General features: G+C 51.1%; 112 protein-coding genes, 4 tRNA genes, 1 other RNA gene and 1 riboswitch (2 of these 118 running past the window's edge). Of the genes, 55 read left to right on the plus strand and 62 right to left on the minus strand.

Translation table 11 applies throughout. From position 1 onward, the window contains the following. On the plus strand, window positions 1-405 hold the 3' portion of the coding sequence (locus Ga0123461_RS11180; protein WP_232710184.1) for a Crp/Fnr family transcriptional regulator. Its footprint begins 285 nt before the window's first position; the window shows 405 of its 690 coding nt (coding positions 286-690); its start codon lies off the left edge, out of view; its stop codon occupies window positions 403-405. 8 nt (window positions 406-413) lie between these two features. Here Ga0123461_RS11180 and Ga0123461_RS11185 read toward each other — a convergent pair whose 3' ends face one another. The 11 genes from Ga0123461_RS11185 to Ga0123461_RS11235 form a co-directional block, all read right to left on the minus strand. Continuing rightward, a complete protein-coding gene (locus Ga0123461_RS11185; RefSeq protein ID WP_232710185.1) occupies window positions 414-1250 on the minus strand; it encodes a radical SAM protein in 837 nt (278 codons plus the stop codon). A 14-nt stretch (window positions 1251-1264) separates the two neighbouring features. After that, complete coding sequence (gene bioA / locus Ga0123461_RS11190) at window positions 1265-2548, minus strand: adenosylmethionine--8-amino-7-oxononanoate transaminase (RefSeq protein ID WP_100278416.1); 1284 nt, start codon at window positions 2546-2548, stop codon at window positions 1265-1267. After that, window positions 2545-3534 (minus strand): DNA polymerase III subunit delta, encoded by a 990-nt coding sequence (holA, locus tag Ga0123461_RS11195; protein ID WP_100278417.1) that lies wholly within the window; start codon window positions 3532-3534, stop codon window positions 2545-2547. The genes bioA and holA overlap by 4 nt, the downstream gene beginning before the upstream one ends. 37 nt (window positions 3535-3571) lie before the next feature. Further along, window positions 3572-4081 carry an LPS-assembly lipoprotein LptE gene (locus Ga0123461_RS11200; RefSeq protein WP_100278418.1) on the minus strand — a complete coding sequence of 170 codons (510 nt, stop codon included), beginning with the start codon at window positions 4079-4081 and terminating at the stop codon, window positions 3572-3574. After that, entirely contained in the window at window positions 4078-6540 is a 2463-nt protein-coding gene (gene leuS, locus Ga0123461_RS11205; RefSeq protein ID WP_100278419.1) for a leucine--tRNA ligase, read from the minus strand. Before leuS ends, Ga0123461_RS11200 begins: the two co-directional genes overlap by 4 nt. Window positions 6541-6676: 136 nt before the next feature. After that, entirely contained in the window at window positions 6677-7498 is an 822-nt protein-coding gene (locus Ga0123461_RS11210; protein WP_100278420.1) for an RNA polymerase factor sigma-32, read from the minus strand. Between the two features lie 99 nt (window positions 7499-7597). After that, the gene (ligA, locus tag Ga0123461_RS11215) at window positions 7598-9628 is read right to left on the minus strand and encodes an NAD-dependent DNA ligase LigA (protein ID WP_232710189.1); all 2031 of its coding nucleotides are present in this window, start codon (window positions 9626-9628) and stop codon (window positions 7598-7600) included. Beyond that, the gene (locus tag Ga0123461_RS11220) at window positions 9603-10163 is read right to left on the minus strand and encodes a peroxiredoxin family protein (protein WP_100278808.1); all 561 of its coding nucleotides are present in this window, start codon (window positions 10161-10163) and stop codon (window positions 9603-9605) included. Before Ga0123461_RS11220 ends, ligA begins: the two co-directional genes overlap by 26 nt. A 26-nt stretch (window positions 10164-10189) precedes the next feature. Then, window positions 10190-10447, minus strand: a complete 258-nt coding sequence (locus Ga0123461_RS11225) for a glutaredoxin family protein (protein WP_100278421.1) — start codon at window positions 10445-10447, stop codon at window positions 10190-10192. Window positions 10448-10456: 9 nt separating this feature from the next. Then, a complete protein-coding gene (locus Ga0123461_RS11230) occupies window positions 10457-11863 on the minus strand; it encodes a DegQ family serine endoprotease (RefSeq protein ID WP_100278422.1) in 1407 nt (468 codons plus the stop codon). 76 nt (window positions 11864-11939) lie between these two features. Beyond that, window positions 11940-12416, minus strand: coding sequence for a SoxR reducing system RseC family protein (locus tag Ga0123461_RS11235; protein WP_100278423.1), 477 nt, complete (start codon window positions 12414-12416; stop codon window positions 11940-11942). 141 nt (window positions 12417-12557) lie between these two features. Between Ga0123461_RS11235 and nadB the strand changes: the two genes are divergently transcribed. From nadB to Ga0123461_RS12700, 5 genes are all read left to right on the plus strand, one after another. Beyond that, window positions 12558-14147, plus strand: a complete 1590-nt coding sequence (nadB, locus tag Ga0123461_RS11240) for an L-aspartate oxidase (RefSeq protein WP_100278809.1) — start codon at window positions 12558-12560, stop codon at window positions 14145-14147. Continuing rightward, the gene (locus Ga0123461_RS11245; protein WP_100278424.1) at window positions 14129-14422 is read left to right on the plus strand and encodes an acylphosphatase; all 294 of its coding nucleotides are present in this window, start codon (window positions 14129-14131) and stop codon (window positions 14420-14422) included. Before nadB ends, Ga0123461_RS11245 begins: the two co-directional genes overlap by 19 nt. Window positions 14423-14441: 19 nt before the next feature. After that, entirely contained in the window at window positions 14442-15452 is a 1011-nt protein-coding gene (gene hemH, locus Ga0123461_RS11250; protein ID WP_100278425.1) for a ferrochelatase, read from the plus strand. Window positions 15453-15689: 237 nt separating this feature from the next. Then, window positions 15690-15765 (plus strand) — tRNA-Thr (locus Ga0123461_RS11255). Between the two features lie 161 nt (window positions 15766-15926). Further along, complete coding sequence (locus Ga0123461_RS12700; RefSeq protein ID WP_257790594.1) at window positions 15927-16049, plus strand: hypothetical protein; 123 nt, start codon at window positions 15927-15929, stop codon at window positions 16047-16049. An 80-nt stretch (window positions 16050-16129) separates the two neighbouring features. Here the strand turns inward: Ga0123461_RS12700 and Ga0123461_RS11260 are convergent, their stop codons facing one another. Together Ga0123461_RS11260 and Ga0123461_RS11265 are read right to left on the minus strand one after the other, a co-directional pair. Then, window positions 16130-16414, minus strand: coding sequence for a hypothetical protein (locus Ga0123461_RS11260; RefSeq protein WP_100278426.1), 285 nt, complete (start codon window positions 16412-16414; stop codon window positions 16130-16132). A gap of 129 nt (window positions 16415-16543) precedes the next feature. Then, a complete protein-coding gene (locus Ga0123461_RS11265) occupies window positions 16544-17236 on the minus strand; it encodes a hypothetical protein (RefSeq protein ID WP_157819324.1) in 693 nt (230 codons plus the stop codon). A 245-nt stretch (window positions 17237-17481) separates the two neighbouring features. Here Ga0123461_RS11265 and Ga0123461_RS11270 point away from each other — a divergent pair. Continuing rightward, a tRNA-Leu gene (locus tag Ga0123461_RS11270) sits at window positions 17482-17568 on the plus strand. Between the two features lie 293 nt (window positions 17569-17861). Then, a complete protein-coding gene (locus Ga0123461_RS11275) occupies window positions 17862-18422 on the plus strand; it encodes a YajG family lipoprotein (RefSeq protein WP_157819325.1) in 561 nt (186 codons plus the stop codon). Window positions 18423-18755: 333 nt separating this feature from the next. Here the strand turns inward: Ga0123461_RS11275 and Ga0123461_RS12745 are convergent, their stop codons facing one another. Beyond that, the gene (locus Ga0123461_RS12745) at window positions 18756-20096 is read right to left on the minus strand and encodes an OmpA family protein (RefSeq protein ID WP_100278429.1); all 1341 of its coding nucleotides are present in this window, start codon (window positions 20094-20096) and stop codon (window positions 18756-18758) included. A gap of 575 nt (window positions 20097-20671) precedes the next feature. Between Ga0123461_RS12745 and Ga0123461_RS11285 the strand changes: the two genes are divergently transcribed. The 11 genes from Ga0123461_RS11285 (at window position 20672) to Ga0123461_RS11335 (ending at window position 33096) form a co-directional block, all read left to right on the plus strand. Continuing rightward, a complete protein-coding gene (locus Ga0123461_RS11285; protein ID WP_232710191.1) occupies window positions 20672-21199 on the plus strand; it encodes a TnsA endonuclease N-terminal domain-containing protein in 528 nt (175 codons plus the stop codon). Further along, the gene (locus Ga0123461_RS11290; RefSeq protein ID WP_100278431.1) at window positions 21192-23042 is read left to right on the plus strand and encodes a Mu transposase C-terminal domain-containing protein; all 1851 of its coding nucleotides are present in this window, start codon (window positions 21192-21194) and stop codon (window positions 23040-23042) included. The genes Ga0123461_RS11285 and Ga0123461_RS11290 overlap by 8 nt, the downstream gene beginning before the upstream one ends. Beyond that, a complete protein-coding gene (locus tag Ga0123461_RS11295; RefSeq protein WP_100278432.1) occupies window positions 23039-23845 on the plus strand; it encodes a TniB family NTP-binding protein in 807 nt (268 codons plus the stop codon). The genes Ga0123461_RS11290 and Ga0123461_RS11295 overlap by 4 nt, the downstream gene beginning before the upstream one ends. Before the next feature lie 15 nt (window positions 23846-23860). Next, a complete protein-coding gene (locus Ga0123461_RS11300; protein ID WP_157819327.1) occupies window positions 23861-24889 on the plus strand; it encodes a TniQ family protein in 1029 nt (342 codons plus the stop codon). Between the two features lie 130 nt (window positions 24890-25019). After that, the gene (locus Ga0123461_RS11305; protein WP_157819328.1) at window positions 25020-26282 is read left to right on the plus strand and encodes a GTPase-associated system all-helical protein GASH; all 1263 of its coding nucleotides are present in this window, start codon (window positions 25020-25022) and stop codon (window positions 26280-26282) included. Window positions 26283-26365: 83 nt separating this feature from the next. Next, the gene (locus tag Ga0123461_RS11310; protein WP_100278435.1) at window positions 26366-27268 is read left to right on the plus strand and encodes a TRAFAC clade GTPase domain-containing protein; all 903 of its coding nucleotides are present in this window, start codon (window positions 26366-26368) and stop codon (window positions 27266-27268) included. After that, entirely contained in the window at window positions 27255-28085 is an 831-nt protein-coding gene (locus Ga0123461_RS11315) for a TRAFAC clade GTPase domain-containing protein (RefSeq protein ID WP_100278436.1), read from the plus strand. The genes Ga0123461_RS11310 and Ga0123461_RS11315 overlap by 14 nt, the downstream gene beginning before the upstream one ends. Continuing rightward, window positions 28085-30598, plus strand: a complete 2514-nt coding sequence (locus tag Ga0123461_RS11320; protein ID WP_100278437.1) for a GAP1-N1 domain-containing protein — start codon at window positions 28085-28087, stop codon at window positions 30596-30598. The genes Ga0123461_RS11315 and Ga0123461_RS11320 overlap by 1 nt, the downstream gene beginning before the upstream one ends. Next, complete coding sequence (locus Ga0123461_RS11325; protein WP_100278438.1) at window positions 30595-31632, plus strand: phosphorylase family protein; 1038 nt, start codon at window positions 30595-30597, stop codon at window positions 31630-31632. The genes Ga0123461_RS11320 and Ga0123461_RS11325 overlap by 4 nt, the downstream gene beginning before the upstream one ends. Before the next feature lie 40 nt (window positions 31633-31672). Continuing rightward, window positions 31673-32194: a methionyl-tRNA formyltransferase-like protein gene (locus Ga0123461_RS11330; RefSeq protein WP_100278439.1), complete on the plus strand. Its 522-nt coding sequence runs from the start codon at window positions 31673-31675 to the stop codon at window positions 32192-32194. A 20-nt stretch (window positions 32195-32214) separates the two neighbouring features. Beyond that, entirely contained in the window at window positions 32215-33096 is an 882-nt protein-coding gene (locus Ga0123461_RS11335) for a hypothetical protein (protein WP_100278440.1), read from the plus strand. Window positions 33097-33778: 682 nt separating this feature from the next. Here the strand turns inward: Ga0123461_RS11335 and Ga0123461_RS11345 are convergent. The 4 genes from Ga0123461_RS11345 to Ga0123461_RS11360 all read right to left on the minus strand — a co-directional run bounded on the left by Ga0123461_RS11345 (window position 33779) and on the right by Ga0123461_RS11360 (window position 39046). Next, the gene (locus tag Ga0123461_RS11345) at window positions 33779-34570 is read right to left on the minus strand and encodes a hypothetical protein (protein ID WP_157819329.1); all 792 of its coding nucleotides are present in this window, start codon (window positions 34568-34570) and stop codon (window positions 33779-33781) included. 204 nt (window positions 34571-34774) lie between these two features. Then, entirely contained in the window at window positions 34775-36259 is a 1485-nt protein-coding gene (locus tag Ga0123461_RS11350; RefSeq protein ID WP_100278443.1) for an MASE1 domain-containing protein, read from the minus strand. Continuing rightward, window positions 36256-38583 (minus strand): MASE3 domain-containing protein, encoded by a 2328-nt coding sequence (locus tag Ga0123461_RS11355; protein ID WP_100278444.1) that lies wholly within the window; start codon window positions 38581-38583, stop codon window positions 36256-36258. Before Ga0123461_RS11355 ends, Ga0123461_RS11350 begins: the two co-directional genes overlap by 4 nt. 88 nt (window positions 38584-38671) lie before the next feature. Beyond that, the gene (locus tag Ga0123461_RS11360; RefSeq protein ID WP_100278445.1) at window positions 38672-39046 is read right to left on the minus strand and encodes a hypothetical protein; all 375 of its coding nucleotides are present in this window, start codon (window positions 39044-39046) and stop codon (window positions 38672-38674) included. Window positions 39047-39551: 505 nt separating this feature from the next. Here Ga0123461_RS11360 and Ga0123461_RS11365 point away from each other — a divergent pair. Next, window positions 39552-40946, plus strand: coding sequence for a MobA/MobL family protein (locus Ga0123461_RS11365; RefSeq protein ID WP_100278446.1), 1395 nt, complete (start codon window positions 39552-39554; stop codon window positions 40944-40946). A gap of 3 nt (window positions 40947-40949) precedes the next feature. On the opposite strand, the gene Ga0123461_RS11370 is transcribed toward Ga0123461_RS11365, so the two are convergent. Further along, window positions 40950-42569 (minus strand): recombinase family protein, encoded by a 1620-nt coding sequence (locus tag Ga0123461_RS11370; RefSeq protein ID WP_100278447.1) that lies wholly within the window; start codon window positions 42567-42569, stop codon window positions 40950-40952. 592 nt (window positions 42570-43161) lie between these two features. On the opposite strand from Ga0123461_RS11370, the gene Ga0123461_RS11375 reads away from it, so the two are divergent. Continuing rightward, window positions 43162-43509 carry a hypothetical protein gene (locus Ga0123461_RS11375; RefSeq protein ID WP_100278448.1) on the plus strand — a complete coding sequence of 116 codons (348 nt, stop codon included), beginning with the start codon at window positions 43162-43164 and terminating at the stop codon, window positions 43507-43509. Between the two features lie 193 nt (window positions 43510-43702). Here the strand turns inward: Ga0123461_RS11375 and Ga0123461_RS11380 are convergent, their stop codons facing one another. Further along, on the minus strand, window positions 43703-44809 hold the full coding sequence (locus tag Ga0123461_RS11380) for a DNA alkylation repair protein (protein WP_100278449.1): 1107 nt from the start codon (window positions 44807-44809) through the stop codon (window positions 43703-43705). After that, a complete protein-coding gene (locus Ga0123461_RS11385) occupies window positions 44802-45125 on the minus strand; it encodes a hypothetical protein (RefSeq protein WP_100278450.1) in 324 nt (107 codons plus the stop codon). Before Ga0123461_RS11385 ends, Ga0123461_RS11380 begins: the two co-directional genes overlap by 8 nt. A 75-nt stretch (window positions 45126-45200) precedes the next feature. Here Ga0123461_RS11385 and Ga0123461_RS11390 point away from each other — a divergent pair, with 75 nt between their 5' ends. Continuing rightward, the gene (locus tag Ga0123461_RS11390) at window positions 45201-45932 is read left to right on the plus strand and encodes a helix-turn-helix transcriptional regulator (RefSeq protein ID WP_100278451.1); all 732 of its coding nucleotides are present in this window, start codon (window positions 45201-45203) and stop codon (window positions 45930-45932) included. Window positions 45933-46204: 272 nt separating this feature from the next. On the opposite strand, the gene Ga0123461_RS11395 is transcribed toward Ga0123461_RS11390, so the two are convergent. From Ga0123461_RS11395 to Ga0123461_RS11410, 3 genes are all read right to left on the minus strand, one after another. Continuing rightward, entirely contained in the window at window positions 46205-47056 is an 852-nt protein-coding gene (locus tag Ga0123461_RS11395) for a TniQ family protein (RefSeq protein ID WP_100278452.1), read from the minus strand. A gap of 166 nt (window positions 47057-47222) precedes the next feature. Further along, complete coding sequence (locus Ga0123461_RS11400) at window positions 47223-47864, minus strand: TSCPD domain-containing protein (protein WP_100278453.1); 642 nt, start codon at window positions 47862-47864, stop codon at window positions 47223-47225. 205 nt (window positions 47865-48069) lie between these two features. After that, window positions 48070-50241, minus strand: coding sequence for an adenosylcobalamin-dependent ribonucleoside-diphosphate reductase (locus tag Ga0123461_RS11410; RefSeq protein ID WP_100278455.1), 2172 nt, complete (start codon window positions 50239-50241; stop codon window positions 48070-48072). A gap of 243 nt (window positions 50242-50484) precedes the next feature. On the opposite strand from Ga0123461_RS11410, the gene Ga0123461_RS11415 reads away from it, so the two are divergent. The 6 genes from Ga0123461_RS11415 to Ga0123461_RS11440 all read left to right on the plus strand — a co-directional run bounded on the left by Ga0123461_RS11415 (window position 50485) and on the right by Ga0123461_RS11440 (window position 56778). Next, a complete protein-coding gene (locus Ga0123461_RS11415; RefSeq protein WP_100278456.1) occupies window positions 50485-51279 on the plus strand; it encodes a class I SAM-dependent methyltransferase in 795 nt (264 codons plus the stop codon). Between the two features lie 70 nt (window positions 51280-51349). Further along, on the plus strand, window positions 51350-51991 hold the full coding sequence (ubiT, locus tag Ga0123461_RS11420) for a ubiquinone anaerobic biosynthesis accessory factor UbiT (protein WP_232710197.1): 642 nt from the start codon (window positions 51350-51352) through the stop codon (window positions 51989-51991). Between the two features lie 22 nt (window positions 51992-52013). Further along, on the plus strand, window positions 52014-53618 hold the full coding sequence (gene ubiB, locus Ga0123461_RS11425) for a 2-polyprenylphenol 6-hydroxylase (protein WP_100278458.1): 1605 nt from the start codon (window positions 52014-52016) through the stop codon (window positions 53616-53618). Between the two features lie 87 nt (window positions 53619-53705). Further along, window positions 53706-54875, plus strand: coding sequence for a methionine adenosyltransferase (gene metK, locus Ga0123461_RS11430; RefSeq protein WP_100278459.1), 1170 nt, complete (start codon window positions 53706-53708; stop codon window positions 54873-54875). Between the two features lie 75 nt (window positions 54876-54950). Beyond that, window positions 54951-55034: riboswitch (S-adenosyl-L-homocysteine riboswitch) on the plus strand. 33 nt (window positions 55035-55067) lie between these two features. Then, window positions 55068-56474, plus strand: a complete 1407-nt coding sequence (gene ahcY, locus Ga0123461_RS11435; RefSeq protein ID WP_100278460.1) for an adenosylhomocysteinase — start codon at window positions 55068-55070, stop codon at window positions 56472-56474. 25 nt (window positions 56475-56499) lie between these two features. Then, window positions 56500-56778 carry a hypothetical protein gene (locus tag Ga0123461_RS11440; RefSeq protein WP_232710198.1) on the plus strand — a complete coding sequence of 93 codons (279 nt, stop codon included), beginning with the start codon at window positions 56500-56502 and terminating at the stop codon, window positions 56776-56778. A 48-nt stretch (window positions 56779-56826) separates the two neighbouring features. Here the strand turns inward: Ga0123461_RS11440 and Ga0123461_RS11445 are convergent, their stop codons facing one another. The 5 genes from Ga0123461_RS11445 to msrA form a co-directional block, all read right to left on the minus strand. After that, window positions 56827-58089, minus strand: a complete 1263-nt coding sequence (locus Ga0123461_RS11445) for a M48 family metallopeptidase (protein ID WP_100278810.1) — start codon at window positions 58087-58089, stop codon at window positions 56827-56829. Between the two features lie 72 nt (window positions 58090-58161). Continuing rightward, complete coding sequence (locus Ga0123461_RS11450) at window positions 58162-59139, minus strand: nicotinate-nucleotide--dimethylbenzimidazole phosphoribosyltransferase (RefSeq protein ID WP_232710201.1); 978 nt, start codon at window positions 59137-59139, stop codon at window positions 58162-58164. Window positions 59140-59226: 87 nt separating this feature from the next. Next, the gene (aroB, locus tag Ga0123461_RS11455; protein ID WP_100278462.1) at window positions 59227-60339 is read right to left on the minus strand and encodes a 3-dehydroquinate synthase; all 1113 of its coding nucleotides are present in this window, start codon (window positions 60337-60339) and stop codon (window positions 59227-59229) included. Window positions 60340-60383: 44 nt separating this feature from the next. Continuing rightward, on the minus strand, window positions 60384-60875 hold the full coding sequence (msrB, locus tag Ga0123461_RS11460) for a peptide-methionine (R)-S-oxide reductase MsrB (protein ID WP_100278463.1): 492 nt from the start codon (window positions 60873-60875) through the stop codon (window positions 60384-60386). Then, window positions 60868-61464: a peptide-methionine (S)-S-oxide reductase MsrA gene (gene msrA, locus Ga0123461_RS11465; RefSeq protein ID WP_100278464.1), complete on the minus strand. Its 597-nt coding sequence runs from the start codon at window positions 61462-61464 to the stop codon at window positions 60868-60870. Before msrA ends, msrB begins: the two co-directional genes overlap by 8 nt. Window positions 61465-61567: 103 nt before the next feature. On the opposite strand from msrA, the gene Ga0123461_RS11470 reads away from it, so the two are divergent. Beyond that, window positions 61568-62755, plus strand: coding sequence for a BaiN/RdsA family NAD(P)/FAD-dependent oxidoreductase (locus Ga0123461_RS11470; RefSeq protein WP_100278465.1), 1188 nt, complete (start codon window positions 61568-61570; stop codon window positions 62753-62755). A gap of 165 nt (window positions 62756-62920) precedes the next feature. Here Ga0123461_RS11470 and Ga0123461_RS11475 read toward each other — a convergent pair whose 3' ends face one another. Genes Ga0123461_RS11475 through dusB form a run of 3 tightly spaced genes read right to left on the minus strand, consistent with a single transcriptional unit; the run spans window position 62921 to window position 66385 of the window. Then, window positions 62921-64324 (minus strand): sigma-54-dependent transcriptional regulator, encoded by a 1404-nt coding sequence (locus Ga0123461_RS11475; protein ID WP_100278466.1) that lies wholly within the window; start codon window positions 64322-64324, stop codon window positions 62921-62923. Further along, window positions 64324-65376 carry a two-component system sensor histidine kinase NtrB gene (locus tag Ga0123461_RS11480; RefSeq protein WP_232710202.1) on the minus strand — a complete coding sequence of 351 codons (1053 nt, stop codon included), beginning with the start codon at window positions 65374-65376 and terminating at the stop codon, window positions 64324-64326. The genes Ga0123461_RS11475 and Ga0123461_RS11480 overlap by 1 nt, the downstream gene beginning before the upstream one ends. Next, complete coding sequence (gene dusB, locus Ga0123461_RS11485) at window positions 65342-66385, minus strand: tRNA dihydrouridine synthase DusB (protein ID WP_100278467.1); 1044 nt, start codon at window positions 66383-66385, stop codon at window positions 65342-65344. The genes Ga0123461_RS11480 and dusB overlap by 35 nt, the downstream gene beginning before the upstream one ends. Window positions 66386-66491: 106 nt before the next feature. Between dusB and yihA the strand changes: the two genes are divergently transcribed. Further along, window positions 66492-67130: a ribosome biogenesis GTP-binding protein YihA/YsxC gene (gene yihA, locus Ga0123461_RS11490; RefSeq protein ID WP_100278468.1), complete on the plus strand. Its 639-nt coding sequence runs from the start codon at window positions 66492-66494 to the stop codon at window positions 67128-67130. On the opposite strand, the gene Ga0123461_RS11495 is transcribed toward yihA, so the two are convergent. Continuing rightward, window positions 67127-67408, minus strand: coding sequence for a Dabb family protein (locus Ga0123461_RS11495; RefSeq protein ID WP_100278469.1), 282 nt, complete (start codon window positions 67406-67408; stop codon window positions 67127-67129). The two genes, yihA and Ga0123461_RS11495, sit on opposite strands and share 4 nt — an antisense overlap. A gap of 144 nt (window positions 67409-67552) precedes the next feature. On the opposite strand from Ga0123461_RS11495, the gene Ga0123461_RS11500 reads away from it, so the two are divergent. Then, window positions 67553-67897, plus strand: a complete 345-nt coding sequence (locus Ga0123461_RS11500; RefSeq protein ID WP_100278470.1) for a hypothetical protein — start codon at window positions 67553-67555, stop codon at window positions 67895-67897. Window positions 67898-67909: 12 nt separating this feature from the next. On the opposite strand, the gene bioB is transcribed toward Ga0123461_RS11500, so the two are convergent. The 12 genes from bioB to Ga0123461_RS11560 all read right to left on the minus strand — a co-directional run bounded on the left by bioB (window position 67910) and on the right by Ga0123461_RS11560 (window position 76703). Further along, a complete protein-coding gene (gene bioB / locus Ga0123461_RS11505) occupies window positions 67910-68896 on the minus strand; it encodes a biotin synthase BioB (RefSeq protein ID WP_100278471.1) in 987 nt (328 codons plus the stop codon). A gap of 178 nt (window positions 68897-69074) precedes the next feature. Then, window positions 69075-70775 (minus strand): phosphoenolpyruvate--protein phosphotransferase, encoded by a 1701-nt coding sequence (gene ptsP, locus Ga0123461_RS11510; RefSeq protein WP_100278472.1) that lies wholly within the window; start codon window positions 70773-70775, stop codon window positions 69075-69077. Next, window positions 70775-71044, minus strand: coding sequence for an HPr family phosphocarrier protein (locus Ga0123461_RS11515; protein ID WP_100278473.1), 270 nt, complete (start codon window positions 71042-71044; stop codon window positions 70775-70777). The genes ptsP and Ga0123461_RS11515 overlap by 1 nt, the downstream gene beginning before the upstream one ends. Further along, window positions 71037-71456 carry a PTS sugar transporter subunit IIA gene (locus Ga0123461_RS11520; protein ID WP_100278474.1) on the minus strand — a complete coding sequence of 140 codons (420 nt, stop codon included), beginning with the start codon at window positions 71454-71456 and terminating at the stop codon, window positions 71037-71039. The genes Ga0123461_RS11515 and Ga0123461_RS11520 overlap by 8 nt, the downstream gene beginning before the upstream one ends. Beyond that, window positions 71453-72334, minus strand: coding sequence for an RNase adapter RapZ (gene rapZ, locus Ga0123461_RS11525; RefSeq protein ID WP_100278475.1), 882 nt, complete (start codon window positions 72332-72334; stop codon window positions 71453-71455). The genes Ga0123461_RS11520 and rapZ overlap by 4 nt, the downstream gene beginning before the upstream one ends. Before the next feature lie 2 nt (window positions 72335-72336). Further along, window positions 72337-73281 (minus strand): HPr(Ser) kinase/phosphatase, encoded by a 945-nt coding sequence (gene hprK, locus Ga0123461_RS11530; RefSeq protein WP_100278476.1) that lies wholly within the window; start codon window positions 73279-73281, stop codon window positions 72337-72339. Then, a complete protein-coding gene (locus Ga0123461_RS11535) occupies window positions 73281-73721 on the minus strand; it encodes a PTS sugar transporter subunit IIA (protein WP_100278477.1) in 441 nt (146 codons plus the stop codon). Before Ga0123461_RS11535 ends, hprK begins: the two co-directional genes overlap by 1 nt. Window positions 73722-73742: 21 nt before the next feature. After that, complete coding sequence (gene hpf / locus Ga0123461_RS11540; RefSeq protein ID WP_100278478.1) at window positions 73743-74306, minus strand: ribosome hibernation-promoting factor, HPF/YfiA family; 564 nt, start codon at window positions 74304-74306, stop codon at window positions 73743-73745. A gap of 141 nt (window positions 74307-74447) precedes the next feature. After that, entirely contained in the window at window positions 74448-75839 is a 1392-nt protein-coding gene (gene rpoN / locus Ga0123461_RS11545; RefSeq protein WP_100278479.1) for an RNA polymerase factor sigma-54, read from the minus strand. A gap of 186 nt (window positions 75840-76025) precedes the next feature. Beyond that, window positions 76026-76352, minus strand: a complete 327-nt coding sequence (grxD, locus tag Ga0123461_RS11550) for a Grx4 family monothiol glutaredoxin (protein ID WP_100278480.1) — start codon at window positions 76350-76352, stop codon at window positions 76026-76028. Between the two features lie 2 nt (window positions 76353-76354). Next, entirely contained in the window at window positions 76355-76588 is a 234-nt protein-coding gene (locus tag Ga0123461_RS11555) for a BolA family protein (RefSeq protein ID WP_100278481.1), read from the minus strand. 38 nt (window positions 76589-76626) lie between these two features. After that, window positions 76627-76703 (minus strand) — tRNA-Ile (locus tag Ga0123461_RS11560). Window positions 76704-76845: 142 nt separating this feature from the next. On the opposite strand from Ga0123461_RS11560, the gene Ga0123461_RS11565 reads away from it, so the two are divergent. Further along, complete coding sequence (locus tag Ga0123461_RS11565; protein ID WP_198507070.1) at window positions 76846-78174, plus strand: DEAD/DEAH box helicase; 1329 nt, start codon at window positions 76846-76848, stop codon at window positions 78172-78174. Window positions 78175-78217: 43 nt separating this feature from the next. On the opposite strand, the gene Ga0123461_RS11570 is transcribed toward Ga0123461_RS11565, so the two are convergent. Further along, window positions 78218-78556, minus strand: coding sequence for a hypothetical protein (locus tag Ga0123461_RS11570; protein WP_157819330.1), 339 nt, complete (start codon window positions 78554-78556; stop codon window positions 78218-78220). A 170-nt stretch (window positions 78557-78726) separates the two neighbouring features. Next, on the minus strand, window positions 78727-79122 hold the full coding sequence (locus Ga0123461_RS11575) for an Rrf2 family transcriptional regulator (protein ID WP_100278813.1): 396 nt from the start codon (window positions 79120-79122) through the stop codon (window positions 78727-78729). Between the two features lie 177 nt (window positions 79123-79299). Here Ga0123461_RS11575 and hcp point away from each other — a divergent pair, with 177 nt between their 5' ends. The 3 genes from hcp (at window position 79300) to Ga0123461_RS11590 (ending at window position 83346) form a co-directional block, all read left to right on the plus strand. Next, window positions 79300-80958, plus strand: a complete 1659-nt coding sequence (hcp, locus tag Ga0123461_RS11580) for a hydroxylamine reductase (protein ID WP_100278484.1) — start codon at window positions 79300-79302, stop codon at window positions 80956-80958. Window positions 80959-81116: 158 nt separating this feature from the next. After that, window positions 81117-82163, plus strand: coding sequence for a 2Fe-2S iron-sulfur cluster-binding protein (locus Ga0123461_RS11585; protein WP_100278485.1), 1047 nt, complete (start codon window positions 81117-81119; stop codon window positions 82161-82163). Between the two features lie 55 nt (window positions 82164-82218). Then, complete coding sequence (locus Ga0123461_RS11590; RefSeq protein WP_100278486.1) at window positions 82219-83346, plus strand: hypothetical protein; 1128 nt, start codon at window positions 82219-82221, stop codon at window positions 83344-83346. 141 nt (window positions 83347-83487) lie between these two features. Here the strand turns inward: Ga0123461_RS11590 and Ga0123461_RS11595 are convergent, their stop codons facing one another. Together Ga0123461_RS11595 and Ga0123461_RS11600 are read right to left on the minus strand one after the other, a co-directional pair. Further along, window positions 83488-84306 carry a mechanosensitive ion channel family protein gene (locus Ga0123461_RS11595; RefSeq protein ID WP_100278487.1) on the minus strand — a complete coding sequence of 273 codons (819 nt, stop codon included), beginning with the start codon at window positions 84304-84306 and terminating at the stop codon, window positions 83488-83490. Window positions 84307-84346: 40 nt separating this feature from the next. Continuing rightward, complete coding sequence (locus Ga0123461_RS11600; protein WP_100278814.1) at window positions 84347-85015, minus strand: SDR family oxidoreductase; 669 nt, start codon at window positions 85013-85015, stop codon at window positions 84347-84349. Between Ga0123461_RS11600 and Ga0123461_RS11605 the strand changes: the two genes are divergently transcribed. Genes Ga0123461_RS11605 through ggt form a run of 5 tightly spaced genes read left to right on the plus strand, consistent with a single transcriptional unit; the run spans window position 85002 to window position 89481 of the window. Further along, entirely contained in the window at window positions 85002-85499 is a 498-nt protein-coding gene (locus tag Ga0123461_RS11605) for a NusG domain II-containing protein (protein ID WP_232710203.1), read from the plus strand. The genes Ga0123461_RS11600 and Ga0123461_RS11605 overlap by 14 nt on opposite strands. A gap of 3 nt (window positions 85500-85502) precedes the next feature. Beyond that, complete coding sequence (locus Ga0123461_RS11610) at window positions 85503-86033, plus strand: Gx transporter family protein (protein ID WP_232710204.1); 531 nt, start codon at window positions 85503-85505, stop codon at window positions 86031-86033. Then, window positions 86026-86931: a TonB C-terminal domain-containing protein gene (locus Ga0123461_RS11615; protein WP_100278489.1), complete on the plus strand. Its 906-nt coding sequence runs from the start codon at window positions 86026-86028 to the stop codon at window positions 86929-86931. The genes Ga0123461_RS11610 and Ga0123461_RS11615 overlap by 8 nt, the downstream gene beginning before the upstream one ends. Continuing rightward, on the plus strand, window positions 86912-87862 hold the full coding sequence (locus Ga0123461_RS11620; RefSeq protein WP_232710205.1) for an A/G-specific adenine glycosylase: 951 nt from the start codon (window positions 86912-86914) through the stop codon (window positions 87860-87862). The genes Ga0123461_RS11615 and Ga0123461_RS11620 overlap by 20 nt, the downstream gene beginning before the upstream one ends. After that, complete coding sequence (gene ggt, locus Ga0123461_RS11625) at window positions 87862-89481, plus strand: gamma-glutamyltransferase (RefSeq protein WP_232710206.1); 1620 nt, start codon at window positions 87862-87864, stop codon at window positions 89479-89481. The genes Ga0123461_RS11620 and ggt overlap by 1 nt, the downstream gene beginning before the upstream one ends. Here the strand turns inward: ggt and Ga0123461_RS11630 are convergent, their stop codons facing one another. Together Ga0123461_RS11630 and Ga0123461_RS11635 are read right to left on the minus strand one after the other, a co-directional pair. Continuing rightward, a complete protein-coding gene (locus Ga0123461_RS11630) occupies window positions 89482-90432 on the minus strand; it encodes an acetoin utilization protein AcuC (RefSeq protein WP_100278492.1) in 951 nt (316 codons plus the stop codon). Between the two features lie 47 nt (window positions 90433-90479). Continuing rightward, window positions 90480-90662, minus strand: coding sequence for a hypothetical protein (locus tag Ga0123461_RS11635; protein WP_100278493.1), 183 nt, complete (start codon window positions 90660-90662; stop codon window positions 90480-90482). A 111-nt stretch (window positions 90663-90773) separates the two neighbouring features. Between Ga0123461_RS11635 and Ga0123461_RS11640 the strand changes: the two genes are divergently transcribed. Next, the gene (locus tag Ga0123461_RS11640) at window positions 90774-91346 is read left to right on the plus strand and encodes a tellurite resistance TerB family protein (protein WP_232710207.1); all 573 of its coding nucleotides are present in this window, start codon (window positions 90774-90776) and stop codon (window positions 91344-91346) included. 1 nt (window position 91347) lies between these two features. Here Ga0123461_RS11640 and Ga0123461_RS11645 read toward each other — a convergent pair whose 3' ends face one another. Next, on the minus strand, window positions 91348-94086 hold the full coding sequence (locus Ga0123461_RS11645) for an AsmA family protein (RefSeq protein WP_100278495.1): 2739 nt from the start codon (window positions 94084-94086) through the stop codon (window positions 91348-91350). A 39-nt stretch (window positions 94087-94125) separates the two neighbouring features. Continuing rightward, window positions 94126-96072, minus strand: a complete 1947-nt coding sequence (acs, locus tag Ga0123461_RS11650) for an acetate--CoA ligase (protein WP_100278496.1) — start codon at window positions 96070-96072, stop codon at window positions 94126-94128. A gap of 84 nt (window positions 96073-96156) precedes the next feature. On the opposite strand from acs, the gene cutA reads away from it, so the two are divergent. The 7 genes from cutA (at window position 96157) to Ga0123461_RS11685 (ending at window position 99465) form a co-directional block, all read left to right on the plus strand. Beyond that, window positions 96157-96501, plus strand: a complete 345-nt coding sequence (gene cutA / locus Ga0123461_RS11655) for a divalent-cation tolerance protein CutA (protein ID WP_100278497.1) — start codon at window positions 96157-96159, stop codon at window positions 96499-96501. Between the two features lie 3 nt (window positions 96502-96504). Then, complete coding sequence (locus tag Ga0123461_RS11660) at window positions 96505-97260, plus strand: cytochrome c biogenesis CcdA family protein (RefSeq protein WP_100278498.1); 756 nt, start codon at window positions 96505-96507, stop codon at window positions 97258-97260. 65 nt (window positions 97261-97325) lie between these two features. After that, complete coding sequence (locus Ga0123461_RS11665; protein WP_100278499.1) at window positions 97326-97610, plus strand: hypothetical protein; 285 nt, start codon at window positions 97326-97328, stop codon at window positions 97608-97610. Next, window positions 97607-97900, plus strand: coding sequence for a cell division protein ZapA (locus Ga0123461_RS11670; RefSeq protein ID WP_100278500.1), 294 nt, complete (start codon window positions 97607-97609; stop codon window positions 97898-97900). Before Ga0123461_RS11665 ends, Ga0123461_RS11670 begins: the two co-directional genes overlap by 4 nt. Then, window positions 97886-98063: non-coding RNA, 6S RNA (ssrS, locus tag Ga0123461_RS11675), on the plus strand. Before Ga0123461_RS11670 ends, ssrS begins: the two co-directional genes overlap by 15 nt. Before the next feature lie 38 nt (window positions 98064-98101). Further along, window positions 98102-98686, plus strand: coding sequence for a 5-formyltetrahydrofolate cyclo-ligase (locus tag Ga0123461_RS11680; protein ID WP_100278501.1), 585 nt, complete (start codon window positions 98102-98104; stop codon window positions 98684-98686). Then, complete coding sequence (locus Ga0123461_RS11685; protein WP_100278502.1) at window positions 98671-99465, plus strand: TIGR00282 family metallophosphoesterase; 795 nt, start codon at window positions 98671-98673, stop codon at window positions 99463-99465. Before Ga0123461_RS11680 ends, Ga0123461_RS11685 begins: the two co-directional genes overlap by 16 nt. Window positions 99466-99522: 57 nt before the next feature. On the opposite strand, the gene rpoD is transcribed toward Ga0123461_RS11685, so the two are convergent. From rpoD to rpsU, 4 genes are all read right to left on the minus strand, one after another. Continuing rightward, window positions 99523-101505 carry an RNA polymerase sigma factor RpoD gene (rpoD, locus tag Ga0123461_RS11690; protein ID WP_100278503.1) on the minus strand — a complete coding sequence of 661 codons (1983 nt, stop codon included), beginning with the start codon at window positions 101503-101505 and terminating at the stop codon, window positions 99523-99525. A gap of 4 nt (window positions 101506-101509) precedes the next feature. Then, window positions 101510-103243 carry a DNA primase gene (dnaG, locus tag Ga0123461_RS11695; protein ID WP_100278504.1) on the minus strand — a complete coding sequence of 578 codons (1734 nt, stop codon included), beginning with the start codon at window positions 103241-103243 and terminating at the stop codon, window positions 101510-101512. Window positions 103244-103295: 52 nt separating this feature from the next. Continuing rightward, on the minus strand, window positions 103296-103733 hold the full coding sequence (locus tag Ga0123461_RS11700; RefSeq protein WP_100278505.1) for a GatB/YqeY domain-containing protein: 438 nt from the start codon (window positions 103731-103733) through the stop codon (window positions 103296-103298). Between the two features lie 89 nt (window positions 103734-103822). After that, the gene (rpsU, locus tag Ga0123461_RS11705; protein WP_100278506.1) at window positions 103823-104038 is read right to left on the minus strand and encodes a 30S ribosomal protein S21; all 216 of its coding nucleotides are present in this window, start codon (window positions 104036-104038) and stop codon (window positions 103823-103825) included. A gap of 140 nt (window positions 104039-104178) precedes the next feature. Here rpsU and murJ point away from each other — a divergent pair, with 140 nt between their 5' ends. Beyond that, window positions 104179-105774 (plus strand): murein biosynthesis integral membrane protein MurJ, encoded by a 1596-nt coding sequence (gene murJ / locus Ga0123461_RS11710; protein WP_100278507.1) that lies wholly within the window; start codon window positions 104179-104181, stop codon window positions 105772-105774. Next, a complete protein-coding gene (locus Ga0123461_RS11715; protein ID WP_100278508.1) occupies window positions 105764-106576 on the plus strand; it encodes a 3'-5' exonuclease in 813 nt (270 codons plus the stop codon). The genes murJ and Ga0123461_RS11715 overlap by 11 nt, the downstream gene beginning before the upstream one ends. A gap of 257 nt (window positions 106577-106833) precedes the next feature. Here Ga0123461_RS11715 and Ga0123461_RS11720 read toward each other — a convergent pair. After that, a tRNA-Ala gene (locus Ga0123461_RS11720) sits at window positions 106834-106909 on the minus strand. Window positions 106910-106971: 62 nt separating this feature from the next. Between Ga0123461_RS11720 and trpE the strand changes: the two genes are divergently transcribed. Genes trpE through trpC form a run of 4 tightly spaced genes read left to right on the plus strand, consistent with a single transcriptional unit; the run spans window position 106972 to window position 110804 of the window. Further along, entirely contained in the window at window positions 106972-108405 is a 1434-nt protein-coding gene (gene trpE, locus Ga0123461_RS11725; protein ID WP_100278509.1) for an anthranilate synthase component I, read from the plus strand. Continuing rightward, window positions 108402-108968 carry an anthranilate synthase component II gene (locus tag Ga0123461_RS11730; protein WP_100278510.1) on the plus strand — a complete coding sequence of 189 codons (567 nt, stop codon included), beginning with the start codon at window positions 108402-108404 and terminating at the stop codon, window positions 108966-108968. The genes trpE and Ga0123461_RS11730 overlap by 4 nt, the downstream gene beginning before the upstream one ends. A 25-nt stretch (window positions 108969-108993) precedes the next feature. Beyond that, on the plus strand, window positions 108994-110022 hold the full coding sequence (gene trpD, locus Ga0123461_RS11735) for an anthranilate phosphoribosyltransferase (RefSeq protein WP_100278511.1): 1029 nt from the start codon (window positions 108994-108996) through the stop codon (window positions 110020-110022). After that, the gene (gene trpC, locus Ga0123461_RS11740; protein ID WP_100278512.1) at window positions 110019-110804 is read left to right on the plus strand and encodes an indole-3-glycerol phosphate synthase TrpC; all 786 of its coding nucleotides are present in this window, start codon (window positions 110019-110021) and stop codon (window positions 110802-110804) included. The genes trpD and trpC overlap by 4 nt, the downstream gene beginning before the upstream one ends. Window positions 110805-110848: 44 nt before the next feature. On the opposite strand, the gene Ga0123461_RS11745 is transcribed toward trpC, so the two are convergent. The 4 genes from Ga0123461_RS11745 to Ga0123461_RS11760 all read right to left on the minus strand — a co-directional run bounded on the left by Ga0123461_RS11745 (window position 110849) and on the right by Ga0123461_RS11760 (window position 114403). Next, a complete protein-coding gene (locus Ga0123461_RS11745) occupies window positions 110849-111421 on the minus strand; it encodes a hypothetical protein (RefSeq protein WP_100278513.1) in 573 nt (190 codons plus the stop codon). Window positions 111422-111607: 186 nt separating this feature from the next. After that, complete coding sequence (locus Ga0123461_RS11750) at window positions 111608-112225, minus strand: hypothetical protein (protein WP_157819331.1); 618 nt, start codon at window positions 112223-112225, stop codon at window positions 111608-111610. 164 nt (window positions 112226-112389) lie between these two features. Next, on the minus strand, window positions 112390-113025 hold the full coding sequence (locus Ga0123461_RS11755) for a hypothetical protein (RefSeq protein WP_100278515.1): 636 nt from the start codon (window positions 113023-113025) through the stop codon (window positions 112390-112392). A gap of 160 nt (window positions 113026-113185) precedes the next feature. Further along, on the minus strand, window positions 113186-114403 hold the full coding sequence (locus Ga0123461_RS11760) for a hypothetical protein (protein WP_100278516.1): 1218 nt from the start codon (window positions 114401-114403) through the stop codon (window positions 113186-113188). 396 nt (window positions 114404-114799) lie between these two features. Between Ga0123461_RS11760 and Ga0123461_RS11765 the strand changes: the two genes are divergently transcribed. Further along, a protein-coding gene (locus Ga0123461_RS11765) for a tetratricopeptide repeat-containing sulfotransferase family protein (RefSeq protein ID WP_100278517.1) crosses the window boundary here: on the plus strand, window positions 114800-115343 show its beginning. 1148 nt of this gene lie beyond the right edge of the window; the window shows 544 of its 1692 coding nt (coding positions 1-544); it begins with the start codon at window positions 114800-114802; its stop codon lies beyond the right edge, outside the window.

A 115343-nucleotide genomic window follows, 5' to 3' on the forward strand; every position in this document is an offset into this window, starting at 1 on the left:
ACGACCATGATTGACTCCAAGCTTGCCCATATCCGCAGGCGCGATCTGGTGCCACTTCTGCTGGAACAGCCGGCAATCACCCTGAAAATCCTCAGTGAAACCGCATCACGTCTTCGTCGCACCAGCCGGGTTCTTGAGCGCATCAGCAGTATGGATGTGCCGCACCGCCTCTACGCTTATCTGGTTGATCACTGCCAGCGCTTCAGCCAGCAGGATAATGACGGCCTCTATTCAACCCTCCTGCCCACGCATCAGCTGCTTGCCGATCAACTCTCCACCAGCCGTGAAACCATTTCCCGTGCCATCAGTCAGCTAAAGAAGGATGGTATTCTGGTTCAGGGTGATGCTCGCGGAAAAATGCGTGTGGACGTTGACGCGCTTGAGGATCGACTGGACGATTTTTAGGCCTCCGACTACAGGGAGAGCCGCACCTGTAAACCACTCTTCGATTCAATTCTTCCAGCCATCCGCTTCATCCAGTTAGCATCCAGTGGTTTCAGATGTACCGCCGCCTCCTGCTGTGAAGGGCGCGCCAGACCGTAAAGCAGCACACCGCGAACATCCACTCCATCCCTCTTAAGCCCAGAAATGAAATCAATATAGCTGTTTATTTCCACTTCAGAAGGCGGCTGATCATCCCATGCCATCAGGCATGTCTGAATCCAGCTCGGACAGAGTGCGGCTACTGCCTCCACCTGTGAACGCAGCCGCACAGCATCAAGCTTTACGCCATTGATACGCAGGATACTCCCCTCACTGACGGCATCGACCTTGATCCACACCTCGCCATGGAACTCAGCCATCAGCTTTAGGCCGTGCTGAACATGCTGCTTGTGCACATAGGATCCGTTACTGATCAAGCGCAGTGGAATGCTGAGTTGGAAAGCCTGCATGACATCGACAACAACTTCGATCACACGGTCAAATGCCCTGCAGCTGGTCGGCTCGCCATTGCCGGAAATCGCAATATCACAAAGGTTGCGGCTCTCTTCCGGCACGCGGGATGCCATAAAATCACCGTTGAGAATATCATCCAGCAACGTCTGCAGTTCAGACCGCAGCAGCGCCAGATCAATCTCTGGAGCCACACCGCGCTTCAAGTCCGGCACCTGACAGTAGGCGCAGCGCCAGTTGCAGGCATTGTTAGGATTCAGGTTGATGCCAACCGAGACGCCGCCTGCCCGGCGCGAGACCACTGGGTAAACATAGGTCATACCGGCTGCATCCCGGTCATGGTTACTGGTGTTCAATTGATTGTTCACAGTTAAGCAGTTGCGCAGACAGATCGCATCGCAGCCGTAACACGACTGAGCTGCCCTGGTGAAATCACATAGGGCGGCATCGTATAGATCAGCTTTCCAAACGGGCGCAACCACACCCCCTGATCGATAAGCAGCTCCTGCACCCGGGTTACATCAACAGCGCTCTTCATCTCAATCACGCCGATCGCCCCTTTAATACGCAGATCGGCCACCGATGAGAGGCTCCGGCACGGAGAAAGCTCCTCCTCCAGTTGGGCCTCGATAGCAGCAACGCGCTGCTGCCAGGGCGATGCAAGCAGCAGCTCGAGACTGGCCAGCGCCACGGCACAGGCCAGCGGGTTAGCCATAAAGGTCGGGCCATGCATCAGTACGCCGGAACCATCAGCATGAATACCTTCACACACCTCAGCCGAGCAGAGTGTTGCAGCCAGACTCATATAACCGCCGGTCAAAGCCTTGCCAATGCACATGATATCGGGCTCGATGGCTGCCTGCTCACAGGCAAACATCGTGCCGGTACGTCCGAAGCCTGTAGCGATCTCATCCACAATCAGCAGCAGATCATATTCATCGCATAAAACGCGTACCTGCCGCAGAAACTCGGGCGCATACATGCGCATGCCACCCGCACCCTGAACAATCGGCTCAAGAATCACGGCGGCCAATTCATGGTGGTGCGTCTTTATTCTGGATTTGAGCGAGGCGATCTGTGAATCATCCCATTGGTCATCACTTCTGGCCGTCGGGGCATCTGCAAAGAGCTGTTTGGCCAGCACACCGGCAAACAGGTGATGCATACCGGATACAGGGTCGCAGACACTCATCGCGCCGAAGGTGTCACCATGGTAACCGGAGCGTATGGTCAACAGCCTCTGTTTTTCAGGCCTCCCTCTGGCCTGCCAGTATTGCAGAGCCATCTTCATCGCCACCTCGACCGATACCGATCCGGAATCGGAAAAAAAGAGGTGATTCATGTTCTGCGGAGCAATCTCGAGCAATCGCCTGGCAAGATTAGCTGCGGGCCCGTGGGTCAGGCCGCCAAACATTACATGCGACATATCTTTAAGCTGCCGCTCTATTGCCTCATTGAGCTCCGGCACGTTATAGCCATGGATTGCACTCCACCACGAGGCCATGCCATCGATAACGCGACGCCCATCCTCAAATTCAAGCTCGACACCTTCTGCCCGCTTTACCGGGTAGACGGGGGCAGGATTCTGCATCGAGGCATAGGGGTGCCAGACATGCCGGCGTTCAAATGCCAACCAGCTCTCTTCTCCACTCATGCCTGTAGTCGCTCGCTTCCGATCAGGTCGAGGGTCAACCGCTCAATCACCACAGGGCGATCTTCAATCGTCGCACCCTTGACCAGCTTCTCCGCCTCGATAATCCGCTTCACAGCAAGTGCCAGCTCACTGCCCTTCCAAGCCCGTGACTCATCACCGACTTTACGGCGGGCATCGCCGAACACCTTGGCCGCCTGCAGTGCATTGCGGTCATTCTGCGACTGAAACCAGCGATACATCAGTAGCTGCTGCATACGCGTCCCCAGCCAGGAGATCATCTGCACCTCAGCCGCCTGCTGCTCTTTCAGCAGCCGCCGCACCAGCGTCAGGGCAACCGGATTGCGCATCGCCACAGCATGGCACCACGCCTCCAGCGCTCCCGGCGCACGTTCTCCGAGCAGTTCAGCAACAACATCAAGCCCAATCTCGTTTCCGGCTCCGTTATCATACCAGCCAAGGCGCTCAATCATCTGCCTTGCTGCCAATCGCATGCCGCAGAGACACTCACTCATCCAGAGCACAGCATCAGGTGTCACATTAAGGCCACTCTTTCTGATCTCACCCTCAAGCCAGCGTGCAAACGCAGCTTCATCGGGTTTGCTGAATTCGCATTCGGCGATCACCTGCTCGGCTTTCATCTTTTTATTCAGAGCTTTTTTCCAGTCGATGCCCGGCGCACATACAATCAACCGGTTGCCCTCGGCAACGGAGGTTGCAAGCTTCAAAAGGTGGTCGCTCTGCTTGGGGTTGGCTGATTGCGCATTACGCACCAGCGCAAAACAGATTGATGGGCCGAACAGCCCCTGATTGCGGGATTCCTGCTCCACCCTTGCCAGCTCATTGATATCAACACGGATGCGCAGCGCATCGGCAGCCCCTTCAGCAAGCAGCGCTTCAGCCGCTTCAAAGATCGCATCCTCATCCTCTCCGTGAAGATAGTAGGAGCTGAACTCCACCGGCAACAGTCGGGAAGCGTTCAATCGCATATCGATTTACCTCGGGGAGAGAGCCAGAATGGTCCCATTAGAAGCCGGAACGCAAACGTCCCAGCGCATCCTGAATCCACTGTTTGCGCAGATCCTCAAGCAGCCTTTCACGCGAGGCCTCGATACTTGTCGGGCCACCAGCCACATAGACATCACCCTGGCTCTTAATGAGTCCGCTCTGCCAGGTGTTCTTTCCATCACGCTCAACCATCAGAGAGCCGGACAAAACCATGCGGTACTGGGTTACCACACCGGCCACATCATAGGCTGATGGGGTAAAGACCAGCGGAGAGATAGTCACGCGCAGATTTGCATGCGCCTTTGAATCAATGACATCCTGCGACTCAATCAATGCATATCGAGCAGAGGTCAGTCGCTGTCTGATAGCCGCCTTCAACTGGGCATCAGAGCTGCGAATAGTCAGCGTCACCGTTTTCACATCGGTGGGAATCGCCCCCTCACCATCGCCATGCCCAACCAGATGATAGCCACAGCCACTCAGCAGCAGTGCAATTGCCATCACTCCGGAAAACAGCAGCAGCCTCATGCCGGCTTCACCACGATATTGAGCAGACGCCCCGGAACCAGAATGATTTTGACAACCTGCATACCTTCAAGCCACTTGTTGATTGATGGCTCGGCCTTGGCCGCAGCCATTGCACCATCTTGATCAACATCCTTGGCCACGGTAATTTCGCCACGTCGCTTACCCTGAACCTGTACTGCCAGCGTGATCTCGTTCTGCTCAAGTGCTGCCTCATCCACCTTAGGCCACTGGCTTACCACTGCCATCTCACCCATGCCAATTCGCTCGCCGATTTCGCAGGCAAAATGCGGCACGAATGGCGCCAGCATTGTTGCCAGAACTTCTATACCCTCGCGACAGGCAGCACTGCCACTTGCCCCTTTCGGCTCAAATGCGTGCAGTGCGTTGGATAGCTCCATCAGCGCAGCAATCGCCACATTAAAGGCGAAACCATGTTCAAAGGCATAGGTGACACGCTGAATGGTTGAGTGGATGGTAAAGCGCAGTGCTTTCACCGTAGCTGCATCTTCATCGCCATCAGTCGGTGATTCGAGTTTCTCAAGAAGTTTCCAGACGCGCTTGAGGAAGCGGTGCCCACCCTCTACACCGGCATCATTCCACTCCAGCTCTTTCTCCGGTGGTGCTGCAAACAGGGTAAACAGGCGTGCGGTATCGGCTCCGAAGCGCTCAATAATCGCCTTGGGGTCAACCGTATTACCCTTGGACTTAGACATCTTGGTACCATCTTTGAGTACCATGCCCTGGGTCAGCAGGTTCTTAAATGGCTCATCGCCACCCTGCTCCGAGGTGAACAGCCCCGCATCACGCATCAGCTTGTGATAAAAACGGGCATAAAGAAGGTGCAGCACAGCATGCTCCACACCACCGATATACTGATCCACAGGCGCCCATCGACTGATCGCACCACCATCAACCATGGCTGCATCACTGCGCGGAGAGGTATAGCGGCTCATGTACCAGGAGGACTCCATGAAGGTGTCGAAGGTATCAAGTTCACGCTCAGCCGCTTTGCCGCATTTCGGGCAGTCGGCATGTTTGAATGCCTCACACTCAGTCAGTGGAGATGCGCCACCGGTAGGCTGAAGATCGGTCGGCAACTCAACCGGCAGCTGATCATCCGGAACGGGAACCGCCCCGCAATCATCGCAGTGTATCACAGGGATCGGTGCACCCCAGTAGCGCTGACGGGAGACCAGCCAGTCGCGTAGACGATACTGAACCCGTTCACTGCCCTTGCCCTGTTCGCTCAACCACTCGGTAATCACCTGCTTCGCCGCAACTGAATCGAGACCATCAAACTGACCGGAATTGATCAGGGTGCCCGCTTCGGTAAAGGCAGCCGATTCAATATCCCAGTCGCCCTCTGCCGGCGCAATCACCTGCTTAATCGGAAGGTCATACTTTTTAGCAAACTCAAAATCACGAACATCATGCCCAGGCACGCTCATCACTGCACCCGTGCCGTAACCCATCAACACGAAGTTGGCGACCCAGATCGGCACCGATGCTCCGGTAACCGGATGCACGGCATTAAAGCCGGTCGCCATTCCCTTCTTTTCCATCGTCTCAATATCAGCTTCTTTGGTGGAGATCTTGCTGCATTCATCAATAAATGCGGCCAGGTCAACATGGCTTTCCGCCGCCTTCTGCGCCAGTGGGTGCGCTGCAGCCACAGCCATATAACTTACACCCATCAGGGTATCAGGACGGGTGGTAAAGATATCCAGTGTTTCATCGGAGCCTTCGAGGCGGAATGAGACCTCAGCACCGCTGGATTTTCCAATCCAATTGCGCTGCATGCCAACCACCTTTTCAGGCCAGCCGGTAAGTTTATCGAGATCGGCCAGCAGCTCCTCGGCATAATCGGTAATGCGGATAAACCACTGCTTCAAATTCTTTTTAATTACCGGCGTATCGCAGCGCCAGCATACACCGTCCACCACTTGCTCATTGGCCAGCACAGTATGGCACGGATCACACCAGTTCACTTCGGCATTGGCCTGGTATGCCAACCCCTTCTCCATCAACTTGGTGAACAGCCACTGTTCCCAGCGGTAATATTCAGGCCTGCAGGTCGCAATCTCGCGCGACCAGTCATAGGAGAGGCCGAGTCTTTTGAGCTGGGTACGCATCTGATCAATGTTGGCATAGGTCCACTCAGCCGGTGGACGATGGTGTTTGATAGCCGCATTTTCAGCTGGCAGGCCGAAAGCATCCCAACCGATAGGGTGCAGCACGTTGAAACCCTGCATGCGCTTGTAGCGCGCCACGGCATCACCAAGGCAGTAGTTGCGCACATGGCCCATGTGCAGATTGCCGGAGGGGTAAGGGAACATCACCAGACAGTAGTAGCTCTCACGCGTATCTGCCGGATCATCGGAGGCACTGTCGATATCAGCATCGATCCACCTCTGCTGCCATTTTGCTTCAATACCCTCTGCTTCGTAACGCTCTGACACCTGCAACAACTCCCGAAAAACTCTTCTGATCTATGTAAAATGAAATGCGGATGATGATGGTATCGCCCCATAATGAAAAGAGGCAGTCCCATCGGAACTGCCTCTTTAAATCACAAACAGGAAGCAAACGTCATTTTTAGTCGGCAACAGCCTCTTTAAGCTTTTTCATGGCCCGCGCTTCAAGCTGGCGCACCCGCTCAATGGAAACACCAAACTCCTCGGAGAGATCTTTCAGTGTAGCAGGATCTTCAGCGATATGACGACGCTCGACTATCAGGCGATCACGATCGGAAAGTTGGTCCATTGCAGAGTAGAGCGCTGTTTTCCGGTGATCCTCCCAGTTGGACTGGGTGACAATCTCTTCAGGCGTAGCGCAATTGGAAGGTAGCGAATGAACCAGCGCATCGCCCTCCTCAAATTCGGCATCGAGTGAGACATCGCGCTGCAAAAATGCGTTGGCGGCCTCCTGATACTCGGCCCCGTTGAGTCCGAAATCAGCACCCACCTCATCAGCCTTGCTGCCATCAAGTGCGGCAATCGCGTTCTTGGCCTTCTGCAGCCCTGCAAATATGCGACGCTGCAGCTTGTTGGTGCCAAGCTTCACAATACTCCATGAACGCAGAATATAATCGTGAATAGAGGCGCGCACCCACCATGATGCATAGGTCATCAGGCGGAAGCCTTTGTCAGGATCGAAGCGTTTTACCGCATGCATCAGACCCAGCGTACCCTCCTGAATCAGGTCCATCTCAGGCAGGCCGAAGTGACGGTATTCGCGCGCAATCGCGGCCACACCACCCACATTTGCAACCACCAACTGACGTGCAGCCTCACGATCCCCGTTCTCATGCCACATCCGGGCCAAACGGTTCTCCTCCTCACGATCAAGACGCTCCACTTTACGCACATCACGGGAAAAAAGAGCCAGACTTGTCAACTCACCTGTTGCTGCTACCACCTGAAAACGACCTCCAAATCGGTTTATTGTCACCCAAACTTCTTTAGCACTCAGAATGCAAGAGTGCCAATTTAATAATTAAGACAGGGTTAAGCAAGCCTACTGCCAATTTAACCAAGCCAGCAACTCTGCTTCACCGGCTATCTCAATGCCCAGCTCGCGCGCCTTGGTGAGCTTGGAGCCCGCTTTCTCCCCGGCAATCACCAGGTCTGTTTTTGCCGAGACCGAGCCGGTTGGCTTGGCCCCAAACAAACGTAACTTTTCTTGCGCCACACGCCTGTTCACGGCCTCAAAGCTTCCGGTCAGCACCACGGTTTTTCCCGCCAGCGGGTGGCCGGTCGCAGCTACCTGTGCGGCTGGAGGCTCTACACCTGCACGCAACAGTCTGTGTATCACATCACGATTGTGCTGCTCCCCAAAAAAGCTGCAGATACTGGCCGCCACCTCAGGGCCAATATCAGGCACGGCCAGAAGCGACTCCTGATCTGCTGCCATCACTGCATCAAGATTGCCAAAGTGTGAAGCCAGTGAGGCCCCGGTTGCGGAGCCTACATGGCGAATGCCAAGGGCATGAAGGAACCGGGCCAGCGGACGCTGCTTGCTCACTTCAAGGGCTGCCTGAAGGTTGGTGATCTTCTTCTCACCCACCCCCTGCCAGCCGGCAAGCTGTGCATAATCAAGTTCATAGACATCGGCGATACTTTTCAGCATCCCCTCATCAACGAGGCGGGCCACCAGCTTATCGCCCATGCCTTCGATATCCATCGCACCGCGAGAAACAAAATGACGAAGGCGCTCCTTAAGCTGGGCAGAACAGGAGAGGCCACCACTGCAGCGAATCGCCACCTCACCTTCGATCCTGAACACGGAGGCTCCGCAGACCGGGCATTCATCTGGAATGACTGGCTTCCGCGCAGAATCATCGACATTCAGGGTGCGTACCACCTCGGGAATCACATCACCCGCCCGGCGCACAACAACGGTAGCGCCGGTATAGACCTGCTTCCTTTGCAATTCATCAATATTGTGCAGTGTGGCACGCGAAACCACGACGCCACCGACCGCCACAGGCTCCATATCAGCCACAGGCGTAATCACGCCGGTGCGCCCCACCTGCCAGATAATATCGCGCACGCTTGTCGTCACCTCTTCGGCGGGGAACTTATGCGCAATAGCCCAGCGAGGCGAACGGGCAACGGCCCCTAACCGCTCCTGCAGTTCGTAGCTGTCCAACTTGTAAACAATACCATCGATCTCATAGGCCAGATTCGGGCGCTGCTCCAGTAGGCGGTGATAACCCTCCAGTAGCTCCGCCACACTGCTTGCCATTTCCGTCTGCTGGGCGGCAAAGCCAAAGCCCTGCAACAGTATAAGCAACTCAGACTGACTGGAAGCCAGGGCCCTGCCGCCAAGACCAACACCATAAGCAAAAAATCCAAGTTTTCTCTGGGCGGTTACACGTGCATCAAGCTGCCTGAGTGAACCCGCGGCAGCATTACGCGGATTGGCAAAAGGAGGTTGCCCTTCGGCATCACGCTGCTCATTGAGCGCAGCAAAGGATCGCCTGGACATGTAAACCTCACCGCGCACCTCCAGAACGGGTGGAAGTGTGAGATCACCGTTTGTTTTCAGGTGCCAGGGAATACCGGCAATGGTGCGGACATTGTCAGTCACATCCTCACCACTGATGCCATCACCGCGGGTCGCAGCAACAACTAACACCCCCTGTTCGTAACGAAGGTTTACAGCCAGCCCGTCAATTTTCGGCTCGGAAATAAAAGAGAGTTCAACATCGCCGAGCCCCTCGGCTGCGCGGTGCACAAAGGCCTCCACCTCCTCCTCATCAAAGGCGTTGGCCAATGAAAGAAGCGGCTCGCCATGCACACGCGAGGTGAATGTTGCTGAGGGAGGGGCACCCACAATGCGGGTTGGTGAATCATCCGGCACCGGCTCGCCAAGCTCTGACTCAAGGGAGTCAAGTTCACGTAGCAGCAGGTCGTACTCGGCATCTGTGATCTGCGGTGCATCGAGTGTGTAGTAGCGGTAGTTATGACCCCGGATTTCGTTGCGAAGGAGTGTAATACGCTGACGCAAATCTTCTGAATCAGCTGTTGTTTTCGAGCTCTCCACTAACACTCCCGTACGCCTTGGTTGCCGGCTCAGCCAGCATCCCTTCAATGGTTTTCATCAGTGGCTCCGACATCCAGTCCACCGCACCCAGCAGATGGTAGCGAACCTTACCCTGTTTATCGATCAGAAACGATTCGGGGTAGCGGAAGACGCCATACCCTTGTGACACCAGGCTATCGGCATCGTGCAACACCTGAAATGGCATCTGCTGTTCACGCACAAAACTACTCAGGTGATCACGGTTCTGATCCACCGACACGGCAACCACCTTCAGCCCCTGAGCAGCAAACTTCTCATGCAGTTCCACCATCGAAGGTATCTCTTTGCGGCACGGAGGACACCATGTGGCCCAGAAGTTGAGCAGTACAACCTCACCCTCAGGAAGAGTCTGCATAGCCCCTTGAAGATCGGGCAGCTTAAAGCCCGCTCCAGCCTCGCTGATACGAACCGCCGCAGGCGCCTGCGGCAGGCCGAGCCATACGGTCGTACCGATCAAGCCCATAATCAACAACACCAGCAACCAACGCGATTTCATAATAAACACCTCAGAACATCCATGTATCAGACTGCCTCACATATTCCGGCCAGAGCAGATTTCAGCTCATCTTCACTGACCCGGTGCTTGAAAATCACCTTGCCAGCCAGCATCAGCACCGGCACATCCAGACCGAAACGGACAAGCAGTGTCTTGTCACGATCGACATCTACAGGCTCCCAACTGCAGAGCCCCGCCGCCACGGCTGCATCAAGCACAACCTTGGCATCATCGCAGAGACAGCACTCTCTCCGGGTCATCAACTGGATATGAGGCAAACTCATGGCTTAAAATCAATCACTCTTTTTCGGCAGTTTCACCAGTGCAAAGACCTGATCTCCACTGCGATCCATCATCACACGCAGCACATCGCCATGTTTAAACTGACCGATCAATTTGGAGAAGCCGGCCATGTCGGAAACATCCTTGCCGTTGATGCGATAGATCACATCACCACGCTGAATGCCGGCATTAGCCGCAGGCATCCCCTGCTGCACCTGCTGCACGACAACACCTGTCTTTACACGGGTACGCAGGCGCGCAGCCAGATCGGGCGAGAGATTCTCTGCTATCACACCCAAGCGAACCTTGGACTTGTCAACTTGCTGAGCACCGTTATGCGCCACCTGCTCATCCGGCATCGCTTCAACGGTGACAGTCAGGCTCTTGTTCTTGCCGTCGCGAACAATATCGAGTTTCACCTTGTCACCCGGTGTATGGCGGGCCACGCGGATAGGAAGATCGTGAGCCTTATGAATCGTCTCGCCATCAATCGCAACAATCACATCACCGGCACGGATGCCTGCCTTATCAGCAGCCGAGCCTGCTTCAACCTGCGGCACAAGTGCACCTTCGCGACTCTTCAGTCCAAGTGCATTCATGGTCTCTTTGTCCACATCGGTGATATGCACCCCGAGACGGGCACGCGTAACATGGCCCTTCTCACGCAGCTCATCAAGAATCGGGCGGGCCAGGTTAATCGGAATTGCAAAACCGATACCGTTATTGCCACCGCTGCGCGAGTAGATGGCAGTATTGATGCCGACCACTTCGCCTTTGATATTAAACAGCGGACCACCTGAATTTCCGGGGTTGATCGCCGCATCGGTCTGAATGAAATCATCATATGGGCCAGAACCGATCACGCGGCCCTTGGCTGAAACAATGCCTGCTGTCACAGTCTGAGAAAGGCCAAATGGGTTGCCAATCGCCACCACCCAGTCGCCAACCCTTAGTCCATCGGAGTTGCCGATTTTCACGGTCTTGAGCTTCTTGCCTTTCACCTTCAAAAGCGCCACATCCAGCTTTGGATCAGTGCCGATAACCTTGGCCTGCAGCTCGGTACCGTCGCGCATCTTGACGACAACCTCATCCGCGCCATCAACAACATGATTATTGGTCACCACATAACCGTCGGCTGAAATGACAAAACCTGTGCCCAGAGAGTGTTTCTCCTGCTGTTGCTGCGGCATATTGCGGAAGAAGTCGTTAAAACCTTCAAAAGGAGAGCCTTGCGGAAATCCGAATCCCGGGGGCAACCCCTGCGGCCCCTGCTTGATATGTTGAGTGGTGCTGATGTTTACAACTGCATCTGCCTGCTCAGCCGCAAGATCGGCAAAACTTTCTGGCATCGCCTGTGCGGGAAGCGCCCATGTAATGGCTATGATTAACATCGGAATCAGTGGTTTGAAATAGTGCAAGCTTGTACTCCTTTGAAAATAGTCAGGGCGCTTTTTAAGCCCCCTAGATGAATAAAAGATGAAATTTAACCCCTGGTCATTCGGAAGCTGAAATCGGCTTGATCGGAATAAGGCATTTTCCGTGGCTGACGATGCGTAGCATGCGAACATCCAGGGCCTCTTCCATACCGCTCTTGCGGCTTAGCAGTAACAGGTAAGTGGCCGGCACGGATAACAGCGCGGCCAGGGCCGCCAGCAGTTCAGGCGCAGGCCACGCCATTGCGGCCGCAAGCCATGCAACTGAAGCGCCTGTTACTACAAAAACAAACATCGGAAGCGCATAAATGCGAAATGCCACCTTAAGCAGGAGACCGTCCGGAACCTCAAGCAATACCTCATCCCCGACCTTCGCCCCGATTGTGTTTTTCACAGAGAGCTCGACCAGGCGTTCGCGCCATGAACCCATGGTTGAACATGAGGCTTTACCGGCACAATCACCACAGGCGGATGCGCGCCGACCACTTACTCTCGCCTGCTCACCATCGGCTTCAATCACTGTAACCTGCTGCTCCAATAGAACTCCTGTTTTGGCGCTTTCGCGCCTATGGCCAAACATGGCGAATGCGCATCTTATACCAATCCGTTCATTGATAGCCATCCCCTGCTGGATGAATTCTTTACCCCTGACACTAAATCCAGAGTAGTGTTGCCCTCCATGAGCAGCAGCAAAAAACGCCTGAAGGCGGACTACTTGATCATCGGCAGCGGAGCCGCCGGGCTGCTGGCGGCACGTCGCCTTGCCGAGCATGGTAGCGTGATTATCGTCAACAAGGACAGCTTCCAGGACTCCAGCACGTGGTATGCTCAGGGTGGCATTGCCGGTGTTCTCTCCGACAGCGACTCAGTGGCATCGCATGTGCAGGACACATTGGCTGCTGGCGGTGGCCTATGCCACCCCGAGGTCGTGCAGACCGTCGTTGAACGGGGCCGTGCAATCATCGATGACCTGATCGCCATCGGCACCCGTTTCGACCAGACCAATGGAGAACTGCACCTGACGCAGGAGGGTGGGCACAGCAGCCGCCGCATCGCTCATGCCCAGGATGCAACCGGCCGCGCAATCGGAGAGGCGCTGCTCTCTAAGGTCGCGCCGCATCCGAACATCCGCAGGCTTGAACAGCATACGGCAATCGACCTGATCACAACACTGCGCATCGGCCACGGCACCATAAACCGCTGTCTTGGCGCCTATGTTCTGGCTCCAGAAGGCCATGTTCTGACCATTGAGGCAGGCCACACAATTCTGGCCACAGGTGGCGCTGGCAAGGTCTACCTCTACACCTCCAATCCGCATGCAGCCTCCGGCGATGGTATCGCCATGGCCTGGCGAGCCGGGGCACCAGTTATGAATCTTGAATTCATCCAGTTTCACCCCACCTGTCTGTTTCACCGTCAGGGCTCGAATATGCTGCTCTCCGAGGCACTACGCGGTGAAGGGGCGCACCTTGTCGACAGCCAGGGGAGACGCTTTATGTTCGATTACGATGAGCGCGGCGAAATGGCGCCGCGTGATGTCGTGGCCCGTGCTATTGACTATGAGATTAAGAAACAGGGTGCCGACTGCATGTACCTGGATGCCCGGCCGATAGGACGCAGCCAGCTCTTGGATCACTTCCCCAATATTCACGAGCGCCTGCTGGAGCTGGGCCTTGATATCACTTCACAGCCTATTCCGATTGTTCCGGCAGCTCACTATATCTGTGGCGGCATCAAAGCTGAGGTTAACGGCAGAACGGAGATCAATGCCCTCTATGCCATTGGAGAAACAGCCTGCACGGGGCTGCACGGGGCCAACCGGTTAGCCAGCAATTCACTACTGGAGTGCCTGGTGATGGCCGATTGCTGTGCCACTGACATCATCAACTCCGAGGTTCCACCGCCACCACCGATCCCGACATGGGACGATTCCGGCATCGTACCTGAGACCGAACGCATCCAGATCAAACAGAACTGGGATGAGATTCGCGCCATGATGTCGCACTATGTTGGCATTGTTCGCTCGGATGAGCGGTTGCGCCGGGCCAAACGGCGACTGCACGTTATTCGCGAGGAGATCGCCAGCTACTACTGGAAACATCCGGTCAATCAGGACCTGCTGGAGCTGCGTAACCTTGAACTGATCGCCGAGCTGATCATCACCAGTGCCCAGCAACGACTCGAATCGCGCGGCCTTCACTACTCAACCGATCACACCAAAACCGATGCTGTCGGGAAAGATACAATCCTGTGGCCGAATACCCTGTAAAAGAATCATCTCTGCTGGCCCGGATTCATGGCCGCGTACAGGGGGTCAGCTTCCGCTACTACACCCAGAGCCAAGCTGTTCGCTTAGGACTCAGAGGCTGGGTGCGCAATATGCCGGACGGAAGTGTTGAGGCCTGTTTCGCAGGCAATGAGGCCCAGATAACCATGATGAAGCAGTGGCTGCAACAGGGGCCGAGCTATGCCAGTGTTGAGCATGTGGAGTTTTCACCCACCACACTGCCGGAGAGGTGTAGCGGCTTCTCTATTCGATACTGACAGGAAACAGGGGTTCGTAATGCCATTTACTGCCAAACAGAATTTTGAGCATGAACAGGAAACCTGCACAGGCATCCTGCTGACCAATCTTGGTACACCCGATGCACCGACCAAAGCCGCAGTGCGCACCTACCTGAAGGAGTTCCTCTGGGATCCACGCGTCGTCGAGCAACCGCGCTGGTTATGGTGGCTGATCCTCAACGGCATCATCCTCAACACCCGCCCGGCCAGGTCAGCAGCACTTTATGCCAAGGTGTGGAGCGATGAGGGCTCGCCGCTGCTGGCTACCGGCAAGCGCCAGCGTGAAAAGCTGGAGAGCGCACTGCAGGAGCAGATCGAACAGCCTGTGCATGTAGAACTGGCCATGCGATACGGCAACCCATCGATCCGAAAGGGTCTTGAGGCTTTGCGTGAGAAGAACTGCACCCGTTTCATAGTACTGCCGCTCTACCCTCAATACTCTGCGACCACCTCCGGCTCCACCTTTGATGCGGTTGCTGATGTGCTGAAAAGCTGGCGTCGCGTACCGCAACTGCAATTTATCGGGGCCTACCACGACGCCCCTGCCTATATCGAGGCGCTGGCAGAGAGTGTTCGCAACCACTGGCAACAACATGGTCAGGCAGAGCGACTGCTCCTCTCCTACCACGGCATTCCCGAATCCTACTTCAACAACGGTGACCCCTACCCCTGCCACTGCCGCAAGACCACCCGACTGCTGCGGGAAGCACTGGGACTGGATGAAACCCGGTTGCAGATGTCGTTCCAGTCCCGCTTCGGAAAAGAGCCATGGGTTCAGCCCTATACAGATGAAACACTGGAGACGTGGGGCAGAGAAGGGGTTGAGAGCGTGGATGTGATCTGCCCCGGCTTCCCCGCCGACTGCCTAGAGACCATTGAGGAGATCGGCATGGAAAACCGCGATATTTTCCTCGAGGCTGGCGGCAAAACCTATCGCTATATCCCGGCACTAAACGACAGCGAGCCCCATATACGGGCTCTGACACAGGTGGTTCTGGAGCACCTCTAAAACTCAAATCAACTCATTCCAATGTTGCTGAATTGTCATTCAGGCCACCCATGTCCTTCACTCTTCGGGCGCAACACGTGCAAGCCACAAGGCTGCTATCGCGTAGCCGGACTGCCACTGCTTACTCCTGATGATTTGTCCCCTGCGGGGAATCATACACGGCCCGAAAACAATCACCCTGCAAATTCCGCTTGAGTCGGGCTTTCGGCTGCGTATGATTCGCCGCGTTAAGTATTAGCCGGCATAGCTCAGCTGGTAGAGCAGCTGATTTGTAATCAGCAGGCCACGGGTTCGACTCCTGTTGCCGGCTCCAGTTCAATAACATTGCACAAACAAAGAAGGGGGAGCCATTCGGCTCCCCTTTTTCGTACTCCTCCGAAAACCCCTCCTTACAACCAATCGCAGATCGAGTTGCCCATAGCTATATCCAGGTGGCAGGCGTACTGTGTATTCGATTAATCAGGAGCGCACAATATGGGCAAAGAACAGAAGAGCGGCAGAGAAGGCAAAAAGGAAGCGTCGAAGACACCAAAGGAAAAGAAGGCTGCCAAAGCTGCAAAGAAGGCTGCATCGAAAAGCGTCTTAGCATCCAACTGAATATCGCAGAACTTATAAAAAAGGGGAGCCAATCGGCTCCCCTTTTTTCATCTGCACTGGCAACTTGCCAGCTTAAAGCTCTATGCTTTCTCTTCAATCCAGCCCTGCAACGCTTCGATGATCTGCTTGGCCTGTTTGGCGTTGGTGATGTTGAATTTCGAGCGCGGAGTATATTCACCGTTACGCTTCTGGAAGCGGCGAATGGTGAACTTGTCCTCACCGTAGGCTTCGTTTGCACTTTCCCAGTTCACATACCGGAACATGATGGTGGTCCATGCACCTTTACTGAGGATCACCTTGTCCAGCTGCTTGGTGGTCAGGATACCGCCTTCTTCGTAATCAATGCTTAAATCGTCAGGTGTCATAAGGTCCTCTTGGTTGAAATGAGCTCATAAAAAAGGCGCAGCCTATCGGCTCACCCCTTTTTTGCACTACCTCCCGCCATCGCCAGCCTCAGCTTAACACTCTTCCGGCCTTAATGAGTAAAGACCGGCTCAAGCCCATATGTGGGTTTCCTGCGTGAGGTCATCGACAATCATCTGCTGTTTGTACTGACCGATGGCTGCCAGCATCTGCCTGTGTTCCCGCTGCGATGCAGACCGGGCCACCTCAGCGACAGCCTGCGCTACAGGTGCAGCTCTTGTTTCCTGAACATTGGTCAATTCCGGCACACTCAAAGCTGCATCAACCTTCCGGAGATCTGGTGACTGGATTCCAACCGGGTGCATCAAAGCAACGGAGGGCGAATTTACGGTAGCCGCCTGAGTCCCAGACCCAGAGTTCGCTTCAGTTGCCGATTGCGCAAGTTCGAGTACATGGTCGCCGACATCCTTGCCTGTCGTGCGGCTAGAAAAAACATTGGCCACTGCCGATGCCAGACCGGAAATCCAGCTGCCAAGCACACCGCCGAAGATGGCTCCACCAACCATTCTCGGACCATCACCTATCTCATCACCGGTCAACTTGCGGTAAATTGTCGAGACCACCGGCAGATGTTGTAGCGGATTGATCATATCGATGAAGTCGCGAAAGCTGAACTTGTCTGACTCCCATAGCCCGGAGGGCTTGTCGCTCTCTTTTGGTGGAGCAAGCTGCTGCACAGGCACTGATTTTGGCAGCACCTGCTTACCCTTTAAGGGCGTGGACGCCACTGGTGGCGCGAAGGCGATACTCGACACAGCTTGCATACAGAGACCAAAGCAAGCTGAAGGCCAGTGTCAATATCCTTTTATTTCAACAGGTTATCACACTGGAGGTTTAGCCTTCCGGAAAAAAACTCCCCTTCACCGGCAAATATCACTTCTTACATATTGATTCTGAAGTGAAGTTATAAGAGGGGCTAGCCCAGAGTTATTATGACCAAAACATTGCCTTGAGGAACCAAGGACGCCGCTTGACACGAAACAACTCCGTCATAACATGGCGCACCCTTGCCGGGGTGGTGAAATTGGTAGACACGCAGCGTTGAGGTCGCTGTGGAGTAAAATCCATGCTGGTTCGAGTCCAGTCCCCGGTACCATTAATAAAACCCGTAGCCTTTATGGCTGCGGGTTTTTTCTTTTCCACACACACGTATGGATATTTTTTTGCACTACTGATATCAGAGAAAAAAGGCTGCTAAACTGTTTGGATAGAATTACATGCTATCCAAACAGTCAGCATATTAGTTATTGTCGGCTTGCAGTAGCTCTCTTCCAGTCACTATATGGGAAAAGGAAGAGCTGTATCCGGAGGATACACCCATCATCTAAGCCCTACATGGATGCGACGGATTCACTACAGTACACTTTGCAAACCCTCAAGGAGAAGCCAATGCTTAAAGTAAAAAGAAATATGATGTTGATGCTGATGTCGCTGGCCATGCCGCTGGGAGTTCATGCAGGAGAGATCAGCACTGATGTGATTTATCCGAAAGAGTCTGCTGCAATCGCCACTGGTTCAGGCGAAGTCGCCCTCTGGGTCGAGGATGCCAGAAAGAGCAAACTGTTCGGCCGTGCAGTTGACGGTGAATATCTTGTGCCGGCTTCCGATGTTGCTGCATCCCTGTATGCCCATATGGTCACGAGCCTGAAAGCTGCCGGTTATCAGCTGGTTCCCTACAGCGCAGAGATCGCCAACGGCATGCTGGTGCGTATCCAGTCGATTGAATACACCGCCACTCGGGAAATGATCAAAAGCACTGTGGCGGCAAAAGTCGTGCTCGAATCAAAAATGAATCATTCCACCACGACCCACTCCTATCGCGCCGCGGTTGAAGATCAGTTTGCCCTGAGTCCGTCTTCAAAAGAAAATGGTGAGACTATCGGTCTTGCTCTTGCTACCGCTGCAAGCTCCTTACTCGCCGACTTTAAACTGTCTGATTCAGCCCACTAACCTCAGTTAGAGTAACCTCTCTCCGACATCGCCATCGGAGAGAGGTCGAGTGCCAGCTTAGACCGAAGGGTAAAGCTCATGAGCGACAAACCCGGGAACCATTAGAAATGAGATGATCTTAATCGGTTAACGAGCGGCCGAGCGGCCTCCTTCCGGCAATCACTTCAACAAACTCGAGAGAGACAGGAGCCCTTTGAGCAGGCCACAAATTAGTGGGGCACATAGCCGAATAGCGAAATGTGTTCAGATTGCTGTTTGAGGCAAAGCAAAAGGAGCCGCGATTGCTCGCGACCCCTCTGCTCATTGTAGCAGACGATGCTGCCTAGTTACTTACTAATTGGCCGGAATTGGCGGTGCAACCAGCACGATATCAATACGCCTGTTCTGACTGCGAGCCTCGGCTTTTTCGTTGTTAGCGATTGGACGCTCTTCACCGAAGCCCACTGAAGTAATGGTGCGGTTATTTTCAGCAAAGCGGGCATCGAGGTACTCTTTCACAGTCACGGCACGACGCTCGGACAGGGCCTGATTGTAATCATCATTACCCACCGAGTCGGTATGGCCTTCCACGCGCACGACACGGTCTCCGAACAGATCAATCGCTTTACTGGCCACTTCCAGCAGGTCATAGGAGGTAGCCGGAATAATCGCACTGCCGCTTGGGAAGTTCATTGCTTTCATGCGGATGATCACATCAGCATCGGTGGTCAGGAACAGCTCCACCTGCGTAGGATCAAACAGCTTGGCTAGCTTGGCGATTTTCGCTTCGGCATCCCGTTTCTGCTGCAGCTTGAAGCGTGCCAGACCGAGGCTTGTGCGGGTATCATCAAGCTCGGCAAGGCTGGCCTTCAAGCTGTTGACTTGCCCGGTTAGCTGTCCGATGGCATCAGTGATTAACGTGACACGTTCTTCGTGGGATTTTGCGCCGGCCAGATTGACATTCAGGGTCTTGGCAATGGCAGCCATGTCATTGTCGCGGCTATAGAACCAAGCTTCAGCAGTTTCCGGTTTGGTTCTTACCAGACTGCCGAGCTGTCCGATCTCCTGAGATGTCCGGGCCATTTCTAAGCTCTTTCTGCTATCGTTATACAGCTGCCCGCGTGCAGCAGGATTGCTGTTAACAAGGCGCTCCACTTTCTTCATGCCATCGGTGGCACTGGCAAAGCTTCGCGGTGCATAGACATTGCCTTTCTCTTTGCGGGAGTCCGACAGTGCTTTGGCAATCGGGCGGGTCAATTGCTCTCGAGCTGCGACCACTTCAGCCTGATAGGTAAGTAGCTTGGCATTGTCAGCCTCTTTTTTTGCACGGCGCATGTCGCCGGCCTCCACAGCCGCCACAACTTGGCCAAAAGCCTCTTCGGCGCGTTCAGCAAGGTCTTTACGCACATCAATGGCACCAGAAACATGCATACGGTCACGTGATTCAATCAGCTGCGGAAATGTACGACTCATGACCAAGCTGTTGGAGATGGCCTGCTGGGCCAGCACATTGGCCTTGTCGGTCCAGCGCTGGGTATAGGCCTCTTTGGCCGCCTTATAGGCGCTGGGTGACAACTCCTGGGCACGGACTGCTTCAGCCTCCTGCAGAAGAGCATTGGCTTCAGCCGACGAGGCAATAGCCGGCAACATCAGCATGGCGGTAATGAACAGGCCACGGATAATAATTTTTTGCATATGGTTCTCCTTTTAGGACGTTATGCTCCATATGGCTGAGTATAGCTGAAAAAAGTCACAATATTTGTTAACAGGATGTGTTGTGACTTTTTGCGTCAGGTACACGTCAGAATCAACATGTGAAACCTGAGCCACAACTGCAAGTATTCTGTGCGATGCTGGAACTCGTTATACGAAAGGATGGGGCTTCCATAAAGACTAGATCCAGCCAAAGAAAGCTCATCCTCAACTGGCGAAAAAAGAATGGGCAATGATTGCTCATTGCCCATTCTGTTATCTAAATTGGAAGTGAGGTTGTATCACGCGACAACAGATGTCTGTGCCGCCACATTAATTGATGAGATTATAAAATCCATATAAATAAACAATCCTCTAAATATCTCATTATTTCACACTAATAAATAATGAGATATTGTTCTGATTTGTTGCATAATCTAGGATTATTTGCTATTAATAATTCCATGGGAAACCCTGTTAGAAAGATCCCCCATCGAACTCGCGGCGTTCGAGGCTACTTTTTCAGTTTGAAAAATAATCGTAGAGTAGATTATGAGTCGCTGAATGAGCAGAGCTTGATGAAAGTATTGGAGACAGACCCTTATATTCTTTCGTACTGTGAGCAACCACTAAAAATAGAATTTAAATGGGGAGGCCGCCCATACTCATATACTCCAGATATTCTATCTACAAACGTATCCTCACAATCCACCCTTTATGAAGTGAAGCCCGAAGAAGTGTTAAAGAAGGATGATGGCAGGCTTGCTGTAAAGTTTGATGCTGCAAAAGAGTATTGCTTGGAGCGAGGGTGGACATTTAAGATCGTGACGGAAGCCGTGCGTAAAAGCCCTGAGTACCAGCGGGCGGATTTATTATGGCCGCACTTAATGAATCCAAACATTGATGAAAACCATGCAGAGACGATTTTTCGAAGGGTAAGTGATGCTGGCGTGCTAAGGCTTGCCGACCTTGTTGAAAAAGATGGCTGGGCTGACCCCAGTTATTGCGCGTTGCTTCATCTGATTGGTAAAGGTTGGTTGGTTGAAAGCTCTTCCGGCATTTTTGAGCCAAGTACGCATATTAGGGTGTTCACAGATCATGGCTAATAAAAAACCAACCTGGTTAAAAATGGGAATGAGCCTTTGGGTTCATGGAACAAAATTTAAAGTAATTGATTGTAGCAATCCTAAAAATACTATTTTAGAGACGGAGCTAGGTAGTCGTTCGGCCCATAATGTTGTAGCACTGTTTTCATCCGGACATGTTAAATTAACAGATGCCAAGCAGAACGACACATTGCGCATTGCTGAATTATCAGTTTCAAGTGATGAGCTGGAACGGGCGAATGCTATTGCCAAAGATTTTGATAATTTACCCCATGAGTATGGCAAACTTGGCCTCGCCATGGCTGATTTAGAGGCAAAGTATAAAGTGAACCGCTCTACACTAGCTCGCTGGAAGAGAGATTATCTGGCTGAAGGCGTGCCTGGCTTGTTTCGGCAATTTGAAAAAAAAGGTGGCCCAGGAAAAAAACGTTTAGACCCAACAACTGAAGCAATGATTCAGGCTGATATTAAAGAGCTTTATCTTGTCCGAACACCTAAAAGCATAGATGAAACAATTCGCCTTATTCGTAGCCATTTTGCCGCAGAAAACATTCGCCCTCCAAGCGTTGGAACTATCCGCAATCGAATAAGAGCTCTGTCGGAGAATGAGGTGCTAAAAGCGCAAAAGGGAAGTACTGTTGCTAGAGATCAATTACATGTTTCTCAGGATGAACACAGGGCATCTCGGCCACTGCAAGAAGTGCAAATTGATCACACCCCCATTGATCTTCAACTTTTATCAAGTGAGCTACGGCAACTAATTGGTAAGGCCCATATTACGCTTATTCAAGATGTGTATAGCAGAGTTATTCTTGGGTTATATATTGGGTTAGAGCATCCATCGTTCCTTAGCGTCGCTAATGCGTTACGTGAGGCTATCTTTACAAAAGAGAGTGTACTTGCGCAGTTTGAATTAAGTGATGATGCATGGCCGACATATGGTTTGATGGAAATGCTGCACAGTGATAATGCTGTTGAATTTGATGGGCGACAAATGGATCACTTCTGTGCAGTGAATCGTGTAGAAAAACAATTCCGCCCAATTGGTCATAAAGAGTATGGCGGACATATAGAGAGTAGCATTAAAGCTGTTGTTAAGCACATACACTCACTACCCGGAACTACATTTTCTAATATTCGTGAGCGTGGGGATTATGATTCAGAAGGTAATGCTCAGATCGATCTACAAGAGTTAAGAAGAATAATTTATCGCTGGGTAGTGAATAATTATAATCGCAAAGAGCGCGATGAATTGGGAGGTTTATCTCCATTACAAATGTGGCAAAAGGCGTTGGATGAAGGCTGGCACCCAAGGATGCCAACCAGCTATGATGATTTTCGTTTCTCTCTTCTTCCTTATGAGGAAAGGCGGATTACCCGTCATGGCATTAGCCTTCTTGGTTTCAAATATAGTGCCCCATGCTTAAGGCATTGGAGGGCCAGGGAAAAGCCTCGCGAGAGAAAAAAATACCGTATTTACTATGATCCGCTTGATATGCGTCGAGCAGACTTTGTCCATCCCGATGGTAGTGGCGTTAGTAAAATTGCATTGATAAGCCTATCCAGTGAGGGCCCGATTTCCCTCGTAGAATTAAAATCGGCTAAAATAAGATCCTCACGTTACCCTGAGGCGACACCAGATTTGCACCTCGCTCATCAAGAGGAAAAAACCATACTTCAAGAGGCAGCCAAGAAAAATAAAAAAGCGCGTAAAATACTTGAGCAAAGAGCTGATTCAAAATCGCGTGCTCAGGCTGATGGTTCTCATAAAGGAAATGGATTTGGTTCTGGAATTGATTATTCACGATTGCCTGACTGGGCAAACACAGTTGATGAATCATGATTGAACATGATGGTCTGCTGCGGATACAACAGGTTCAGGAAGAAAGGTGGCAGCCTCATCCATATGCAGTCAGAGTGCTGGAAGAGCTTGAGCTTGTGTACCTGCAACCGAAAATTTCTGGGGCACCTATAGGCCGTTCTATCATCGGATGTTCTGGTGCAGGCAAGACGACAATTCTCAAGCATTTTGTCGAAGAACACCGGCTACATGAGAGCTCATGTCCTCCTCTTTTTATTAACACCCCTCCAGGACCAAATCTAAATTCTTTACTAACCATGATTCTTGAAGAGGTAAATGATTTCAAACCGACTGCAAGAACCGCATCAGAAAAGCTGAATCGAACACTTCGTATTTTGGGTGAAATCAAGCCACCGATGATTATTTTTGATGAAGCCCAAAATCTGGCAGAAGGTACGGATAAACAGTCACGGAATTGTGTTAATGCTATTAAAACGATTAGTAATAACTTGGGGATTCCAACCATTATGGCAGGAACCGGCGCTTTGATTCCGGTGATTAATTATGACGACCAGTATGTGCGACGCTGGCGACCGGTTAAGTTGGAAGTTTATCCAGAATGTCAGGAATTTGTTGATTTGGTTAATGCTCTGGTCGCTAATATTCCTCTGAAGAAACAGGAAGGCTTTCTTGCCCCTACTGCCTATCAAAAACTCCATAAATACAGTCAAGGTGTAATTGGACTGCTTAAAGAGGTGTTGATCAATGCTACGGCTGAAGCAATACGAGATGGGTCTGAACGCCTGACTATTAAACACATTCGACCAATTATGGAAATTGATTGATGTAACCTCATGACTTTGGCTGTTCATCTTGCACCGTTACCAGACGAACTGTTGAGCTCTTGGGTGCATCGCACATGTCATGCCAATGCCACTTCACTGTACTCTTTGCTGTGGCATCATGGTTTAAAGTGCCATGCACAAGTCGACTTGGATCAATGTAAAAACAGAAAACTTTTACTTTGGCTGGCCAGAGAATTAAAGCATCCAGAAGGGGTTCGTGGGGTTCGTGATATGAGTCTCCTACCCGTTTTAGAAATAGAAAAAGGATTTCCGCACCGGAGTTGGATTCGTGGTATCGACAGGCGGGCTTTTAAATGGAGAGCTTTTCGATACTGCCCTGTATGTTTATCGGAAGATGAACGCCCCTATTTTCGCCAGCATTGGCGATTGGATTGGTACGAAGTTTGCCACCATCATCAAATGCAAATGTTCAATGCGTGTCCTTTTTGTGGACATCCGCTGATTTTGCACCGTGTGCGATGGCACAGACCACATCTTGCTCATTGCTACTCATGTTATGCTGATTTGAGAAACACACCGAACATGGCCGCCATACTTGATCTAAGCTCGATGAAAGCTATAGAGGGTCTAATTCTGATAATTAATCATCACGATAAAAAAACGTATGCGGCGGTTCATTTTGTTGAAGCATTTCTTGACCAGTGGATTCGCCTAGAAGGTATAGATTCATTTGCGGCAGAAATGGATAAATTTGGATATACATTAAATGATGACGCCTACAAACGGCTTCCTTTGCTCATGAGAGCAGTTACTGCGTATCGCTTATGGCATGAAAAACGAAAGTTGCTAAAGAGCTTGTCCACTGCAAATCAAAATTATTTTAATCTTGCCGTTCGAAGTTTCGGATGTCCCAAGCCAATGGAGCCTTTTTTTAAGGCACTACATCATCCCATTGAGATAAATAAAGGGATTATACTGTGCGCCATCCAGGAGATTGAGGCGACTGGCAGAGAAGCAACCGTTAAAAGGATAAGCAAGAAGCTCGGCTGCTCTCCAGGTCGTATTGATGATTGGCTTTCATGAATACTGAAAAGGTAATGTGCGAAATACACCCCAGAATAATTTCAAAATGGTTTTGCCATGCTTATTAATTGTTTGATGGTTCAGATTATAATATATAGTTTATCTTTAGCAGAACAACATGGGGTATATTATGGCTTATCCAATTCTTCAAGCATTTCTCGATAATCAATTCATCAAAACTGATGACCCTGAGCATATTGGATACTTAAAGAAGTCCTCGACAGCAGTTCTACGACAGTTGCAGCAAAAAAAGAATAGGCCCAAGGTAATTACCTACACATTAGCTGCTCTCGACCCCACCATTTCTGACGATGAACCTATCGTTGGTGATGTCGAAACTTTGATCATAAAAAATTGGCCTGCTTTTAGAAATAGTGTGGTTAAAACTAAAGATACCCCCATTGCCTATGTCCGAGCAGTTATCCTCGAAGCATTAAGTAAACTTAGCCATGATGAAGAGATGGCAGCCATTATTTGGCATACAGGCAGAAATATAATCAGCTATTACAAATTGGCGGGACAGAAAGAGGTGTTGGTCAGTTTTTTGCTGGATATTGGAAATAGAGTAGAAGAAACCGCCCGTAGTAATTGGGGTGCCCATGAGAGTATTCAATCCGTGGATATCAAATCAACTCTTCCGACAGTAAAATCTGTAACTGTGAACAAAGACTCATTAGAAAAGCACTTAATGGCAGCATCTGCTCAAGCAAGTGTTGGTGGAGAAAATCCACAGTGGGCAAGCAATAATGCAGCTATCTGGCCCACTTTTTTCTCGGAGAGAGCTGCAGAGGGTATTTCTAAAGGGATAAATGCAGCCCTGTCCATACAAAACGAATCAATTGCATCAATTTCTAGCTCTATTCAAACTACTCTTGAAGTAAACTTAGAACAAATGTCCTCTTCCATATTGAAAAGTTCCCTTTCTCTTAATAAACGTAGTGATTTACTATGGTGGAAGCAGGCGCTCTACTCACAAAGGTTAGACTCTAGTTATCGTAGCTTAGCCCCGCTTTCTATGAGCACTGCAATGGCTATTGACTTGGCTGATAATGTTCCCCCAATTCATCCAAAAAGTGTTGATTTTTTCCTTAAAGAGACATTGCGAGATGTGCTCGGCGAAAAACTAGAACAAAAAGTTTCTTTAGCTGAGTTGTTGGGGAAACTGCAATCCTTTTCTGAAAGTGAAAAATTGTTATTAGAAGGTTTCTGTGATGCAGGAGAAAGCCGAAAACCTTTTGGTGTTAGCTTGGCAAGTCTCCTAAAGGGGGCAACAAGCTCTGATGAATTTTTCAAATATACTGGCATAGATAAGAATGCAGAAATCTCTTTAGCCGATTTCACCGTGTGGCTATTTCATGATCTCGAAGCAAATGCTCTTGCTCAGGCAAAATAAAAAAGATGAGACAAAAATGCAGTAAACCAAATTGCTCTGCTCCTAGAGGTATGTGTATTGAGCATGGTAACAATGATCACCCAATGTGTGAGCATTGGAGTGGGCCTCAGTCGAATCAAGTAGTTGCTGAACAAAAGAAATCTAACAACAAAACACAGCAACTACCTTGGACAGGAGAGCCTTTTCAACCAGCTGATATTGCGATTGTCAGCCAACGATCTACCCCTTTGATTATAGGTATGGTTGGGAGTCCTGATGCAGGAAAAACATCCTACCTTGGTATGCTTTATACCCTTCTTTTTAATGGCATCAAATTAGAGCGTTGGTCATTCGCTGGTAGCTGTACACTTGCTGCATGGGAAACGCTGGCCCAATGCTTGCAAATAAAACCTGGTGGCCTTGTTAAGTTTGCTCCTCCAACACCATCTAACCCTGACTATTACAGTCTATTCCATCTATCTCTAAAAAAAGGAAAGCTGTTCAGAGATGTGCTTTTTGCAGACTCTTCAGGAGAAGTGTTCAATCTCTGGTCTGAGAACACCCAAGATTCGAATGCAGGGAATGCTCGCTGGATCTATGAAAAATCTAGTGCTTTTGTTTTTATGGTCGATTGCGTGGCTTTAATAGAGAAAAGGGGGGCTGCAAAGAGTGAAATCATTCAAATGGCTGAACAACTAGCAGCTAACTTGAAGGGACGCCCAGTAGCTGTGGTTTGGTCCAAAGCTGATAGAATCTATGAAGTCCGAGAGAATATTAAAAGTGCTCTAGATGAAGATTTAACTCTGATCTTTGGTAACTCAAAAGTTTTCGAAGTTAGTAATTTCTCTAAGTCTGATCCCGACACCCTATGCCACAAAAACAACCTTGAAGTTACTGAATACTTGTTGGAGGAATTAAACAAGCCAAGGGCCATTAATTTGATACCGCAAATTGAAAGTTCAGGTGATTTGTTTTTTAACTATAGAGGTTCTTATGTCAGTGAATGATTCAATACTAATCATTGGTCACCCAAGTTCTGGAAAAACCACTTTTATTGCTCAGTTTCTCACTAGGGTTAAGAAAAGGAAAAGCAGCATAAGCCTTATCAAAGCCCCTGAGAACATAAAAGCTGTTGCAGATGCGGTAAAAAAACTTTCTAACGGAGAAGCGCCAACAGCAACCCCAGCAGGTGAAAATGAAGAACTAGTTTTATCCATCCAGGTCGGTGAGAAAAGCATCGACTTAGTTTGCCCTGATTATGGGGGTGAACAGGTCAGTGACATGACTGAATTGATGACCATTGATGATCATTGGAAAAAACTACTGAATAACAGTGACCGATGGGTATTATTCATTCGTGCTCATACCATTATGCCTAGGTATGACTTAAGTAGAAATAGTTATGAAAAAATAGATAACGAAAAACATACATCCTTAAGAAGCCCCGGATTATCTGAACAAAGCAAGTTTATTGAATTGCTTCAATCAATGCTGCATATTAAAAATATAGGTCTGAAGCATCCAATTTCCATGCCTACAATATCAATTGTTCTTACATGTTGGGATGAGTTAGAAACAAATGAAACCCCTGCCCAGGTTTTGCAAGACAAACTACCCATGCTGCTCCATTTTGTTGAAACTGTATGGGAAAAGGATTCTTTTGAGATATTTGGGCTATCAGCACAAGAGTTTCCATTGAATACAATTGAAGCAAAAGACAAATATCTGGATGATCTACCTGAAAGCTTTGGTTACGTGGTAGATCAGAATGGAGCAAAGGATAAAGATATCACCAAACTTGTTGCGGCCACCCTTAACCTCTAATGATCATTCATCAGGCAATCTATGGGGATAAGTCAGGAGCTTATGCCCTACTTAAAACAAGCTTAACGGATACCGCCGCTGCAAAGCGAATATGCAATGTTACCGATTTGTTAGATCGACCTTCAAATGGGCATTTAGCTCAACCTGTGTTTCGAGGGTTCAGTTTTGATAACCTTTATATTTTTGTTAAATCATTTCCAGATAACGACCCCACTGTTAGGAACGGTCGAGTATTATCACATACATTAATTGTTAGCCAAGATGATCTACACCGACTAAATGATTTAGAAAAACTGTTTTCTCATTTCATGCCCGAATTAGATAAAGCCTTTGAACCAATGCCCATAGAAATTGATGATGCCCCCCCCAATAGGATTAAAACTATTGATCATATATCCCGAGAAGCAGCAGGAATAAATGGACTGCTTCATGATTTGAAACAGAACAACACATTATTATGGATAGGTGAAGAGGAGTATGTTTCTTTTATTTCCCAAATTTGGAGCCGATTGGATGGCAGCTTAAGGGCTACGGTCAGATTAGGTGTAGGTTTTAATCCTCAAAAGGTTACATCTGAACATATAAGTGTCTTATATGTTCCAGAGTCGTATGCAAATAAATGGCAAGCCACAGATTATTGCGTCATTGGTAAAAACGAGAGCGGGACCTTGGAAGGAATGGCATCATTTCATTTAGCGGGGCATGAAACTAAAGCTAAGCCTCTTTGTGATTTGATTAGGACATTCAGACTAGAGGTCACTAAAATTGAAGACTTTGTTTTTTTAACAGCTGCAGCAAAGACCTATAAAGGTTTAGCTATATCTACTGATCTTATCCTACTAATAGCCCTTTGTGATCTAATCTCAAAATACAGTCCTAATCCAAATATTGCAAAAAAAGGAAAGAAAGAACTGTTATGCGTATTATTGTCTCGAGTTGAATCAGCATCTGCAAAACAGATCATGATGATCAATCATGCAAATTGGCTAGGGTTCTCCAATGCAGGGCAACTAATCGGTGAGAAGTTGACTGCCTGGAGTGCAGGTTCTTTGACCAGCCCTCAATCAGATGACTTAATTCCAGAGCTTATCTCTACAGCATTTGATCAGGACAATAAAAACCATTGGTGGAAAAAATCTATTTCTAAGGCTTTAAACAATGTACTGGGAAACTGGAAAACAACTTACGCGGAAACCCTATGGAATTGGTTCTCAAAGGATGTCGATTTAGTAAAAACATTGGGGGAGCTAATACCCGACTCAGTTCAAGCAGAAGAAGACTTTGTAAGCCATATGCGGCAACTAGAGCCTCAGCTTGCTCAAAATCTCCAGATGTTTGCAAAAAATAGGAAATGGCTAACCCTTCATGGCTTATCCACTTTGCAAATCTCCAGCCCCAAAGAAAGTATAAAAAGACAGCTGAAAATAGACATCGACCCTTCTAATTCTGCAGCCCTGAAAAGAATGGCTGATCAAATCCTTGATAAAGAGTTCCTGCAGCTGACATTGGAAATTGGAGAATCCCGATTAGTAAGAATTGCTGCCTCCAAACTGGTAAGAACCCCCTCATTAACAAGCTCTATAAACGTTAAAGATGAAGTTTGGCAGAAAATATGGCGTGAAAGCATTGACCAAGGTCTACATCCTTGGATGGGCATCAAGGAGCCAATGAAAGTGCTTTATTCTCTCTTTGACGAGGTAATAAAGGGAAATGAAATAGAGCCTAGTCTTCTATTGAGGCTGAGCGCATCTGAATACAATGATTTGTCATGCTTTAAGAAAAGAGCTGAAGTTTGGAAAAACCTAAATGGAGGAGCTAAATTAGGCTTCCTAAATGCAAGTTCGCTGGGGTGTGTACGGCGACTAAACAACAATAGCATTACCATAGAGAGCATTGAGAAAGAGGTTCAGCATCAGTTAAGTTGCTCAGCAACAATAGCGCATGTAATTGCAGATAATAATATTAAAACATCAACAAAAATGATGTTATTTGAGAAGCTTCCAGCGCTTCAGGAAAAGGAAATTATCATACTGTTGAATACAGTTCGATTCTCTTCAGAAGAGTCAAAACGCTTAGGGAGTTTAGTATCTAGGAATTACTGGAAAAGTGCGGCCAAGGCTATAGCTAATAAGACGCCTTCAAGAGCTGATTTGAAACCAGCTTTAATAGAATGTCGATTATTATTGAGCTTTTTTGAAAAATTGAATTTATCTCATCTTTGGGGATTTTCTGAATCCTTTTCTAAAGAGGAATGGTGGAAGGCACTTGAAGAGCAATGTTACTCCAAATACTCAAGTGGCCCCAAGCAGTCGGGGTTGTGGGAAAGAGCTGGAGGAGAAAATTATGACTTGCAAAGTACAGGATCAGGCCGTGAAATATGGTTAGATGCTATAAAGAAAATTAGAAGTGGCAGTACACATGTAAATGGCGCGAATCTGATTCATGAGATGTTAAACGATTATCATTCTAGCCCCGAACTGAAACAATTAAAACAAACTGTAGGTGAATTATGAACAACAATAACTGTATTCTTGTACTTACAGCACTACCAGTAGAAAGGGACGCTGTGATTAAGCACTTAACCGATGCCAAAGTCGAAAGGCACCCTGATACTGGAACTGATTATCACCGTGGTTTTGCTTCAAGCACATCAGGAAAAATCCCTGTAATTGTAGGACGTACTGATCAAACAAATATTAATGCAGCAGTGGAAACAGAAAGAGCCCTTGAATATTACAAGCCATCCCACGCATTTTATGTGGGTGTTGCTGGCGGCTTAAAGGATGTGAAGGTTGGGGACATAGTCGTTGGGAATGATGTGCTTGGCTATGAACGTGGAAAAGCAGAAGATGAATCATTCAAGCCAAGGCCACAATTCGGAGCCTCATCTTATGATCTTGAGCGTGCTGCCAACGCTTATTCGATTAGTGCCGATTGGAAAGCAATTTCGTCTTCATTAGTAGATGTTGAGTTTGCACCAGAAATTACGGTTTTGTCTGGTACAATTGCTTCGGGTGAGAAGGTTGATGCTTCTTATAAATCGGCCCTACATAAGCATATAAAATTAAATGCCAGCCATGCACTGGCCATTGAAATGGAAGGGCTTGGTTTTCTCACCGTCTGTAGGAGTCGGCCAGCAGTTAAAAGTTTATTGGTTAGAGGTATCTCTGACTTGGTGAATGACAAGGGAGCTATGGATGATAAAGGCTCCCAGCCTTATGCCTCTCAAAATGTAGCTGCATTTTTATTTGGTTTTATCTCAACTCTGGATTTATCTAATGTACGGATTGAAACATCAAAAACTAATCAAACACTTGAAATCGTATGTAAGCTGTACCCAAGAGGGGTAGAAGATAGAAAAATATGGGAACGAGCAGGAGGAGACCTCTCTTTTCTTACTCTCAGCACTCAGGGAAAAGGCCAATGGTTTGATGCCATTAAACTGCTTGAACAAGGTGGAGGAGGCTCTGATATTGATCTAAATAGCCTCATTCAAGCAATGCAGGAGGACTTCCCAAAGAATACAGATTTAATTGGAGCCCTTTAAGCTTCAGAGCTTGTAATGATTAGAAGAAGGACAAAACAGTATGGATGAACTATCCAGAATCCTAAAGGTGGCGACTGCAGGTATTGAATGGCCATATTTCCATCTAAACATCGATGGCGGAGACCCAGTCTTTCGCGAACGCGTCTACTGTTATGAGCTTTATCATCAGATGCGGAATAACTGGCCAAATGAAAGTGAATTTATTCTCAATGGCGAGATTGATAAAAGTGCCCACCCAGTTCTGAGGGCGCTAGGTGCTGACCATGTAAAACCTGATCTGTTAGTCCACACGCCAGGCAACATGGCTGGAAACTATGCAATCATAGAGGTTAAGCACTCCACGGAAAATGCAGGTATCCGAAAAGATCTAAATACGTTGGATTTATTCGTGCGCAGGGTGGGTTACCGGAGGGCAATCTATCTTATTTATGGCCAAGGGGCCGATGCCAATGGGGTTGAAAAAATTATGACTGTTGCAAGAGAGTTCCACGAACTAGTGCCTATTGAACTTTGGTTGCACCATGACGTTGGCCAACCGGCCTCGTGTAAGATTTCGCTCTAGCGTAACTGTCTGGAGAAACCATGGATTTTAAAGTAATACATCAAGATGCTGCAGGACTTATAACCACCACCCTCGGTTCAATAGGATACTTAGCCTTTTGCAAGCATCTAACCTTTGCAGGGGTTGGGCCGATAATGGCCCCATATTTAGCCTCAAGGCTCTTAGGTGATATATGCGGGTTTAACCAGTATTGGGGTAACAACCCAGTAAGCTTTGAACTCCCTAACCCTTTCAACAATGACCCAACTGAAACAGCGTATGTTTCGAATAGAGTTGGCAGAGCCTTTGCTGATTACCTTTCAAAAAATATTTATGGGGCTATTTATACTCATTGCTATGAGGATGCCATGGTGGCGAATGGAAATCCGGTTGCTGGTTCTCGCCCTGACTTTTATTGCGATGACCCATTAAATCTTACCCGATTTGCGGTAGAGTCCAAGGGGTATGCATGTGCGACTTATTCAGAAAATGAAATGAATCGAATTCTCCCGACTAGAGGCCCAAAGCTACAATCAACTACAGGCCCTCTTCGTAAGGATTTTAGCGTAGCAAGTGTGGCATATAATCTATATGCAGAACCTACTATTAAGTTTTATGATCCTATCAGCACAAGTACTATATACGATAAAAACTTAAGTCAGAGATTAAGATCAGGATATTATGAGAGTATTTTGGGGTCAATTAACAGCCTAGGTTTAGAGCGAGATACAAATATTCATGATCAAAATTTTGTAGCTTACAAGATACCTATCGTTTCATGTTCAATATCAAAGATATTGCTACATCAAGCTATTGTAAAAAGAGAATGGAATAACAATGAATGGCTCAAGGAAATAGGGAAAAACAGGAAGGATGAAAAGTATTATATTGATAATGATGGAATAGGTTTCGCAAGTTATTAAATCAATGTAAATTGTCATTTCGTTCGCATTATTTTGCTCTCATCTTTGCAGCAACTATAGGCTGGTTGCAGACTGAACCCAAAAGTGACACCCCACTGTGATTTAAAGTGACAGGTTAGTGTGACTCAAAGTGACACCCTGCTGTGGCTTATCGAATGACTGCTTTCGGCCAAAAGCGGACATTCAAAAGCATCAATATTCATATAGTTTGATGATCTGTTAATAGTCTTTGAAGCCAAAGATATATTTGAAATAAGGTCGAATAAATAAATAGAAAATTAATAGCCATAGTAAAATGGTTATTGTTAAGCCCCAGGCTCCGCCCAATGAGTATTCATCCAGATAGGGCTTTAGCAGAAAACAACCTATAAACCCTACAGCCCCTAAAATAGCCTTAAATTTCACAACCTTTTCTCTATTCATTATAGGTATTAATCATCCTTATTTACTGTTGTTCGAAACCAGCCCAGAAAATATATCCCCATAAATAAAGATCCAAATTTTACTAAATTATTCCATGGGCCATGCAGATCAAGAATGACAAGTAATATAGCTATAGAAAAAAACAGTACGCCTAGAAAAATCTTCAACTAGTCATCCTTTGGCTAGAAATCAAATGTCCGCTTTGGGTCGGAAGCAGTCATTCCATTTCTCGTTTAACAGAGTCAACATTGACGTATTCTTAGTTGCCAAACCAGTAACCAAAACTGGTTACCCATGCAACTTTTCCATTATGGATTCCTACCGCATACTTATTATGGGAGGTTGTATATATACGGAAAATATAGTCACTCTTTCTGTTGATCATCCCTGTATAATCATCTCCCAGTAGCTCATCGATCTTCTGTTTTGAATCTTGCAGCTGAATTTTAGTTATATTTTGACTGAACTTACTTTCATTCGATGATCCTAATGCATAACTTGCGGCGCCAACTGGAAGCAATGGAGATGCTATTGCAACCAACAACAGCATCGAAGCAGCCTCACCTACATTTGAATGGGATGATTGAGCTTCGCTTGTCTTTATCTCCTTGCTAATCCTCACATTAACAAACTCATCTGAATGAATGGAATTGCGCCTTTTAAGTACCTCATCATATAAGCTTCCAAAGCCATTCTCGAAAGGAAACACCCCATCAGCCTTGTCCTTGGCTAGTGCATTCTTCCATGCAGCAAATAACACACTTTGTTTCATAATAGCTACAAGCCGAAAGTCCTTAAATGCAAAGACATAAGGCTTATTAAAGTGGTAATAAGTTACCAAGACCCATGCGCTGCCTTGATGAGTCCCTTTCAGGGCTGCACTACCATCATGCCCTGCCAGTTTGTTTATGGTTTCATCGTAAGTCATTCCGTAAGAAAATGGGCCAACCTGAGTAGGCTTGTCTTTTTGCTTAGCAATTGAACCACAAGAGACGACTAGTAAGCCTAAAACAAGTATACACAACAATCTGGTTAAAGATCTAATACTCATTTAATCCCCACAAATAGAATATTCTGAATGTCCGCTTTGGGTGCTATATGGCTACATTAGTCAATTGTTTTTGATTAAAAGGCTATTAATAATTGTTATCTAGGATCTTTCAAATCATTTTGTGCGTCTTCAAATGAAAGTGGATCATGGGGGGAATTGAAAAGCAGATAGCAAACCTAGAGCCTATTCCAGCTTCACTATCAATTAAATACAACTTACTCGATTCCTGCCATTTTTCTTTGAGAGGTACATCGCTTGGTCTACTCGATTCAGAATGGACCGTTCGGTATCATCAGAAATTTTTTGTGTTACTCCAATACTAACTGTTACATTCATACCTTCTAATTCAACTAGGGTTACTTTTTCTTCAATGTTTGTTCGAATTCGCTCTGCTATTACTTCCGAATCATCATCTTTTGTCTCTGGAAGGAGAATGATGAATTCTTCACCACCAAGTCTGCCTATGAAGTCAATTTCCCTAAGTTCTTCAGTACATATATTACAAACACTTTGTAGGACGCTATCACCAGTAGAATGGCCAAACCGGTCATTAATATCTTTAAAATGATCTAAATCCAGCATCAACAATGAAAATGGAGATCCATGACGATTTGAACGTTTCAACTCAAACCCAAGCTGATTTATGATTGAACGTCGATTATGAATTCCTGTTAATGGGTCTGTGGAAGCCAATATTGCAAGCTCTTCTGTGCGTTTCCGAACTTTAGATTCTAATGTAGTATTCGATTCTCGTAGTTCATTCTGAATAGACTCTTTTTCATATAATATTGAATGGACTATTAATGATGCGATCGACAGAATTGAAAGAAAGACTTGTAGTTCAATCAGTCCGTAGTTCAAGTCACCGTGTGAAAAACGTCCCACTCCCATTCTAGTTGCTATAATAGAAATGATTCCTATCAACAGGATAGAGCTGTGTGTGGCATGAGGGCTGAAACGGAAAATTGACCACATTAAGGGCAGTATTAGAACGGATAGAGGAAGCATAAAACCATCTACGACCTCTACTAACCCAAGACTGTATATGCCAATAATTAGCAAGATGGAAGCATAGCTGAGTATCTCTAAACCATAGTGAAACTTTCGTTCTTTCATGAGCCAATAGAGTAGAAATGGAGTAATAAGAATTATCCCTACTGCATCTCCAACCCACCATGTTATCAACATATCAAAACATTGACCCCAGGGGGCAATGTTCACCGTGCATAGCGAAATAACTCCAAATATGGCACTGATTCCACTTCCGAGAAATGCCCCAAAAAGAACAAAGAGTGCAACACCTTTAGATCGCTCAAAAGGGAAAGAGGTCGCAGTAAAACGTTGAATCAGGTATGCCCCGACTAAAAAGCATAAAACGTCACCGACTCCATTGCTGGTTCCAGCGATAAGTGTCGCCATGAGCTCGGCTGTAGTTTGACCTGAAAAATAAGCCCATGTGTTGCCGCAAAAAGCCCCTATAAATATACCCGGCCAGATTCGGTATCCACGCCACAAAACTGCTGCAAGCATAATGCCGGATGGAATCCAAACCGGTGTCACATTGCCTGGATTTATCGCAAAACTTTGGCTGACTTTGGCTGTTAAGAAGTAAATAATTGCCAGAAGAACTATTTCCACTAACCGAACAGTTAATGAATTCTCAGCCTTAATTGCTGCACCATCCCTCAATTGTCCCCCTCTTTATCAAGTAAATATCTGGCAAGTGTATTGGCAAGCTGATCAATACTATATGGCTTACTTAAAACTATAGAGGTGCCATTTTCAGCCATCTCTCCTTTATCGTAACCGCTAGAAAAAATGATGTTAGCCTCGGGGGAAATTGCTTTGATTTGCTTTGATGCTTCAGTCCCTCCCATTTCCGGCATAACAACATCCATGATTGTAAGGGCGATTTCAGAAGAATTAGATGTAAAAATATCTATAGCCTCCACTCCATTCGATGCAGTCAGCACCTTGTAGCCAAGGCTTTTGATCAAATCTTTGCTTGTGTTTAAAAGCACCTCATTATCATCAACGAGAAGTATTAGCTCTCCATTGCCTAATGGGGGCCCCAATGAGTCTGTAGAAGAAGTGTCTATTTCCTCTCCTTCAATTAAAGGTAAATAGATATGGAAGGTTGTACCATCGCCATCAACGCTATCCAATTCTATAACTCCACCATGGCTTTGAATTGAGCCATGGCACATAGCAAGCCCTAATCCAGTCCCCTTACCGGCCTCTTTAGTGGTATAAAAAGGGTCGAAAATGTGTGGTTTGTCTTTTTCGCTGATTCCCATGCCATTATCACTAACAATCAAGTGGGCGAGCAAAGTACAATCAAGGTTTGAATATTTACTCAGAAAATCTTCATCTGCCTCGAACCTCTCAAGACTTAGTTTGATTTCAGGGGCATCTATATTGCCCAGAGCGTCCTTCGCATTATTTATTAGGTTCATAACAACCTGCTGTAATTGAGTAGCACTCCCCTTCACCGTAAGGTCATCGCTACAAGAATGAATCGAAAGTTTGATGCTCTCAGATATGAGTGGTTCACAAACCTTAGCAATCTCTTTAATGAAAGGAGTGAGACTAAATGGAATCATCTCAACAGAACCTTTACGAGCAAACAAAAGCATCTGCTGTATCATTTCAGACGCTTGAAAACTCAACTTCTCAACAAGCTTTATCCTATTCACAACGTCTGGAATGCTTTCTGCCTTTTTCCTCGCCAGATAGAGATTGCCAGTCATTCCTGCCAACATATTGTTGAAATCATGGGAAATCCCACCGACCAGTGTACCCAGAGCCTCCATTTTTTGAGCCTGCCTGAATTTCTCATCACTGATACGTAAGGCAGCCTCAGCATTTTTGCGCTCTGTAAGGTCTGTAAATGTTGCCAATATATGGTCACCTACAGTAACACCTGAGATTTCCATTATTCGAACATCACCATTCTTGCATGTCACTTTATATTCTCTGGATTTAATGTCTTGTCCTAGCTCGGCCGCAATTTGGATATCACTATTCCAGACATTAATAGCCCATTGACGATATTCCTCATCGGGATAGGCAAGCTGATACCACTTTTCAACCGTTGAAATCTCTTCATGAGTGTAACCGAAAGTCTTCTTGAATCGGTCATTAATATCCTCGATGACCCCACTTTTAGACACATAGCCGAGCGACAACGGCATCTCTTTGACTAATTTGCGAAAACGGTTTTCACTCTCAACCAAATCTTTAAAGGGCTCCTGCATGTTCAAACGAATAATCGAATATAAAATCAGCCAGAAAGAAAAGAGTTTGAAAATATGGCCGATGAGGTTTGCTGGTCCATAAGCGCTGATATAACTAGTGAAGGCTAATTCAGCAAAAATTGTCAGAACAATGGCTGTCGATAAAAATGGAAATAGATTGGGTTTTAAATGCTGTCTGGTTTTATAGAGATTAACTAATGCCAGAAACAGAATAAAACAGATGATATATTCACTGGTGATTTTGAATTCAGTAAGTCCTACGCCTTCAATATAGGAAACCGGGAAATATCCCCCCATGATGGCAATGCAGGTGATGGAAGCTATTGCACCATATGCAAGAAACGCTCCTGTACTATGTATTTTCCTAGTTAGAAATAAAGGCGCTGTAATAAGAAGCAGTGATTCTATGTATCTATTTGCAATCCAAAACTGGATAAAATGGTCTGCCACATCACTGACAACAATACCCATCCCTTTATAGAGAAAGGCATGAACCATATCCAGCACTGCAATCCAAAAATAGCCTATCCCCAAGTACATTAGAAAGCTTTCTCGAGATAGGGAATGGGTATAAACAGCAACCACAAACATGAGAACACCGACAATAATTGTAAAAAGTTCAGCAAGTGTATGGAACAGAAGGTAATTATAAAAACTTACGACAATCAAGGCTGTAGAAAGCACTATGGGAACAATCCAAACTTCCCAGTTTAAGAGAATGGCGAAGCCTTCAAATATTTTCTTTCTTTCCGCCAAATTCAGTATCCCATATCAAAGTAATCAAGTATTGTAGTTCAAAAGCACAGTAGCGTTTCTCTATATATAGATGGTTAAGGAAAACCAATCAAGTTTTGCTAGTAGCCCAGTGCCTAGCATCCTCAAGAGTATGGAAAACATCACATTCGAAAACTTGCTCTCTCATTAGAGAGCAATAGTTATTTGCTAAATCAAGCAACGGCCCTTGGGGTACAACTAGAGCTATTTTAAGTTGATGTTTTGTGCGAGAGATCATTTCATCAGTAGATGCATATATTTCCGTATGCCCGACCTCTACAGAGTGACTAGAAACGCCTAAAAAGTCATTAATCACATACTCGATATCTTTAAAGCGAACATCTGAATGGTGCTCAACATTAGATTCAAAAATCTCGCAGCCACTAACTTCTCCAGTGAATAACCTATGCAAGCCAGTTTTCTCCCATATATTTGTATATGCCATAATAATGTAAACACTCCTTATCAAGAGACCAAATAAGATATATCGACAAGGCATATGAAAACATTAATAGATAGCTATAAACAGTAAGGGTCAACGAAACCTTTTGCAGTTAAGAAAAACTTCTTGCTTTTTTAGGGTGTTTGGATGAAGACTTGTACAAGAAAAGAAGGTCGAAATCGACTGAATATTTCACTATCCTCTTCAGATGCATATATACCCTAACAAAATAGATCTGTTAAAACCATAAACTTCATTGCAATGGAGTTGATAACTCATTCATTTATATTCAGCTCATAATTCAAGTGATCAAAAACACTCCCGATAAGTATTCCTGCATGTATTTTTAGTTTTACTGTGCCCTCTGCGTAAGAGCGCGCTTAGGCGTTTCTCTTCGAGAAACGGCGCGTTAAGGGCTAGCCCTTAAAACCCCATGCATATTTAGTTTGTTTTAGTTCCACTTTTTTACGTTACCTATTTCAATTTTATGAGGAATAGGTGCGTCTTGATGGCAGCATATCATCTAACTCTGAAAGTGGGCTCCAAAGGAAAGGCTACCCCACATTTTAACTATATCTGTGCATCAGGGAAGTATGATGCCAAGCGCGGAGTGGTCCATGCCGAACACGGCAACATGCCACTATGGGCTGCTTCAGATCCCGCCTTGTTCTGGAAAGCATCGGATGAATTCGAGCGTGCTAACGGCACGGCATATAGAGAACTCGAAGTTGCATTGCCGAGAGAGTTGCCACTGCCACAGCAGATTGAATTAGCTAAAGAGTTAGCCGAAGAGGCATGCGGGAACCATCATGCTTATAGCTTCGCAATCCATCATACAAAGGCGGGTGATGGTGGCATGAATCCTCACGTGCACCTTCAATTCTCGGAACGCATTGATGATGGGTTCGAGCGGGAGCCACAGCACTACTTCAAACGCGCGAACAAGAAAGAGCCAGAGAAAGGTGGATGTGTAAAGGATAGGTCTTGGCAGGCAACGAAACGCGGAAATCAGAAAGTCGCTGAATCCAGTGGTCGATTACTAGATATTCGGTTGCAATGGGAGGTTATGTGCAATCAGGCTCTCGATGACTTTGGAGTAGACGCCTCAGTTGATTGTCGCAGTTATGCAGACCAAGGCATAGAGCTGACCCCACAACCTAAAGTTGGCGCAAGTTCCTGGCATAGATTTCAACGTACTGGTGAAAAGAACGAACGCTTCCAGAGATATGATGAAGTAGTTCAGGCCAACCATCCGATAGTTTGTGATTTAGACAAATTAAGGTTCCAGTCCCTAGAGCGTCGTCAGAATGAGTTGATTGAAGAACGGAGTACCATTACGCGAGAACTCAATCAGTTAAGACAGAAGAGGCCTGATGTTCGCAGTAGAGATGAAGTTATCATAGACCTATTGCCAAGAATCAAGGCTGGAAAGAGCTGTTTGAGCAAACTTAAGCTGGCCAAGCAGAGCTATACCAAGGCGCATAACAGGTATCAAGGGTACCGCCAGATCATGGAGCCTACCCTGACTTGGGGAAACATTGGTAAGAAAATAAAATGCTGGCTTGATCATAGTTCAAAAGCAGGTGAACAGATGCTTCTAAAGCAAGCGCGAGATTCACATCTGCTCGCAAAGCGGGAAGCGAGAGCTTTACTCAGGAAGGCCAAGAGCAGCCCTATCATGCATGACAAGGCAGAGGTGGTTATAGATGGCGAGCGTAAAGAGCATTTGCATTGGGATCAGAACATCAAGGCATTGAGGGGCAGGATGTCAGCTATTAATGAGACCCTTGAGAGCACTAGAGAATCAATTGCTCTATTGCAAAGAAAGCACCCTGATATTGATGCGCCTGAGCAGGTGCAGCCTCAAGAAGATATTGGACTGCACCTGTCATTAAGAATGTGAGAATCAGGCCGCTTTTTTCAGATCGGCGATATCTTCATTAATCGCTTCAAGGGTGCGTTGCTGTATCTCTAACTCAGCCCCCATAGATAGTAACTCTTCATGTTCTGAATACAGAATTACGCCTTTCTGTTGGGTTGAGCGAACATAGAAGTATACGCCACTTTCATTGAAATAAAGACGAAGACCAGCATCTTTGAATGTGGCGTTTATCTGCGCGCGCAGTTCATAAAGCTTCTGTTCATCGCTTTCATCACCTAGGTTGTAAATAGCCCTGTTTAAAGCATCGACATGTTGCTGAGTAGGAGTGAAGGTAAGAAGCTCTGATTCCTTCTGTTCAATTTCACTCTTAATCTCATCAGCAGCCTGCATGGCTTTCAGGTATCGAGAGCGAGCGTCACTAAACATGGCATCACCTGCAGTACTGAAAAGCTGAGCAAAGCGATCTACCTGCTTCTGAGTATCAGAAAGCTTCGTATTTAATGATGCAATTTCAGACTCTAACTTCTGTTTAGAATTGGCATGACCCCCTAGTGCTGAAAACCAGTCAATTTGTTCACTTAAAACAATGAGGGAGGCGTTCTCTACATCTCTATATCTCCAACGCATGGAGCACTCACAGCCAGCAGCCATATAATTCGAATCACACAGCAATAGAGAAGCGTTGCCCCTGTTCATGAACCGATATGTACTTTCACATTCAAGACATTTACACATACCTGTGAACAAGTTTGAGAACTTAGGGCCTTTTCTGCCTGCTGACTTGTTTTTCCGGCGATTCTGCTGAGATGACTGGGCATGGTAAAACTGCTGCTCAGAGATAATAGACGGATAGTAATCTTTGATTGCTGAACCAACTGGTTCACCATTTTGGCAAGGTTGATACTCCCCCATTGTTGAGCGACTACTTAGCACCCTCGCGATATATGATGTATGCCACATTTTCGCTCGACCAAAGGGTGTTACACCTTCCTCATTCAATGAGGAAGCTATTTTACGACGGCCAACACCTGCAATGCTCTGAGAGAAGATAGAGCGCACGATTTCTGCATGCTCTTCTATGACTTCAAATCTCTGTTTGTCATCTGACAGGCGTAGCCAGTGTGGAGCCTTACCTGTTATTGGTCGCTTAGTTTCTACAGCCAGTCTGCGTCTGTTCTCCCAGCTTGCTGCAGAACGTTTTGATTTGATTGCTGACTCTTCATGACTTCTGCTCATTGATATTAAGCTATACATCAATTGGCCTATATCATTGACGCTTTCGGCAGTGTAATGCTGGTTGTCGGCTAGGGTCACAATTTCAACTCCAGCTTCAATAATAGATGAGAACAGAGAAAGGGCTGTAAAGATTTGCTGCCGAGACAACCGATCCAAGCTTTCGAGAATCAATATTGATCCTTTTTCAACTCGCCCAGCTTCTACTAGCTCAATGAACTTCTTTAAGGCACCTTCAGTGCTGTTCTTTCCACGAAAGGCGGATACACCGATATCTCGCAATGACTCATCGAGTAATAATCCATTCTCTTCAGCGTATGCACGGGATGCTTCTAGCTGACGGCGAAGGCTATCGCCTTTTAGTTGATCAGGGGTAGAGAATCGAATGTATGAATATGCTTTCTTTGTCATAATGAAGGCTCCTTAAAATCAGGCCTACTTGTTTATCGGTAGGTTTTCTGACTAATGTAGCCGAACAGTGTCGTATGCAGCCGTTCATTTTCGATATATTAGACCATATTCATATAGTTGCATGCTCCCCATAAGGACAGGTTGTTAATCTCATGTGATATGCTTCAATTGGGTAATGACCGGAACCGACCCAAAGCGGTCATTCGCTAGATAAGCCGGAGGGGAAGTGGAAGAACTATTTTCAACAATGTTCACAGTATTATTTTGTTCAGTATTTGTGTGGTTTTTTCTGTGTTTCAAATTATTTAAAATTCTTGAAACTAGGCACCCTGAAACATATAAAACCATGGGAAGTCCGACACTGATAATGAATAATTCTTTATCAAACAATATCTCATTCATGAGGTTTCTTTTTAAGAGAGAATGGCGTGATCTAAATGATGATGGTTTATCATCTTTGGGGAAGGGGATGTTAACATTCTTCGTTATATATTCGATTTGTTTTATTTTCATTTTCTTCGCAGTAGCTCTTGGATATGCCTCATGACTGTAGGGAAAATGTTATCTTGAAAAGAATCGGGACATCACGTGAATGGTAGTAATTGAATTTATTGAGGCTGTAATTCTGTTATTAGGAATGGTTGGCATCCCTGGAGCGATTATATCCATACTTATGTCAAACTATTATGCGAAGAAGACTATGGATAGGTTAAGGGAAGTTAGTCCTGAAGCATATGCTGAACTTGGCAAGCCATCTCTTTTCCTTAACAACACCATAAGAAATATGAGCAAGTTCTTTAAATGGCTCCACGCTAGAAAATATAAAGAACTAAATGATGAGTCTCTCACCTTAATGGCATCAAACGCACTGAAATCTAGGCTGGCAGCAGCTATCTGTATGGGTGCTTTTTCACTGGCAATGGTAATTCTTTCTTTGTAAGAGAAGCCTTAGAATACAAAATCTTTGAATGTCCGCTTTTGGCCGTTCTAAGACGGTCAGAATGCAAGAGCGACAGTGTCAATCCAGTGGTGCCCAGATTTGTCCGGACTGGGGATGCAGTAGGGACTCGAAAAATATGTACGAGTGGCGGTTTCCGGCCAATAGTGGACGTTGGCAAATTGATGAAAGGTTGTTATTTCAAAAATATGGTATGGCTATATACCTCCTCTCCATTCACTAAAATCCGCATCTTATGCTCTCCAGGATAGTGCTTACGAGTGCTTATAAAATTGAACGAGTGCGACTTCCGAATCACTAACCTCTCCCCCATGTACATCTGGCAGACCCTCAACTTGAAAACCTTCTTAGAGACGGAGCCGTTGGCTTTTTGATAGTCAATCGCGTAATCGAGCACGAAATGCTGATCCTCTTGATGTGAGAGCAACTCCAGTTCGAACTCAAGATCGTCGCCGATAACAACCTCCTGTTCGCTGACTCGGAATGCCTCGATCGTAACGACCGGATTAGGGGTAAACCCGAGTAGAGGGAATACATCCGAATGTCCTTGCTTCACCAAAGTGCGCATGCCATGGCGAATGATCCAGTCGCGGTCATCCGACAATTTCTTCTGCCACCGTAGACAGGTCGCGATGGCCAGTTCCGGATGATCCTTGCTGATGTCGTTGATGTTATTGGCAACCGACCTGCGAACTGTCGGATTTGGGTCGTCCACCAGTCTATCTAGCAAATTGATAACCGCCTCCGGATCACGAATCAGGGATGCTACTTTTGTCGCCCATGGCAAACGCGAACGGGTGCCCTCCGATACCAGGCGGCGCAGGTGCCATCTCTCGCTATCGCACCATGCATGTAGATGGCAGAACGTCAGGTTGTAGTGGTGCTCAAGAAATGGCCGAATGGCGAATTCGGCCGTGAACATTTCGGTTAGTTCTTTCAACGCATCAAGTGACAATTCGGGCTCGTCCAGCCCGTAGCACCCGATGTAATCGATCACCGGCCATGCCGCGAATCCACTATAGGGATCGTCGGGATCGCCATAGTTCCAAACCTCTTTAATGTTTTTTAAGATTGTGATTGTTTCTAAATAGTTATCCGGAAGATGCTGGTGCAGCACCCGGATTATTTGATGAACCCTCTCTTTGAGCTCAAGTGCGTCCAATCTGGCAATTGCATCATTCTCGAAACCTTCCGAATCTATCAATGGATTTACCTGTTGTAATGCAGTCGTGATGCGGCGAACCGCATCACGACCCAATTCATGTTTCAGCTGTTTAGCCACGATTGTAGGTGGCTAGGGAGGCCAGTGGCCGGATACAGGATTCATCCATCTGCTCCATATCCATCAGCGCAAAGAATGCCCCAGCCTCTGGGCACCCCTTCTCTTTCTCAACAACATCTTCTAAATCCTCATTGCTGCGAAATTGTATGATATCGAGATATTCCGATTCAGATTTGCGAACCATTTCACGCCGTAGAATTCCGGGGTGAGAATCTACAAACGCTTTCTGAAACAGCTCCGAAGCCTGCATTAATTCTGATTCTGTTTTTCCTTCGGCCAGAAGGATCGGTGCAATGACCGTTACGGGTTTATTCATTTTTTTCTCCTTATTGGATCGTGTCCATGGACAAATGCTATGGATAAATATGCCATTATATGGCATATTTGATGAATGGAGCATTCAACCGTATCTGTCCGCCTGCAACGCCTCGACCTGCTGGAAGCGAGACTTAAATCGGGAGAGGCGATGACCGCTGGCGGATTGGCAAAGGAGCTTGGCGTCAGCCTCCGCACTATCAACCGCGATATCGCACTCTTAAGGGATCGTGGGCTACCGGTCGAATCGGACATCGGCCGTGGCGGCGGTATCCGACTGCACCGTCACTGGGCTATCGGTCGGATCAATCTCAGTTACTCCGAGGCAGTTGACCTGATGGTCAGTTTAGCCATTGCTGAGCAGATGGACTCACCCATTTTTCTCGCCCATCTGAAAAGTGTTCGTTCGAAACTGAGAGCCTCATTCTCCCCAGCCATGAGCCACAAAATCGATAGCCTGAAATCACGGATACAGATTGGAAAGAGTGTTTCGGCAGCGGTACTATCAGGCTTTTCGAAACCTGATCCTGCCGTCACCGAACGGCTGAATCAGGCCTTTCTGATGATGAATCCGGTGCGCATCACTTACCGGGACATGAAGGAGTCGGTTACCGAGCGCGAAATCGAACCACACTACCTGCTACTCAACTATCCTGTATGGTACGTTCTCGCCTGGGACAGGCTAAGAGAAGATGTCAGAACTTTTCGGTGCGATCGCATTCTGCAACTTGAAAGCATTGATGAGAGTTTCCAACTGATTCCAATCCGCCAGTTTAAAAAGGCGTTAGAGGGCGTCCAGACGATTTAATTGCTTAGCTGCTGTTTTGAACGTCTGCTATTGGCCGAAAGCAGACATTCAGCAATGCCCCCGATTTAACAGCAGGGTGTCACTTTGAGTCACACTAACCTGCCGCTTTGTCACAATGACCTGTCACATTCATTACAATCTGCAGCTGGTCAACACCCCGACTGTTTTACAATTTATGCCTTCCCCCACACGCTTAAGCTGGACCTCTCCTGTCTATGTGAATGGTGAATTTTCACTGCTGAACATCTTCTTTTGGATTTAGTCTGTATTATCTATCTAATTGATTGTAAGTGCTTAATGGTCTCTATGCTAGCCAAGTTGTATAAAGGTTGAAGAAGAACACTGGGATCTAGGTGGCTTATAGATTTCAATGATAGAGCGTAAGCCGCATCAGCTTCTAAAGTGGCATAAAGATAGTTCCCAATGTGGGCGTTCTTTTTGCAACATCTGTATTGGTAAGGGTCGATTCCAAGCTCGACAAAAACATCATACTTGGTTCTTCCGTAATATATGTGATCACACTCTAATAATGATTTCAAAAGTACAACTTTTTGGAATAAATGTAGATTTTCATCACTGAATGGATCATTGAATAAAGAAATTAGCCTTGGTATTTCAGGTTTAATTTTAGTTGAAAATATCGGATGTTTTTCAACAGCTTCATTAGTAGAGCAGCGCTGCTTACACAAGCGGCATACTCCCCATGGAATTTTCCAATTTTTAACCCATTCAAGTCCAAATCGTCCACAGTTTATGCAGTCTTCAATCAGAGGGGTATCGTGAATTAAACAGTGGCTTATCCACTGATGTGTCCAAGCTTCTCTAAAATATGGTATTTCGTCCTCTTGAAAGCAAAGCGGGCAATATCTTTCAGAAAAGGATGGGTGTATGTCAGAGGCATAGATGCTTATAAAAAGCTCTAAATCTTTGGGAGGAACAAGTTCTTCGGTATGAGAAATGACATCACAATCAATAAACAACTCATGAAGTGTTTTTCCATTGAAACTATAGGTATCGAAGTCTTCGATGAATGCTGCGTTATGATGAGCTAACCTATAAAGCCAGCCCGTGGTGGATTCATCTTTATTTGGGAGAAAGAAAACGGCCAGAAGTGATTCAATCACTTCTGGCCAAAGCTAAAGATGCTCAATAAATCGGCATTTATTGTCATGGCGCTGTAATAAAACCAACGCAACTATAATGAGTTACAAGATATCTCATTATTTATTGATGCTAGTTTTATCATTAACTAGTGAAATATCTCATTAATTAGTGGCACAGCACAATGTCCTACCCACATTTACTGTCGCCACACTCCAAGCAGCAGTTGCAGTTATCAAGACGTACAACCGCCATCGCGCCGCACTTGTCACACTGGTTACCCTTGGCCATGGCATCCTTGCCCAGCTTCTCTTCAGCTTCATGACGTTTGGCCTGTAGTTCGGCGTTATTGAGCGTACCTTCCATCATCCCGATGGAGATCAGGTGCTGCTGGATCACTTCACCGATCTCGGCAACGATAGACGGCATATATTTGCCACCGCGCTTGTAGTAGCCACCGCGCGGATCGAACACCGCTTTAAGCTCCTCTACCAGGAAGGTGATATCACCGCCCTTGCGGAAGATTGCGGAGGTGATGCGGGTCAGCGCCACAATCCACATGAAGTGCTCCATATTCTTGGAGTTGATGAACACCTCAAACGGACGGCGATGTTCATCCGGCGTTCCATGATTGACGATCACATCGTTGATCGTGATATACATGGCGTGATCAGAGTTCGGTGTTTTGATCTTGTAGGTGCTGCCTTCAAGAATATCGTCACGCTCAAGAAGCGGTGCGATATGGTGAATCGTTGCCTCCTGCTTCTGTGCCTCATCCTCGGGTTTCTTCACTTCATAACCGGTGATTTTACTCTCAATTTTGATCATCACTTACCTCCACGCATGGCCAGAATCTCTTTGATCCGATCACACCTAAAATGGTGCAGCGTATTTCCATGATTGCTCATGCCCGGACGCTGCAGCCGGTATGTGTGGGGGCTCTCACCTTCAAATGAATGAACCTCGGGAGAACTAGCCAGTACCCACAGATTTATTGGCGGGAGCTTCTTCCGGCCAGCTGATCCCATTAGCGGAATCAGAACTTGCCATAATACCCCTCTTTAAGGGCATCAAAGAGGTTGGCTGCGGAGTGAACCTCTCCGTCGTACTCAATCTCATCGTTACCCTTGGCCTCGATCTCGGTGCCATCCTCAAGCTTGAACTTGTAGGTAGTGTTGGCGAGATCAGACTCCTTCACCAGCACGCCCTGGAACGCCTCCGGATTAAAGCGGAAGGTAGTGCAGCCCTTGAGCCCCTGCTCGTAGGCGTAGAGGTAGATGTCCTTGAAATCCTCATACGGGAAGTCGGTCGGCACGTTGGCTGTTTTGGAGATGGATGAATCCACCCAGCGCTGTGCTGCGGCCTGGATATCGACATGCTGCTTTGGTGTCACTTCATCAGCGGAGATGAAATAGTCTGGCAGCTTGTTGGCCTCCTCCTCAGTGTAGGGCATGGCATCGGCATTGATCAGTTCGCGGTAGGCGAGCAACTCGAATGAGAATACATCCACCTTCTCTTTTGACTTCTTACCCTCACGAATAATGTTGCGTGCATAGTGGTGCGCGAAGCTCGGTTCAATGCCATTGGAGGCATTGTTGGCCAGAGAGAGTGAAATTGTACCGGTCGGTGCTATCGATGAGTGGTGAGTAAAACGACATCCCTTCTCAATCATCGCTTCGATCATCGCTTTATCCTCTTCGCAACCGGTTGCGAGGAATTTCTGCATGTACTTGGAATATTTCGCCCAGAGAACCTTGCCAGCCAGCTTGTCGCCGATCTTGATGCCATCGTCCAGCATCTCAGGACGCTTGGCCATCATCTCAGGCGTTACTTCGTACTCCTTCTCAAGCGCAGGTGCTATTCCCTTCTCATCGACCAGTTCGAGACCTGTCTGGAAACCGGTACGTGCCATCTCATAGGCAATCTTCTCGGTGAACTCCAGTGATTCGGAGGTACCGTAAGGAGTCCGCAGCATGGTCAGTGCGGAACCGAGCCCCAGGAAGCCCATGCCGTGACGGCGTTTGGAGAGAATCTCCTCGCGCTGTCTCTCCAGCGGTAAACCGTTAATATCAACCACGTTGTCGAGCATACGGGTGAAGATCGCCACCACCTCGCGGTAGGATTCCCAATCGAAGTATGCGTTATCGGTAAAGGCATTGCGCACAAACTTGGTCAGGTTAACGGAACCAAGCAGGCAGGCACCGTATGGCGGCAGCGGCTGCTCGCCGCACGGGTTGGTGGCACGCACGTCCTCGCAGAACCAGTTGTTGTTCAGCTCGTTCACTTCATCGATCAGGATAAAGCCAGGTTCGGCGTAATCGTAGGTCGAGGCCATAATCACATCCCAGAGGCGCTGCGCCTTCATGGTACGGTAAACCTTGCAGGCCACATAACCGCGGTCATCCTTAACAGAACCCTTTGGTGGGTTGGCAACATGTTTAAACACAATGCGGGTCTCGGCATCGTCGATCTCGCACTGGCTGGCCGGAAAAACAAGATCCCAGTCACTATCATTCTTCACCGCTTCCATGAAATCGCGGGTGATCAGGCAGGAGAGGTTAAACTGGCGCAGGCGACCATCTTCGCGCTTAGCGCGGATGAAATCGGTGATGTCGGGATGGGAGATGTCGAAGGTACCCATCTGCGCACCGCGACGGCCACCAGCAGAGGAGACGGTAAAACACATCTTGTCATAGATATCCATGAATGAGAGAGGCCCTGAGGTGTAAGCGCCGGCACCCGATACGTAAGCGCCTTTCGGACGCAGGGTGGAGAACTCGTAGCCGATACCGCAACCGGCCTTCAGCGTCAGGCCCGCTTCGTGGACCATGGAGAGGATGCCGTCCATCGAGTCAGGGATAGTGCCTGATACGGTGCAGTTGATTGTCGATGTGGCTGGTTTGTGTGCTTCAGCGCCGGCATTGGACATGATACGGCCAGCAGGGATCGCACCATTGGCCAGCGCCCATGTGAACTTCTCGAACCATTCATCGCGTTTATCTTCATCCTCAACCGCGGAAAGCGCCCTAGCTACACGCTCATAGGTCGCTTCGATATTCTCGTCGACGGCATTGTGATTCTTATCCTTCAGACGATATTTCTTGTCCCAGATATCCAGCGATGCAGGCTGAAACCCGATGTCAGCCGCACTGTTCTGTTGCGCGCCATCAATTGATGCGATCTTCAAAGCGTTCCTGTTTGAGCTCATGCACTCCCCTCCGGCAATCATCCGGCGAAGTGGCCGGAAAACGAAATCTTGGCGGGGAGTGTAGGCACAACATCTAGGGTGTCAAGCAATCTCATTGCACTATTTGTTGTGTTTTAATGCACACATATTATCCACCAGTTATCCACAGCTTATCCAAGAAAAACCTAACAAAAGGGCATTCTCCCTATATAAACAGAGGCTTTGTTTGGAGAGTCGGCAAATGCCTGATACGATGCGCATCCCATGAACGACACAACCCATAACCCTGATACAAGCACAACATCTGGTGCTGCGGAAAACCCGACCCACTTCGGCTTTGAAACCGTAAGCGGCACCGAGAAGGTGAACCGCGTGATGGGAGTTTTCTCATCCGTTGCCAGCCAGTACGACATCATGAACGACGTCATGAGCGGCGGCATGCATCGACTCTGGAAACGGCGCCTGTTTGCAACGGCATCAATCGGTGCGGGAAGCCGTGTCCTCGACGTCGCAGCAGGTTCGGGCGATATTGCCATCGGACTGGCCAAGAAAATGGGGCCGACCGGACGTGTCGTATTGACCGACCTCAATGGCCCGATGCTGGCTGAAGGGGCTCGCCGGGTTATTGATGAGGGACTGCTTCCGGGTCGCGCCGACTGCATACAGTCTGACGGCACTCGCCTCGCGTTTGCCGATAACAGTTTTGATTGCGTGACCATCGCCTTCGGCATCCGCAACTTTCTCGATATCGAGACGGGGCTGGCCGAGTTCTATCGTGTTCTCAAACCGGGCGGACAGTTTATCTGCCTAGAGTTCTCGCGCCCTGTATTGCCGGGACTTGATGTGATCTATGATGCCTATTCATTTAATATTATTCCTCTGATGGGTGAAAAGGTGACCGGCGACCGCGACTCCTACCAGTACCTCGTTGAATCGATCCGCCGCTTCCCTGACCAGAACCGTTTTGCCAAACTGATCAGCAAGGCTGGCTTCGACCTCGTGAAATACGATAACCTGACCGGTGGGGTCGTCGCCCTGCACAGAGGTTACAAGGTTTGAGACTGGTAATTAGACACCGGCCTGAAAACCGTACCATGGAAGGTGCCCTGTGAGCGTAATGTTTTTACCTTTGAGACTAATACCCGTGCCGGTGCAGTGCGTGGTCATGACCACGGTACTGGAGCTTGTTTTCTCACGGGATGCCAACCTTAAACCCTACCTGGCCGACCTTGAGGGACGCGTCTTCCGCATCCATATCAGCGACACCAATGCGATCATGTTCCTCGGTTTTTCGCATGGCAAGGCGTGGGTTCACTCCACCTTCGATGGCGACCCTGATGTGCGGCTTAATGGCACCACGGCTGGTTTTGCACGCATGTGTTTTGCCCATGAGGATCCGGATGAACTGGTTTTTCAACAGGTGCTGAAGCTCTCCGGCGATTCCGATGCGATGCTCCGCTTTAAAAAGCTCTTTGCCGCCGCTGACCTCGACTGGGAACGCGAACTTCGCTCCTCTTTCGGCGACTTCTTCGGCACCCGCGTAGCCCGCGCAGCACATGCGCTGGTCGCCACCGAGCAGAAACTGACAGAAGGCACGAAACAGGTGCTGCAGGGAAACCTGCACGCCATGGACATTCCCGATGCGGAACGGCTGCAGCAGTGGCAGGCAGGCGTTGAGCATTTTTCACACCAGGTCAGCAAGCTCAAAGGGCGAGTCACCCGACTTGAGCACAGACACGAGCATCTTTGTGAAGAGAAGGCCGAGTCCTGATCGTGACAATGCCCCCTAAATTATGAAACTACCAGCCAACCTGCGTCGCAATCTGCGCCTGATGCGCATCGGCCATATCCTGGCCTCCCACGGCATGGCCGCTCTTGCTGTACGCATGCGCCTGTTCTACCCCTATGTCTGGCTGGTACAGCTGTTCCGCGGCGATGACCTTCCCAAAGATCTCGGTACGCAGATTCGACTGGTACTGGAGGAGCTGGGGCCCACATTTATCAAGTTCGGCCAGATGCTCTCCACCCGCGTTGACCTGTTGCCGCTTGAGGTGGCGCTGGAACTTAAGAAATTACAGGACGATGTGCCGCCGGAACCGTTTGAGAAGGTTCGACAGGTAGTCGAGCAGAGCTTCAAACGACCACTGACCGGAGAAAATGGCGTATTTGCCGTTTTCAATGAAACCCCGGTGGCAGCGGCATCCATTGCTCAGGTTCACTTTGCCGAGCTTAAGGATGGGCGCCAGGTTGCAGTGAAGGTGCGCCGCAATCATATCAGCCGCACCATCGAGTCCGATCTCGCCATTCTGAAGCTGCTGGCCAGCCTCTTCCATCGCTATTTTCCGGAGTACCACCGCCTGAAAGCACCACAGGTGATCGAGGAGTTTGCCACCACCATTCGCGGTGAACTGAACCTTCGTGCCGAGGCTGCACACGCCAGTCGTTTTGCCGAAAACTTTTCCGAGGTTGAAGGGGTGCGGGTACCTGAGGTGATGTGGGACTACACCCAGACAGAAGTGCTGACCACCGAGCGCATCTCCGGCACACCGATTGATGAAAGGGCAAAACTCGAGGCCGCAGGCCATGACTGCCTGAAGCTATGCGAGCGCGCTGCCACCCAGTTCTTCCGCATGGTCTTCACAGACGGTTACTTCCATGCCGACATGCATCCGGGCAATATCTTCGTAGGCGATAACGGTGACCTGATCTTTATCGACTTCGGCATCGTCGGCAGGCTTGATATCAAATCACGCCGTTACATCGCCGGCATGCTGCTCGCCTTCCTGCAGGAAGATTACCATCGCGCTGCAGAGGTGCATGTCCAGGCCGGCTACGTGCCAGCCGATACCGACATCTCGGCTTTTGAAGACGCTTTGCGTGAGATCGCCGTACCAATCTTTAACAGGCCGCTGGGTGATATCTCCATTGCTGAACTGCTGCTCTCAATGTTTGCGGTAACCGAGCGATTCAAGATGGAGACGCAGCCACAACTGCTGCTGCTGCAGAAGACCATGGTGGTCATCGAAGGGGTTGCCAGGGAGCTGGCTGATCAGGCCAACATCTGGATGCTGGCAAGGCCGATGATTTCCGAGTGGATGACCCGCCATATGGGGCCGATTGGTAAAGCCGAAGCTGTTGGCGAAGAGATTCGTGACCAGTTGCATGACTGGATGAGACTTCCGGCCAAGATTGATGGCGTACTCTCCCGCATCGATGATGGCAGTGTCACCTTCAACAGCGAACCTTCTTCTCTCACTGCTATAGTGGGTGCCATGCTCTCTGCTGCAGGTGGGGGCTGGCTGGTCTGGAACAGTGCCAATGATGCAGGAACCGGCATGCTGATCCTCTCAGCCGCAGTGATGGGACTCGGTTTTATTCTGACGCTTAATCGCTCCTGATCAAAGTTTGGCGAATTTCTCTCTCTCGTCTATACTCCGCGTCAAATTTTCCATATTTTACAATCACAACAACAGGATAGGATATTTATGAGTAACAATTTTGTGTTTACATCTGAGTCCGTCTCTGAAGGACATCCGGATAAGGTCGCTGACCGCATCTCCGATAGCGTACTGGATGCGATTCTCGAGCAGGACAAATATGCACGTGTAGCATGCGAAACACTGGTAACCACGGGCCTGGCTCTGATTGCCGGTGAGATCACCACATCTGCTGTGCTCGATTATCAGGATATCGTACGCAGTGCGATCAAGGATATCGGCTACAACTCATCAGCGATGGGCTTTGACTGGGAGTCCTGCTCCGTACTGGTCAGCCTCGACAAGCAGTCACCGGATATCGCCATGGGCGTGAACGTCGGCGAAGGCCTCGATCTGGATCAGGGTGCAGGCGATCAGGGACTGATGTTCGGTTATGCAAGTAACGAGACTGAAGTGCTGATGCCAACCCCAATCCACCTGTCACACCTGCTGGTAGCCAAGCAGGCCGCAGTACGTAAGACAGGCCAGCTCGACTTCCTGCGTCCAGATGCAAAATCACAGGTAACCGTACGTTACGAAAACTACAAACCTGTCGCCATTGATGCTGTCGTACTCTCTACTCAGCACGACCCTGATGTCAGCCACAAGGATCTTTCCGAAGCGATCATGGATGAGGTCATCAACCCAATCCTCGGCGACACCGGACTGCTGCATGCTGGCACTGAATACCATATCAACCCGACCGGTCGCTTTGTGATCGGCGGTCCAGTGGGTGATTGCGGTGTAACCGGACGTAAGATTATCGTTGATACCTACGGCGGTTTCGGCCATCACGGTGGCGGTGCATTCTCCGGTAAAGATCCAACGAAGGTAGACCGCTCTGCATGTTACATGATGCGCTATGTGGCCAAGAATATTGTAGCTGCAGGCCTTGCTGATCGCTGTGAAGTGCAGGTGGCCTATGCCATCGGCGTGGCACGTCCACTCTCCGTCATGGTTAACAGCTTCGGCACTGGCAAGATTAATGATGCCAAACTGGCAGAGATCGTTCGCGAGATCTTTGACCTGCGTCCGAAAGGCATTGTTCAGTCACTGGATCTGCTGCGTCCGATCTATGCCCAGACAGCTGCTTACGGACACTTCGGCCGTGAACTCCCTGACTTCACCTGGGAGAGGACCGACAAGGTGGATGAACTCAAGGCTGCGGCAGGAGTTTAATCTATTTGAAGCCGGGGATGGCTTATGTCTCTCCGGCGAACTCAAAATCAGGTGCTTAGCGCCTGATTCTATTTCCAGACTGAGGAGCACTGCAGCAGGTTCGCATGTCGACCTGCCAGGCTCAGTCGCTAATAAACATATTAACTGTGCTCATATTTTTATGCCTGACAAGGCGAGTATAGGAGTATGAGAATGTCTGATTTTACCGATTACAAAGTAGCCGATATGTCCCCGGAAACCATTGCATGGGGCCGTAAAGAGCTGGCCATTGCCGAAACTGAAATGCCCGGCCTGATGGTGACTCGCGAGAAGTATGCTGCTTCCCAGCCACTCAAGGGTGCACGCATTGCAGGTTCCCTGCACATGACCATCCAGACTGGCGTATTGATTGAAACACTGACTGCACTTGGCGCTGAAGTACGCTGGGCGTCCTGCAACATCTACTCTACACAGGATCACGCTGCTGCAGCTATTGCTGCAGAAGGCATCCCTGTTTTTGCCCATAAGGGCGAGACACTGGAAGAGTACTGGGAGTTTTGCCACAACATCATGGAGTGGCACGATGGTGGCACGCCAAACATGATTCTGGATGATGGTGGCGATGCTACAACCCTGCTGGTGCTTGGCGCCAAGGCTGAGAAGGATGCTTCCGTCCTGGATAATCCGGGCTCCGAAGAGGAGGAGTATCTCTTCGCATCAATCAAGAAACGCCTGGCCTCACAGCCGGGTTATTACACCACACGTCGCGATGCAATCCGTGGCGTAACCGAAGAGACCACCACCGGTGTTCATCGCCTCTACCAGATGTTTGAGCGCGGCGAACTGCCGTTCCCTGCTATCAACGTCAACGATTCTGTAACCAAGTCCAAGTTCGATAACCTCTACGGCTGCCGCGAATCACTGCTGGATGGCATCAAGCGCGCTACTGATGTTATGATTGCAGGCAAGATCTGCGTTGTTCTCGGTTATGGTGATGTAGGTAAAGGCTGTGCACAGGCGTTCCGTGGCATGGGTGCCACTACCTGGGTAACTGAAATCGATCCGATCTGCGCACTGCAGGCAGCGATGGAAGGCTACCGTGTTGTGAATATGGATGAAGCATGTGCACTGGGCGATATCTTCGTAACCACCACCGGCAACTACCATGTTATCACCCACGATCACATGGCTGCGATGAAGGATCAGTCCATCGTCTGCAACATCGGCCATTTCGATAATGAAATCGATGTCGCCAGCCTGAAGAAGTATGAGTGGGACAACATCAAACCACAGGTCGATCAGATCATCTTCCCTGATGGCAAGCGCATCACCCTGCTGGCCGAAGGCCGTCTGGTGAACCTGGGTTGCGGAACCGGCCATCCGAGCTTCGTGATGTCCAACTCCTTCACCAACCAGACCCTGGCTCAGATCGAACTGTTCACACAGACTGGCGAGTACAAGAATGAAGTCTACACCCTGCCTAAGAAACTGGACGAGGAAGTAGCGCGTCTGCACCTGGCTAAGGTTGGTGTTAACCTGACTCCGCTTTCGCAGGAACAGGCTGACTACATTGGCGTGCCATTAGATGGTCCATACAAACCAAATCACTACCGCTACTAAGAAACAGCGAGGTAGGGTAGTAGCCATGAAAAAAATATTTCTATTGGCTACTACCCTTACCTGCCTGGTTGCTTCTTCTGGAAGCAGCTGGGCTGCAGGCGGGCTCAGTGTTGATGCTCGTTTTGACCTTACCAACGACGGTATTGTTGATGCATCGGACTGGCAGAATATGACCGAAGATGCCAAACACGCTTATGCCAACGAATCGGTAAAAGCTCTGGGCGAGGATCCCTATGCCATTCTGGAAGGGAATCAGACCCGCGGGGGTCGTTTCTTAAAGGGACTGCGCTCGGTTTACGAGTGAAGAAAATTCAACAGCAGAAGATAAGGCGCCCCTCGGGGCGCCTTTTTTTTATGCCTGCGATGGGACCTTGGCGAGAAGCGACTCGATATGGTCTATCCTGACTGGTGCCGGAGGATGTGAATCATACCATGCGCTGTAAACAGGGTCAGGCGTCAGGGTGCTGGCATTGTCTTCATACATCTTCACCAGCGCTGATGCCAGCGCTTCACCGCTGCTGTTGGCCACCGCATAGGCATCGGCCTCAAACTCATCTTTACGTGAGAAATAGCTCATCACAGGCGTTAATACAAAGGTGAAGGCAGGCATCACAAGCATGAAGAGCACCAGCGCCGCATGATTGGAGGCCTGACTCACACCCAACCCGGAATAGAACCATGGCTGCTGAATCAGCCATCCGAGCAGGCCAAAACCCAGAAGTGTACTGCACACCATAATAACCAGGCGTTTTTTAACATGTCCGTGATGAAAATGACCCAGCTCATGCGCCAGTACAGCTTCGGTCTCCAGCGGCTCCAGCTGTTTGATCAGTGTGTCAAAGAAAACGATGCGCTTGGCACTGCCAAGGCCGGTGAAATAAGCGTTGCCATGGCTGGAGCGTTTGGAGCCATCCATCACAAACAGACCGTTACTTCTGAAACCACAGCGCTTTAATAGCGCTTCAATAGTCGACTTCATTTCACCATCAGGCAGCGGCTCAAATTTATTGAACAGCGGCGCAATAAATGTCGGGTAGGCCCATATCATCAGCAGCATAAACGCTGTCCAGAAGAGCCATGCATAGAGCCACCATAGCTCACCAGCACTCTCCATCAGGGTCAGGATCACCCAGGCCAGTGGCGCACCAATCGCAATCATCAGCAGAAGCTGTTTGCCCATATCACTGAAGAAGAGTGGCAGTGTCATCTTATTAAAGCCAAAACGTGCTTCGATGGCAAAGGTACCATAGAGCTCCATCGGCAGATCGACCAGCGAACCGATCAGGAAGAAGAGCAGCATGAAAACAACACCGGTCCATACCGCTGAGAACCCAAACAGTGCCGAGATATCACCCAGCCAGCCAAGTCCGCCACCAAGTGTCCAGGCGAACAGCAGGATCAAACCCCAGATGCTACCAATATGACCCAACCGCAACTTCACTGCGGTATAATCGGCCGCCTTCTGGTGTGCGGTGAGGGAGACCTTTTCAGCAAAACGCGGCGGTACTGCCTCCCTGTTGGCCTCAACCGAACGTTTCTGTCGTAAGGAGAGGTACAAACCTGTCGCTGTCGCCAGCAGAGCAAAGCCGAATACCGTCCATGTCCATGCAGTCATGAAAAACACCTCAAAAAAATCAGCCTCCACCTCTTGTGGCAGCTGTGTCATAGTGGATTATAAAAAGAAGCCTTAATCTTCGATCGTGGCCAACCCTCGCTGCAGGGAAATTGCCGCTTGCAAAACTGGAATCAGCAGCGCTGCTCCCTTGCCACCACCCAATCCCCGGTGCAGATGCACCATTGGCTCAAGGCCCAGCTCCTCGAGTGCCGAAGCATGGCCACTCTTATCGGATGCAAAGCTTGCAAGTAGCCAGCCTGCAATACGGATATCCCATGCCGCCGAGCCAAGAGCCGCTGCTGCCGATGCCATACCGTCGAGCAGAACGGGCACACCTTTGCGAGCAGCCGCCCGATAGAAACCAGCCATAGCTGCCAGCTCAAGTCCTCCAACCTCTCTCAGGATGTCGTTAGAAGGCGTTCCCTGCGCGCGCTCCAGTACAGTCGCCAGTGCCAGCAGCTCATCCCCATAGGTCCCATCGCTTCCTGATGCCAGCGTCTCTTCAGGTACAAGGCCGGCCAGTTCACAGATCACCGCAGCAACCGACACATGATCACCGGATGTAAGGGAGCTTGCGATGAGCAGGTTAGCACCCTCAGCAACAGCGTGCGCAGCCAGCTCCTCACCGATACCCACTGCCTCCCAGTACTCCTCCTGGCTCATGGCAGGCTCGGTCCTGATATCGGCTGAGCCCGATTCACGCACCTTCTCAACCTCTACACCGGAGAGGTCACCACGAACACCAAGATCGATAATGCGCAGTGATGCCCCAGCCTCATCGGCAAGTTTCCTGATAACCGAGGCGTCAGATGTCGCATAGGCAACCCGTTCTGCCGTGGTGGGACGTGATTCAGGATAGGCAAACGAGGAGGCTACACCGTGGTCAGCAGCGAAGAGTACAATCGCAGGCTTCAGCTGATCAGGAATCGCCTTGCCCTGACGTTTGGCAAACCAGTTGGCAACATCTTCCAGCCGACTCATACAGCCGGCAGGATGGAGAAGCGTGCTGTAGTGCTCGCTATCCGGATTAATGGCAGGAATTTCCATCATTCACATCCCCCTGTATCAACGTCACATTCAAGAAGCGTCTTCAATCAGTATAGCCGGAAATCCGACCATCGCGACCCTGCCGGAAATTCAAACTTTACGATAGGAGTCGATCAGCTGGTTTATCGCATCAGGGCTCACATCTTCAGCCAGGAATGCATCGCCGATACCGCGCAGCAGGATATAGCGGATACGACTGCCGACATTCTTCTTATCATGCCCCATGGCATCGAGCCACTGCTCGGCTGAAAAGCCCGGTACCTCGACAGGCAGGCCGACATGTTTGTAGCAACCTCGAATCGCATCTTCCGTACCCGCCGGTGCATGCCCCAGCTGTTCGGAGAGACGCGCTGCCATCAGGGTTCCAATCGCCACCCCTTCACCATGCAGATAGGTACTGTAGTGCGTCATTGATTCAATTGCGTGGCCGAATGTGTGACCGAGGTTGAGCAGGGCGCGCTGCCCCTGCTCGGTCTCATCTGCCATCACCACCTCAGCCTTGTGGCGGCAGGAGGTGTGAATCATCTGCCCCAGCACATCGGCATTGAGGTCCAGAGCTGCTTTTGCGCTCTTCTGCATCCACTCGAAAAAGCCTGCATCGCGAATCAGTCCGTATTTGATCGCCTCGGCAATACCCGCCCTAATTTCGCGCAGCTCAAGGGTATTGAGCACCTTAGGATCAATCCAGACCAGCTTAGGCTGGTAGAAGGCCCCGATCATGTTTTTTCCGTGTGGATGATTGATGGCTGTTTTGCCGCCAACACTGGAATCAACCTGCGCCAGCACCGTGGTCGGCACCTGAATAAAGGGGATGCCACGCCGGTAACAGGAGGCCGCAAAACCGGTCATATCACCCACCACGCCGCCGCCGAGCGCAATTACCGGTTCGTTACGTGAAAGCTTGCTCTGCATCAGTGCATCCATGATCAAACCAAAGCTTTCCATGGTTTTATAGCGCTCACCATCGGCAAGGATGCACTCGGAAACCTGCCAGCCCGCCTGCTCCAGCGAACTGCGAACAACATCCATATAGAGTGGGGCAATCGTCACATTACTGATCACCATGCAGCGGGTTGGCGCAGCGAACAGCTTAGCCATCGCCTCACCCAGCCGCCCCAAACAATCGGGCTCAATGTGAATATCGTAGGAGCGGACGCCCAGTTCAACCCGATAAATCTTTGTATTATCAACTGTTTCAGACATAAAGCTTACTCTGACATTTTCAGATCATTCAGAGAAGCTGGAAATTAGCCTGCTGGCACAAACTTGAGTGCCACACCGTTATTACACCAGCGCTGACCAGTCGGCTCCGGGCCGTCGTTAAACACATGCCCCTGATGCCCACCACAACGGGCGCAGTGGTATTCAGTACGCGGGAGTATCATTTTAAAGTCCCGCTTGGTCTCAACATGCCCCTCAATCGGTGCATAAAAGCTCGGCCAGCCGGTACCACTGTCAAATTTTGTATCTGCAGAGAAGAGAGGGTAATCACATCCGGCGCAGTGATAGACGCCCTTTCGATACTCTTTGTTCAACTCACTTGTGAAGGCGCGCTCGGTGCCTTCATTTCGCAATACATCGTACTGCTCAGGCGTTAACAGTGTTCGCCACTCGGCATCCGATTTATGGATCTTTTCAACCATGACTTCACTCCTTTCACTACCTGCTGTAAGCAGGCGCGGCGCAGCCAGCAGCAACCCTGCTGCAACAGCTGTCCTCAGAAACCCGCGTCTATTCATGATCCGCTCCCCACAGCGTTTCAAGGCGCTGATCGCGACCACAGTTATAACGGTAGAACTTATAGCGAATCGGATTCTTAAGGTAGTAGTTCTGATGATAACCCTCAGCAGGCCAGAAGGTCCCAGCTTCTACTATTTCGGTAACGACCGGCGCGGCAAACGACTTACTTCTTTCAAGCTCACGTTTCGATGCCTCGGCCAACCGCTTCTGCGCTTCGCTATGAACAAAGATGGCAGGTCGATACTGTGATCCGACATCGCAGAACTGCCGGTTGGCCGTTGTCGGATCGGAGTTGCGCCAGTAGACCTGCAGCAACTTTTCATAACCGATCACTGCAGGATCAAAGACAACCTGTATCGCCTCAGCATGCCCGGTCGTGCCTGCCGACACCTCTTCGTAGCGCGGGTGATCCTTCTCCCCGCCGATATAGCCGGAGGTGGTCGAGATCACCCCGGGCAACACATCAAACGGATGCTCCATGCACCAGAAACAACCCGCTGCAAAGGTTGCCGTCTCTGTCTCTTTTGCTTCTGTGCTATTCACCATTGTCATCATAGCCACCACTGTTAACAAGATCATTCGTTTCATGAAACCTCCTGATTGCCCTGTTAGACGCTCAGAGAACCGGATCATTACAGAAAGTTTCTGAATTTCAGATGAATAATCGAGGTTTGATGTGCACAATCGGGGCATGGGTAAATATGATGTGATCGTAATCGGGGCTGGCGCAGCAGGGTTGATGTGTGCCGGAACCGCAGCCCAGTGCGGGAAATCGGTCCTGTTGCTGGATCACGCTGAAAAAGTCGGTAAGAAGATCCTGATCTCAGGCGGCGGGCGCAGTAATTTCACTAACCGCTTCACCACTGCTGCCAACTACCTGTCGCAAAATCCCCACTTCTGCAAATCGGCACTCTCCCGTTTCAGCGCTGCTGATTTCATTACCATGGTTGAAGAGGCAGGCATCGCCTACCACGAGCGCAACCACGGCCAGCTCTTCTGTGACGATTCGGCAAAGCAGATTGTCGAGCTGTTGATGCAGCCATGCAGAGAGTTTGGCGTGAAGATCCAACTGAACACGATCATCAGCAACATCCAGAAAAATGAAATATTTGAGCTGCAAACCAATAGAGGCGTGTTTCAGGCGGATGCACTGGTAGTGGCCACTGGTGGCCTCTCCATCCCCAAGATGGGGGCCACACCTTTCGGACTGAAGCTTGCCGAGCAGTTTGGCCTGAAGATCGTGCCGCCGGTGGCCGGTCTTGCCCCGTTCACCTTTACCGGCAAAGAGAAGGAGGAACTGCAGGAACTGGCCGGCATCTCACTTGGTGTCTCTGTTCGCTGTCGTGGCAAGGTTTTCAGGGAGGCGATGCTGTTCACCCATCGCGGCCTTTCAGGCCCCGCCATACTGCAGATCTCATCCTACTGGAAACCGGGGGATGAGCTGGAGATCGACCTTCTGCCTGACCAGGAGATCACCTCACTTCTGAAGTTAAAAAGGCTGTCGCGGCCCCTGGCGCAACTCTCCACTGTACTCGCCGAACTGTTGCCTAAACGGCTGGTCCAGCTGCTTGCCAGTGGTCACATCAACGATGACCGTATGCAGCAACTTAGCGACAAACAGATTGAACACCTGGCCTATCAACTGCACCACTGGCGACTCAAGCCAAATGGCACTGAGGGTTATCGAACCGCCGAGGTGACCGTCGGCGGGGTCGACACCAACGAACTCTCATCGAAAACGATGGAGTGCAGGAAAATTCCCGGCCTCTACTTCATCGGCGAAGTGATGGATGTGACAGGTCACCTCGGCGGCTTCAATTTCCAGTGGGCCTGGTCCTCCGGTTACACCGCAGGCCTCGCCGTAGCGGGTATGATTTAATAGGCTCATCGCGGAAGCTTGGGAAAACAGTCGTAGTAAATAAGAAATGAAGGCGCTTTCTCTCTTGCTATTATGGTGGGGTTATTTGTTCATTTCTTTGCCGCCAAAAAAAGAAATGCCCCAACGAATCAGGGGCAACAGAGTTCTAAACAGCCGCAGCAGTTGTCATCTAAAATACATTGGATCGATATTGTATTTGCGCAGCAGCTTGCGGATAGTGTTGCGATTCAGCCCCAGCATTTCGGCTACCTTAAGCTGGTTTCCGTTACATTTTTCCATGGCGAGAAGCAGCAGCGGAGGCTCCACCTGTTCCAGCACATACTGGTGCATATTGATCGCTTTAGCGTAACCGAGCTGGTGCAGGTACTGGCGCGTGCAGCGGGTCACCGCTTCGGAAAGCGTCTCTTCCCCCTTCTGCATGCTATCAACATTGCCCAGTGCCAAAGCCACATCTGAAAGGGTAATACTCGCTCCCGGCGTCAGCACCGCCAGCCTGCGCATCACATTTTTCAGTTCGCGCACATTACCCGGCCAGTCGTGACGGGCCAGCAGATCAGCAGCATCATCCAGCAGGATCGGTGCCTCCATGCCAAGCTCATCTACCGCCTGGTCGAGCAGGAAGTTAGCCAGCTCCTTGATGTCATCCCTGCGTTCACGCAGAGGCGGGATATGCACCGGAATCACATTCAACCGGTAGTAAAGATCCTCGCGGAATTCACCCTTCTTGATCTTCTCCGGCAGATGCTGATGGGTGGCCGCCAGCAGCCGCACATTCACCACCTTGGAGAGGCTGCCACCAACACGCTGCACCCGTCCCTCCTCAAGGACACGCAACAGCTTGGCCTGCAGCGCCGCAGGCATGTCACCGATCTCATCGAGAAAGAGTGTGCCGCCATCAGCCTGCTCGAAACGTCCCTCACGGGTTTTATCGGCACCTGTAAATGCCCCCTTCTCGTGGCCAAACAGTTCGGATTCCAGTAACTCTGCTGGAATTGCCGCCGTATTGATCGCAACAAAGGCCTTGTCTGCCCGCAAGCTGCGGTCATGCAGGGTTCTTGCCACCATCTCCTTGCCTGTTCCCGATTCTCCGGTGATCAGTACAGTCAGGTCGGATGCGGCCACACGGCCAAGCGTGCGAAAAAGATTCTGCATCGACTGGCTGCGGCCGATGATCATATTCTGGTGCACATTGATCTCAGCTTTTGCTTTCGCCTTTATAACCTTTTTAGGGCGCACACGCTGAACCAGCTGCCGTACCTCATCGAGATCAAACGGTTTGGGCAAATACTCCATGGCCCCGATCCGGTAGGCCTCGGCGGCATGGCCAAAGGTGGTCTCGGCCGTCAGCATCACCACCGGCATGGTGAAAACTCCGGAGGCAAGCAGGTCCATGCCGTTACCATCAGGAAGGTAGACATCGAGGAAAGCCATGTCGATTTCCTCTTCAGCCAGCGCCTTCTCTGCCTCACCGATCGTGCCTGCCTGAACAACCTCCAGGCCCTCCTCTTTCAGCACCCGGTCGAGAACCCAGCGAATTCCCTCATCATCATCAATAACCAATGCCCGCATTACCCTTCCCCTTCCTGCTTCTCTGTCTGTTTCACCGGCAGGTGCAGTGTCATGGTTGTACGCCCGTTCTCACTTTTCACACTCACCCTGCCGCCATGCTCCACCATCACCCTCTCCACCAATGCCAGCCCGAGACCGCTACCGCGCGTCTTACCGGTAACATAGGGTTCAAACAGCCGCTCGCGCAGCTCCTTGGGCACCATGCGTCCGTCATTGGTGATGCGCACCTCAACCACCAGCCCACGGTGACCCGGTAGATGCACCAGTGGTGCCATGCGTGTCTGCCACTCGATGCTGCTATCCGCCGCTTCCACAGCATTCTGCCAGAGATTCTCGAACGCCTGCCTGAGGCGTGCCGGATGAGCCTCTATATACGGCAGACTGGGATCAAAGACCCGCCGAACATGGATACCGTCGGGATAACTGGTCACATCCTGAATCAGGGTATGAAGGTTGGTTGCTTCCATTTTCACCCGTGCGCGTGGCCCCACTTGCAGAAATGCATCGATGCGATCGCGAATGCGATCTACGCCTGTGAGCATCTGCGCTACCGCCTCCCTGTTTGTCTCAGAGATATCCTTCTGCTCGGCAAGCCACTGTGCCGCCCCCCGTAACGCTGCCAGAGGATTCTTCACTTCATGGGCCATCTCCAGCGCAATGCGCGAGACCGCCTCAGCCATCTCATGGCGTTTACTGTGCTGCTCCACCTCCGTGCGGTTGGCTTCGGGCACAAACAGCGCTGAGAGCCCATCCTCATGGCAACCCAGATGCAGTGAGACCGGTATATTGGAGCTGCGGATACAAACCTGATGATCAGAGACAGTGCTGTAGGGTGTCAGCCGGAAAAACAGCTTCTCGATCCCAGCTTTGGGAGAGAATAGCTCGGTAATATGCAGGCCGACAAGCCTGCGTTCCGATGTGCCCAATGCCTCCTGCGCCGGAACGTTACAACGCAGCACCCGCGCATCCGCATCAAGCAGGATCAGCGGCACAGGCACTGCCGAGAGGGAGATCAGATCAGGCAACAGGCACCACGTCTTCAAACTCTTCATGGCCATCAAGACTCATGAAGTAAGCTTCAGCGACATCGAGCATCTTCTGCCAGTCAGTCTCAACCTGGAAATGGCCACGGAAATCAGCCGAACCTCTTAACCCCTTGCTGTACCAGAGCACATGCTTACGTGCCATCTTGGAGGCGAACTGCACGCCATGATGTTCTGCCAGATTGTTCATATGCTCATAAACGACCTGCCAACGCTCCAGGGCTGTTGGCGCTGCCGGTTTCGGCTGACCAGTCAGGGCAGCATAAACCTCGCCCAGAACCCACGGATTGCCCTGCACAGCACGCCCGACCATGACGCCATCACAACCGGAAATGCGGATCATCTCCTTGGCTGAATCACCATCAACAACATCTCCATTACCGATCACAGGGATCGAGCAGGCCGCCTTAGCAAGGCCGATATCCTCCCAGTGAGCATGACCATGGAACATCTGGGCACGCGTGCGCCCGTGCACTGTGAGCAGCTGGATACCGCATTCTTCGGCAATGCGGGCGATATTCTCCACATTCTTCGATGACTCATCCCATCCAGTACGGATCTTCAGCGTCACCGGCACATCCACCGCCTTCACCACCGCCTCCAGCACACGTGCCACCAGCGGTTCATCCTTGAGCATCGCAGAACCGGCACTCTGTTTGCAGATCTTTTTCACGGGACAACCCATATTGATATCAACGAAATCGGCACCATGGCCAACCGCCCAGCGTGCAGCCTCGGCTACAAACACCGGATCAGAACCGGCAACCTGGATCGAAATCGGATGTTCATCCGGCCCCAGTTCCGCCATGCGTTCGGTGCGTACGCGCCCCATATCCACAGCCCGCGATGCGATCATCTCGGTCACCATAAGCCCTACGCCAAAGCGTTTGCATATCTTGCGAAACGGCAGGTCGGTGATGCCCGCCATCGGTGCAAGCACCAGAGGCACGTCGATGTTGAAATTACCCAGTTTAAAGCCCGGGAGAAGGTGTGTGTCAGCGTTCAATTGCAGGTCCATCCAGTCATATTGCCTAATTAATGGGCAAGCCTACCGATTCGTGTTCCTTGCACCAGCGTTATAAACATTAATTGCACTTACTTTAAGCAATCGTCAGCCTTGGCCCATGAGCAGCAACGATAAACAGGCCATTCACTGGCCCAGCACCCACTTTATTCAATCGGTAGCCGACCCCGAGCAGTTCCCCGATATTGAACTGCCGCAGATCGCTGTGGCCGGCCACTCCAATGTAGGCAAGTCATCACTGATGAATTCTCTGTTTGGCCGCAAGGGGCTGGTGAAAACCTCGAAGAATCCCGGCTGTACACGCCTGCTCAACCTCTTCGATGTAGATGGTCAGCTACTGGTCGTCGACCTGCCCGGTTACGGATATGCCCGCGCTCCCAAGAAGGAGCAGAAACGCTGGATCAGCATGATCGAAGGTTACATGTCCAACACCGACCTGAAGCTTGTACTGCTGCTGCTCGATATTCGTCACGGTCCGAAAGATTCAGACATGCAATTGATCGAATGGCTTAATGAAGCCGGCCTGCGCTGGATTCCTGTTGCCACCAAGGCAGACAAGCTTTCCGGTAACGGTCGCACCAAACGCCTGAAAGAGATGCGTGACGCGATGGGTGGCGCTCTCAGCCCACTTCCAACCTCAAGCCTTAAGGATATGGGTATTGATAAGCTTCGTGAGGCAATTCTGAAGGAAGCCTTCAGATCACCCTACGCTGATCTCATCATCCCAAGCGAAGATTAAACCTCGTAATCAACCACCGTGCGAGCAATCGCCGCACCCTTAACAAGCGGAATCACAGCCACATGTTCGGGATGCGCCTGATAGACGGCGAGTGCTTCACGACTCTCAAGCTCGGAGTATAGAACCACATCAGCAGACTGCTCCGACTCAAGAAAGTCGATCCCGACCTCGATCTTGATCAACCCCGGAATCTTTCCGCCCAAAGCCTCCAGCCGCGCCTTAATCTCCGCAGCATCCGCCTTATCCCTCAATTTCCACATCACGATATGTTTGACCATGTTTTCTCCTTTGGCAGAAAGGTTACATACACCTCCTAGGAATTGAATAGCTGTGTTGCTTAAATTGGGTCTATACTCTGTTCCTAGTTATGAGTGAAGTGATTGATTCTTTGATTCAACTTCCAATGCAGTGAGGTGTAAATCGTGAACCAGTTCACACGGTCGCTTAGCGCTTGGGGCACAACCGATTTCAAGGCGGCAGTTAAGCGGGAGATTGAGCTGTTGTCAGTAACCGGCCTGCCTCTGCAGCAGGGGCTGACTATTGGCAGTTATGCACTTGATAAGGATATCGAGGCTATGATTTTGAATGTGCGGGAATCGGATGAGTTCATCCACGTTAAAGCAGGCATCTTTTACAAAGCTATCATTGCCGGATGTAGTTGCTCCGATTATCCGACGCCCATTGATGAGTGCAACGAGCATTGCGAAGTGATGATCGATATCCATAAAGCGTCAGGCGCGGCAATGATCACACTGTTGCCCGACTGACTGGTAGATGACTTAGGCGTTGGCCATGAGACGGCTGGATGGGGTTGGATTCTCCATCGGGCGCAGACCAAGCTTCGCAAACAGCTTCTGATCGTTGTCGGCATCCTGATTGCCGGTAGTAAGCAGCTTCTCACCGTAGAAGATTGAGTTGGCACCAGCCAGGAAGCAGAGCGACTGCATCTCCTCACTCATCTCTTCACGACCTGCGGAGAGGCGCACATGGCTACCCGGCATGGTTATGCGTGAAACAGCGATGGTGCGAATGAATTCGAAGTTATCCAATGTTTCTGCGAACTGTGCATCTTCAGCAACAGGAGTGCCTTCAACCTTCACCAGCATATTGATCGGCACGGACTCCGGATGCGGGGACATGCGGGCAAGCTGGGCTACAAGACCGGCACGATGACGGCGTGATTCGCCCATGCCGACAATACCACCACAGCAGATGCTCATGCCTTCGGCACGCACATTCTTCAGGGTATCGAGCCTCTCATCGTAGGTGCGGGTGGAGATCACCTCTTTGTAGTATTCAGGATCAGAATCGAGGTTGTGGTTGTAGTAGTCCAAGCCTGCACCTTTAAGCTTGTGGGCCTGATCGGGGGTGAGCATGCCGAGTGTGGCACACGCTTCCATATCCAGCTCCTTGATCTCGGTGATCATGTCGCAAACCAGATCGAAGGCACGGCCTTTAGGCTCACGCCATGCGGCACCAATGCAGAAGCGGGAAGCGCCCTTCTCTTTGGCGGCTTTAGCGGATTCAATCACCTGCGCTTTCTTCATCAGCAGTTCGGATTCGACATCGGTGTTGTAGCGCGAGGACTGTGGACAGTATTTGCAATCTTCCGGGCAACCGCCTGTTTTGATGGAGAGCAGGGTGGAGAGCTGAACCTCGTTGGCATCGAAATTTTCACGGTGCGCCTGCTGGGCACGGAACATCAGATCATTGAACGGCAGTTCAAACAGCTCTGTGATCTCATCAACACTCCAGTCATAACGCATACTTCTCTCCTTCGGTTAACCTTTGGGCGGCGAAGGGTAAACGGAGAGTGGCGTTTGGGCAAAAGAAACAAGCCAGACAGAGCAATGCGATGGCTCTGTCTGGTGCGTTAGTATAAACTGGAAAAGTGAACGGGTTGCTATAAATGGTGCGTTAGTAAGGTCTCAGGCAGGGCAGCAATCAGAGGATCGGTTCGTACTTCTGCCGGCTCAGTTCACGACGGATCTTGAGCACCTTGTTCAGGCTCATCGACAGGCAATCCATATCGAGATTGAGGAATGTTGCGGTCCACTCAGGATTGGCGGATAGCTCACCGCAAACGGAAACCGGAATGCCGGCTCGTTTGGCCGCTGCGGCGGAAAGTTTGATCAACTGCAGTATAGCGGCGTGGCCGGACTGGTAGAGATGAGCCACCTCTTCATCGGTTCGATCTGCGGCAAGTGTGTACTGTGTCAAATCATTGGTGCCAATGGAGAAGAAATCACTCACCTTGGCTATTTCATCGGCAATAAGGGCGGTACCAGGAACCTCGATCATCGTTCCGATAGAGAGCGGCTTCTTCAGCCCCAACTCGCTATAGCACTGCTCGGCAATCTCACGCACCTGCTTCACCTCTTCGCAAGTGGTCACCATCGGAATCAGGATATGAACCGTCCCCTCCTCTCCTGCGCGCAGCATAGCGCGCAGCTGGCAGCGCAACACATCGGGCCAGCGCAGCAAAAGGCGCACACCTCGCAATCCCATTGAAGGGTTAGCCCCACCATCGATATTGGTGGTTAGATCATGGTAGCGCCATGGCTTGTCGCCACCAATATCGAGAAGCCGCATGGTGACCGGTTTATCACCCATATGTCGCACCAGTGAGACGTACTGCTCAAACTGCTGCTCCTCGCTGGGCATCTCGGAACAATTCAAAAAGAGGAATTCGCTGCGGTAGAGGCCGATGCCATCGATACCGATGTTATCCGCAATTTCCAGTTCCTCCGGGAATTCAACATTAGCCATCAGTTTGAGTTCATGGCCGTCGCAGCTTCTGGATGCAATGTTGGCAAAAGCTTTTAGCTCCATCTGGGCCTGACTGAGCGCCTCAATCGAATCGGCGTAAGAAGCCTCCTCTTCAGCCGTAGGGTTAAGAATCCACACCCCCTTTTCGGCATCAAGAATCAGCCTGTCACCATCCTCAATATCGACCAGAATATCAACTGCACCGACCAGTGCAGGCATACTGATGCCGCGGGCGACGATGATATTATGGGCATCGATTCCGCCCTGTTCGACCACCACGCCGGAGACACCATGGCGCCACAAATTCACCATATCGGAAACGGAGAAATCATCGCCGACATAGATGACGGGACAGCCGGCAGCTCCAATGCCCCTCAGCCTCTCTTTCACACTGGGCTGGCCACCCTGCTGCAGGTGGCGGAGAATCCTTTTGCCTGCATGCTCGACATCATCTTTACGATTGCGCAGGTACTCATCCTCGATGCGTTCGAATGTCCTCTTGATCGCATCCATCTCCTGCCTGAGCGCCCACTCGGCATTAATTCGGCCTGCGGTGATGCGTCGACTGGCCCTGTTCAGCAGTTCGGGATCGGCAATGAGCATGTGATGCACATCCAGCATCGCCACCATATCGTCGGCAGCGCTCTTCTGCAGGTGGGCGCGCTCAACATCAACCTCTTCCCGCGCCTCATCAATCGCTTCAAGCAGGCGCAACAGCTCAATATTTACCTGTGACTCTTCTATCTCATGTTCTGGAATTGGTTTCTTACCGTAGAGCAGCTTCTGAACGCATCCAATGAGGATACCGGAGCTTGATGCAGCAGCCTTGCCCTCTCGTCTGGGCCTTTGAGTCTGCTGAGCTTCTGCAGCCGGCATTACTGCTCCTCTCCGAAGCGGTTATTCACCAGTGTTTCTATGGCATCCAGTGCTGCATCTGCATCCTTGCCTTCGGCTCGAAGCCCAAGCTCTGTGCCTTTGCATGCAGCCAGCATCATGATGCCCATAATGCTTTTGGCATTCACCTCGATCTCACCCTTGATGAGCATCACCTCGCAGTCAAAAGAGCCTGCCTTGGTTGCCAGCTTGGCCGAGGCTCGCGCATGCAGCCCCAGCTTGTTCTGTATTCTGATCAGCCGCTCAGCCACGTCCTTTACCGCCAGGCCGTGTTATATGTGGCACGACACGCATGTAGTGCCGCCCTGATTCCACCACCTGGGCTGCAAGTTCCGGGAGATCCTTTATCGACTTACGCAACGTTGCCGCCTTGATCAGTAGAGGCAGGTTGAATCCTGACACCACCTCAACGCGCCCCATCTCAAGTGCGCCCATCGCTACATTGCAGGGGGTGCCACCAAACATATCGGCCAGCAGCAATACGCCCTTGCCGACATCGCAGGCTCGAATGCGCAACTCCAATATAGCGGAGAGATCTTCCGGGGCGTTGTCGTTCAACACATCCAGTGTTTCAATCAGTGGCTGCTCACCGACAACATGTTCAAGCGCCTTGCGCATTTCAGAGGCGATGCCGGCATGGCCGACCAACACAATCCCAATCATGAAACGACTCCTGTCTGATCGGCATGCCTGCGCTCAACAATAGCCAGCTCCCTGTGTTGTATAACCGGCAGTGCCAGGCCTTCCCGGTTCAGCCAGTCGGCCAGCTGTTCAGCCATATAAACCGAGCGGTGGCGACCCCCGCTACAGCCGAAAGCCACAGTAAAATACTGCTTGCGCTCCTTGAGAACCATCGGCCAGGAGTAGGCAAACCATTGCCGGATACGCTCCTGCGCCTCCTTTACCTCACTGCTGCTCTGCAGAAACTCAATTACCTCAGCATCACGACCGGTCTGCTGCGCCAATTCGGGCACATAGTGTGGGTTGGGGAGAAATCGCATATCGAACACCATATCAGCCACAGCCGGCAGGCCATGCTTGTAACTGAATGACATCACCGTGCAGTTCATCCGGTGGCTTTTAGATTCTGGCTTATGCCAGAACAGCTCGGCACTCTCGGCCAGCTCGTAAGGCGTAAGATAGCTACTGTCGAGAACAAGATCAGCGATATTCCGGATCGGCAGCAGGCTCTCCCGCTCCTTGCGGATCGAATCCATTAAGTCGACACCTGCCGGAAACGGGTGCCTGCGCTTAACAGTGGAGAAACGGCGCTGCAGCACCTTGTCTTCGGCCTCGACGAACAGCATCTGCCACTCATATTCAGCCAGCGTCTCTTTAACCGTGGCGCAGATGGCATTGGCAGGAAAACCGCTGCGTGCATCGAGGCAGACTGCGGCCGGCCGTTTACGCGTATGCATAATCATCGACCATTCACGCAGCATCTCCAGCGGCAGGTTGTCGGTACAGAAGAAACCCGCATCCTCCAGCGCATGCAGTACAGTACTCTTGCCTGCTCCGGAAAGGCCACTAATCAGAAGCATTGTTAGCCACCTCTCTGAATACGATCCTGCAATGACTGCACAAATGCCTCGCCGCTATGAATCCCACGCTGCTTAAGCAGCTGGTTGCGTGCTGCCACCTCAATCAGGATAGCCAACGAACGGCCGGTGCGAATCGGGATCGGTACACGGGCAATCCGAACCTCAAGAATTTCGGTCTCACTATCTTCGCCCAATACACGATCCTCGGCTGCCACCTGATCCCACGGCACCAGCTCAACGACAAGGCTGAGGCGCTTGGCATCTGTAATTGCGGCGGCTCCGTAGAGGTCGCGAATATTGAGGATACCCAGACCACGAATCTCCATATGATAGCGAAGCGTATCGGGGCTGCGGCCAACGATAGCGGTCGGGCTTTTACGCGAGAATTCAACCATATCATCCGCAATCAGACGGCTACCACGGCTGATCAACTCCAGCCCCACCTCACTTTTGCCAATGCCACTGGAGCCGGTAATCAGCACGCCAAGGCCGAAGATATCCATGTAAACACCGTGTTGATACACCACCGGCGCAAGACGATGGGAAAGATAGAGCATCATGTTGGTCATGAAGGTTGAGCTGGGAAATTCGGAAATAAGCAGCGGCGTATCTGTGCGCCTGGCTGCCTCAAGAATAATATCGGGCGGATTCTGGTTGCGGGTAATCACCACACCGGCAAGTCGCAGATCAAAAACCTCATTGACGACGCGCTTCTGCTCTTCCGCTGTTCGGGTGGCCAGATAGTTGAGTTCCGTTTTTCCGATCACCTGCAAACGGTAGTCACTGAGGTTTTCAAGAAACCCTGCAAATGCAAGTGAAGGCTTCTGGATGCGCGGATGGTCAATATAACGATCCAGACCAGCCTCTCCGGTAAGCAGCCGTATCTTTGCAGCATCACCCTGTGCGGCCAGCAGTTCACGAATCGTGATGCGGCGGGCCTGCGCCATTATCCCAGTCTCACCCGATCGGCAAACAGGGCAGCTACCTTCTCCCGGCTATCAGCCTGCATCACCTCTTCCCTGATACTCTCCTGCTGCAGCGTTCGGGCCAGTTGCGCCAGCAACTCAAGGTGCTGGCGATCATCAGAATCCGGCACCAGCAGCAGCACGGCAATATGCACAGGTTTGCCATCAATCGAATCGAAATCGACACCCTCTGGGTGTCTTGCCAGAGCCAGGACAGGCAAGGGAAGGTCGGGCATGCGCCCGTGGGGAATGGCCACACCATGGCCAATTCCGGTGCTGCCGAGTTGTTCGCGGGCCATGACGACCTCCATCACCCGATCCGGATCGATGGAGGTCAACATGTTGGCCAGTTCAGTAATCAGGGCCCGTTTACCACGGGCCTCTGAATCGAGCAGAACATGCTCGAACGTTAATAGCTCCACAAGAAGCTTACCTCCTCGCCATTAAGCGGCTTCAGGCTCGATCCAGCTCAGAGCACCGTCGGCGCGACGGTAAACCGCATTCAGCTGCTCAGTCTGTCCGTTGGTGAAGAAAATCAGGTCGCGGCTGCCGAGCTCAAGCTGCATCACAGCCTCATCCACACTCATCGGCTTGGCATCAATCTGCTCATGGCGCAATGTTTCATGCTGATGGTCTTCGGTCAGCTCTTCCTTCTCATGGGAGATATCGAGAACGCGATGCGTCACCTTGATCTCACGGCCCTCTCGCTGGCCACCATTCTGATGGCGACGCAGTTTTGCACGATAGCGTTTGAGCTGACGATTCAGTTTATCGACAACGCCGTCAATCGATGCATACATATCCTCTGTCTCGTGACTGCCGTGGATATTGATCCCACTGGCCTGCATGCTGACCTCACAACGCTGGCGAAATTTCTCGACCGACAATACAACATGAACATCCACGACATGGTCGAAAGAGTGTTTCAGGTGTTGCAGCTTATCGTTCACATACGCCTTGAGCGGGTCCGTGAGTTCTACATGACGTCCGGTGATGGATACTTGCATAGTTGTTACCTCCGCTTGGATTGAATAGTAGTAGAAACTCTTATCCGGGTCTCCCTACTTTTGGAAAAGCACTCCTGTTGCCTTTCCGGTTTCATCGACAGCCAGTAGTTCGGCAATCGACTGCTGATGTTTAGATCAGCTTTAGCGTGATCTTCCGGCACGCCGCCGCTGGCTGCTCGGAGGCAGCCCCAACTGTTCGCGATACTTCGCAACTGTTCTTCGTGCTATCTCGATGCCCTCTGCCTGCAGGCGATCAGCAATCGCCTGATCCGAGATTGGCCTTCCCGGTGGCTCTGAGTCGATCAGCGCCTTGACCCGCTGCTGCACACGGTAAACCGAAATGGTACCGCCACCGCGTGTCGGTAAACCGGCCGAGAAGAAGCGCCGAAGCTCGATCATACCGATCGGTGTGTCAGCATACTTGCCGTTGGTAACGCGTGAAATTGTTGACTCGTGCAGCCCCACCTCTTCAGCAACATCCTGCAACGTCAAAGGCTTCAACCCCAGCACTCCGTACTCGAGAAAGGAGCGCTGGCGCTGAGCCAAGCATATTGCCACCTTCATCAGCGTTTCGCTACGCTGATCCAGCGCGTGCAGGAGCCATTTGGCCTCTTTCATCGCCTGACTCATAAACTCCTTATCCTTTCCGGTCCACTCATGCCCCTCCCAGCGCTCATCAAGTTTAATGCCGCGCCAACCCGAAGCGGGGACCTCCACCTCTATCTCGTTGCCGCTGGTACGACGGAAAATAATCTCGGGGCGGATATAGTAGTTGTTATTGCCACGCATGCCGTGGCCGGGGAATGGGTCAAGACGGCGCATGCGTGCACGGGCCTGAGCAATCATCTCATCAGAGCACTCTGCCTTTTTGGCAAGCTCCGCATCCGATCCAAAGAGCTCTTGTGAGAAATGGAGCAGCAGACGCTTCACCCAGAGGTCGATCTCTGATTCACCATCAAGCTGCATCAGCAGGCATTCGGTCAGATCACGGGCGCCCAATCCTGCAGGCTCAAGCTGATGAATCACCTCGATCAAGACCCTCTCGACGGTTTCACCATCGGTATCGATCTGCCCTTTCAACTCCGCGGCAAACTCAGCCGGGTCGTTGCGGAAGTAGCCATCATCATCGAGGGAATCGATCATGGCATGGGCAAGCTCCCGCTCGCTATCTTCCATGGGCTGACGATCCACCTGCTCATGCAGTGAGTCGCCAAGGTTTACCTCTCCCTGCCACATCTGTTCGCTATCAGGCATGTCATCACGGGTGGAGGCGGAATACATCGTCTCCCAACGATTATCACCCTGCTCCTTCCACTGCTCACGCTCATCGGCTTCACGGGCGCGATCCTGAGTCGCCGAATCGGCCGTAGTAAACGACTCCTGATCCATCTCCAGCAAAGGATTGGATTCGATCGACTCCTCAAGGTAGCTCTCCAGCTCCATACTGCTCATTGCCAGAACCTTGAGGCTCTGGGTCAATTGTGGAGTCAAAGCCAACCGTTGGCCAAGCTTATGGGAGAGTCTGGTTTCCATTAAAAGTCAGTCAGCGCCATTAGAAAGTTATTGTCGTTCAGATTGTACAGTTGCTGCTGCGGAGAAAGTCCGCTCAAAGAGTCGTTTTTGAAATCCGAATAGAGTACCATCAACATCCTTGTTATAACTCAAATACCACAGAATATCAAGCCAAAGATCTCCTGAACTGCAGCTTGCCTGAAGATGTTACGCTTCTTTTTTCAGCGGCGCCAGAAGTTCGGCCAACTCACCATTCTCCTGCATTTCCGTCACAATATCGCATCCGCCAATGAACTCGCCTTTGATATAAAGCTGTGGAATCGTCGGCCAATCCGAGTACTCCTTAATGCCCTGCCTTACATTTTCATCAAGCAATATATTCACCGCAGCATACGGAATGTTGTAACTGGAGAGTATCCCGGCAACGCGCTGGGAAAAGCCACACTGTGGGAAATCAGGGGTTCCCTTCATGAACAGAACGATGTCGTTCCCTTTAACTACCTGATCGATCTGCTGCAACACGGTTTCACTCATGCTCACTCCTTGGGGATCGAGGTTTTCAACGCCAATGCGTGAATCGCCTCTTTCATTTTGTCGCCCAGCGTGGCGTACACCATCTGATGCTGGGCAATGCGTGACTTGCCATTGAAGGCAGCGGAGACAACTTCCATCTCAAAATGGTCATGGCCGGAAAACAGGCGTACATCCACCTCAGCACCGGGAATTCCCTGCCGGACCAGCTCTGCAACTTCTTCAGGTGTCGGTGTCATAAACGTCCTGTTGTAGGGGTTGAAATTTCAGCAGAAACTGGTGGGCTCACCAGGACTCGAACCTGGAACCAACCGGTTATGAGCCGGTAGCGCTAACCAATTGCGCCATGAGCCCGTCGTTTCCGCACGAGGCGGGCAGACTAGGACGTATAATCCCGGACTGCAATCCCAAGAAGAGAATGAAATTGGCCGCTCCAGAAAGTGGTGCCAGCAACATTTGTGGCAAGGCAACCGATCAGCGCGTACAGTTCCCGCCCATGAAACAGACCCTAGTCATCAAACCGACCCTATTTACCGAGCTTAATCTTCCTGAATCGCTACTAAAAGGCATTGAGGAGCTTGGCTTTACGGAGATGACCGACGTTCAGCAGATTGCCTTGCCGATAACGCTGGCAGGCAAAGATGTTGCGGGCCAGGGACGTACCGGCACAGGCAAAACAGCCACATTTCTGATTACTGCAATCAATCGCCTGCTCACCACTGATCCTAAACCAGGACGCACCAATCATCATCCACGCGCCCTGATTATCGCACCAACGCGCGAGCTTGCAGTGCAAATCTCCGATGATGCTGCAAAGCTGGCAAAACACACCGACCTGAAATTACATACCGTGTATGGCGGTGTTGATTATGAAAAGCAGCGACTGGGTTTTGAAAATGGTGTCGACATCCTGATCGGCACACCGGGCCGCCTGATTGATTACCTGAAAAAGCGGGTCTATTCACTTACCAAGGCCGACATGCTGATTATCGACGAGGCCGACCGCATGTTCGATCTCGGCTTCATCAATGATCTACGCTTTATGCTGCACCGGCTGCCCAAGTACGACCAACGCCAGTCGCTGATGTTCTCGGCTACCCTTTCCCACCGTGTCCTGGAAATGGCCTACGAGCACATGAATGAACCCGAGAAGCTGCGCGCCGAAGAGGGTGACCTCACCGCTTCCGGTATCACCGAATCGATGTACCACACCAGCATGGAGGATAAGTTCCCTCTACTGGTTCATCTGCTGCGTGAAGGCGATGTCAAACGCGGCATGATTTTCATTAACGAGAAGCGCACTGGTGAGCGTGTTGCCCGCAACCTCGCCCGCTACGGCTTTTCCGTCGGCATTCTCTCCGGTGATGTGCGCCAGCAGAAACGCACCCGAATCCTTGAGGATTTCACCAACGGCAAGCTGCAACTACTGGTTGCCACCGATGTTGCCAGCCGCGGCCTGCACATTGACGGGGTAACCCACGTATTCAATTACGATCTTCCGGAAGATGCAGAGAACTATGTCCACCGCATTGGCCGCACCGCCCGTGCCGGCGCAAAAGGCACAGCCATCTCCTTCTCATGCGAGCGCTTCTGCTTTGGCCTGCCTGATATCGAGACCTACATCAGCCGCCAGGTTCCGATATGCCATATCGAGCATGAGATGCTGCAGATCGGCAAACCGTCCACTCCCGAGGCTACGGCTGAAGGGTTGAAAAAAGAGGATCAGGCTGAGAAACATGATCAGCCAAAGTCCGGTGGAAGGCCCGGCGGCAGACCCGGTGGAAACCGCAATGGTCGCGGGGGCCCGTCAAGAGGACGCCGCTAAAAAGGCGTCACATCAAGGGTAATCTGGTTCAGTCAGAGCATCCTCAGCGATTAACCTTGCCACCGCACTTGTCACAGGTCTCTACGGTTGTCAGGATTTTCTTGTTGGCCAGCATCTTCCTGCACGATTCGCAGAAGTAAAAACCCTTGAGGTTACTATAAACAATAACGAACAGTGCCGGTAGCAGAACCGCATAACCTTTCGGTGGAAACTCCAGCATATAGGCCAGCACCAGTAAGATGCCCGCCAGTCCGAAGATAATCATGGGCCACAGCTTTTTCTTAAGCTGAATATCGATATTGATCGCAAACACGGCAAGCCTAGCCGTTATAAACAGAACCCAGAAGAAAACGCCAAAGAAAATCAGATCGCTTGTACTCACTACCATCTACCCCGAAACCCATGTATGGGTATCGCGCACACTAGTCCAACTGCCGCAACGACGGAACAAATAGAGTCCTGACCCCATTAGCATTCAGACAGCTTGATTCTGCACGTTATATTTACAGGCGGGCCCAGGCCAAAGGTAATCTCTACCGTAGCTCGTTACTGTTAAAGCATGTCAGCCAGAGACTGCTCTTCCAGCACCTTCATGAACGCACGCCGTGCTTTATACAGCACACCCATCAGATGGCAGTTATCAATCAGAGGGCAGGTGTTGGTTTCACGGGAGAAGCACTCCTGTATGTTCATGTGCGGCTCCGTCAGACGGACCACATCAGCAATAAAAATATCTTCCGGTTTTTTTGCCATGCGCATGCCGCCGGACTTGCCGCGCACTGTCTGGATGAAACCGTGCATCCCCAGGTTATGCACCACCTTCACCATATGATTGCGCGACACACCATAATGCTCGGTAATCTCGGAAACAGTGACCAGACGATCCTGATTTTTAGCGATATAAAGCAGGGCCCGGAGTGAGTAATCGGTGTATGAGGTTAGCTGCATGATCGAAACATATATTCTATTGACAACAATTCCAACCATCCTTAACTTGCACCACCAATGCATCTTTAAGAAAAGCAAAGGGCATTTGTAAAAAGTGGGCCCGGCGTTACAGACTCTAGCTTCTGACAATCACGCGGGATGCATTCACTTAATATATTATAGAGGAGTTAGCTGCTTATGTTTTGTTATCAATGTGAACAAACATCCCGTGCCGATGGCGTTTTGGGATGTGCTTCGGCTGTCGGAAACTGTGGTAAGGACGCACAGACATCTGATCTGCAGGACCTGTTGATCCATGCCGTCAAAGGAATCGCCCAGTATGCCAAGCGTGCCCGTGACCTCGGCGCCGGTGATAATGATGCCGGCAAATTCATTCTCTATTCCATGTTTACCACGCTCACCAATGTGAACTTTAATCCAGCCCGTTTCACCAGCATGCTGACAGAAGCGGCAGAGATTCGTGCGCGAGTAAAAAAGGCTTATGAAGAGGCTGCAACTGCACAGGGTGTTGTTGTAGAAGAACTCAGCGGTGCTGCCGTCTGGGATATCCCAACAGAAACCAACGAGTTGCTGGCTCAGGCTGCAATGGCTTCGGTTCGTGCCGGTGAAGCAGAGGTCGGTGAAGACATCGTTGGCCTGCGCGCATTGATTCTTTATGGTGCCAAAGGCGTCTGCGCATACGCTTATCACGCACTGATGCTCGATGAGCAGAGTGATGAGGTATATGCAAACTTAGAAAGCACCATGGACTTCCTGGCCAGCGATCCGACTGATGTGGATGCACTGGTAGCTCAGGCCCTGGCTCTGGGCCATACCAATCTGACAGTGATGGGCATGCTCGATGCAGGAAATACCGGCAAGTTCGGCACACCTGAGCCATCAGCTGCACGTATCTCTGCTGTTGCAGGCAAAGCGATTCTGGTCAGCGGCCACGACATGGCTGATCTGGCAGCTCTGCTGGAGCAGACCGAAGGCACGGGCATCAATGTTTACACCCACGGTGAAATGTTACCAGCTCACAGCTATCCTGAACTGAAGAAATATGCACACCTAGCCGGCAACTACGGCGGCGCATGGCAGGATCAGCAGAGTGAGTTTGCCAACTTCCCCGGCCCGATTCTGATGACCTCCAACTGCATCATCGAACCTGCTGCCTCTTATCGCCGTCGCATCTTCACTGCCGGCCCTGTTGGCTGGCCGGGTCTGCGTCATATTGAAAATCATGATTTCTCAGTTCTGATTCAGGCTGCCAATGCCATGCCTGGATTTGCTGCTGATTCCGAAGAGAAAACCATCACTGTTGGTTTCGGTCGAGATGCCGTACTGGGGGTTGCTGATGTAGTTATCGATGCCGTAAAAGCAGGTGCGATCAAACACTTCTTCCTTGTTGGTGGCTGCGACGGCGCGGCATCAGGCCGCAACTACTACTCCGACCTGGTTGACCAGACACCGGATGACACCGTTATTCTTACACTTGGTTGTGCCAAATACCGTTTCAATAAAAAGGATTACGGTGCGATTGGCGGTATCCCACGCGTGCTGGATATGGGTCAGTGCAATGACAGTTATTCAGCGATTCAGGTTGCAGTGGCATTGTCCAAAGCATTTGAGTGCGAAGTAAACGAACTGCCTCTCTCACTGTTTGTTTCATGGTTCGAACAGAAGGCTGCGGCAGTACTGCTGACACTTCTAGCGCTGAATATCAAAGGCATCACTCTTGGACCGACATTGCCGGCGTTCATCACGCCACCAGTGTTGAACACCCTGATAGATAGCTTTGATATCAAGGCTAACACCACACCGGAAGCCGATCTGGCTGCAGCCCTGGCTGCATAAGAGACCGATGGAAGAACTGAATAACTGTTCTCATACAGTAATTCAGGCGACCCATGGATGGGTCGTACGACTGCACTGAATTTCAGTGTGGCCTAAGAAACTGGAGCGGCATATGTCGCTCCAGTTCTCTTTTCAATTCAGAATATAAGGATGATCCGATGAGCCAAACCTATTCCATTTGCCTCAATACGCAGGATGGTAAAGAGATAAGTTTTGACTGCGCAGCAGATGAAAACCTGATTGATGCAGCAGCCCAGGCCAATATCACATTGCCTGCTGTTTGCCATGAAGGAAACTGCGGCGCATGTCATGGCCACTGCAAAAGCGGTGAGTACGAACAAAAATCACATAGTTCCGGCGCCCTCTCTGAACAGGATGAAGAGCATGGCGGTATCCTGATGTGCCGCACCTTCCCGCGTGGCGACATGATCGTCGAGGTAACATCCGACCTGTCCCATATCACCTCAGGCCCGGTGCCTGAGCCGGTTTGTGAAGTTCTGGCCGTCGACGACATGGGAGGCAATGTATGTCGCCTGCTGCTGAAGGTCTTGCCGGATGAGCAGGGCGCTATCAATGCGGAATTTGAACCGGGACAGTTCATGGAGCTTGAAATTCCGGGCACCGATATTCGTCGTGCCTACTCGATCTCCAATGCGCCCAACTGGAGTGGTGAACTGGAGTTTATGATTCGCCTGCAACCGCATGGCAAATTCTCCAGCTGGCTGCTCAATGATGCCAAGGTCGGTGATCAACTGAACACCAAAGGCCCTGAAGGAAGCTTCCTGCTGCATCAGGCGGGCATTGCCCCCCGTCGCTTTGTTGCCGGAGGTACAGGTGTCGCACCGATGCTCTCCATGCTGCGGCAGATGGCGGAGTTTCAGGAAACACATGAGTCCCATCTCTATTTTGGCCTCACCTCAGAAGAGGACCTGTTCGCAATTGATGAAATTGAAGAGCTAAAGGCATCCGTTGCCAACCTCACTGCTGAAGTATGTATCTGGAAACCGACGGCAACCTGGCAGGGATTCAGAGGCTCTCCTGTTGATGCATTCAAACGCGACCTGGAAGCAGACCTTGCCAAAGGCATTAAACCCGATGTTTATCTCTGTGGCCCTCCGGGTCTGATTGATGCCGCTGAAAAGGTGGCTGAAGAGCTTGGCCTGCCGCACACCAGCCTGTTCAGCGAACGCTTCCTGCCTGGCTAAAACTATGAAGTGGCTCTGATATACAAACTGCGCCCGATCATGAACAATTCGCCTTATGCGATATCTTACTGACTCTCGACAGATTCCAACATCACAGGAGCAGCAATGGCTGCCCCTGCTACGCCGCAACTTCCAGCTCGGCTGGGTGACTGATGACAAACGCCCCGTCATGCCTGGTGCGGACGATGCCGTAGCCCGCTGGTCCAATGATCAGGCGGTGATGCTACCAGGGATTATCGATGTTGATGCCTGGCAGAAGGAGATCGCTGAAGCGCACAAGCTGATGAAGGCGACCCTTGATGCCGATGAGGTAGCCCCGCTATTGGAGCAATCACCTTACAGTGATCGCCTTGGATCACTTTTTCCACTGGTTGCCTCTTCATTCGAGGAGCATGACGAGCAGGGCATTGAAAAGGTCTACTTCGATGTCGAGCAGGATGGCGATGTTGTTGCTGAAAGCCTCTGGTGCAAGGCCTCCTGGCTCTCCTTTATCGAGGGGGATGCTTCGCTTCGCTTCCGCTTCTCCTTCGGCATGGAGTGCCTTGAGGATGTTGCAGCCGACCCCGAGCGCCAGCTCTGGGCTGGCCGCCTCTGCGATGCGATATTCCCCGAATCGAAGTCCATTACGGAAAACACTCTGATCCTTCCCCTACTTGAGAAGATTGTTGGCGGTGAGCCTGCCTTTGTAGAGCGCATTGTCTATTTTAATGCCCCAAATGGTGGCGCGCAGATGCACCACGATGTTGAACGTGGCCATGACGGTGTTGTGTTCGCCCAGCTTTCAGGTTCCACCTTCTGGCTGGCGCTCTCCAAGCCTGAGCTGATTGATACACTGATTGCATTTGCGGAAAACCCTGAAAACAGCAGTGAACTTTCCCGGCTGCTACCGGAAGCAGCTGACCGTGAGCAACTGGCAGCGCTGTTGAGTGATCGCGCCACCCTATCTACCTATATGGATGAGTTCGATCACGAACTGGTTGAAGCGGTCATGGATCGCTCTCCCCTGTTTACTGAATATCTGGTTAATAAAGGCTATGGCTACATCCTCAATGCTGGCGATCTGTTGCTGATGCCGCAGCGGGATCTCGACAGCTGCGTCTGGCATTCAGTGATCTGCCTTGGTGATGAACCCGGTGAGGCGCTCTCCTTTGCCATGCGAGCCACAAATCAGCAGGAATGCTGATTTGGACGGGCTTTAGACCCCCGAAGGGTAAGGGCCAGGGACGGCCCGAATCATGCAGTCTCAGTCGGCACTCAAATTTACTAGGCAATAAAAAAGGGACGGTAATTACCGTCCCTTTTTTGTCGATTGAGGAGCCCTACCTTATTCCGGTTTATTAATATGCAGGTCCATCTGCGGATAGGGAATCGAGATACCGTTGTCATCAAATGTCAGTTTCACCTTTTCAGTCACATCGAACATCACACCCCAGTAGTCGGCCGACTTGACCCACGGGCGCACATTGAAGTTCACGCTTGAGTCAGCTAGTTCTGCTACGGCGATCAATGGCGCAGGTTCCTTCAGAACACGATCATCAGCATCAAGAATCGATTGTAAAAGCTCCTTGGCCTTGCGGATATCATCATCGTAGCCGATGCCAAAAACCATATCGACGCGGCGCGTTTCACGTGCTGAGTAATTGGTGATTGTGCCGTTATAGATCGCACCGTTAGGGACAATGATTTCGCGGTTATCGCCAGTTTTCATCGTAGTGGTAAAGATGCCGATCACCTCGACCACACCGGACGTTCCAGCCGCCTCAACAAAGTCACCAACCCTGAAAGGGCGGAACACGATAAGCAGCACGCCAGCGGCAAAATTCTGCAGAGAACCCTGCAGGGCCAGGCCAACTGCCAAGCCTGCAGCACCGATCAGGGCGATAAAGGAGGTCGTATCGACACCGAGCTGGTCGAGTGAGGCGATAATAATGACCAGCAGCAGCAGAGCATTAAGGATCGAGTGGACGAAGTTGATCAGTATCGGATCCATATCAGCCTTGTTAAGCATTTTGTCGACAACATTCAGCAGGATGCGGGCAACCCAGCGCCCGATGACGAAGATCGCCAACGCCATGACTATATTAATAGCCCAGGGAACCACATAGATGCTGATCAGCTCCTGGATATTTGATGTTTCAAGCATAAATTTCTCCCATAATCAGTATAAACAGGTGTTACACCCGTTAATATGGCACGACTTTACCATCAAAGGCAACAAACTGTCCGGGGGAGAAATTGCGTGCACCTGCAATCACCCTGCTCATGCCTGCCACTGAGGTTTCAACATCAATCAGGCCGACGTTGCCTACCATGTCGGTAGCTACCCAGCCTGGGTGCAGGGTGATCACATGCACGCCGGATGGCGCAAGATCAACAGCCATCGATTTGGAAACAATAACCAACCCTGCCTTGGCGGCGCGGTAGGCATAGACACCACCGCTGCTGTTGTCATCTGATGAGCCCATCTTCGAGCTGATATTGGCAATGATTCCCTTTGCTACAATAACCTGACCGGCAAGTCTCTGCACCACCCGCAACGGGCCGACACAGTCGATATTGAATACATCCAGCATGGTCCGGCCAGTCACCTTGTTCAGCGACTGCCCATCCTTACCCGGCCCATAGATGCCGGCATTATTAATAAGCAGATCAATGGCTTCCGGTAATTCACCCTGCGGTAGCTCATCGCTTCCCACATCCCAGCGAACCACATGCAGCTTCTCAGAAACAATCCCGCTAAGCGCACCCGAATCGCTACGGCAACAGGCCCAAACCTCATCGCCCTGCTCGAGATAGTGGCGAACAAAACCCAGCCCGATGCCCCTGTTTGCGCCAGTAATGACTACGTTCATATTGCCTCCGATTAGCGTCGTACCACCTGCTGCTGCTACCATAGGGCGCATGGCCGTTTCAGTGAACCCCCGAATTCCCCGCCAAGGCATGTCAACACTGCTCAAGGGGAGCGTAACCGACCGAATCCTGCTTCTGGTTTCTCTGCTGGGCATTACCGCTGCGTGGTTTACTGTTCAGGCGCTGGTTGCCTCCGGCCCCGCCGTTGCCGAGATTTACCACGGCAAAAGGCTACTCGCGACCTATCCGCTACCAAAAGCTGGTGAGACACCGAAGACTTTCCAGATCGATGGTGAACTGGGCCCATCTGAAATCCTGCTGGATGAAGATGGTGTGCGTATCACCTCTTCGCCGTGCAGTGCTCAGCGCTGCGTCTATTCAGGTGCCCATCGTCATGCCGGCGACATGATTGCCTGCGTCCCCAATCGTATCCTGATCACCATTCGTGGCAGCGCCAAGCGTCGCTTCGATGCCATTGTTGAGTAAGCCATGGGACCTGTGATTCTGCGCCCTCCTCTGGCCGAGCTGCAGCAAAAAGCGAACTGGCTGGCGCTTTTGCTGCTGGCTATCGGCCTGCATGTTTTCGAGGCAGCACTTCCCAGCCTCGGACCGTGGTTCAAACCCGGGCTTGCCAACCTGGTGACACTTCTCGCCCTGCTATGGCTTGGGCCAAGGGCTGCAGTACTGCTCTCCATCGGGCGTGTGGTTATCGGCAGCTTCTTTATCGGCACCCTCTTCACCCCGACATTCGTCATCAGCATGGCCGGTGGCCTTGCTGCAGCAGCGGTGATGATCGCGGCCTGGCGTTTCATTCCGGGTATCAGCCTGATCGGCGTAAGCCTGCTGGGGGCAATTGCCCATATGGTGGCCCAGTTTGTTACAGTGGAGACCCTTTTTATCCAGCAGAGCGTTCTCTATTTTGCTCTACCCCCTCTTCTGCTGCTCTCCACGACTACCGGCTGGCTAAATGGGGCGCTGGCGGGGTATATTGCGGCGAGACTCGAGTTCCCTGATGAATAAAATTGACATCAATACCGACCAGCGTCGTATCGGCTTCGCCTTTATCGCTTCAATCGCCCTGCATATTCTGCTGGTGGTGCTGATCGATTATGTCGATGGCAACAAACCACTGCCGAAAAAGGATATTCCGCAGATCATGGATGTGGTGCTGCTTGATGATAAGAAAACCCCATCCAAAAAAGCGCCCAAAGATGCCAAGACCATGTCCAACCGCAGTGCCACCGGCGGCAGCAAGGCCGACGACCGCATGACACGCCAGGCCAGAGCCCCGATGTCAGGCAATCAGCAGCACCCACAACCGTCACCTCCGCAGCAGCCGAAAACGCCGCCACCACTTAACCAGCAGAGCCGGACCCGGTTAATGGCCAAGCGTGGCGACTTCCCTGATAGCAGCCAGCTGAAGAAACAGCCGAAAGCGGATAAAAATAAAACTCAACCGAAGGACCCATCCACTGTTCCGCTGTCCAATCTAATGCCATCGGCAATGGCGCTGTCGCAACTTTCACGCGATTTCGAGCGTGAGCGCCGCATGAAGCAGAAACTGACCAAAGAGGCCGATGTTTCTATCAATACCCGTCAGGCCAAGTATGCGCCTTATGCACAGGCACTGGTTCGTGCGCTTGAGGAGCAGTGGCGTCCGGGACAGGCAAACTATGAACAGTTTGCCGAGGAGGCGCGTCGTTCTATGATCAAGCTGACGATCGACAAGAATGGCGACCTGGCTGGCATTGAGATACTGCGCCCAAGCCCGATTCCGCAAATCAACAACAGTGCGATCGAGGCGATCAACGCCGCTGCCCCGTTTAAAGTGCTGCCATCCTCCTGGGGGCTGGATCGTGTCAATTTCTATCTGACCTTTGAGGTCATAGAGGACAGGTTTGTCTTCCGACCGATGTAGAGCCCTGCTCGGCTGGTACGGGGATAACGCCCGCCAACTACCGTGGCGGGAAACAACGCTCCCTTATCACATATGGGTTTCTGAGGTCATGCTGCAGCAAACACAGGTGAAAACCGTACTGCCGCGTTACCTTGAGTGGTTTGAGTTATTTCCAACGGTTGAAGCCCTGGCATCGGTATCTACAGATGATGTTCTCAAGGCATGGGAGGGACTGGGCTACTACCGACGCGCCCGATTCATTCATAAAGCTGCGCAGATGATCACCTCTGATTTTGCTGGCCGGTTTCCAAATGACTTTGATGATATCATGAAGTTGCCCGGCATTGGCCGCTCCACCGCAGGGGCTATCTCATCATTCTGTTTCGGCACGGCAACGCCTGTATTGGATGGCAATGTAAAGCGGGTTCTCAAACGCTGGCACGCCAAGCCTGAAGCGAACGACAAAACGCTCTGGCTGCTGGCGCAGAAGGCTATAAACGATTCGGCTGATCCAGCCACATGGAATCAGGCGATGATGGAGTTGGGTGCATCAGCCTGTTCTGCCAAATCACCAAAATGTGGTGAATGTCCGACGCATGAAAATTGCCTCTCCGCATTCCGGGTCGAAGTATCAAAAGAGATTCGCAAAAAGGTTGAAGTCCTTGATGTTCACTGGCGAGTTCATCTGCATACCTGTCCGAAAAAAGGAATATGGCTCACCCAGCGCCCCGATTCGGGTATCTGGGGAGGCCTCTGGTCACCACCGATCAGCGAACTGGCCGATCAACCCGACGAGCAACCGACACATACCCACCAACTGACGCACAGGCGTTTACACCTCTATCCGCTACAATCTGAATCTGAACCAAATGGCGAAGGCCGCTGGGTCCCCTCCATTGAAGGGTACGCCCTGCCGACAGGTATCCACCGTCTGCTGGAGAAAGTAATCTGATGATTGTCCGCCTGCTTCTAATCTCTGCCCTGCTGCTACCGCTAGCCGGACATGCAGCAAACATTGAGTCGGGAATGGTTGTCGCAGCACAACGAAGCGCTGCCCAGGCAGGCATTGAGATGTTGAGGCGAGGCGGTAACGCCTTTGATGCAGCCGCGGCTACTGCTCTAGCCTTGGGCGTGGTGGAACCGGGATCATCCGGTATTGGCGGTGGCGGCTTCTTCCTGCTCTATATCGCCAAAGAGAAGCGTTATGTGATGCTCGATGCACGCGAAACCTCGCCAAGGCTGGCCGGAAAGGGAGAGGTCTATGAGTCACAATCCTCTGTCGATGGGCCGCAATCGGCAGGGGTGCCGGGATTAGCAGCAGGCGTGGACCACCTTGTCACGCGTTACGGAAAACTGAACCGAAAAGAGATCACTCAGCCTGCCATCAATCTGGCAAACAATGGTTTTGAAGTCGGGGCACGCCTGAAGTCCATGTTGAATTGGCGCGCCAAGGCGTTCAGCGATTCAGCTCGCCGTACCTATCTCAACAGCAAGACCATCAAACAGGAAGCGCTCGCCGATACACTGGTTCGTTTTGCGCGTGGCGGAGGCGAGGAGTTCTATCGCGGTGAAACTGCAGGGCGGCTGGTTGCCGACATGAAACGCGACGGCGGCCTGATCCGCGAATCGGACATGGCAGCCTATCAAGTGATCGAGCGTGAACCGGTAGTGTTCGACTACCAGAACTACCGTCTGATCTCCGCACCGTTGCCATCATCCGGCGGCATGACACTGGCCCATATCTTCGGGCAGCTGAAAGATGATGATCTTAAAAAATTGGATCGGGCTGATCGGGTTCACCTGCTGGTTGAAACGATGAAGCGGGCCTACATGGATCGCAATGGCCACCTGGGCGACAGCGATTTCGTTGATATCCCCGACCTGCTCAATGCCGAGCGGCTACAAGGGATAAGAAATAGTGTTCGCATGGATCAGGCTACCCCGAGCAGCGAGCTTGGTAGTGCATCCGAATCCATCGGAGCAGGAACCGACACCACCCACTTCTCAGTGATTGATGATGAGGGCAATATGGTTTCGGCCACCCTCTCGATAAACTACGCCTTCGGTTCAGGTTATGTTTCTCCGTCCACTGGCATACTTCTCAATGACGAGATGGATGATTTCGCCACCCGCCCCGGCAAGCCCAATGCCTACGGCCTGGTGCAAGGTTCAGCCAATGCGGTTGCACCGGGAAAACGCATGCTCAGCTCCATGTCGCCAACATTCGTGATTGGCCCCAAACGCACCTTTATCGTCGGCACCCCCGGCGGCTCGCGCATTATCTCGATGGTACTGCTCGCCTCGCTCGGTTTCATGCTTGATGAGTCAGCTCCCGCCGAGTGGGTAAACGCTCCGCGTTTTCACCACCAGTTCCTGCCTGATCTCATCCAGCACGAACAAAATGCCTTCACACCTGAGGTGGCCGCTGAACTTCAGAAACGTGGCCACACATTCAAGTCGATGAATCGTCAGTACGGCAATATGCATGCGATACTCCTTGATAGAGAGACCGGCAAGCTCATCGGCCTTACAGATGCACGCGGCGAAGGTGTTTCGGCTACCGCCAGATAGTCAGCTGTCGATAAACGCTGAAAGCACAGCACACCATCCTTTAGCAAGGTTAGCGCGATTATAGCCGCCGCCACCAAGTGCGATGATACGGCCTTTGCTGAACTCATCGGCAATGCGACAGAGTGATGCTGCGGCATGGGCGTGAGCCTGCGGAGTGAATCGCATGTCAGTGATCGGATCGCCATCAATTGAATCGGCTCCGCACTGGAAAATGATAAACTCCGGTTTGAATAATGTGCGGATAAAGGATTCGGCCTCGGGCCAGGCGCGCAGGAAGTCATCATCATTTGCACCGGGGCGCATTGGCAGGTTCAGCTTGGTTCCTTTGGCTACACCTTTCCCCGTTTCATCGGTGAAACCCGTGCCGGGATAGAGGTGGGCGCCATCCTCATGAATATCGACAATGCAGAGATCAGGATCGGTCTCGAAGGCATAGAATACGCCATCACAGTGGTGGGCATCGATATCGACATAAGCGATACGTTTGATGCCATATCTGCTGCGCAGAGTTTCAATCAGCACACCTGCATCGTTAAACACGCAGAAACCGGCGGCCATATTGCGGCGGGCGTGATGCAGGCCTGCAATGGGGATGAAACAGCGGCTATGGCTGCCGTTGATGGCCTCTTCCGCTGCTGCCAGTACGGTGCCCACCACCGTGGCTGCCGCCTTATAGATGCCTTTGAAGGCAGGGGTGTCGCCGTAGTCGAGATAACCACTGCCTGATTCGGAGCGTTCAATGACGCGATCAATATATTCAGGCGTATGAAAACACATGATGGCCTCGCGATCTGCCATAACAGGAGCGCCAATTGATACCCTTTTGTCTAACTCCTGCCGCAGCGCCTCCTGCCAGAAGGCATCCATGCGATCCGGGCCGAAGGGGTGCCCTTCGCCGAATCCGTAACGGGCCAGCCCGGGGCCGAGAAATAACTGAACAGCGTGCTGCATAGATCAACTATAGCAGGAAATATGCTGCTTTTTTTCAGGGAGAGGTTTTAAGCCGTGACGAAGAGGTAGCCCCAGGCGCCGAAGAGCAGGGCAGAGCCGAAACAGAGGAATGCAACCCAGGCCATCGCTAACACAATGCTTTTCCTTCCAGCTTGATGTGCCTTCCATCCAAACCATGCTGCAAAACAGCCGATCGGAATAGAGAATATAAGGAAGAGGGCAAGAACCATCCGCGCAGGCTAACCGCTATGGCTACATTGCCAAGCCGGATGACGGCGATAAGTTACATCTGAATCAGTGCTTCCTGCATCTCTTCAGGACATAAAGCCAAAAATGTGATTTTGACTTTACTTACGAAATCGATGACTTACGTTATTGATTTCGGCGGGCTTTCCGTAGCCCGCCCGAATACCCTGAACTTTTCAGTGTATCCGGCTTACTCGGCATCAATCACCCAAGGGGCAGACATGATCAGAAAGCTTCAGACTTTGTGGAAAAAGGCAGCGGAGACACCGAAGGCAAAACGCGAGCATGAGGTCTCCCTTGCCGTGACAGCATTGATGGTCGAAGTGATGCGCATGGATGGAAAGCTTGATGAGGCCGAGCGCAGTGAGATTGTGCTGGCGGTGGAGAAGCGATTCGGCCTCTCCCAGGCAGAGGTGCATGAACTGATTGAGCTTGCCGCCATCGAGGTGGAGCAGGCGCTTGATCTGCATCAATTCACCTCGGCAATAGTTAAATCCTTCTCAACGGATGAGCGGATAAAAATCCTGACCGAGCTCTGGTGTGTCGCGATGGCCGATGGCCGTGTAGATCCTTATGAAGAGCAGCTGTTGCGACGTATGGCCGAACTGATGGGTTTGCATCACAGTCAGTTCATACAGGCCAAGATTGCCGCGGAGCTGATGTTTTAAATTATTTTCTGGTGCTGAGCACAACCCAGATCGAAGCAATTTCGCCGGCATGATCCTGGGCAGTCGGCGCTGACGGAAAGACTCGCTGTTTACTGATGCCCCGATAATCGAAAAAACGTCCAATCAGATAGTGCGTATACTGGATGCGCTGCATCGATTCAAAATCAATCGCCTCTCCCGTCCATTTCGGAACCAGATCAACAACCAGCTTTGGGTTGGCCTTCATTTTTTTCACTACTTTGAGCAGGCGAATGCGCTCATTCAGGGAGAGGCCTCCCCTCTCATGAAGCCGAATGCGGGTTTCGACCCTTTTTTTACCACTTCTGGAGGTTGAGATAACGGTTGCTGACTTTTCGGCTGAGTCGCGCAGCACCTGCTGCAGCGAGAGACCGAGGAGCTGCAGGTCAAGCGGCTCACCGTTCCAGTTGCCACTGACTGGAAACTGCAGGTTGATCTGCTCATTGCCTTCTGCCAGCCGGCTCAACAGATCAATCGTGTTGAATCCGGTACGACTGATCATTGGATCATTTGCGGTCACTTCATGCTCAGCCAGTGGCCTCTCTAGGTTGAGTGATACCTTGCCGGTGTAGTGACCGGGCTCTTCTCCATTTTCTACATTCAATGAAGCTGAGATGCGACCACGAACGGGTTTGGGCATGCCTGAGGCCGTCATCCATTCGCTGAGAAAAAGCGGGGTTGCACTCTCAAGGCTGATTTTCCCCAAAAACCGCATTGGCTCAGAAAGTGGGCTCCACTTCCCATCCAGCATCAGTACTCCACCTCCCATCTCGCCTCGCAGCGAGACCCTGGATGGTCTGTTTGCGGCTAATGGAGAGAGGCCGAACTCAGCATTCGTTACCCAATACGAATCGGGCTGACCGACGCTGATTTTACCGTTCTTCCAGCGGATATCATCTATATCCCACTTTCCGGCAACCAGACTCTCAGTCCACCAGGTTTTTTCCTGGTCGCTACGCGCAGCAGCGTCCTGACCCGCTGTTTGCAACGACAAAGGTATAAGCGTTGCAATGTAGTGCCAGCCCTCAGCAGTAAGCGAATCAACATGCTGTTTTTTAAGTCCGGTTCCGACCGGCCCGAATCTGGTTGAGATGCTTTCTGCCATCCAGCGGTTACCGGCATGGGCAAGGTATGGGTTTTCACTGGTTGCCTTGCCGTGCAGTAACCACTCCCCTCTATTCAAGAGTGCATTGACCGACAGTGATGTTGTGCCATCAAGGATAAGTGGTGAACTCTGAGAGCTCTTAAGTGGGAGCAACGGACGAAGCTGGGTTAACGGGATATGTTTGGCCTGAACATCCAGTTTCGCAGCATTAAGAGTGCCGCCCTGTCGCAGAACCTCTCCCTGAATGGCCCATTCAGGGTCATCGCTGTCATTACCTGCAACGCTTTTCAGCTTAATATCTGTCATCCCTTTGGAGGTCAGTGTGCATGTGCCACTCAGCCCTGATAGCTGGATGTCGCCCTCAGGAAGATCAATTAGCACGTTGAGAGCATCAATATCAACCGCCTCGGCATGGATGCTCCATAACGGTGCTGGCGAACTTCTCCTGTTTTTCCGAATTAGCGGCTGAAGGGTGATGGCTGGCCTTGAAAGCTTCAGGGTTGTGACTGAGAGCTTGCGATGCTCGGAATCAAGTTTTGCATCGCGATAATACAGGCTTTCTACCCCCCAGTTTTCAGACTCTGAACCAGCGATGGGGGCATAGATAATATTGTGCAGCACTCCCTTGCTGCTGCTGAACAGCAGTCCAGCATCACTTCTGTGCAGGAGAAGCTCGCCATCCAGCACTCCACCTTGCAGTTGTCGACCCTCAATCTCAGGCAGATAAGCACCCCAGGAGTCCAGCGGCCAGCCGCTGCTGTTGATGGCGACATCCCAGCTGTCATCAGATTGCGTGCCATTCAACTTAAGGGTGGAGACATAAGAAGCATCACCTTCCTCCTCGGGATCAAGGGTGACCTTTCCGCTCAGCGAAAGTGCTTCAGGTTTTTCTGCTTCGCTGCCACTGCTCCACTGCACCTCTCCTGAAAGGTAGCCGAAGCTTGGACCTGTCCCTATTGTGGCTGTGAGAAGCGAAGCATCAATCTCCTGCCAGCTCACCTCACCTTTGCTGCTCCAGTGCGACGTTCCGGACCTGATCCACTGCGCCTGAACAGGAGCGCCATGGAATTGCGATGAGAGGGAGATCGTCCTTACCTCCCCCTGAACCTGCTGTCTCAGCTGGATAGCATCGATAATCAGGGGTGCGGCACTCTCATCGGCCAGATAAAGCATCAGGGTACCGTCATCGACCTGCAGAGTGTTCGCAGCCTGCCAGATGCGCTGAAGTTTCTTGTCATGCTGCCACGCATTGAGTTGGCCTGAATGGTGCAGTTCAGCCTGCAGTCCGGAAATCACCACACTGCCGAGACGCGGGGCTTCACCGGTAAGAAGGGTTGGGTTGGCGCTCACAAGTATGTGGTCGATACTAAGCGAGTCGTTGCCGCGTTTGATTTCTATCTTTTTGAGAATAAGGCCGTTTCTTAGAAGGTGGTAGCGGACATCGCCGATTTTAACTTCTGCTGCATCCGCCCAGTTATGAATCGCCGCCTCTGCCTGTTTCTGGGCCTTAATCTGCAGCGAGAGATGCATCGCCACGCAGAGCAGCGCGAGGATGGCGATTGAGGCCAGATACCAGCGTGCGCCCGGCGGGAATATTCCCACCGGATGGCGAAACAAGCGTAAACTCTTCAGATGCCCTCCGTGGCCGGTCTGATACTACGGCCTGTCCTGCTGTATCTTCTGAACGACGGACTGATCTTCCAGCGTTGAGATATCGGATGTGATTTCGCGACCGGCTGCAATGTCCCTGAGCAGGCGGCGCATAATCTTACCCGAGCGTGTCTTCGGCAGGCTGTCGGCAAAACGGATATCGTCCGGCTTGGCTATGGCACCGATCTCTTTTGAGACATGGGCGCGCAGCTCTTCGACCAGGCTATCATCGGGTTCGCACTTGAGTACGACAAATGCACAGATCGCTTCGCCCTTGATCGCATCAGGGCGGCCAACCACGGCTGCTTCAGCGACTGCTTCGTGCGACACCAGGGCGGACTCGAGCTCCATCGTTCCCAGCCTGTGGCCGGATACATTCAGCACATCGTCAACACGGCCCATAACCCAGAAATAACCATCTTCATCGCGTCGTGCGCCATCACCGGCAAAGTAATAGCGCCCATCAAACTCTTTCCAGTAGGTATCAATGTAACGCTGATCATCACCCCATACGCCACGCAGCATTGATGGCCACGGTTTACGGATGATCAGTAAGCCACCACCTTCGGTGATCGGCAAACCGGCTTCATCCACGATATCCGCATCAATACCGGGCAGTGGAAATGTGGCCGACCCCGGCTTGGTCGGGGTCGCAAAGGGTAGAGGTGCAAGCATGTGGCCGCCTGTTTCAGTCTGCCACCAGGTATCGACAATCGGGCAACGCCCTTTGCCAATCACATCGTGATACCACATCCACGCCTCCGGATTGATCGGCTCACCTACCGTGCCAAGCACGCGCAGGGATGAGAGGTCATGCTTGTTCGGCCACTCATCGCCTGCCTTATTCAGGGCCCGGATAGCGGTCGGTGCAGTATAAAAGATGGTAACCCCGTGATCGGCACAGATTTTCCACAAACGCCCGGGATCGGGATAGGTGGGCACACCCTCATACATCAGAGTGGTGCCGCCATTGGCGAGAGGACCGTAAACCGAATAGGTATGGCCGGTAATCCAGCCCACATCAGCGGTGCACCAGAAGATGTCGGTCTCTGGCCGGAAGTCGAAACTCCAGCGCATGGTTACCCTTGCCCAGAGCAGGTAGCCGGCAGTTGAGTGCAGGATACCCTTGGGCTTGCCGGTGGAGCCGGAGGTATAAAGGATAAACAGCGGGTGCTCAGACTCAACGGCCAGTGGTTCACAATGGTCCGGCTGTACATTGAGAGCATCGTGCCAGTTGATATCACGCCCCTGGCTCCACTCCACCTCATTGCCAGCATGGCGAACGACCAGCACATGGGCGACGCTGCGGCAGCCCTCAGAAAGCGCCTCGTCAACATTAGGCTTGAGCGCATGAACACCGCCCCGGCGGCCACCGCCATCTGCAGTGATTACCAGTTTTGCCCCCGCATCTTCGATACGGTCGCGCAGTGCCAGCGGTGAGAAGGCACCGAAAACTACCGAGTGCACAGCACCGATGCGGGTGCAGGCAAGCATGGCAATGGCAGCCTCCACGATCATCGGCATATAGATAATTACACGGTCACCAGACTCAACACCAAGCTCCCGCATGGCATTGGCAGCACGGCACACCTCCGAGAGAAGTTTGTTGTAGCTGTAGCGGCGTACCTCTCCGGCTTCGGATTCCCAGATAATGGCGGTACGTTCGCCCAGGCCAGCCTCGACATGACGATCAAGGCAGTTTTCAGAGAGATTGAGTTTTCCATCCTCAAACCAGCGGAAGAAAGGGGCATTCTCGCTGTTGAGCACGCGGGTGAATGGTTCGCGCCAAGACAGATGCTCACGGGCCAGTTCCCTCCATGTTGTGTCGAAGTCCGTCTCGAACTGCTGCCTCAGAGTGCGATACTCCTGCATCGAAGCAATATGCCCCTGATGCCCTTGTGGCGGATTAAATATACGGGTTTCATCCAGAACAGTGGTGATCGCTTCAGACATGGGCTCCTCCAGTGACCTTTCTAGCAGGCTAAAGATATGACGACAACACGCTTTCGCTGATGTGTGAATACGTTATGATAGCGAATGCAGAAAATTTGTCTTATCAAAACCAGTGTCAACTCACTGCAAGAGGCGGAGGAACTGGCAGCAAACCTTGTTAAAACACACTTGGCCGCCTGCATTCAGATCAGTGGCCCGGGAAAATCGGTTTATCACTGGCAGGGAAAACTCGAGATGGAGGAAGAGTATTACCTTTCCATCAAAACAGCTCCGGCTCTTCGCGAAACAGCAATTGCACAGCTGGCCCGCTCTCACCCTTACGAGGTTCCGGAGATCATATGGTCTGAATTCGATACGACAGGTGATTATGGCAGTTGGGTCTACAGTGAGGTCGGTGCTAGCCTAGCAGCGACAGATACACAGGAGTGATCAATGATTGAAGTTACATATGCTGGAGCACTGATAGCGGGATTGCTCTCCTTTCTCTCCCCCTGCGTACTGCCACTGGTTCCAGCTTACCTCTCCTACATATCAGGGGTTTCGGTCAATGAGCTGCGTCATCATGATGGTCAGACTGCTTCGGTGCGCAGGCATGCGCTGGCACAATCGCTATGGTTCATTGCCGGTTTCAGCCTGGTCTTTATTCTGCTCGGCGCATCGGCATCGCTAATCGGCCAGTGGATGCTGACCAATATGGCGATTCTCGGAAAGATCGCCGGTGTTATCATCGTTATTTTCGGCCTTCACTATGCAGGCATTATTCGCATCTCCTTCCTGATGATGGAGGCGCGCTTTGAAGCCGGCGGCGTGAATGCCAAACATGGTGTCGGAGCCCTTGTGCTTGGCGCCGCCTTTGCCTTTGGCTGGACGCCCTGCATAGGCCCTATTCTCGGAGCGATTCTGGCTGTGGCGGGCGCGCAGGCTGAACTCATGCGCGGGGTATCGCTGCTGGCGGTCTACTCCCTTGGCCTGGCGATTCCATTCCTTCTGGCTGCGCTTGCGACCGATAGCTTCCTGCGTTGGTCACAGAGCTTTAAACACCACTTCGATCTGATTGAGAAGATTTCGGGGCTACTGCTGATTCTGGTGGGCGCCATGATATTCCTCGGCAGCTTCAGTGTTGTTTCCGGCTGGCTGATCGAATGGTTTCCGGCCCTTGCCGACATCGAAGGTACATTTTCGCAATGATTTATTCAGGCTCAGAATTTCTAACTGTTGACCCTGATTCACTCTGGTGATTCAATATCAGCGTTATGCAGGAATCTCCCCAACAAGCACTTGAAAGCCGCATCGAGCAATTGACAGAGCACCTGTCAGTGATTCGTCGCAATATGGAAAAAATCATTGCCGACAATCATCGCATGCGTGAAGTGGTGCGCATCGCCGAAAGCGAGTTGCGCAAACGCCGCGATCAGGTGCAGAAGCTTGAGGGAGAACTGGAAGGGCTACAGAACAGTCGCCTTGAGGCCAAGGCGCGGGTCGAACATGCCATGGAAAAACTGGATGACCTGATTTCCAGCCAGGGAGAAGCATCGTGAGCCAGCATGTTGAGATCAACCTGATGGGACGCTCTTTTACGATCATGACCGATGAAGACCCTGATCAGGTAACGGCTGCGGCAAACCTTGTGCAGGAACATATTGACGAGATCAGACAGATGGGCGTCACCGTCGGCTCAGACCGTCTTTTGACCCTTGTTGCTCTGAATCTGGCTGGTGAACTACTTAAGGGCAATGAGGCCAAGGTGGACGGCCTAGATGGCTTGCTCTCGGCACTGGACGGAGTAGTCTCACAAGCAGAAGGTTTAGCAAAAGCGCCCCTGCGTTGATCGAATGGCAGTAATGTTGCCTGAGCCGATACTTGTCGAATGGGAGCCTACCTACTCTGGCCGTGCGCGTCCCCTCACCGGGATACCTGACGTCAGGGTGCAGCGCCCACCTCTTGTTAGAGGGTTCGCCGACTGTCTGCTATTACGCCAACGCGGGGGCGCCCTTTTTTTTGATACGCTGAAATCGCCGGCTCAAACTCCATGAGATCCAATCCCATTAACAAACAGGCATTAAGGGCTTCGGCTCTTGCGTCTCGACAGCAACTCTCTGTTGTGCAGCGAGAAGAGTTCTCTGCAACTATCATGGCGAGGCTACAAAGCCACCTGAGCGAGCAGGCGGAGCCTTCCGGGGCACTGCTTGCTTATCGCGCCATGCCTTCGGAAGTGAATGCCGACCTTCTGTTTGAACTGCCTGAATTCCAGCTTTTTGCGCCGGTCACGCATCATCACGAACACATGGAGTGGCGAGAGGTCGCTGCCGGCACCGGCTGGAGTCATGGTGTCTTCGGCATTCTCGAACCCGATAGCGAGAGAACATGGCAGGGTGGAGATGGCATCACCACCCTGCTCTGTCCGTTGAGTGCGTTTGACAGGATGGGGAATCGCCTCGGCATGGGCAAAGGATGTTTCGACTTCTGGCTTGCCTCCCACCGCAAGGATATTTATCAGGTGATCGGACTGGCTTTTGCCTGCCAGGAGGTCGCTGAAATACCTGCAGAAGGGCATGATGTGCCCATGGATTTTGTTATTACAGAGAAGGAGATTATCAGGTGTCCGAAACGCTGAATGTACTGGTTATCGGTGATATTATTGGCAAGGCTGGGCGCACCGCGCTCGCCAACCACCTGCCGGCCCTGATTGACCGCCATCAGGTTGATTTCACCGTGGCCAATGGCGAGAACCTTGCCCATGGCTTTGGCCTGACCAAAAAAGTAGCTGATGAGATGTTCAAGATCGGCGTGGATGTACTGACCAACGGCAATCACTGCTGGGACCAGCGTGAATTTATGAGCTTTATTGATCAGGATGATCGTTATGTGCGGCCCATGAACTTCACAACATATGCACCAGGTCGTGGCTGGACGATTAAGCAGACAGCCTCAGGGCATAAAATTGCCGTCATCAATTTGATCGGCCAGGTATTTATGGGACCGTGGGACTGTCCATTTGCAGCTGCCGATAGAGCATTGAAAGAGATCCCTGAAGATGTCGCTATCGTACTGGTGGATATGCATGCTGAAGCGACCAGTGAAAAGATGGGCATGGGCTGGCATCTTGATGGGCGCGCGTCGTTTGTTTACGGAACCCATACCCACGTCCCGACCTGTGATGAAACGGTACACGCCAGCGGCACGGCCTATCAGACTGATGTTGGCATGACCGCTTCTTATCAGTCGATCATCGGCATGAAGGTGGAGGGAGCTCTATATCGCATGGTGCAGCGGCTGCCGCAGCGTTTTGAGGCTGTAGAGAAGGGCGGCAGTATTTTTGCCACACTGGTTTCTATTGATGCTTTAAGCGGCAAGGCGACCTCCATTGAGAGGATACACGTACCAGCGAGCTGACTTTATTCAGACATAAAAAAAGGGGCCCGAAAAGGCCCCTTTTTATTTTGTCTCACTTTAGCGGAGTGATTCTGCCTGCAGTGCAGATTCAGGTGTATCTGCAAAGGTTCTCAGCTTCTGTGCCCGAGACGGGTGCCGCAGCTTGCGCAGTGCCTTGGCCTCGATCTGACGAATACGCTCACGCGTAACGCCGAACTGCTTACCAACCTCTTCCAATGTATGGTCGGTATTCATGCCGATACCGAAACGCATACGCAGCACCTTCTGCTCACGGTCGGTAAGGTTTTCCAATACCTCAAGCGTTGCCACTGCAAGAGCCGCGCTGACAGCCGCATCCAGTGGATTCTCAGCATTGTCATCCTCGACGAAGTCACCCAACTGGGAGTCTTCATCATCACCGATTGGTGTTTCAAGTGAAACAGGTTCTTTTGCAACCTCGAGAATCTGCAATACCTTCTCTACCGGAAGCTCCAGATGTTCAGCCAGCTCTTCAGGTGTCGGTTCACGACCGATCTCCTGAGCAATCTGGCGTGAAACGCGCATCATCTTGTTGATCGTTTCGATCATGTGAACAGGGATACGGATGGTGCGTGCCTGATCTGCAATCGAACGGGTGATGGCCTGGCGAATCCACCAGGTCGCATAGGTGGAGAATTTATAACCACGGCGCCACTCGAACTTTTCTACCGCCTTCATCAGGCCGATATTGCCCTCCTGAATCAGGTCGAGGAAGCCAAGGCCACGGTTGGTGTATTTCTTGGCAATAGAGATCACCAGACGCAGGTTGGCCTCGATCATTTCCCTCTTGGCCTGACGCATCTTGGCTTCACCCATGGTCAGTTTACGAGCCACATCTTTGAGCTCTTCAACCTCCATCTCGGTTTCCTGCTCAACACGTTTCAGGCGACGCTGGTTCTCCTTGATCTTGCCGGTTACGGCTTCGATGTTTTCAGCCCAGGCGGCATCTTTATGGGTTTTAATGATGCCATCAATCCAGCGCTCATCGGTCTCGTTCGGCGTGAATGTTTCGATAAACAGCTTACGCGGCATTTTGGCCGCAAGTGCATAATCACGGATGGTACGTTCAAACCTGCGTACACGCTCAACAGCATTCTTAAAGCGCTGCACCAGCTGGTCCAGCTGACGTGGCGAGAACGGAATGCTGACCAGCTCTAGCAACATGCCATCGAGCGCTTCGCGACTCTTGAGAAGCAGAGCGACATCATCAGGTTTCTTAGCCAGCTGCTTCTTCACATCAAGGAATACATCATGGAACTGCTTGGCATTGGCAAAGTGGACGAGCGCCTCTTCCAGCTGCTCTTCCTTGGTGATGATGGTTTCCATCATCGGGGTGCCATCTGGGGTAGCGGTTCGCGCTTTGATCGCCTGTGAAAGCTGTTCACCATCGAGCTTCTTCGGCTCATCATCAAGCGGCTCATCGTCTTCATCTTCGCTGCGGCTCATGCGATTTTCGTATTCTTTGATCGCAGCCGCATTCACCACCTTTTCATCAACATCGATGATGTCGCGGAAATTAGGCTCTTCGCCTGTCTCGATAGCTTCATCACGAATTTCAACGATGCGCTCACCCAGCAGCATGATTTCACGGAAGGTTGACGGGCAGAGACAGATTGCCTCGTGGACCTGCATGCGGCCCTCTTCAATACGCCGGGCAATTTCAATTTCACCTTCGCGCGTCAACAGCTCAACAGTGCCCATCTCACGCAGGTACATACGTACCGGATCATCAATGCGGACTACGGTTCCCAGCTGTGAGGTGTCTGCACGCAGTGCAGAGTCTTCCTTACGCAGGCGATCCTTACGCATGGCATAAGCGCCTGTCGGTGCGCGTTCGGGGTCAACCACCTCAACACCCATTTCGGTGAAGACATTGATGAGCTGTTCAATACGATCAGCAGAGACCAGCTCTTCAGGCAGATGTTTGTTGAGCTCATCGTAAGTGATGTATCCAGCCTGTTTACCCTTGGCCATAAGTGTACCAAGTTCGCGGATAGTAATTTGCTCTCTTTTGTTCGGCATACGGTTATGCTCCCGTTTCGTTCAACTGTTCAGTGAGTTTACGTTGTTGGCTTTGCAGCTCTGTTAAGCGTTTCTGCAGCAGTACCGATTCACTCAGATCCGGCCCGCGCTTTAAACGCCAACGAATACCATTGGCTTCCATATCCAACAGCAGACTTTCGTATTCAATATCCTGAACGGTTGCCTGATTCACCCAGCGAGAAATCATTGCTTGGTCATCAGGGAGTTCCTGTACCAGCTGTCTCGCGATGTCGGTATTACTATCTTTGGCATCCGTAATTATCGAAAAAGCCCGCATGTATAACGATTTTACCCCGGCATTGTCAATAAAAAAGTTTTTTGCAACTTCAGGAAGGTGGCGAAAGCGCTCTGGTTTTTGCATCAGTCCGGCAAGGAATCGCTCTTCAATTGTGTTCAGCTTTACACTGCGACTTTCGGCTGCAGATGATGGTGTGGCTGAAGCGTGGCGTAAATGCCGTTTTAGTGAAATCCCTGTGGCCTGCTCAACCTCCTGCCTCCACGCCTGCGAGAGGTAGGTGTCAGTCATGGTCGCCAGCATGGTATCGGCCTTTTTGGCCATGCGTGCCCGCCCTTCAGCTCCCTGGCCTGCAAGCAGCTTCAGCCCCATCAGCCAGGTTTCAAGTACAGGCTTTGCCTCGCTGTTCATTCTATTGCGGAATGGTTCTTCCCCCTCTTTAGAGAGCAGGGAGTCAGGGTCCTCACCGTCGGGAAGGTACAAAAACTTTGGTGAAAGCTCCGACTTCAGGATTGGCATCATCCTTTCCAATGCTCGCCATGCCGCCTGCCGACCAGCGCGATCGCCATCAAAGCAGAATACAGGAGAGTCACAGAGGCGGAAGATTTCACTGATCTGACGTTCGCCGATAGCTGTGCCCAGTGGAGCCAGACCGATCTTCAGTCCATAGGCCGCCAGTGCCAGCACATCCATGTAACCTTCGACTACAATCAGTTGCTTCTCTTTTCTGATCGTGTCCCGATGTTCGGAAAAGCCGTAAAGCAGGTCAGACTTGTGGAACCAGTTGGTTTCAGGGGAGTTGAGGTATTTGGGTTCACCCTCTCCAATAATGCGTCCGCCAAAGCCAACCACCCGGCCACGCCGATCACGGATGGTGAACATCAGTCGGTCACGAAAACGATCACCGTAGCCATGGTCACCCTTGAACAGCAGGCCGATCGCCTCAAGCTGGGCATTGGTTCGGTTATCGTTGCCGATCACCTTCTGCATAAAGCCGTAGCCGGCGGGAGCGTAACCCACACCATAACTGCGCACGATAGATTCAGGCATGCCGCGCTGCTTGATATAGGCCAGCGCCTTTTCACCACCCTGATTATACAGCGCGCGGGAAAAAGCATCAGCGGCACGGGACAACAGGTCATACGCCTTTTTCTGGCGTTCCTCATCACCGGGTTGCCGCTGTGTGTCCCTAGGTACTTCCAGACCCGCTTTTTCAGCCAGGTATTCGACTGCCTCGGGAAAAGGATAGCCATCATGCTCCATCAGGAACTGGAAGGCGCCGCCGCCCTTGCCACAGCCAAAGCAGTAGTAGAGCTGCTTATCGGCAGAGACAGAGAAGGAGGGTGATTTTTCGTGGTGGAAAGGACAGAGCCCCATCAGGTTGGAGCCGGACTTTTTCAGTTCGACATGGCGCGCGATGATCTCAACGATATCCGTGCGCGAAAGCACCTCATCAAGAAATGAAGGTGGAAAGTTAGCCATAGGTTATTATGTAGTGTGTTACGGCTTGATTTGCAAGGGAGTACAGAGCCATTCAGCTCAGGCGGGATTTCACAATACCGGAAAGTTTCCCCATATCGGCGCGCCCCTGTGCCTTGGCTTTTACAATACCCATCACCTTGCCCATATCACGCATGCTGGTCGCACCACTGTCGGCAATAGCCTGGTCAATCAAATCTGTAAGCGCTTCATCAGAAAGTGGCTCCGGCAGATATGCCTGGAAGATAGCCGCTTCAGCCAGCTCTTTATCACGCAAGTCTTCGCGACCCGCCGTCTCATACTGGTTGGCGGCATCCAGACGCTGCTTCACAATTTTGCCTGCAACCTCCAGCGCTTCTGTTTCATCCAGCGGGTGGCCGACTTCGATCTCCCTGTTCTTGATCGCCGCGCGCAACATGCGGATTGAGGAGAGTTTGAGCTTGTCTCCTGATTTCATGGCGGCTTTCATATCATCGGTTAGCTGTTGCAGCATCGGATTCTCCAGAGAATAAACTTACTATAAAAAAAATGCCGGTCCCTAAGGCCCGGCATTTTAATTGCTTTACATACACAAGCCTGTGTTTAGTAGTCGCGGTTCTCGCGCATACGTACACGGCGAAGGCGCTTCATCAAACGCTTGCGTGCAGCGGCTTCCTTACGCTTTTTAGCGATAGAAGGCTTCTCATAGGCTTCGCGACGACGGCACTCGGAAATGACGCCACCTTTTTCAACCTGTTTACGAAAACGCTTAAGTGCGATCTCAAAAGGCTCTTCAGAATTAACTCTAATTCCTGGCATGTAAAAACATCACCCCCTTGGGTTCATTCCCAAAAAACTGTGGCCTTTAACGACGGGTTAGCGTCAGGCTCGCCCTTCTCTCATTGCGGCGCTAGGCTCGCTGCGCACCATTTCGGGTGCAGAGAAAAGGGCGACGGATTATGGCGATAGAACAGGACAAGTCAAATCAGGCTGAAAGCAGCCGTTCCTCCGGTCTTATTCGGGCCGCATCCAAGGTGGGTGGCTGGACCATGCTCTCCCGTATTCTCGGTTTTATACGCGATATTTTTCTTGCGCGTGCGCTCGGTGCGGGGCCACTGGCTGATGCTTTTTTTGTTGCCTTCAAACTACCTAACTTTTTCCGCCGCATGTTTGCCGAGGGCACACTGACCGTAGCGCTGGTGCCGGTGCTCTCGGATGAGCTTCAGAAATCAGAGGAGGGAGCACACCGTTTCCTCAATGCACTGGCCACACTTCTGCTGATAGTGCTCACACTGTTCACCCTGCTCGGCATGCTGTTAATGCCGTGGCTGCTTTATCTTTTCGCCCCCGGCTTTGCTGATGAGCCGGACCGCTGGAATATGGCGCTGGAACTGGCCCGCTGGATGTTCCCCTATCTGGCCATGATCTCTCTGGCCGCCATGGCGTGGGCGGTACTTAACACGCACAAACAGTTCTCTGTGCCTGCTGCCAGTCCCGCCCTGCTCAATGTGGCCATTATATTTGCTGCGATAGTGCTCGCCCCCTCGTTCGAAAACCCGGCAGTGGCTCTCGCCATAGGTGTACTGCTGGGAGGCTTTCTGCAGCTGGCAATCCAGTTTCCGGCCCTTAAGCGAATCGGCTGGGTGCCTCGCATCAGCTTTGACTTTAAGCAGGATGCGATCACTGAAACGCTACGCCTGTTCGGCCCGGCCGTGCTCGCTATTGCTGCGGTACAGATCAATATTCTTGTCGGCACGATTCTCGCCACCCTTCTGGATAGTGGTGCGGTATCCTATCTCTACTACTCCGACCGTATTGTGCAGCTGCCATTCGCGCTGTTTGGCATTGCGATGGGCACAGCACTACTTCCAACCCTATCCGGCCACCTCTCCAAAGGTGATCAGGCTTCAGCGGGAGAGGACCTTCGTTCAGGCCTTGCCTGGCTGACATGGATTACGCTGCCGTGCGTGGTCGGCATCATCTATCTGGCTGAACCGATCATTGTGACGTTGTTCGAACGCGGCGCTTTCACCCATGCCGACAGTGTTGCAACCGCGATGACTCTGCAGGCCTATGCCGTGGGGCTGATCGCTTTCTGCTGGGCACGGCTGCTCGCTTCCGCCTGTTATGCAGGTAAGGATGCCAAAGCACCCATGCGCTATGCCGCTATCAGTGTGGCTGTAAACATCGTGCTGGCGTTGGTCTTTATGCAGCTCTGGGCCTATGTAGGACTGGCGCTGGCCACTTCACTGGCCGCATTCGTGAATGTTGCCCTGCTCTACCTCAGGCTCACCAAAACCTACGGTTCGCTGCTAAATGCCGAAAACACACGTCGTCTGGCTACTGCGGCGATCGCCAGCCTGATGATGCTTTTCGGCCTGTACGTGCTAAACAACCTTATATGGTCTTTTCCTGCTGAGGGGGAAGTCAGCCGCTTTGCATGGATGGCCGCCGCGGTCGGTGGCGGTATCGCACTCTTCTTTGTCTCTGCTTTAATACTGGGTGAGCGGGAGTTGCTGATGCGCTTCCTGAAAAGGAGAAAGCATGCGTCGTGATGTGATCGTATTCGATATCGAAACCGTGGTGGATGCTGATAGTGCCCGCCGCATCCTTCGACTCCCCGAGCTCTCTGATTTCGAGGCGCGCGATGCACTCTCCGACTACTTTTTAGAAAGGACCGATGGCCGCAATGATTTTCCACGCCAGCCATTTCACCGCGTGGTGGCCATCTCCTATGGCCACCTGATTCGTGAACCGGGAGAGGAGGGAAACGAGCTGGTGATACGCCGACTTGCCTCCGGCGGCGATAAAAACAGCAGCGAAAAAGAGTTGCTGGAAGGCTTCTTCCACCTGATTGAAACGCGTTCTCCGCAGCTGGTCAGCTTCAACGGCCGCGGCTTTGATATGCCGGTATTGAAATACCGCGCCATGGCGCACGGCCTCTCCTCGCCTCGCTGGTTCAAGGAGGGGGACAAGTGGAACAACTACGAATCCCGCTACTCGCACGATTACCACTGCGACCTGCTGGAGCTGCTCTCTGACTTCGGCGCATCAGCCCGCTGCTCAATGGATGAGGTGGCAGCTGTCTTCAATGTACCGGGCAAACTGGAGACCGCAGGTGATAATGTGCGTGAAATGTTTGAGAGCGGCCAGATCGATGCGATCCGTAACTATTGCGAAACCGACGTATTGTCGACCATGCTGATCTTCCTGCGCCACCAGCTCTTCAGCGGAGCCATCTCCGACGGTGCTTATGCTCGCGCCATTCTAGGCATCCGTAACTACCTCGAAGTAGAATCCGAATCCCACCCGCATCTCTGCGAATACATTCAAGTCTGGGATCAAACGGACCACTGACTTGAATGGCGGAGCTTTACCTATAGTTCTTATAGTTTTTTTAATTCCCCACTTGTTATTAAATGTTGATCGGAGGAATTCGGGTATAGCCCGACGATAGTAATAAATATATTGTTCGCTGCGATGAATATAGAGCTGGTTTTGAGACATTATGGGCAGGCCTTTGGCCGTTTCTTGTACAACTACACTGTACAGGCAGCTGCCGACCTGACTACCAAAAAGAAAAAGCCCCTGCAAAGCAAGGGCTTATCTATAATTGGTGGAGCCAAGCGGGATCGAACCGCTGACCTCCACACTGCCAGTGTGGCGCTCTCCCAGCTGAGCTATGGCCCCAATCCTTCAGCGCTGTTCTGCGAAGGCGGCGCATTTCGCCACAGCCAAGTGAGCTTGTCAATATGAGTTCATCGGTCTGTCTCTTTCTGCGCACCCTTTCCGCCGACTGCTTGACGCCACCGGGTGTCTTTTCGCGACTTGTGAATCGTGGCGACTGCTTCCTGTTTGAATCCGCCGAAGGCGGCGAGCAATGGGGCCGCTACAGCATTCTCGGCATTAATCCGGCCTGTCGCGCCACATCAAATGGCGACACGACCCACCTGAAACACCGCGACGGCACCGAAGAGACTTTCGATGGGGGCATCCTCGACTGGCTGCGCAGTGCGGTACTGGATCAGGAGTTCATTCCTGAGAACGACCTGCCATTTGCAGGCGGTGCCGTCGGCTATTTCGGTTACCAGCTGGTTTCACATTTCGAGGATATCCCTGCCGACCTGCCTGACCCTGTCGGTGCCCCTGAGTCTGCCTACCTGCTGGTCGACCGCTTTATGGTGTTCGACAATCTCAAGGGAACACTGACCTGCTGTATACGCCTGCCTGAAGATGAAGCGGAAGAGGCAGAGAGGCAACTCAACCGCATGGAGGCCAGCCTCTATGAGGGTGAGATGGCTCAGGTGCTCAAGCTCGATGCAGACACATCAGACTCCACACCTCCGACACCGCAGACTACACAGGCCGACTTTGAGGCATCCGTCAGTAAAGCACGTGAATACATTCTGGCCGGTGACATCTTCCAGGTGGTACTTTCTCAGCGCTTCAGTAAACCGCTGAATTGTGCGCCATTCGATATCTATCGCGCTGTACGTCATATCAACCCGTCGCCCTATCTCTTCTACCTGCATATCGACGATACTATTCTGGTCGGTTCCTCCCCTGAAATTCTGGTTCGCCGGGAGATGGAGAAAGCCGTGGTGCGCCCGATCGCCGGCACGCGCCCACGCGGTAAAACAACCGAAGAGGACAAGGCTCTGGAAACCGATCTTCTGGCCGATGCCAAGGAGCTGGCTGAGCATGTGATGCTGGTTGATCTCGGCCGCAATGACCTTGGCCGTGTTTGTGATTACGGGTCTGTACGCCTCACCGAATCGATGACCATCGAGCGCTACAGCCATGTGATGCATATCGTTTCACAGGTGGAAGGCGACTTGAGAAAGGATGCCGACAGCCTTGATCTGCTGGCTGCCACATTCCCGGCAGGTACAGTTTCAGGCGCTCCGAAGGTGCGCGCTATGGAGATCATCCACGAACTGGAGCCGGTAGCACGCGGCCCCTATGCTGGCACAGTCGGCTATATCGGTTTTGGTGGCCAACGCCTTGATACAGCCATTGCGATCCGTACTGCGGTGATTCATGGCGGAGAGGTTCATATTCAAGCAGGCGCAGGCATTGTGGCCGATTCAGTGCCCGAACGGGAACATGTAGAGTGCGTCAATAAGGCGACAGCTATGTTCCGTGCCGTAGCCCTGGCTGAAGCGCAACAAGGAAAGGAATCATGATCCTCGTTATCGACAACTACGATTCATTCACCTTCAATCTGGTGCAGTATCTCGGCGAACTGGGTGAAACCCCGCTGGTGTACCGTAATGATAAAATCACCCTTGATGAGATCGCCGAGCTTGCGCCTGACCACATTCTCGTATCACCCGGCCCACGCACACCATATGAAGCAGGCATTTCGATGGAGCTGATCAAGCGCTTCTCCGGGCAGATCCCGATCCTCGGCGTCTGCCTTGGCCATCAGTCGATATCTGCTGTCTTCGGCGGCGAGGTGATCCGCGCTCCTCGCCTGATGCACGGTAAAACAAGCCCGATCGAACACAATGGTGAAGGCGTTTTCAAAGGGCTGCCGTCACCGTTCATCGCCACACGCTACCACTCCTTAATTGTGCCCGAGCCACTGCCCGACTGCCTGGTTAAAACAGCATGGACGCAAGAGGGTGAGTTGATGGGACTCCGTCACCGCGAACACCCTACCTTCGGCCTCCAGTTTCACCCGGAATCGATCCTTACCGAACACGGCCACGATATGTTGAAGAACTTTCTTGAGGTGCAGGTATGATCTCTGTAGCGACGAGGAGCATACGATGAGCTCAGGTATAGAACGGATGATCCAGCAACTGCAGGACGATGAACACATCTGCGGCAGGCTTGCCGAACTGGTATTTTCCGAGATTATGGCTGGTGAAGCCACCCCGGCTCAGATCAGCGCGGTACTTATGGGACTTTCCATCCGTGGTGAATCTGCGGAGGTGGTTGCAGGTGCGGCCAGGGCGATGCGGGCCGCGGCCACAAAGATTACCCCGAAATCAACCGGCCTGATCGACACCTGCGGAACCGGTGGCGATGGTGCCAAAACATTCAATATCTCTACTGCCGTGTCGTTTGTGGTAGCTGCCTGCGGTGTGCCGGTCGCCAAGCATGGCAATCGTGCCATGTCCTCCAAATCCGGTGCTGCAGACGTCCTTGAAGCTTTGGGTGTAAACCTGAACATCAGCCCCGAAAAGGTGGCTGAATGCATTGATGAAACCGGTATCGGCTTTCTCTTTGCCCAGCAGCTGCACCCGGCGATGAAATATGCGGGGCCGGTTCGCCGCGAACTTGGCGTACGCACCGTTTTCAACATCCTTGGCCCCCTGACCAACCCTGCCGGTGCCGAATACCAGGTGCTTGGTGTCTTTGCCAAAGAGAAGCTGGAGCTGGTTGCAGGCGCCCTCAATGAGCTTGGCAGTTACCGCGCACTGGTCGTACATGGCCGCGACGGACTGGATGAGATCACCACGACAAATATTACCGATGCGGTCCTGATTCAGGCTGGCCAGGAGCCAATCCGTTTTGAGATCGATCCGGCCGCCTTTGGCATGCCTTATAGCACGCCTGAAGCACTGGCCGGTGACGATGCAGAAACCAATGCCGCGATTTTGAAACATATTTTTGCAGGCCAGGCCGGTGCCGGCCGCGACATCGTACTGCTCAATGCGGCAGCAGCCCTCTGGGTGGCGGGCAAAGTAGATGGCATCGGCGATGGCATCGCCATGGCTGCTAACGCCATTGATTCTGGCCGCGTCACTGAAACACTGAACAAACTGATCGCCTTCACCCAGAGCGCAACATGAGCTCAATCCTTAACGAAATCGCCGAATACAAACGCGGCTGGGTATCCGCATGCAAACAGCAGCGCTCCGAAACAGAGCTTTTGCAGCTGGCTGCTGCTCGTAAACCCATCGACTTTGCCGGCGCGCTAGTAGACAAGATTTCAGCGCATAATAACGCCGTAATCGCCGAGGTGAAAAAAGCGAGTCCCTCCAAGGGCATCATCCGCCCCGACTTCGATCCGGTTGCCATTGCCAGAAGCTATGATGATGGTGGTGCAACCTGCCTCTCCGTACTCACCGATGTGAAATATTTCCAGGGTGATGATGCCTATGTGACGGCCATTCGGAATGCGGTGTCAATACCGATCCTGCGCAAGGACTTCATGCTTGATACCTACCAGGTCATCGAAGCCAAGGCGATGGGTGCCGATGCGATTCTGGTGATTCTGGCCATGCTCGATGATGCACTGGCTGCAGAACTGACTGCCTGTGCGCATGAATTGGGACTAAGTGTGCTGCCGGAAGTACACAATGGTGAAGAGCTTGAACGCGCCCTGAAACTTGATACACAGCTGATCGGCATCAATAACCGCAACCTGCACACCTTCGACACCACACTGGATACGACTATCTCACTGCTGGATCAGATTGATGGGGAGAGAACAGTCATTACCGAATCCGGCATCTTCACACCGAATGACATCCGACTGATGAATGAAAACAGTGTCTACGGATTTCTGATCGGCGAGTCACTGATGCGCCAGACTGATCCAGGCAAGGCACTCGCAACTCTTATCGCATAACTATTTTTACAGGCCAATGAGGAGGGATCAGCTGCGGGCTTCCCTTATGGGTTGCCAGCTGGATTCCGCATCAGTTGTTCACCAACAGCCGCAAACAACTCTTCTGATACATTACGCTTGAGCTTCCTGTCCACCCACTGGCTGTTTTCATACTCCTGCCCAATGACACGCACCTCAAGCCCAGCCTTGTCTCCAGAATCAACCAGAACACGCAAGAGGAACCTGTGGCGCGTATAACCTACGATGGAGGGTACGAGGCTCGGGTTATTGTCTCCTGCACGAACCCAGTCTGATGTGATAATGCCATTGGGTGAATCCACTATATCAACAGGAATGTTCAGCGAATACATCGCATCCGCGGATGCCGAAAAAAGTTGACCCGGTTGTGCAGAGTAAAAACGGTTCTCCAGAGTTACCGCTCTGCCCTCCAGCATCCGGCTAAACTTATCTGGAAGTGCTCCTGCACGGGCTCCAACTCTCCCAGCCATAGGTATTTCATACTCAGTCTTAGCTACCTGCGACACCTTTTGAGGCTTTACAGCTTCGGTGTCCGACACCTCTAAAGCATGATCCTGTTGAGTCTGGCCACCGCCAGTCTCCCACAGCAGTTTCGGCATACTGCTGCACGCAGTGAGCGTCAAAACAATTAGTGATAATAGAAGGCCGTGAACTGTATATCTCATAGCTGTGGATTCCATCCACTCATAGCCTCCGGGTCAAGGGGCGCATAACAAGCAAAAGCATGTTGGAGAACAAATACCAGAGTGGCACCATGCTGTAGTAATGAGAAAACCATACTCCAGTTACCTGGCTGGCTCTGCCTCAGCAGAGACTGTCGGAGGCGGAATTCGGCCGACCTGCTTCTCGACTGCACCGAAGAGCTCATCACTTCTATTAGGGAGACTTCGCTTATTGACCCAATGACTGTTCTGATATCCTTGGGTAAGCAGGCGCACCTCAAGCCTGCTGCGGTATGCCTCCCCCCCTTTCAACTTGAAGACACGCACAATAAATCGGTATCGGATCACCTTGATAGCACCACTCATCCCAATAGAGCCCATCATCACGTCCGAAAAGCCTTCCTGACCCTTCCTGACCCAGTCCGTGGTGATAATTCCGCTTGGTGAATCTACCGAATTGACCGGCAGGTTCAGCAGGGTCATCGCATCGACTACCGACGATAGCAGCTGCCCCGGTTGTATTTTATAAAGGCGTGCACTCAGCGCTACTGGCTTGCCAGCTACCGCCTCAGCATACCTCTCAGGAAGCGGAGCAGCACTTGCAGTCAACTCGACACCCTTCTCGGCCACGGGCAAGTCAAGCTCACCCTTAAGCTCAGGAGGAAGTTCAAGTGGAGCGCGAGTTGCAACCTTTCCGGATGTGGTGGCTACGCCGCTGCTCTCATCAGTATCCCAGAACATCTTGGGCATACTGCTGCATGCAGAAAGGGAGATAAGCATAGAACATAACAGGAGGTAGCGATCAAAATGTCTCATAAATTCGGATTCCATCCATTCGTCGCCTCCGGGTCAAGCGACACATTGCATTGACAGCAGTCAATCATGACTTAGAGCATCATATCCGGCTATCTGGGGGAGATCCGCCCTGTTTTGCCATGCATGCGGCCAAGCTGTAGTTCAACCTCGCCAAACAGGCCTGCCCCATCCGACATATGTGTTCGCGTATTAACCCAGCTCTGGCCTTGATACGCCTGGTTGAGTATACGCACCTCAAGCCGGCTTTTCTGCTGCCCCCCCTGCAGACTAAAGATTCGCAGAATATAGCGGTGGCGCGTCGCCTTCGGTGAAGAGTCACCCAGAAGATTCTCTAAAATGCCTTTACCTTCCGGCATCTTCCTGATCCAGCCCGAGATAATAGTACCACTAGGCAAATCAGCTGAGGTTACTGGAATATTCAATGATGCCATCGCCTTATCTGCTACTGAGAAGAGATGACGAGCATCTACATTGTATTGACGTGCGTGAACTGCAACCGCATTACCCGCCACAGCCTGACTATAACCATCCGGTATCTGGCTTGTATCCGTACTGGTTGCTTCTATCAGTGTCGGCGGCACATCGAGAGGGAGATCATCACCCGATGCATAATCGGGCCGGCCTGTCCCTTCATCATGGCTCCAGAATAGCTTGGGCATGCTGTCGCAGCCTGCCATTGAAAATAGCAGCGAAATGATAAGAAGGGGGCGAACGATGTTTTTCATGGAGCGGGATTCCAGCCCATGGCTTGCGATAGGTCAAGCATGGCCTCATCGGCATTTTGAAATAAAAAAAAAAGAGGAGGGCCGAAGCCCCCCTCTCTTAGAGAAAAAAAGAGGGAGGCCGAAGCCTCCCTCTCTAGACACTAGACTTTGAAGTCCGCTATTACAGCAGTGCTTCGATGTCGATAGTAGTAGTCTTCGTAGTAGAAGAACCACCAGCTACGAGAGTAGTCTTAGCATTCTTGTAGATCAGAGCCAGTACGAAGTTCTGATAAACTTCATATTCAGCACCAACAGTCCACTGCGCCAGTTTACGAGCGCCGTTTTTCAGCTGACCAATACCAGCCATAGCAACGATTGTGTGGGTAGGCTTAACGTGTGCACGGAAAGAGTAACCCTTATCAGCAGTCAGAGCTGGGTTGAACAGGTTAAGCTTAGTTGCAGTAGACGCAGCAGCGTTTGCATAGTCAGCATAAACACCGATACCGATGTCGCCGATTTCGCCCTGAAGCTGTCCATCAATCATCCATTTCTTCATAGCTAGGGTATTACCAGGTGCGGCCAGTGCAGTAGTAGTCTGCAGGTTACCGGTATTACCGCTAGTGATGCCGAAACCAATACCTGCTTCCATGCCGCCAACTTCAGGAGTTACGAACACACGTGCAGATGGAGCCAGTTTCCAACCGTTACCAACACCACCGACTGCAGCTGCAGTACCAGTGATCAGGGAAACAGAAGCGTTAACCAGTTCGTTACCATAGTAGAAGCCTACGCCGCCAGTACCGCCAGCGTTACCAGAAAGCTGGTTAGAAGCTGAGATAGACTTGCCGCCCAGAAGGCCACCGTGCTGACCGAAAGTAGAACCACCTTCCAGAGCATAAGTTTCGCCGAAGCCAGAGTTAAAGATAGAAACACCAACTTTACCGCCACCAGCATCGATAGCGTGAGACAGCTTGAAGTTAGCGAAAGTTCCGTCGTATTCTACGAAAGTACCAGTGTTGGTGCCAACACGGCCACCGAAGATCAGTACAGCATCAGCTGGGATGGTTGCAGTCTTAGTCGTAGTAGATGCGCCACCAGTAGTGGAAGTGGTGCTAGATACGAAGTTAGGACGCAGAACCAGAGTCATGTTTACTGATGAAGTGATAGACATGTGGTCATCTTCAACCAGAGCCTGCTCACCAACGTCAGTCAGTGCGCCCTGTTTGAATGAGCGACCGAACGCGTTCAGCGCTGGGAAGCTAAGGTGGTGACATGCCAAGCAAGCAGCACCAGTCTGGCGTGCAAACGCCGGAATTGCTTCAGAAGTGGTTGGAGCAACTGCAACAGCAGAAACAGCAACAACAGCGAAAGCAGCAGCAGAAAGAAGCATCTTCTTCATGTTGTGATATCCTCGTAAAAAATTATTTGACCCCGTGGAGCCAGTGCAAATGTTTCCATCCTTTAGTGTAGAAGCAGTGTTATCCGCTTCCCCCCACGGGATGATGTTGCGAACATTGCGTGATCCAGGTCACTGGGTCAACACGGCACACCCAACGTGTGTCATTTTGACACAAACAATCAAGTTCAGATATCTGGGCTTGTGCGTTATGCCTTCTCAAACATGGAAAAAAACCATGGGTGCGCATTCACTGGGGCGATTTAGTGCCTTGTATATATAAATGGAGCACTTTGATTGGGAGCATCTAATAAGTACTCTGTTACGCATTCGGGTCCTCTCTGTTAATTAGTTGATGCGTTTGAAACAAGCAGTAAAGTTACCAACGCGAGGGACAACATGGCTGTAACAATCAAACTTTCAAATAACAAGAAGCGGCAACTGACTGCTTTAGCCGAACAGGCGGTTGGCCTTGCAAAAAATGGCCATCATCCTGCCGCCCTCAAAATTTGCGCCAAGGCCGATGTGCTGTACAGGGATCATCCAGACACCATGTATGCACGTGGATTAATCGCCGCCCTGCAACGCGACAACACCAAAGCCATCGAGTGGTTTGAGCGTGCCTGTCACGCCGCGCCAAAACGACTGGAATTTATGGTAAATTACGCCGGCTGTTTGTTAATGAATGAGCAGGAAGAACAAGCAGCCGAGATTTACCCTAAGATACTGGCTAAATCACCGCGCCTGTTTGAGGCAGTCTACGGATATGGCGTGGCACTCGAGGCCATTGGGGAATTCCAGCATGCTTTACAGGTATTTGAAAAGGCACTGAGCCTGGACCCACGAAATATTAAGCTGATTCAAAAAGTGGCAGACATGCGCAATGACTTCGCTGAAACCAAAGACACAATGACATTGCTTGAAAAAGCGCACTCTATAGCAC

This window comes from Mariprofundus aestuarium (assembly GCF_002795805.1).
In the GTDB taxonomy this organism is placed as follows: Bacteria; Pseudomonadota; Zetaproteobacteria; order Mariprofundales; family Mariprofundaceae; genus Mariprofundus; species Mariprofundus aestuarium.

What these genes read in the sequence shown, in the direction of transcription:
- Ga0123461_RS11225 (WP_100278421.1), bottom strand. Translation starts at nt 10,447, where the DNA reads ATGAGTTTGCCTCATATCCAGTTGATGACCCGGAGAGAGTGCTGTCTC.
- hpf (WP_100278478.1), bottom strand. Translation starts at nt 74,306, where the DNA reads ATGCAAGTATCCATCACCGGACGTCATGTAGAACTCACGGACCCGCTC.
- bioA (WP_100278416.1), bottom strand. Translation starts at nt 2,548, where the DNA reads ATGAGTGGAGAAGAGAGCTGGTTGGCATTTGAACGCCGGCATGTCTGG.
- Ga0123461_RS11605 (WP_232710203.1), top strand. Translation starts at nt 85,002, where the DNA reads ATGACTACGTTCATATTGCCTCCGATTAGCGTCGTACCACCTGCTGCT.
- Ga0123461_RS11320 (WP_100278437.1), top strand. Translation starts at nt 28,085, where the DNA reads ATGATCATTCATCAGGCAATCTATGGGGATAAGTCAGGAGCTTATGCC.
- Ga0123461_RS11360 (WP_100278445.1), bottom strand. Translation starts at nt 39,046, where the DNA reads ATGGCATATACAAATATATGGGAGAAAACTGGCTTGCATAGGTTATTC.
- Ga0123461_RS11600 (WP_100278814.1), bottom strand. Translation starts at nt 85,015, where the DNA reads ATGAACGTAGTCATTACTGGCGCAAACAGGGGCATCGGGCTGGGTTTT.
- Ga0123461_RS11220 (WP_100278808.1), bottom strand. Translation starts at nt 10,163, where the DNA reads ATGAAATCGCGTTGGTTGCTGGTGTTGTTGATTATGGGCTTGATCGGT.
- Ga0123461_RS11450 (WP_232710201.1), bottom strand. Translation starts at nt 59,139, where the DNA reads ATGATGGAAATTCCTGCCATTAATCCGGATAGCGAGCACTACAGCACG.
- hcp (WP_100278484.1), top strand. Translation starts at nt 79,300, where the DNA reads ATGTTTTGTTATCAATGTGAACAAACATCCCGTGCCGATGGCGTTTTG.
- Ga0123461_RS11470 (WP_100278465.1), top strand. Translation starts at nt 61,568, where the DNA reads ATGGGTAAATATGATGTGATCGTAATCGGGGCTGGCGCAGCAGGGTTG.
- msrA (WP_100278464.1), bottom strand. Translation starts at nt 61,464, where the DNA reads ATGAAACGAATGATCTTGTTAACAGTGGTGGCTATGATGACAATGGTG.
- Ga0123461_RS11335 (WP_100278440.1), top strand. Translation starts at nt 32,215, where the DNA reads ATGGATTTTAAAGTAATACATCAAGATGCTGCAGGACTTATAACCACC.
- Ga0123461_RS11635 (WP_100278493.1), bottom strand. Translation starts at nt 90,662, where the DNA reads ATGGTTCTTGCCCTCTTCCTTATATTCTCTATTCCGATCGGCTGTTTT.
- Ga0123461_RS11680 (WP_100278501.1), top strand. Translation starts at nt 98,102, where the DNA reads ATGAGATCCAATCCCATTAACAAACAGGCATTAAGGGCTTCGGCTCTT.
- Ga0123461_RS11325 (WP_100278438.1), top strand. Translation starts at nt 30,595, where the DNA reads ATGAACAACAATAACTGTATTCTTGTACTTACAGCACTACCAGTAGAA.
- ahcY (WP_100278460.1), top strand. Translation starts at nt 55,068, where the DNA reads ATGTCTGATTTTACCGATTACAAAGTAGCCGATATGTCCCCGGAAACC.
- Ga0123461_RS11370 (WP_100278447.1), bottom strand. Translation starts at nt 42,569, where the DNA reads ATGACAAAGAAAGCATATTCATACATTCGATTCTCTACCCCTGATCAA.
- Ga0123461_RS11265 (WP_157819324.1), bottom strand. Translation starts at nt 17,236, where the DNA reads ATGCAAGCTGTGTCGAGTATCGCCTTCGCGCCACCAGTGGCGTCCACG.
- dusB (WP_100278467.1), bottom strand. Translation starts at nt 66,385, where the DNA reads ATGGACCTGCAATTGAACGCTGACACACACCTTCTCCCGGGCTTTAAA.
- rpoN (WP_100278479.1), bottom strand. Translation starts at nt 75,839, where the DNA reads ATGGAAACCAGACTCTCCCATAAGCTTGGCCAACGGTTGGCTTTGACT.
- Ga0123461_RS11520 (WP_100278474.1), bottom strand. Translation starts at nt 71,456, where the DNA reads ATGATTGGGATTGTGTTGGTCGGCCATGCCGGCATCGCCTCTGAAATG.
- Ga0123461_RS11755 (WP_100278515.1), bottom strand. Translation starts at nt 113,025, where the DNA reads ATGAAAAACATCGTTCGCCCCCTTCTTATCATTTCGCTGCTATTTTCA.
- Ga0123461_RS11715 (WP_100278508.1), top strand. Translation starts at nt 105,764, where the DNA reads ATGCGTCGTGATGTGATCGTATTCGATATCGAAACCGTGGTGGATGCT.
- Ga0123461_RS11585 (WP_100278485.1), top strand. Translation starts at nt 81,117, where the DNA reads ATGAGCCAAACCTATTCCATTTGCCTCAATACGCAGGATGGTAAAGAG.
- Ga0123461_RS11415 (WP_100278456.1), top strand. Translation starts at nt 50,485, where the DNA reads ATGAACGACACAACCCATAACCCTGATACAAGCACAACATCTGGTGCT.
- Ga0123461_RS11305 (WP_157819328.1), top strand. Translation starts at nt 25,020, where the DNA reads ATGGCTTATCCAATTCTTCAAGCATTTCTCGATAATCAATTCATCAAA.
- rapZ (WP_100278475.1), bottom strand. Translation starts at nt 72,334, where the DNA reads ATGCTTCTGATTAGTGGCCTTTCCGGAGCAGGCAAGAGTACTGTACTG.
- trpE (WP_100278509.1), top strand. Translation starts at nt 106,972, where the DNA reads ATGAGTTCATCGGTCTGTCTCTTTCTGCGCACCCTTTCCGCCGACTGC.
- Ga0123461_RS11345 (WP_157819329.1), bottom strand. Translation starts at nt 34,570, where the DNA reads ATGAGTATTAGATCTTTAACCAGATTGTTGTGTATACTTGTTTTAGGC.
- ptsP (WP_100278472.1), bottom strand. Translation starts at nt 70,775, where the DNA reads ATGCCGGCTGCAGAAGCTCAGCAGACTCAAAGGCCCAGACGAGAGGGC.
- Ga0123461_RS11700 (WP_100278505.1), bottom strand. Translation starts at nt 103,733, where the DNA reads ATGCTGCAACAGCTAACCGATGATATGAAAGCCGCCATGAAATCAGGA.
- Ga0123461_RS11440 (WP_232710198.1), top strand. Translation starts at nt 56,500, where the DNA reads ATGAAAAAAATATTTCTATTGGCTACTACCCTTACCTGCCTGGTTGCT.
- Ga0123461_RS11590 (WP_100278486.1), top strand. Translation starts at nt 82,219, where the DNA reads ATGCGATATCTTACTGACTCTCGACAGATTCCAACATCACAGGAGCAG.
- Ga0123461_RS11365 (WP_100278446.1), top strand. Translation starts at nt 39,552, where the DNA reads ATGGCAGCATATCATCTAACTCTGAAAGTGGGCTCCAAAGGAAAGGCT.
- Ga0123461_RS11290 (WP_100278431.1), top strand. Translation starts at nt 21,192, where the DNA reads ATGGCTAATAAAAAACCAACCTGGTTAAAAATGGGAATGAGCCTTTGG.
- bioB (WP_100278471.1), bottom strand. Translation starts at nt 68,896, where the DNA reads ATGCGTTATGACTGGAGTGTTGATGAGATCACAGAGCTGTTTGAACTG.
- Ga0123461_RS11390 (WP_100278451.1), top strand. Translation starts at nt 45,201, where the DNA reads ATGGAGCATTCAACCGTATCTGTCCGCCTGCAACGCCTCGACCTGCTG.
- Ga0123461_RS11575 (WP_100278813.1), bottom strand. Translation starts at nt 79,122, where the DNA reads ATGCAGCTAACCTCATACACCGATTACTCACTCCGGGCCCTGCTTTAT.
- Ga0123461_RS11555 (WP_100278481.1), bottom strand. Translation starts at nt 76,588, where the DNA reads ATGACACCGACACCTGAAGAAGTTGCAGAGCTGGTCCGGCAGGGAATT.
- Ga0123461_RS11480 (WP_232710202.1), bottom strand. Translation starts at nt 65,376, where the DNA reads ATGAAGAGTTTGAAGACGTGGTGCCTGTTGCCTGATCTGATCTCCCTC.
- Ga0123461_RS11275 (WP_157819325.1), top strand. Translation starts at nt 17,862, where the DNA reads ATGCTTAAAGTAAAAAGAAATATGATGTTGATGCTGATGTCGCTGGCC.
- Ga0123461_RS11260 (WP_100278426.1), bottom strand. Translation starts at nt 16,414, where the DNA reads ATGACACCTGACGATTTAAGCATTGATTACGAAGAAGGCGGTATCCTG.
- Ga0123461_RS11200 (WP_100278418.1), bottom strand. Translation starts at nt 4,081, where the DNA reads ATGAGGCTGCTGCTGTTTTCCGGAGTGATGGCAATTGCACTGCTGCTG.
- Ga0123461_RS11315 (WP_100278436.1), top strand. Translation starts at nt 27,255, where the DNA reads ATGTCAGTGAATGATTCAATACTAATCATTGGTCACCCAAGTTCTGGA.
- msrB (WP_100278463.1), bottom strand. Translation starts at nt 60,875, where the DNA reads ATGAATAGACGCGGGTTTCTGAGGACAGCTGTTGCAGCAGGGTTGCTG.
- hprK (WP_100278476.1), bottom strand. Translation starts at nt 73,281, where the DNA reads ATGGCGCAGGCCCGCCGCATCACGATTCGTGAACTGCTGGCCGCACAG.
- rpoD (WP_100278503.1), bottom strand. Translation starts at nt 101,505, where the DNA reads ATGCCGAACAAAAGAGAGCAAATTACTATCCGCGAACTTGGTACACTT.
- aroB (WP_100278462.1), bottom strand. Translation starts at nt 60,339, where the DNA reads ATGTCTGAAACAGTTGATAATACAAAGATTTATCGGGTTGAACTGGGC.
- Ga0123461_RS11610 (WP_232710204.1), top strand. Translation starts at nt 85,503, where the DNA reads ATGGGACCTGTGATTCTGCGCCCTCCTCTGGCCGAGCTGCAGCAAAAA.
- Ga0123461_RS11660 (WP_100278498.1), top strand. Translation starts at nt 96,505, where the DNA reads ATGATTGAAGTTACATATGCTGGAGCACTGATAGCGGGATTGCTCTCC.
- metK (WP_100278459.1), top strand. Translation starts at nt 53,706, where the DNA reads ATGAGTAACAATTTTGTGTTTACATCTGAGTCCGTCTCTGAAGGACAT.
- dnaG (WP_100278504.1), bottom strand. Translation starts at nt 103,243, where the DNA reads ATGGCTAACTTTCCACCTTCATTTCTTGATGAGGTGCTTTCGCGCACG.
- Ga0123461_RS11445 (WP_100278810.1), bottom strand. Translation starts at nt 58,089, where the DNA reads ATGACTGCATGGACATGGACGGTATTCGGCTTTGCTCTGCTGGCGACA.
- grxD (WP_100278480.1), bottom strand. Translation starts at nt 76,352, where the DNA reads ATGAGTGAAACCGTGTTGCAGCAGATCGATCAGGTAGTTAAAGGGAAC.
- nadB (WP_100278809.1), top strand. Translation starts at nt 12,558, where the DNA reads ATGAGCAGCAGCAAAAAACGCCTGAAGGCGGACTACTTGATCATCGGC.
- yihA (WP_100278468.1), top strand. Translation starts at nt 66,492, where the DNA reads ATGAGCAGCAACGATAAACAGGCCATTCACTGGCCCAGCACCCACTTT.
- Ga0123461_RS11310 (WP_100278435.1), top strand. Translation starts at nt 26,366, where the DNA reads ATGTGTGAGCATTGGAGTGGGCCTCAGTCGAATCAAGTAGTTGCTGAA.
- Ga0123461_RS11595 (WP_100278487.1), bottom strand. Translation starts at nt 84,306, where the DNA reads ATGCTTGAAACATCAAATATCCAGGAGCTGATCAGCATCTATGTGGTT.
- Ga0123461_RS12700 (WP_257790594.1), top strand. Translation starts at nt 15,927, where the DNA reads ATGGGCAAAGAACAGAAGAGCGGCAGAGAAGGCAAAAAGGAAGCGTCG.
- Ga0123461_RS11745 (WP_100278513.1), bottom strand. Translation starts at nt 111,421, where the DNA reads ATGCCGAAACTGCTGTGGGAGACTGGCGGTGGCCAGACTCAACAGGAT.
- Ga0123461_RS11630 (WP_100278492.1), bottom strand. Translation starts at nt 90,432, where the DNA reads ATGCAGCACGCTGTTCAGTTATTTCTCGGCCCCGGGCTGGCCCGTTAC.
- Ga0123461_RS11285 (WP_232710191.1), top strand. Translation starts at nt 20,672, where the DNA reads ATGAAAGTATTGGAGACAGACCCTTATATTCTTTCGTACTGTGAGCAA.
- Ga0123461_RS12745 (WP_100278429.1), bottom strand. Translation starts at nt 20,096, where the DNA reads ATGCAAAAAATTATTATCCGTGGCCTGTTCATTACCGCCATGCTGATG.
- hemH (WP_100278425.1), top strand. Translation starts at nt 14,442, where the DNA reads ATGCCATTTACTGCCAAACAGAATTTTGAGCATGAACAGGAAACCTGC.
- Ga0123461_RS11330 (WP_100278439.1), top strand. Translation starts at nt 31,673, where the DNA reads ATGGATGAACTATCCAGAATCCTAAAGGTGGCGACTGCAGGTATTGAA.
- Ga0123461_RS11730 (WP_100278510.1), top strand. Translation starts at nt 108,402, where the DNA reads ATGATCCTCGTTATCGACAACTACGATTCATTCACCTTCAATCTGGTG.
- acs (WP_100278496.1), bottom strand. Translation starts at nt 96,072, where the DNA reads ATGTCTGAAGCGATCACCACTGTTCTGGATGAAACCCGTATATTTAAT.
- Ga0123461_RS11375 (WP_100278448.1), top strand. Translation starts at nt 43,162, where the DNA reads ATGGTAGTAATTGAATTTATTGAGGCTGTAATTCTGTTATTAGGAATG.
- trpD (WP_100278511.1), top strand. Translation starts at nt 108,994, where the DNA reads ATGAGCTCAGGTATAGAACGGATGATCCAGCAACTGCAGGACGATGAA.
- Ga0123461_RS11475 (WP_100278466.1), bottom strand. Translation starts at nt 64,324, where the DNA reads ATGCGGGCATTGGTTATTGATGATGATGAGGGAATTCGCTGGGTTCTC.
- trpC (WP_100278512.1), top strand. Translation starts at nt 110,019, where the DNA reads ATGAGCTCAATCCTTAACGAAATCGCCGAATACAAACGCGGCTGGGTA.
- rpsU (WP_100278506.1), bottom strand. Translation starts at nt 104,038, where the DNA reads ATGCCAGGAATTAGAGTTAATTCTGAAGAGCCTTTTGAGATCGCACTT.
- cutA (WP_100278497.1), top strand. Translation starts at nt 96,157, where the DNA reads ATGCAGAAAATTTGTCTTATCAAAACCAGTGTCAACTCACTGCAAGAG.
- murJ (WP_100278507.1), top strand. Translation starts at nt 104,179, where the DNA reads ATGGCGATAGAACAGGACAAGTCAAATCAGGCTGAAAGCAGCCGTTCC.
- Ga0123461_RS11760 (WP_100278516.1), bottom strand. Translation starts at nt 114,403, where the DNA reads ATGAAGAAGATGCTTCTTTCTGCTGCTGCTTTCGCTGTTGTTGCTGTT.
- Ga0123461_RS11385 (WP_100278450.1), bottom strand. Translation starts at nt 45,125, where the DNA reads ATGAATAAACCCGTAACGGTCATTGCACCGATCCTTCTGGCCGAAGGA.
- Ga0123461_RS11495 (WP_100278469.1), bottom strand. Translation starts at nt 67,408, where the DNA reads ATGGTCAAACATATCGTGATGTGGAAATTGAGGGATAAGGCGGATGCT.
- Ga0123461_RS11665 (WP_100278499.1), top strand. Translation starts at nt 97,326, where the DNA reads ATGCAGGAATCTCCCCAACAAGCACTTGAAAGCCGCATCGAGCAATTG.
- Ga0123461_RS11615 (WP_100278489.1), top strand. Translation starts at nt 86,026, where the DNA reads ATGAATAAAATTGACATCAATACCGACCAGCGTCGTATCGGCTTCGCC.
- holA (WP_100278417.1), bottom strand. Translation starts at nt 3,534, where the DNA reads ATGCGATTGAACGCTTCCCGACTGTTGCCGGTGGAGTTCAGCTCCTAC.
- ggt (WP_232710206.1), top strand. Translation starts at nt 87,862, where the DNA reads ATGATTGTCCGCCTGCTTCTAATCTCTGCCCTGCTGCTACCGCTAGCC.
- Ga0123461_RS11295 (WP_100278432.1), top strand. Translation starts at nt 23,039, where the DNA reads ATGATTGAACATGATGGTCTGCTGCGGATACAACAGGTTCAGGAAGAA.
- ubiB (WP_100278458.1), top strand. Translation starts at nt 52,014, where the DNA reads ATGAAACTACCAGCCAACCTGCGTCGCAATCTGCGCCTGATGCGCATC.
- Ga0123461_RS11565 (WP_198507070.1), top strand. Translation starts at nt 76,846, where the DNA reads ATGAAACAGACCCTAGTCATCAAACCGACCCTATTTACCGAGCTTAAT.
- Ga0123461_RS11410 (WP_100278455.1), bottom strand. Translation starts at nt 50,241, where the DNA reads ATGAGCTCAAACAGGAACGCTTTGAAGATCGCATCAATTGATGGCGCG.
- Ga0123461_RS11750 (WP_157819331.1), bottom strand. Translation starts at nt 112,225, where the DNA reads ATGTTCTGGGATACTGATGAGAGCAGCGGCGTAGCCACCACATCCGGA.